This window comes from Mycobacterium sp. 4858 (genome assembly GCF_900240975.1).
In the GTDB taxonomy this organism is placed as follows: domain Bacteria; phylum Actinomycetota; class Actinomycetes; order Mycobacteriales; family Mycobacteriaceae; genus Mycobacterium.
The window spans coordinates 3,673,911-3,755,215 of sequence record NZ_LT968776.1 but is presented as its reverse complement, the minus strand read 5'-3'; the positions used below and the strand labels follow the sequence as shown (position 1 = coordinate 3,755,215).

Annotated in this window: 66 protein-coding genes and 1 pseudogene (1 of these 67 only partly in view); 26 read left to right on the top strand and 41 right to left on the bottom strand. The window is 69.7% G+C overall.

What is annotated here, in order from left to right; all coding sequences use genetic code 11:
• The first annotated feature begins 185 nt into the window (after positions 1–185).
• The gene (locus tag C1737_RS26500; protein WP_102419852.1) at positions 186–1,331 is read left to right on the top strand and encodes an Mrp/NBP35 family ATP-binding protein; all 1,146 of its coding nucleotides are present in this window, start codon (positions 186–188) and stop codon (positions 1,329–1,331) included.
• A 124-nt stretch (positions 1,332–1,455) separates the two neighbouring features.
• Here the strand turns inward: C1737_RS26500 and tatB are convergent, their stop codons facing one another.
• From tatB to sigE, 4 genes are all read right to left on the bottom strand, one after another.
• Entirely contained in the window at positions 1,456–1,857 is a 402-nt protein-coding gene (gene tatB, locus C1737_RS26490) for a Sec-independent protein translocase protein TatB (RefSeq protein WP_068099097.1), read from the bottom strand.
• On the bottom strand, positions 1,858–3,384 hold the full coding sequence (locus C1737_RS26485) for a S1C family serine protease (protein WP_068099096.1): 1,527 nt from the start codon (positions 3,382–3,384) through the stop codon (positions 1,858–1,860). It abuts the gene before it with no gap.
• 187 nt (positions 3,385–3,571) lie between these two features.
• Positions 3,572–3,967, bottom strand: coding sequence for an anti-sigma E factor RseA (rseA, locus tag C1737_RS26480; RefSeq protein WP_068099095.1), 396 nt, complete (start codon positions 3,965–3,967; stop codon positions 3,572–3,574).
• Between the two features lie 119 nt (positions 3,968–4,086).
• Positions 4,087–4,854, bottom strand: a complete 768-nt coding sequence (gene sigE / locus C1737_RS26475) for an RNA polymerase sigma factor SigE (protein WP_068099094.1) — start codon at positions 4,852–4,854, stop codon at positions 4,087–4,089.
• Positions 4,855–5,056: 202 nt separating this feature from the next.
• Between sigE and C1737_RS26470 the strand changes: the two genes are divergently transcribed.
• The 6 genes from C1737_RS26470 (at position 5,057) to C1737_RS26445 (ending at position 11,406) form a co-directional block, all read left to right on the top strand.
• Positions 5,057–5,725 (top strand): O-methyltransferase, encoded by a 669-nt coding sequence (locus tag C1737_RS26470; RefSeq protein WP_067927846.1) that lies wholly within the window; start codon positions 5,057–5,059, stop codon positions 5,723–5,725.
• Positions 5,726–5,815: 90 nt separating this feature from the next.
• Positions 5,816–6,454 (top strand): TetR/AcrR family transcriptional regulator, encoded by a 639-nt coding sequence (locus tag C1737_RS26465; protein WP_102419851.1) that lies wholly within the window; start codon positions 5,816–5,818, stop codon positions 6,452–6,454.
• Positions 6,444–7,358, top strand: a complete 915-nt coding sequence (locus C1737_RS26460; protein ID WP_067927840.1) for an ABC transporter ATP-binding protein — start codon at positions 6,444–6,446, stop codon at positions 7,356–7,358. The genes C1737_RS26465 and C1737_RS26460 overlap by 11 nt, the downstream gene beginning before the upstream one ends.
• The gene (locus C1737_RS26455) at positions 7,355–8,998 is read left to right on the top strand and encodes an ABC transporter permease (RefSeq protein WP_102419850.1); all 1,644 of its coding nucleotides are present in this window, start codon (positions 7,355–7,357) and stop codon (positions 8,996–8,998) included. The genes C1737_RS26460 and C1737_RS26455 overlap by 4 nt, the downstream gene beginning before the upstream one ends.
• 8 nt (positions 8,999–9,006) lie before the next feature.
• Positions 9,007–9,681, top strand: a complete 675-nt coding sequence (locus tag C1737_RS26450) for an isoprenylcysteine carboxylmethyltransferase family protein (protein WP_068098816.1) — start codon at positions 9,007–9,009, stop codon at positions 9,679–9,681.
• Positions 9,682–9,711: 30 nt separating this feature from the next.
• Entirely contained in the window at positions 9,712–11,406 is a 1,695-nt protein-coding gene (locus C1737_RS26445; RefSeq protein ID WP_102419849.1) for a CocE/NonD family hydrolase, read from the top strand.
• Between the two features lie 7 nt (positions 11,407–11,413).
• Here C1737_RS26445 and glgC read toward each other — a convergent pair whose 3' ends face one another.
• A complete protein-coding gene (gene glgC / locus C1737_RS26440) occupies positions 11,414–12,628 on the bottom strand; it encodes a glucose-1-phosphate adenylyltransferase (protein WP_067927831.1) in 1,215 nt (404 codons plus the stop codon).
• Between the two features lie 160 nt (positions 12,629–12,788).
• Between glgC and glgA the strand changes: the two genes are divergently transcribed.
• Positions 12,789–13,952 (top strand): glycogen synthase, encoded by a 1,164-nt coding sequence (gene glgA, locus C1737_RS26435; RefSeq protein ID WP_102419848.1) that lies wholly within the window; start codon positions 12,789–12,791, stop codon positions 13,950–13,952.
• Positions 13,953–13,975: 23 nt separating this feature from the next.
• Here glgA and C1737_RS26430 read toward each other — a convergent pair whose 3' ends face one another.
• The 7 genes and pseudogenes from C1737_RS26430 to C1737_RS26395 form a co-directional block, all read right to left on the bottom strand.
• The gene (locus C1737_RS26430) at positions 13,976–14,149 is read right to left on the bottom strand and encodes a DUF3117 domain-containing protein (protein ID WP_003878471.1); all 174 of its coding nucleotides are present in this window, start codon (positions 14,147–14,149) and stop codon (positions 13,976–13,978) included.
• A gap of 318 nt (positions 14,150–14,467) precedes the next feature.
• Positions 14,468–15,046, bottom strand: a complete 579-nt coding sequence (locus C1737_RS26420) for a DNA-3-methyladenine glycosylase I (protein WP_102419846.1) — start codon at positions 15,044–15,046, stop codon at positions 14,468–14,470.
• A 2-nt stretch (positions 15,047–15,048) separates the two neighbouring features.
• The gene (locus C1737_RS26415) at positions 15,049–15,396 is read right to left on the bottom strand and encodes a DivIVA domain-containing protein (RefSeq protein ID WP_068098186.1); all 348 of its coding nucleotides are present in this window, start codon (positions 15,394–15,396) and stop codon (positions 15,049–15,051) included.
• Between the two features lie 50 nt (positions 15,397–15,446).
• Positions 15,447–16,454, bottom strand: a complete 1,008-nt coding sequence (locus C1737_RS26410; RefSeq protein ID WP_067919020.1) for a glucosyl-3-phosphoglycerate synthase — start codon at positions 16,452–16,454, stop codon at positions 15,447–15,449.
• Positions 16,451–17,275 carry a dihydropteroate synthase gene (folP, locus tag C1737_RS26405; protein WP_233214864.1) on the bottom strand — a complete coding sequence of 275 codons (825 nt, stop codon included), beginning with the start codon at positions 17,273–17,275 and terminating at the stop codon, positions 16,451–16,453. The genes C1737_RS26410 and folP overlap by 4 nt, the downstream gene beginning before the upstream one ends.
• 119 nt (positions 17,276–17,394) lie before the next feature.
• Complete coding sequence (gene fadD6 / locus C1737_RS26400) at positions 17,395–19,179, bottom strand: long-chain-acyl-CoA synthetase FadD6 (protein ID WP_067919018.1); 1,785 nt, start codon at positions 19,177–19,179, stop codon at positions 17,395–17,397.
• Between the two features lie 69 nt (positions 19,180–19,248).
• A pseudogene (locus C1737_RS26395) lies at positions 19,249–19,828 on the bottom strand (TIGR00730 family Rossman fold protein).
• Between the two features lie 60 nt (positions 19,829–19,888).
• Here C1737_RS26395 and C1737_RS26390 point away from each other — a divergent pair.
• Positions 19,889–22,012, top strand: a complete 2,124-nt coding sequence (locus C1737_RS26390; protein ID WP_199182948.1) for an AAA family ATPase — start codon at positions 19,889–19,891, stop codon at positions 22,010–22,012.
• Positions 22,013–22,227: 215 nt separating this feature from the next.
• Here the strand turns inward: C1737_RS26390 and C1737_RS26655 are convergent, their stop codons facing one another.
• On the bottom strand, positions 22,228–22,446 hold the full coding sequence (locus tag C1737_RS26655; RefSeq protein WP_142393498.1) for a hypothetical protein: 219 nt from the start codon (positions 22,444–22,446) through the stop codon (positions 22,228–22,230).
• Between the two features lie 255 nt (positions 22,447–22,701).
• On the opposite strand from C1737_RS26655, the gene C1737_RS27600 reads away from it, so the two are divergent.
• Positions 22,702–23,115: a DUF4189 domain-containing protein gene (locus tag C1737_RS27600; RefSeq protein WP_082972773.1), complete on the top strand. Its 414-nt coding sequence runs from the start codon at positions 22,702–22,704 to the stop codon at positions 23,113–23,115.
• 398 nt (positions 23,116–23,513) lie between these two features.
• Here the strand turns inward: C1737_RS27600 and dapE are convergent, their stop codons facing one another.
• Positions 23,514–24,578, bottom strand: a complete 1,065-nt coding sequence (dapE, locus tag C1737_RS26380) for a succinyl-diaminopimelate desuccinylase (protein ID WP_102419844.1) — start codon at positions 24,576–24,578, stop codon at positions 23,514–23,516.
• A 36-nt stretch (positions 24,579–24,614) separates the two neighbouring features.
• On the opposite strand from dapE, the gene dapD reads away from it, so the two are divergent.
• Positions 24,615–25,568, top strand: coding sequence for a 2,3,4,5-tetrahydropyridine-2,6-dicarboxylate N-succinyltransferase (gene dapD / locus C1737_RS26375; RefSeq protein WP_102420148.1), 954 nt, complete (start codon positions 24,615–24,617; stop codon positions 25,566–25,568).
• A gap of 1 nt (position 25,569) precedes the next feature.
• On the opposite strand, the gene C1737_RS26370 is transcribed toward dapD, so the two are convergent.
• The 5 genes from C1737_RS26370 to C1737_RS26350 form a co-directional block, all read right to left on the bottom strand.
• Complete coding sequence (locus C1737_RS26370; RefSeq protein WP_102420147.1) at positions 25,570–26,853, bottom strand: MFS transporter; 1,284 nt, start codon at positions 26,851–26,853, stop codon at positions 25,570–25,572.
• Between the two features lie 121 nt (positions 26,854–26,974).
• Positions 26,975–28,393, bottom strand: a complete 1,419-nt coding sequence (locus C1737_RS26365) for an acyl-CoA synthetase (RefSeq protein ID WP_102419843.1) — start codon at positions 28,391–28,393, stop codon at positions 26,975–26,977.
• A 28-nt stretch (positions 28,394–28,421) separates the two neighbouring features.
• Complete coding sequence (locus C1737_RS26360; RefSeq protein WP_067918563.1) at positions 28,422–29,330, bottom strand: alpha/beta fold hydrolase; 909 nt, start codon at positions 29,328–29,330, stop codon at positions 28,422–28,424.
• Positions 29,331–29,376: 46 nt separating this feature from the next.
• Positions 29,377–31,683, bottom strand: a complete 2,307-nt coding sequence (locus tag C1737_RS26355) for a CaiB/BaiF CoA-transferase family protein (RefSeq protein ID WP_102419842.1) — start codon at positions 31,681–31,683, stop codon at positions 29,377–29,379.
• A complete protein-coding gene (locus C1737_RS26350) occupies positions 31,680–33,149 on the bottom strand; it encodes an aldehyde dehydrogenase family protein (protein WP_102420146.1) in 1,470 nt (489 codons plus the stop codon). The genes C1737_RS26355 and C1737_RS26350 overlap by 4 nt, the downstream gene beginning before the upstream one ends.
• A gap of 200 nt (positions 33,150–33,349) precedes the next feature.
• On the opposite strand from C1737_RS26350, the gene C1737_RS26345 reads away from it, so the two are divergent.
• The 10 genes from C1737_RS26345 to C1737_RS26300 are packed head-to-tail and all read left to right on the top strand — an operon-like array spanning position 33,350 to position 42,235.
• Positions 33,350–34,534 (top strand): cytochrome P450, encoded by a 1,185-nt coding sequence (locus tag C1737_RS26345; protein WP_067918580.1) that lies wholly within the window; start codon positions 33,350–33,352, stop codon positions 34,532–34,534.
• A 4-nt stretch (positions 34,535–34,538) separates the two neighbouring features.
• Positions 34,539–35,726, top strand: coding sequence for an acyl-CoA dehydrogenase family protein (locus tag C1737_RS26340; RefSeq protein WP_102419841.1), 1,188 nt, complete (start codon positions 34,539–34,541; stop codon positions 35,724–35,726).
• Between the two features lie 14 nt (positions 35,727–35,740).
• Positions 35,741–36,286 (top strand): MaoC family dehydratase N-terminal domain-containing protein, encoded by a 546-nt coding sequence (locus tag C1737_RS26335; RefSeq protein ID WP_067918557.1) that lies wholly within the window; start codon positions 35,741–35,743, stop codon positions 36,284–36,286.
• Entirely contained in the window at positions 36,286–36,684 is a 399-nt protein-coding gene (locus C1737_RS26330; RefSeq protein WP_102419840.1) for a Zn-ribbon domain-containing OB-fold protein, read from the top strand. The genes C1737_RS26335 and C1737_RS26330 overlap by 1 nt, the downstream gene beginning before the upstream one ends.
• 9 nt (positions 36,685–36,693) lie before the next feature.
• Complete coding sequence (locus C1737_RS26325) at positions 36,694–37,818, top strand: acyl-CoA dehydrogenase family protein (protein WP_102419839.1); 1,125 nt, start codon at positions 36,694–36,696, stop codon at positions 37,816–37,818.
• Entirely contained in the window at positions 37,815–38,282 is a 468-nt protein-coding gene (locus C1737_RS26320; RefSeq protein WP_102419838.1) for a MaoC family dehydratase, read from the top strand. The genes C1737_RS26325 and C1737_RS26320 overlap by 4 nt, the downstream gene beginning before the upstream one ends.
• A complete protein-coding gene (locus tag C1737_RS26315; protein ID WP_102419837.1) occupies positions 38,279–39,448 on the top strand; it encodes a lipid-transfer protein in 1,170 nt (389 codons plus the stop codon). Before C1737_RS26320 ends, C1737_RS26315 begins: the two co-directional genes overlap by 4 nt.
• 11 nt (positions 39,449–39,459) lie before the next feature.
• The gene (locus C1737_RS26310) at positions 39,460–40,530 is read left to right on the top strand and encodes a zinc-binding dehydrogenase (RefSeq protein WP_102419836.1); all 1,071 of its coding nucleotides are present in this window, start codon (positions 39,460–39,462) and stop codon (positions 40,528–40,530) included.
• Complete coding sequence (locus tag C1737_RS26305) at positions 40,530–41,141, top strand: TetR/AcrR family transcriptional regulator (protein WP_102419835.1); 612 nt, start codon at positions 40,530–40,532, stop codon at positions 41,139–41,141. Before C1737_RS26310 ends, C1737_RS26305 begins: the two co-directional genes overlap by 1 nt.
• Positions 41,142–41,200: 59 nt before the next feature.
• Complete coding sequence (locus tag C1737_RS26300; RefSeq protein WP_102419834.1) at positions 41,201–42,235, top strand: alpha/beta hydrolase; 1,035 nt, start codon at positions 41,201–41,203, stop codon at positions 42,233–42,235.
• 87 nt (positions 42,236–42,322) lie between these two features.
• Here C1737_RS26300 and C1737_RS26295 read toward each other — a convergent pair whose 3' ends face one another.
• The 3 genes from C1737_RS26295 to pruA form a co-directional block, all read right to left on the bottom strand.
• The gene (locus tag C1737_RS26295; protein WP_102419833.1) at positions 42,323–43,567 is read right to left on the bottom strand and encodes an HNH endonuclease signature motif containing protein; all 1,245 of its coding nucleotides are present in this window, start codon (positions 43,565–43,567) and stop codon (positions 42,323–42,325) included.
• Between the two features lie 224 nt (positions 43,568–43,791).
• Positions 43,792–44,754, bottom strand: coding sequence for a proline dehydrogenase family protein (locus C1737_RS26290; protein WP_102419832.1), 963 nt, complete (start codon positions 44,752–44,754; stop codon positions 43,792–43,794).
• Entirely contained in the window at positions 44,754–46,385 is a 1,632-nt protein-coding gene (gene pruA / locus C1737_RS26285; protein WP_102420144.1) for an L-glutamate gamma-semialdehyde dehydrogenase, read from the bottom strand. Before pruA ends, C1737_RS26290 begins: the two co-directional genes overlap by 1 nt.
• Positions 46,386–46,466: 81 nt before the next feature.
• Here pruA and C1737_RS26280 point away from each other — a divergent pair, with 81 nt between their 5' ends.
• Entirely contained in the window at positions 46,467–48,080 is a 1,614-nt protein-coding gene (locus C1737_RS26280) for a CdaR family transcriptional regulator (RefSeq protein ID WP_102419831.1), read from the top strand.
• A 5-nt stretch (positions 48,081–48,085) separates the two neighbouring features.
• The gene (gene fadD21, locus C1737_RS26275; RefSeq protein ID WP_102419830.1) at positions 48,086–49,825 is read left to right on the top strand and encodes a fatty-acid--AMP ligase FAAL21/FadD21; all 1,740 of its coding nucleotides are present in this window, start codon (positions 48,086–48,088) and stop codon (positions 49,823–49,825) included.
• A 14-nt stretch (positions 49,826–49,839) separates the two neighbouring features.
• Here the strand turns inward: fadD21 and C1737_RS26270 are convergent, their stop codons facing one another.
• From C1737_RS26270 to fdxA, 7 genes are all read right to left on the bottom strand, one after another.
• The gene (locus C1737_RS26270; protein ID WP_068096181.1) at positions 49,840–50,157 is read right to left on the bottom strand and encodes a hypothetical protein; all 318 of its coding nucleotides are present in this window, start codon (positions 50,155–50,157) and stop codon (positions 49,840–49,842) included.
• The gene (gene sat, locus C1737_RS26265) at positions 50,154–51,419 is read right to left on the bottom strand and encodes a sulfate adenylyltransferase (RefSeq protein ID WP_102419829.1); all 1,266 of its coding nucleotides are present in this window, start codon (positions 51,417–51,419) and stop codon (positions 50,154–50,156) included. Before sat ends, C1737_RS26270 begins: the two co-directional genes overlap by 4 nt.
• Positions 51,420–51,490: 71 nt before the next feature.
• Positions 51,491–52,174 (bottom strand): adenylyl-sulfate kinase, encoded by a 684-nt coding sequence (gene cysC, locus C1737_RS26260; RefSeq protein ID WP_067918575.1) that lies wholly within the window; start codon positions 52,172–52,174, stop codon positions 51,491–51,493.
• 289 nt (positions 52,175–52,463) lie between these two features.
• Entirely contained in the window at positions 52,464–58,784 is a 6,321-nt protein-coding gene (gene pks2 / locus C1737_RS26255) for a type I polyketide synthase (protein ID WP_102419828.1), read from the bottom strand.
• A 291-nt stretch (positions 58,785–59,075) separates the two neighbouring features.
• Entirely contained in the window at positions 59,076–61,433 is a 2,358-nt protein-coding gene (locus C1737_RS26250) for an APC family permease (protein WP_067918573.1), read from the bottom strand.
• Positions 61,434–61,564: 131 nt separating this feature from the next.
• On the bottom strand, positions 61,565–62,677 hold the full coding sequence (dapC, locus tag C1737_RS26245) for a succinyldiaminopimelate transaminase (RefSeq protein ID WP_102419827.1): 1,113 nt from the start codon (positions 62,675–62,677) through the stop codon (positions 61,565–61,567).
• Between the two features lie 26 nt (positions 62,678–62,703).
• Positions 62,704–63,030: a ferredoxin gene (gene fdxA, locus C1737_RS26240; RefSeq protein WP_068096492.1), complete on the bottom strand. Its 327-nt coding sequence runs from the start codon at positions 63,028–63,030 to the stop codon at positions 62,704–62,706.
• Between the two features lie 375 nt (positions 63,031–63,405).
• On the opposite strand from fdxA, the gene C1737_RS26235 reads away from it, so the two are divergent.
• Positions 63,406–63,738 carry a hemophore-related protein gene (locus C1737_RS26235; protein ID WP_067920009.1) on the top strand — a complete coding sequence of 111 codons (333 nt, stop codon included), beginning with the start codon at positions 63,406–63,408 and terminating at the stop codon, positions 63,736–63,738.
• 20 nt (positions 63,739–63,758) lie between these two features.
• Here C1737_RS26235 and C1737_RS26230 read toward each other — a convergent pair whose 3' ends face one another.
• The 4 genes from C1737_RS26230 to mshB form a co-directional block, all read right to left on the bottom strand.
• Positions 63,759–64,532, bottom strand: coding sequence for a maleylpyruvate isomerase N-terminal domain-containing protein (locus C1737_RS26230; RefSeq protein WP_067920023.1), 774 nt, complete (start codon positions 64,530–64,532; stop codon positions 63,759–63,761).
• 30 nt (positions 64,533–64,562) lie between these two features.
• A complete protein-coding gene (locus C1737_RS26225) occupies positions 64,563–67,190 on the bottom strand; it encodes a bifunctional FO biosynthesis protein CofGH (RefSeq protein WP_233214824.1) in 2,628 nt (875 codons plus the stop codon).
• A 109-nt stretch (positions 67,191–67,299) separates the two neighbouring features.
• Positions 67,300–67,761: a hypothetical protein gene (locus C1737_RS26220; protein WP_067920013.1), complete on the bottom strand. Its 462-nt coding sequence runs from the start codon at positions 67,759–67,761 to the stop codon at positions 67,300–67,302.
• 93 nt (positions 67,762–67,854) lie between these two features.
• Positions 67,855–68,757 carry an N-acetyl-1-D-myo-inositol-2-amino-2-deoxy-alpha-D-glucopyranoside deacetylase gene (gene mshB, locus C1737_RS26215; protein WP_102419825.1) on the bottom strand — a complete coding sequence of 301 codons (903 nt, stop codon included), beginning with the start codon at positions 68,755–68,757 and terminating at the stop codon, positions 67,855–67,857.
• A gap of 74 nt (positions 68,758–68,831) precedes the next feature.
• On the opposite strand from mshB, the gene C1737_RS26210 reads away from it, so the two are divergent.
• The gene (locus C1737_RS26210) at positions 68,832–69,446 is read left to right on the top strand and encodes a TetR/AcrR family transcriptional regulator (protein ID WP_067920017.1); all 615 of its coding nucleotides are present in this window, start codon (positions 68,832–68,834) and stop codon (positions 69,444–69,446) included.
• Between the two features lie 18 nt (positions 69,447–69,464).
• Here the strand turns inward: C1737_RS26210 and C1737_RS26205 are convergent, their stop codons facing one another.
• The 7 genes from C1737_RS26205 to C1737_RS26175 form a co-directional block, all read right to left on the bottom strand.
• Positions 69,465–71,354 (bottom strand): ABC transporter family substrate-binding protein, encoded by a 1,890-nt coding sequence (locus C1737_RS26205; RefSeq protein WP_197516289.1) that lies wholly within the window; start codon positions 71,352–71,354, stop codon positions 69,465–69,467.
• A 45-nt stretch (positions 71,355–71,399) separates the two neighbouring features.
• Positions 71,400–73,289: a translational GTPase TypA gene (gene typA / locus C1737_RS26200; RefSeq protein ID WP_199182946.1), complete on the bottom strand. Its 1,890-nt coding sequence runs from the start codon at positions 73,287–73,289 to the stop codon at positions 71,400–71,402.
• A gap of 152 nt (positions 73,290–73,441) precedes the next feature.
• The gene (gene narI / locus C1737_RS26195; protein ID WP_067923494.1) at positions 73,442–74,173 is read right to left on the bottom strand and encodes a respiratory nitrate reductase subunit gamma; all 732 of its coding nucleotides are present in this window, start codon (positions 74,171–74,173) and stop codon (positions 73,442–73,444) included.
• A complete protein-coding gene (narJ, locus tag C1737_RS26190) occupies positions 74,166–74,834 on the bottom strand; it encodes a nitrate reductase molybdenum cofactor assembly chaperone (RefSeq protein WP_102419824.1) in 669 nt (222 codons plus the stop codon). Before narJ ends, narI begins: the two co-directional genes overlap by 8 nt.
• On the bottom strand, positions 74,831–76,453 hold the full coding sequence (narH, locus tag C1737_RS26185) for a nitrate reductase subunit beta (RefSeq protein WP_102419823.1): 1,623 nt from the start codon (positions 76,451–76,453) through the stop codon (positions 74,831–74,833). Before narH ends, narJ begins: the two co-directional genes overlap by 4 nt.
• Before the next feature lies 1 nt (position 76,454).
• A complete protein-coding gene (locus tag C1737_RS26180) occupies positions 76,455–80,162 on the bottom strand; it encodes a nitrate reductase subunit alpha (protein WP_102419822.1) in 3,708 nt (1,235 codons plus the stop codon).
• Positions 80,163–80,539: 377 nt separating this feature from the next.
• A complete protein-coding gene (locus C1737_RS26175) occupies positions 80,540–80,944 on the bottom strand; it encodes a (deoxy)nucleoside triphosphate pyrophosphohydrolase (RefSeq protein WP_067920975.1) in 405 nt (134 codons plus the stop codon).
• 24 nt (positions 80,945–80,968) lie between these two features.
• On the opposite strand from C1737_RS26175, the gene C1737_RS26170 reads away from it, so the two are divergent.
• On the top strand, positions 80,969–81,253 hold the full coding sequence (locus tag C1737_RS26170) for a 4a-hydroxytetrahydrobiopterin dehydratase (RefSeq protein ID WP_068092817.1): 285 nt from the start codon (positions 80,969–80,971) through the stop codon (positions 81,251–81,253).
• Here C1737_RS26170 and C1737_RS26165 read toward each other — a convergent pair.
• Positions 81,250–81,305: the final stretch of a mannosyltransferase gene (locus C1737_RS26165; RefSeq protein ID WP_233214861.1), read on the bottom strand. Its footprint extends 1,168 nt past the window's final position; the window shows 56 of its 1,224 coding nt (coding positions 1,169–1,224); its start codon lies off the right edge, out of view; the stop codon is at positions 81,250–81,252. The two genes, C1737_RS26170 and C1737_RS26165, sit on opposite strands and share 4 nt — an antisense overlap.

The window sequence follows — 81,305 nt, the reverse complement described above, 5'->3', positions numbered from 1 at the left end:
GGTGCAGGCGCCCGCTGCGTCGCCGGCGCCGAAGCCGGCCGGGCCGCCGAACGCCGCCACGCCCAAGCCGCCTGGCCCCGTTGCGGGCGGCTGACCGTTCCAGCGGCGATCGCGAGCGCGGCGAAGCCGGGCGTAGCGGGTCGCCGCCGAACGGCGCGAGCGTCGCGCGCCTACACTCGGCGGTGATGTCCCGTCATGACGCTGCCGACTTGAGCGCGGCAATCCGCACCGCACTGGGGAAAGTGATCGACCCCGAACTACGGCGCCCCATCACCGAACTCGGCATGGTCAAGAGCATCGACACCGAGCCCGACGGGGGCGTGCACGTGGCGATCTACCTGACCACCGCCGCCTGCCCGAAGAAGACCGAGATCAGCGAACGGGTCACCCAGGCCGTCTCCGACGTGCCGGGCACCGGGGCCGTGAAGGTCACCCTGGACGTGATGAACGACGAGCAGCGCACCGAACTGCGCAAGCAGTTGCGCGGCGACGCCCGCGAGCCCGTCATCCCCTTCGCCCAGCCGAACTCGCTGACGCGCGTCTATGCGGTCGCGTCCGGCAAGGGCGGAGTGGGCAAGTCCACCGTCACAGTCAACCTGGCCGCGGCGATGGCGGCCCGCGGCCTGTCGGTCGGCGTGCTCGACGCCGACATCCACGGCCACTCGATTCCCCGGATGATGGGTACCACCGACCGGCCCACCCAGGTCGAGTCGATGATCCTGCCGCCCATCGCGCACGAGGTGAAGGTCATCTCCATCGCCCAGTTCACGGAGGGCAACACACCGGTGGTGTGGCGGGGGCCGATGCTGCACCGGGCGTTGCAGCAGTTCCTGGCCGACGTCTATTGGGGTGACCTGGACGTCTTGCTGCTGGATCTGCCGCCGGGCACCGGCGACATCGCCATTTCGGTGGCTCAGCTGATCCCGAGCGCCGAGCTGATGGTGGTCACGACGCCGCAGCTGGCCGCCGCCGAGGTCGCCGAGCGGGCGGGCAGCATCGCGATGCAGACCCGGCAGCGCATCGCCGGGGTGGTGGAGAACATGTCGGGCCTGACCCTGCCCGACGGCTCGACCATGCAGGTGTTCGGCGAGGGCGGCGGCCGACAGGTGGCCGAACGCCTGTCCCGCGCGGTCGGTGCCGATGTGCCGCTGCTGGGCCAGATCCCCCTCGATCCCGCGCTGGTGGCGGCCGGCGACTCCGGCACGCCGATCGTGCTGAGCGCCCCCGACTCCCCGGCGGGCAAGGAACTGCGCGGCGTGGCCGACAAGCTGTCGTCGCGCCGCCGCGGGCTGGCGGGCGTGTCGCTGGGTCTCGATCCGACGCGGCGCTAACCGAGACCCCGCGAGACCCGGTGGCGGCGACCCGCTTCGCCCGGCTCCGCCGCGCTTGCGATCGCCGCTATCCGATGGCGGCGACCCGCTTCGCCCGGCTCCGCCGCGCTTGCGATCGCCGCGCTTAGGTCGCGTCGGCGTCGAACGGCGTCTGTCCGGGGATGTGTGGTTGGGGTTGCGGTGGCGGCGCCGACGGCTCCGGCGGCGTGACCGCCGCCCCGTTGGCCGGTCTGTCGAAGTTCCCGGTGAGGAAGGAATCGTCGCCGTCGAGCAGGTGCTTGGTCAGGGCGGCGCGCGGAGTCATCCCCCGCAGTCTCTGCAGTTCGCTCAGCGGAACCCGCAGATCGTCGAACTCGGGCCCGAGGTCGTCGCGCAGCTGGGTGGTCACCCCACTGAGGTAGTCGCGAGCCTGGCGCAGCGCGGTCGACGTCCAGCGGATCGCGCCGGGAAGCCGCTCCGGGCCGAGGACCACCAACCCGACCACGACGAGGACCAGGATGTGCTCCCAGCTCAGGCTGCCGAACATCTAGCTGCCGTCGGGGTCGGGCTTGACGGTGAGGGTGACGTGCCGGCCGTCGCGGACCACCTCGATCGGGGAGTCCTGGCCGATGGTCAGCTGGCGCACGGCGACGACGAACTCGTCGGCATCGGCGACCGTGCGGTTTCCGACCTTGACGATGACGTCGTTCTCCAGGATTCCGCCCTTTTGCGCGGGGCTTCCCGCCTTCACGTTGGCGACCTGGGCCCCGGAGGCGATCGCGTTGCTCACCGAGCGGGTGCTGATCCCCAGCGTCGGGTGCACGATCTTGCCGTCCTTGATCAGCGTCTGCGCGACTTCCTTCGCCTCGTTGATCGGGATGGCGAAGCCGAGCCCACTGGCGCTGTCGGACAGGGACTTACCCGCGGTGTTGATGCCGATCACCTGCGAATCCATATCGATCAGCGGGCCACCGGAGTTGCCGTGGTTGATGGACGCGTCGGTCTGCAGGGCGTCGATGACGGTGTCGGTGTCCGAGCCCTCCCCCGACAACGGGACGGGCCGGTGCAGCGCGCTGATGATGCCGTGGGTCACGGTGCTGCGCAGGCCCAGCGGCGCACCGGCCGCGAGCACCTCGTCGCCGACGCGCACCTTGTCCGAGTCGCCGAACCGGGCCACGCTGAGGTTGTCGACGTTGTCGACCTTGAGCACGGCCAGGTCGGTCTTGGGGTCGCGGCCGACGAGGTTGGCCGGCACTTCCTTGCCGTCGTTGAACACCACGGTCGTCTTGAACTGGCTGGGGTTGTTGGCCGCCTCGGATATCACGTGGTTGTTGGTGACGATGTAGCCGCGACCGTCGACCACCACGCCGGAGCCCTGCAGGCCCTCCTGATCACTCTTGGACTCGATGGTCACCACCGAGTTGGCGGTCGCGGCCGCCACCTTCGCGAAGCGACCGGCCGGGCCTTCGCCGTTGCCGTTGGTCGACAGCGTCACCTTCGAGGTGGTGAAGGCCTCGGCCACCTCGGCCGTCTTGCGACCGACCACCCCGCCGATCACACCGATGAGCAACGCGATCAGCAGCAAGACGAGCAACGCCAGGTAGGACACCTTGCCGCCGAACAGCACATCGCGCACACCGAGCTTGCCGCCGTAGCCCTGCGGCCTCCGGGGTCCCGACGGGGCCACTGCCGGGGTGCCCAGCGCCGCCGCCGCCGCCGGGTCACGCCACGGATCGTCGGCCTCGTCCGGCTCGACACCGTCTTTCTCGGCCGCAAGCGCACCCGCGTCGACGGGGTGGCGCTGCAGCGAGTCGGGGCTGCCGACCGGCCGGCTGAACGCCTCCTGAAGCACGGGATCGGCCGGCTCGTCGTGGGGCCTGAACTCGCTCTGGTCCCGATACTTCGGCGGGCGGACGCGATCGGCCACGAAGGATCCGCGCAGCCCGTCGGGCCGGCTGAACAGTTGACGCGAGGCGGGGTCGACCGGCGGACGCGAGATGGGGCGCGGCGCCAAACGGTTGCCGCGGTTCTTGCCGCTGTCCTGCTTCTGGTCGAAGCCTTGATCGGAGGTCACGTTACCCCTTCGGATCCTCTTCTTGAGCGCTCGAGACGGGCCCTTCACCGGGCGAGATGTGCAACACCGGCGCGGTTGTGTCCACCCTAGTATCCACGGTTCGGCGCACCTCGCCCGTGAGCGCACGGGCGGCGTGCGCAAAATTCGGCCGGATCAATTGCGGGGATTTCGAAGAGGAGCTGTCGAGCTAGCGGCGCTTGCGCTGTTCACGGGCGTCGCGGTCAGCAAAACGGTCGGCCGCCCGGTTGCTCGCATCGTCGGGCGAATCGTAGGGAATCTCCGCCAGCATCCCGAGCAGCGTGCTCGGGATGCGGATCGGGTGCGAGTCCCGCAGCGCCGCACGCGCCCGGCTCTGATCGTCCACCTCTGCCGCGCACTGCGGGCACAGCGACAGGTGATGCGCGGCCCGCAGGTGCGCGTTCATCCGCAACTCACCGTCGACGAAGGCCGCTATGGCCTCCACGGAGAGGTGCTCGGTGGAACCGAACTGGCGCGGGGCGCCGACGGGCGCATCGCTTTGAGAGGCGAACTGAGCGGGAAGCCAGGAGAACGCACGCCGGAAGACATGTCCTCGATCGGGCATCGCCGGGTCCTTTCGTTGCGCCTACCCCTCGAATGTAGCGCGAGGCGGGGCGCAATACCCCGTCTGCAGGCGGCAAAACCGCTGGCATCGCGGGCCGTGGCAGGCCTGCGTTCGCCGGGCTACGCCGACTCGGCGTGCAGCGCGTTGCGGCCGGGACCGGGTTCGGGCTGCGCGGCCAGGTAGTCGCGCAGGGCCTGACGTCCGCGGTGGATGCGGCTACGCACGGTGCCGAGCTTCACGCCCAGCGTCGCGCCGATCTCCTCGTAGGACAGGCCCTCGATGTCACACAGCACGACCGCGGCGCGGAACTCCGGTGGCAGCGAATCCAGGGCCGCCTGCAGATCGGGGCCGAGCCGCGAATCGTGGTAGATCTCTTCGGGATTCGGCTCGTCGGCGGGCACCCGCTCGTAATCCTCGGGCAGCGCCTCCATCCGGATCCGGGCGCGCCGGCGCACCATGTCCAGGAACAGGTTGGTGGTGATGCGGTGCAACCACCCTTCGAACGTCCCGGGCTGGTAGTTCTGCACCGACCGGAAAACTCGGATGAACGTCTCCTGGGTGAGGTCCTCGGCGTCGTGCTGATTGCCGGAGAGGCGGTAGGCCAGCCGGTACACCCGGTCGGCGTGCTGACGCACCAGTTCGTCCCACGAGGGCATCGTGGACTTGTCCCCGGTCGCGTCGAAGACCGCGGTGCCCTGCAACCCGTCGGACGGCTCCACCCACTCGTCTGCGGGGCAGTCCTGCGCGTGCGACATGCTGGTCGGGCCCAAAAGCGTGGTGATGATCAGATCCTCCGAATCCGTCCTGCCCAAAAGCGACAAGTCGTCACCGGCGGCAACACGTGGCCGCCAGTCCGTATTCCCGTGCCAACGCGTTCCGCGATCCATAGGGACACCGTCGCGTATCGGCGTATGTGCGATATATGAACAATCTGAGCTCAACCTGAGAAACCGGATCGTTACCATCGCTGCGCAGGAGATATCCGCCGCGGGGGGAAGCTAAACGCCTCGACGTTGCCGGGCGTGTCGTGGCGGGGCGGCTTAGGCGTGCCACGCCGGGCCGCGCACCGAAGTGGAATACGCTGCGGGCATGGACGGCACCGACGCAGAAACCCCCGGCCAGCCGGCGCCCAGTCGAGCCGAATCCCTCTTCGCGCACGCCGAGGGGTCGATCTCGGAGGACGCGCTGCTGGCGGCCGCCCGCGAGCGCGCGATGGACATCGGCGCGGGCGCGGTGACCCCGGCGGTGGGTGCGCTGCTGAGCCTGTTGACCAAACTCAGCGGCGGCAAGGCCGTCGCCGAGGTGGGCACCGGTGCCGGGGTCAGCGGGCTGTGGCTGTTGTCCGGCATGAGCGACGACGGCGTCTTGACGACGATCGACATCGAGCCCGAGTATCTGCGGCTCGCCAAGCAGGCCTTCTCCGAGGCCGGGATCGGGCCGTCGCGCACCCGGTTGATCAGCGGCCGGGCCCAGGAGGTCCTCACCCGGCTGGCCGACGAGTCCTACGACCTGGTGTTCATCGACGCAGACCCGGTTGATCAGCCCGATTACGTCGTGGAGGGCGTGCGGCTGCTGCGACCCGGCGGCGTCATCGTGGTGCACCGGGCCGCCCTCGGGGGGCGTGCCGGCGATCCCGCCGCCCGCGACGCGGAGGTGATCGCGGTGCGGGAGGCGGCGCGGCTCATCGCGGAGGACGAGCGGCTCACCCCGGCGCTGGTGCCACTCGGCGACGGCATTTTGGCCGCCGTGCGCGATTAGTCCGCGCACCACACCCATACGGATTCTTGACCGATTCTTGACGCGCCACCCCCTTGACTCGCGACTGAACGCGCGTTTAGCGTACTGAACATGCGTTCAGCCGACTTGACCGCCGCCGCCCGGATCCGGGACGCGGCGATCGAACAGTTCGGCGAGCAGGGGTTCGGCGTCGGGCTGCGCGCGATCGCCGAAGCCGCAGGCGTGAGCGCCGCGCTGGTCATCCACCACTTCGGTTCCAAGGATGGCCTGCGCAAGGCGTGTGACGACTACATCGCCGAAGAGATCCGCAACAGCAAGTCCGAGGCGCTCAGGTCGAACGACCCCGCCACCTGGTTCGCCCAGATGGCCGAGATCGAGTCGTACGCGCCGATGATGGCCTACCTGGTCCGCAGCATGCAGTCCGGCGGAGAACTGGCGAACATGTTGTGGCACAGAATGATCGACAACGCCGAAGAGTATCTGGACGAGGGCGTGCGGGCAGGCACCATCAAGCCCAGCCGGGACCCGCACGCCCGGGCCCGGTACCTGGGCATCACCGGCGGTGGCGGCTTTCTGCTGTATCTGCAGATGCATGAAACCCCAACGGATATCCGGGCGGTCCTGCGCGACTATGCCCGCGAGATGGTGCTGCCCGCGCTGGAGATCTACACCGAAGGGCTGATGGTCGACCGCACCATGTACGACGCCTTCCTGGCCGCCGAAGATCAAGGAGAAACCGATGCCAGTTGACACTGCCGCGCCCATCGAAATCCGCGGCCTGACAAAGAGATTCGGCGCGGTGCACGCGCTCGACGGCCTCGACCTCACCGTGCGCGAAGGCGAGGTGCACGGCTTCCTCGGCCCCAACGGCGCGGGGAAGTCGACGACCATCCGCATCCTGCTGGGTCTGGTCAGGGCGGACGGCGGCACCGTGCGCCTCCTGGGCGGTGACCCATGGACCGACGCGGTGGAGCTGCACCGCCAGATCGCCTACGTGCCCGGCGATGTCACGCTGTGGCCGACGCTGACCGGGGGCGAGACCATCGACATGCTGGCCCGCATGCGCGGCGGCATCGATCACCGGCGCCGCGCCGAGTTGATCGAGCGCTTCGACCTCGACCCGCACAAGAAGGCGCGGACCTACTCCAAGGGCAACCGGCAAAAGGTCTCCCTGATCTCGGCCTTCTCCTCGCGAGCCCGCCTGCTGCTCCTTGACGAGCCCAGCAGCGGCCTGGACCCCCTGATGGAGAACGTCTTTCAGCAGTGCGTCGCCGAGGCGCGCGACCGGGGCACGACGGTTTTGTTGTCCAGTCACATCCTGGCCGAGACGGAAGCGCTGTGCGAAAGGGTGACCATCATCCGCGCCGGCAGGACCATCGAGAGCGGCTCGCTGGACTCCATGCGGCATCTCAGCCGCACTTCGATCAGGGCCGAGATGACCGGCGACCCCGGCGACCTCACCCGGATCAAGGGCGTAGCGGACGTCAGCGTCGAGGGTTACACGTTGCGCGCCCAGGTCGACAGCGAAAGCCTGGGCGAACTGATCCGCGCGCTCGGCGACGCCGGTGTGCGCAGCCTCGTCAGCCAGCCGCCGACGCTCGAGGAACTCTTCCTGCGCCACTACGACACGGCGGGCAGGGTGTCCGCATCATGACCACCGCAACCTTGGATCGGTCGCACCGTCCGGCCCACCCCGCGCCGCAACGCCGGCCGAACTTCACGGGAACGCTCGCAATGCTGCGGCTCTACCTGCGCCGCGATCGAATCTCACTGCCGCTGTGGGTGTTACTGCTGTCCGTGCCGCTGGCAACGGTGTACGTCGGCAGCATCGAAAAGGTCTACCCCACCCAGGCCGCACGCGCCGGGTTCGCCGCGTCCATCATGGCGAGCCCAGCACAGCGCGCGCTCTACGGCCAGGTCTACAACGACAGCCTTGGGGCCGTTGGCATTTGGAAGGCGGGGATGTTTCACCTGCTGATCTCGGTGGCCGTCATCCTGACCGTCATCCGGCACACCCGCGCCGACGAGGAGGCCGGCCGGACCGAACTCCTCGACTCCACCGCGGTCGGCCGCTACGCCGGCCTCAGCGCCGCGCTGCTGTTGTCCTTCGGGGCCAGCGTCGCCACCGGCGTGATCGGCGCGGCGGGACTGCTCACCACCGATGTCCCACCCGGCGGGTCGCTCGCGTTCGGCGCCGCGCTCGCTTGCTCTGGATTGGTGTTCACCGCGGTCGCCGCGGTGGCCGCCCAACTGTCACCGAGTGCGCGGACCGCCCGCGGGGCCGCGTTTGCGGTCCTGGCGGCCGCCTTCACGCTGCGCGCCCTCGGCGACGCCGGTTCCGGTTCGCTGTCGTGGCTCTCGCCCCTGGGGTGGTCGCTGCAAGTCCGGCCGTACGCGGGAGACCACTGGTCGGTGCTGGCGCTGCACGTGGCGACGACCGTCGCGCTGACTCTGGTGGCCTACCGCCTGCTGGCCGGCCGAGACGTCGGCGCCGGCCTCTTCGCCGAGCGCCCCGGTCCGGGCTCCGCGGCGCCCGCGCTGGGCAATGTATTCGGGCTGGCCTGGCGGCTGGACCGCGGCGCCCTGGTGCTGTGGACGGTGGGCCTCTGCCTGTATGGCGTGTTGCTGGGCAGCGTGGTGCACGGCATCGGCGACGAGCTCGGCAACAGCAACGCCGCGCGCGACATCGTCGTCCGGATGGGCGGCACCAACGCGTTGGCGGAGGCGTTCATCGCCGTCGCCTTCACCATGCTGGGCATGGCGGCCGCCGCATTCACCGTCTCGCTGACACTGCGGCTGCACCAGGAGGAAACGGCCCAACGAGCCGAGACCACCCTGGCCGGCGCGGTGTCGCGAACCCGTTGGCTGGCGAGCCACCTGCTGGCGGCGCTGCTCGGATCCGCGGTGGCGATGCTGGTCAGCGGTGTTGCCGCCGGGCTCGTCTACGGCGCCGCGGCGGGCGACGTCGGCGGCAAGCTGGCCGTCGTGATGGGCAGCGCGGCCGTCCAGCTGCCCGCCGTCTGGCTGCTGTCGGCGGTGACCGTCGCCGTGTTCGGTCTCGCCCCGCGATTCACCCCCGTGGCCTGGGGCGTTCTCGTCGGGTTCATCGCGTTGTACTTGATCGGGTCGTTGGCCGGCTTCCCGCAGTGGCTGCTCGACCTGGAACCGTTCGCCCACATCCCCCGGGTCGGCGCGGATTTCACCGGTGTGCCGCTGCTTTGGCTGTTGGCCATCGACACCGGACTGATTACGCTCGGTGTCATGGCCTTCCGACGCCGCGACCTGCGTAGCTAGAAGGCGTCGTGAAAACCGGTATCCGCGTGACGCTGAGGTCGCTCTGGGGGATCCTGTCGTTCGGGTTGATCCTCTTCGTGCCGGCGGGCACGTTGCGCTATTGGCAGGCATGGGTTTTCATCGCCGTCTTCATGGCGGCCACGATCGTCCCGGTGATCTACCTTGCGCGCCACAACCCCGCCGCGCTGCGGCGGCGCATGAACGCGGGCCCACGGGCCGAACCCCGGGCGGCCCAGAAATTCATCATCACCGGCTCGTTTCTGACCCTGTTCGTGACGATGGTGGTCAGCGCGCTCGATCACCGGTTCGGCTGGTCGTCGGTGCCGGCGTGGCTATGTGTGGTCGGCGACGTCCTGGTGGTGACGGGACTCGGGCTCGCCATGCTGGTGATCGTCCAAAACGGTTATGCCGCCGCCACCATCACCGTGGAGTCGGGCCAGACGCTGGTGACCGACGGACTCTACCGATTCGTGCGCCATCCCATGTACGTCGGAAACGTGATCATGATGATCGGCATGCCCTTGGCGCTCGGCTCCTATTGGGGACTGCTGTTCGTCCTCCCGGGCGGCGTCATGCTCGCACTGCGCATCCTCGACGAGGAAAAGCTGCTCACCGAGGAGCTGACCGGGTATCGCGAATACCGGCAGCGGGTGCGCTACCGGCTGGTGCCCTACATCTGGTAATCGCCAAGACGACCCGCCTAGGGTAGTCGCGTGGCCCGAAATCCCGCGCCCACCCTGGACCGGCCGTGGCGGCGGCCCGGTGCACTCCGGTACGCGGTGAGCCGCCTGCGCGGTCTGGCCACGCCCCCCGTCACCGTGACCGATCCGCCGGCCGGCCTACGCGTCGAGCGCGACGTGGGCGTGCCGACCCGCGACGGAACGGTGTTGCGGCTCAACGTGTTCCGGGAGGCCGTCGCGCCGGCCCGGCCGGTGATTCTGAGCATCCACCCCTATGGCAAGGACAACCTGCCGAAGCGGCGCGGCAGCAGGTGGACGTTCTCCGTGCAGTACCGGATTCTGCGCCAGCCTCGGCCGGTGACCTTCTCGGCTCTGACCGGTTGGGAGGCACCCGATCCGGCGTGGTGGACCGCGCAGGGGTTCGTGGTGGTGAACGCCGACGCCCGCGGCTGCGGCCACTCCGAGGGCACCGGAAGGCTGTTGTCGCGCCGGGAGGCCGAGGACACCTACGACGTCGTGCAGTGGATTGCCGACCAGCCGTGGAGCGACGGGCGGGTCGTCATGCTGGGCGTGTCGTACCTGGCCATCAGCCAGTACGCCGTCGCGGCGCTGCGCCCCCCGGCACTGAAGGCCATCTGTCCCTGGGAGGGCTTCACCGACGCCTACCGCGACCTGACCTTTCCGGGTGGCGTCCGGGAGCGGGGCTTCACCCGCATGTGGTCGCGGATCGTGCGACGCGACACCCGGCAGGCCTACGACCTGGAGCGCATGCAGGACGCCCACCCGCTGCGCGACGAGTTCTGGCGCTCCCTGGTGCCGGAGCTGTCCGCCATCGACGTGCCGATGCTGGTGTGCGGCAGCTTCTCCGACAACAACCTGCACAGCCGGGGCTCCATCCGCGCGTTCACGGACGCCGGTTCCAGGCACGCCCGCCTGTACACTCACCGCGCGGGGAAATGGGCGACCTTCTATTCCGGGCCCGCGTTGGCCGAGCAGCTGAAGTTTTTCCGCGCCGCGCTGGACGGGGCGCCCGGTTCGCGCAGCGTCCGCCTCGAGGTCCGTGAAGACCGCGACACCGTCGCTGCAGTGCGCGAAGAAGCCGACTGGCCGCTGGCGCGCACCCGTTGGCGGCCTTTGTATCTCGACACGGGCGGGGCACTGGCCGCCCGGCGCCCGGCGCAGCCGGGCAGCATCACATTCGAAACCCGTGCTGCGGCGGCCGCTTTCAGCTGGACGGTTCCCGCGGATGTCGAGTTGACGGGGCCGATGGCGGCGCGGTTGTGGGTCCAATTGCACGGTTGCGACGACGCCAACCTGTTCGTCGGCGTGGAGAAGTGGCGCTCCGGCAGGTTCGGGGACCGGTTTGTCGCATTCGAGGGCTCGTACGGCTACGGGCGCGACCGGGTGAGCACCGGTTGGCAGCGAGTCGCGCTGCGCGCGCTGGACCCCGACCTGTCCAGGCCGTGGGAACCCGTGGCCGCATGCACCGACCCGCAGCCCGTCGCGGCCCACGAGGTCGTCGAGGTCAACGTCGCGCTGGGCCCGTCGGCGACCCTGTTCCGCGCCGGTGAGCGGTTGCGGCTGGTGGTCGCCGGCCGCTGGTTGTGCCCGCGGAACCCGCTCACCGGCCAACTCCCCGCGGCCTACGCCGGCTCGCCGCGCGGTCGCGTCACACTGCACTGGGGCCCGCGCCACGATGCGCACCTGCTGGTCCCGGAGATTCCGTAGCTGGCGGCTAGATCCAGACGCCCTTGCCCACGGCGACCACACCGCCGGCGCTGATCGCGAAGCGCTCCCGGTCCTTCTCCAGGTCCACGCCGACCATCTCGCCGGGGCCGACGACGACGTTCTTGTCCAGGATGGCGTGGCGCACCACCGCGCCCCGGCCGACCCGGGCGCCCGGCATGATCACACTGCCCTCGACGATCGCGCCGTCGTCGACCACGACGTTGGACGACAGCACCGAATTGCGCACCGAGGCCGCCGAGATGATGCTGCCGGCGCCCACGACCGACTCCTGCGCCGAGCCGCCGTTGACGAATTTGGCCGGCGCCAGGTTCTCGGACTCGCCGCGAATCGGCCAGCGCTTGTTGTAGAGGTTGAACACCGGGTGCACCGACACCAGGTCCATGTGGGCGTCGTAGAACGCGTCCAGCGTCCCCACGTCACGCCAGTACCCTCGGTCGCGATCGGTGGCGCCCGGTACCTCGTTGTCCTTGAAGTCGTAGACCGCTGCCATCCCGTCGGCCACGAGGCGCGGGATGATGTCGCCGCCCATGTCGTGGTCGGAGTGGTCGTCGTCGGCGTCGGCGCGTATCGCGTCGATGAGCACCTTCGTGGTGAAGATGTAGTTGCCCATCGACACGAACGTCGAGTCCGGGTCGTCCGGTGTGCCCGGCGGATCCAACGGCTTCTCCACGAAAGCGCGGATGCGCCCGGAATCGTCGGCGTCGATGCACCCGAACGCGCTGGCCTCGCTGCGCGGCACCCGGATGCCGGCCACCGTTGCGCCGGCCCCGCTTTCGATGTGGAACTGGACCATCTGCTCGGGGTCCATCCGATACACGTGGTCGGCGCCGAAAACGACTATGTAGTCGGGGTCTTCGTCGTAGATCAGATTGAGTGACTGGTAGATCGCGTCGGCGGAGCCGGTGTACCAGCGCGGGCCCAGGCGCTGCTGCGCGGGCACCGGGGTGATGTACTCACCGGCCAGACCGGACAGCCGCCAGTTCTGCGAAATATGACGGTCAAGTGAATGCGACTTGTACTGAGTGAGAACGCAGATCCGCAAATAGCGGGCATTGACGAGGTTGGACAGCACGAAATCGATCAGCCGGTATGCGCCACCGAAGGGAACTGCGGGCTTGGCCCGGTCCGCGGTCAGCGGATACAGCCGCTTGCCCTCACCGCCGGCCAGGACAATGCCCAGCACGTGTGGCGCTTCCCTCATGGTTCAAACCTATCGGCCGTCGCGAAACGCTGCCAGAGGGACCGTGCTAATTGGCGATCTTCTGTGCGGCTGTCCGTCAAGGTATTTGGTTCCCGGGGTTCCGGCCATCGATTCTCGGCCCGAGTCGCGGGCCTCGTCGTCACCGAACTACCGTGCGGGTATGCGGGTGGCGATGATGACTCGGGAGTACCCACCAGAGGTCTACGGGGGCGCCGGTGTACATGTCACCGAACTGGTCGCCCAGCTGCGCCGATTGTGCGCGGTCGATGTGCACTGCATGGGCGCGCCCCGGCCGAACGCCTCCGTGCACCAGCCTGATCCGCGCTTGCGGGGCGCCAACCCCGCGCTGACGACGTTGTCCGCGGACCTGATGATGGCCAACGCCGCGTCGGCGGCCGACGTCGTCCATTCGCACACCTGGTACACCGGCATGGCCGGGCACCTGGCCGCGTTGCTCTACGACGTCCCCCACGTCCTGACCGCCCATTCGCTCGAGCCGCTGCGGCCGTGGAAGGCCGAACAGCTCGGCGGTGGCTATCGCGTGTCGACGTGGGTGGAGCACACGGCGGTTCAGGCCGCGCACGCCGTCATCGCGGTCAGCTCCGCGATGCGTGAAGACATTGTGCGGGTCTATCCCGCCCTGGACCCCAGCCTGGTGCACGTCGTCCGCAACGGCGTCGACACGGACGTCTGGTATCCGTCCGGGCCGATGGAAACCGGGTCGGTGCTGGCCGAACTCGGGGTCGACCCGCACCGGCCCACCGTGGCGTTCGTCGGCCGGATCACCCGGCAGAAGGGTGTGGCCCACCTGGTTGCGGCGGCGCACCGGTTCGCCCCCGAGGTGCAGGTGGTGCTGTGCGCGGGCGCCCCCGACACTCCGGAGATCGCCGACGAGATCCGGTCCGCGGTGGAACGGCTGACCGACCACCGGCAGGGCGTGTTCTGGATCAGGGAGATGCTGCCCATCGGCGAGATCCGCGAAATACTCTCGGCCGCAACGGTTTTCGTCTGTCCATCGGTGTATGAGCCGCTGGGTATCGTGAACCTGGAGGCGATGGCGTGCGCGACGGCCGTGGTGGCCTCCGATGTCGGGGGGATACCCGAGGTGGTCGTCGACGGGGTGACGGGTTCACTGGTGCATTACGACGCCGGCGACCCGACCGGCTACGAGGCGAGGCTGGCCGAAGCGGTCAATGATCTCGTCGCCGACTCCGAGAAGGCGAAGCGCTACGGCGAGGCGGGACGCCAGCGCTGCGTCGAGGAATTCTCCTGGGCCCGCGTCGCCGAGCAGACCCTGGACATCTACCGAAAGGTGTGTGCGTAGCGGCGGCCGTCCGCCGGCACGTCTCAGCTGGAGCTCGTGACACCCTTGAGTTCGTCACCGAGGGCTGCGGCTTCGTCGGGCGTCAGCTCGACGACCAGTCGACCGCCACCCTCAAGTGGTACCCGCATCACGATGCCGCGCCCCTCCTTGGTTGCTTCCAGAGGACCGTCGCCGGTCCGGGGCTTCATCGCCGCCATCGAGTGCTCCCTCCAGGTTCGAGCTGGCCCGCCTTTGCGGACCTGGTCGGCGCCGAGCATGCCCCGCCAGCGATTTTCCAGCCATACCCGACATCGAACTGCCAAATCACCCCCCCATTGTTCCCTATCCAGGTCACGAGTTGTACAAAGACCCGGCTCTGCGGGCTTAGCGGGCGGCTGAACCCGACCGCCCGCCCCGCATCGTCACCGGGCAGAACCTGATTGCCCGCCTCCTCAGCGGGCCGCAGGCGGCCCGCATCGTCACCGGGCAGAACCTGATTGCCCGCCTCCTCAGCGGGCCGCAGGCGGCCCGCATCGTCACCGGGCAGAAGGCACCCAGCAGCCCCGGACATGGTCATCGACCATCCCGGTCGCCTGCATCAGCGCATAGGCGGTGGTCGGCCCGACGAAGCGGAATCCGCGCCGCTTGAGCTCACGCGCCATCGCCTTCGATTCCTCGCTGGCCGAAGGAATCTCGGAGCCGTCAGCGGGCCGGGGACGCGATTCGGGCGCAAAGGACCACAGCAGCTTCGACAGGTCCGCCGCACTTCCCAGCTCGGCCGCGGCGCGCGCGTTGGCGATAGTCGCGTCGATCTTGGCCCGGTTGCGCACGATGCCGGTATCCGCCATCAGCCGCTGTACGTCGTCTTCGGTGTAGCCGGCGACCCGCTCGAAATCGAACCCGGCGAAAGCCCGCCGGAAGTTCTCCCGCTTGCGCAGGATGATCAGCCACGACAGCCCGCTCTGGAAGGCCTCCAGGCTCATCCGCTCGAACAGCGCCACCCCGTCGTGCACCGGGCGACCCCACTCCTGGTCGTGGTAGTCGCGGTACATCTGGAAATCGGGTCCGGGGCGAATGGCCGCCCAACCACACCGAACCAGCCCGTCATCGCTCACATCTAGTCCAGACGTTCCTCGCGGTCCCCGGGTTCCACGGCCTCGGGCTCGCCTTCGGGTGACGCCGGGGCGTGCACCGCGGCCAGCTCACCGCGCAGCGCCTCGAGCTCGCGGGCCAGCCGGTCCAGCACCCAGTCCACCTCGCTGGTCTTGTATCCGCGCAGCACCTGGGTGAATTTGACGGCGTCGACGTCGGCGCCCGTCACGCCGTAGGCGGGCAACACCGTCGCGGTGGTCCCCCGCGGCAGGGGCGGCAGCTGCTCGCCCCGACCGAACAACAGACTCGCCGCGCCGAACAGCACGATCGCCACCAGCACCAGAACCACCAGGTAGAGCAACACCAATGCCACGCCGTCGATACTGCACTATGCGACCGACACCGCGACGAAGCAGCGGGGCCTCAGCGCGGCCGCAGGACCGCCATGGGCGGGCGGTCCGCCAGCGACACCGGCGAAGTGTGCTGGGTGTAGCCGTGAGCATCGGGTCCGTCCGGCCCGACGGCGAAGAACTGTGTCAGCCCGACACCGGAGTCGGGAACCCCGCAGCGTGAGAGCAGGGTCGCGATGACCTGGCGGCTCATCGCGCCGAGTTCGGCCAGCGGCCGGTTGCGGTGTGCGCGCACACCCAGGTTGACCTGGGCGATCGCGTCGGCGCCGAGCCGGTCGAAGGTGTCCAGCAGCAGGCCTATCTCCACCCCGTAGCCCGGCGCGAACGGCACCGACGTCAGCAGTTCACGGGTGGCCGCGTACTCGCCGCCGAGCGGCTGCAGGATGCCGCCCAGCTCCGGCCGCAGCGCCGCGAGCAGCGGCCGGGCCACCAGCTCGGTGACCCGCCCGCCGCCGGTGGCGCCCGCGGCGCCCCCCACGTCGCCGACCTGCAGCGGCCGCCGGTAGAAGCTCTTGACCAGGTGGATGCCCCGGGAGAGCGGGCCGGTCAGCAGCGGGCCGACCAGCCAGGGCACGAACATCGGGTGCGGGTTGATCAGGTCGGAGTCGACGAACACGACGATGTCGCCGCTGGTGGCCGCGAGCGAGCGCCACAGCGCCTCGCCCTTGCCGGGCCGGATGGGCACCTCGGGGAGGGCCTGCTCGCGGCTGACGACGCGGGCCCCGGCGGCGACGGCGCGGATCTCGGTGTCGTCGGTCGAGCCGGAGTCAAGCACGATCAACTCGTCGACCAGCCCGTCTACCAGCGGGGAGATGCTGTCGACGACCGACGCGATGGTTTCTTCCTCGTTGAGCGCCGGCAGCACCACCGAGATGGTGCGCCCCGCCTTCGCGGCCTCGAGTTCGGCGACGGTCCAGGTGGGACGGTTCCAGCTGCGGTCGGCCAGCCAGGTGGCACCGGGCCGGGCGGACAGCACCGCGCCGGCGGCGAGGTCCCCGGCGACCAGGTCGGATGCCGTCATGCCAGCCCCCTCACCGTGCGCGCCGGCGGGCGAACCCCCTGGATCGACGCCACCATTTCCAGCACGCGCCGGGTCGCGGCGACCTCGTGCACGCGAAACATTCGGGCACCGGCGGCCGCCGCCAGCGCGGTGGCCGCCAGCGTTCCCTCGAGCCGCTCGGTCAATTCCACACCCAAAGTCTCCCCGACGAAGTCCTTGTTACTCAAAGCCATGAGCACCGGCCACCCGGTATTAACAAGATCACCCACGTGACGCAACAGCAGCAGCCCGTGGAAGGTGTTCTTGCCGAAGTCGTGGGCCGGGTCGATCAGCACCCGGTCGCGGGCCACCCCGCGGGCGACCGCGCGTTCGGCGGCGGCGGTGACCTGGCGGATGACGTCGTCGACCACGCCGCGCGTGCTGGTTCCATAGCTCACCCGAAACGGACGCGTGCGGGGCAGCGCGCCGCCGGTGTGCGAGCACACCAGGCCCGCACCGAACTCGGCGGCGACCCCGGCCAAGGCCGGGTCGATGCCGCCCCAGGTGTCGTTGATCAGGTCCGCCCCGGCCGCGCAGGCCACCCTGGCCACCTCGGAGCGCCAGGTGTCGACGCTGATCAACTGGTCCGGGTAGGTGTCGCGCAGCCATTCGATGAAGGGGATCAACCGGGCGATCTCGGTCTGCGCGTCGACCTCCTGGCCCGGTCCGGCCTTGACGCCGCCGACGTCGACGACGTCGGCGCCCTCGGCGACGGCCCGGTGCGCGGCGGCCCGGGCGGCCTCGTCGCTGAAGGTCGCACCCTTGTCGTAGAACGAGTCGGGGGTGCGGTTGACGATCGCCATGATCAGCGGGCGATCGCCGGCGACCGGACGGCCGCACCAGCTGGACTGCACGCGTCTATAGTGCCCGGTCACCGGGTCGCGCGCCGTCCCGGGATCCGGTGTGCGGCCAGGGCGCACACTCAGCCGCGCGGCCGCTTACCGTCGGCCACCTCGTCGGGGTATTCGTCGTAGTACGGCACGTAGCCCTCGTCTCGGCCGGCCAGCACGTACAGCGGATCCTTGATGTCCGATCCGTAGGCCTGCTCGCGCAGCTCCACCTTGCGGCTCTTGAACGTCGTGGTGTGCTCCAGCGAATCGACCACCCGCACGAACAGCGGCAACGCGTAGGCCGGCAGCTGGGAGTACACCGCGCGGGCCAGCGACTTGCCGTCGAACTCCGCGCCGTCGCGCAGCTTGACCGCGGCCATCCCGGCGCGACCGCCGGTGCGGGGAATCTCGACACCGAAGACCGTGCATTCCTCGACGGACGCGTCGGACGCCAACGCCGCCTCCACCTGCGTGGTGGCGACGTTCTCCCCCTTCCACCGGAAGGTGTCGCCGAGCCGGTCGACGAACGCGGCGTGCCCCATGCCCTGCGGGCTCATCACGTCACCGGAGTTGAACCACACGTCGCCCTCGCGGAAGGCGTTGCGCACCAGCTTCTTTTCGCTCGACTCCTTGTCGGTGTAGCCGTCGAACGGCTGCAAGCGGTTGACCGGGCTGAGCAGCAGGCCGGGCTCCCCGGACGGCACCCGGCGCACGCGTCCGTTGTCGTCGCGCAGCGGCGCCCCGGTGTCGGGGTCGTACTCCACGTAGGCCAGCGGCATCGGGAAGACACCGGTGGTGCGGGGCACGTTGAAGACGTTGATGAACGCGGTGTTGCCCTCGCTGGAGGCGTAGAACTCGCAGACCCGGTCGATGTCGAACCGATCGGTGAACTCGTCCCAGATCTCCGGGCGCAGCCCGTTGCCGGCGATCACCCGCACCTGGTGCGCGCGGTCGGTGGCCTTGCGGGGCTGGTTGAGCAGGTACCGGCAGATCTCGCCGATGTAGATGAACGCCGTGGCCTCCGCGTCGATCACCTCGTCCCAGAACTTCGACGCCGAGAACGCCTTGCCCAGCGCCAGCGTCGCGCCCGAGTTGATCACCGACGACAGCGCGACGGTCAGGGCGTTGTTGTGATACAGCGGCAGGCAACTGTAGAGCGTGTCGGAGCTCTTCAGCCGCAGCCCGATACCGCCGAACGCCGCGAGGGCCTTGAGCCACCGCAGGTGGGTCATCACGCTGGCCTTGGGGAAGCCCGTCGTGCCGGAGGTGAAGATGTAGAACGCGGTGTCCCTGGCCTGCACGGCCGACACCGACGGCGGGTTGGTGGCCGGTGCGCTGACGGCGAATCGCTCCAGGTCTTCGATGGTCATCGTCTCGGTGTCGCCCGAGCCGCCGCACTCGGCGACCGCGCTGACCAGGTCGGTCTCCGCGATCAGGACCTTGGCCTTCAGCAGGCCCAGGCTGTGCGCGAGGACCTCGCCGCGCTGGTGGTAGTTCAGCATCCCGGCGACGGCGCCGCACTTGACCGCCGCCAGCATGGTCAGCACCGCGTTGGGCGAGTTGCGCAGCATGATCGCGACGACGTCACCGTGGCCGACACCGTGGGCCGCCAGCACCGCGGCGTACCTGTTGGCGGCGGCGTTGGCGTCGCGGTAGGTCAGTTGCTGGTCGCCGAACCGCAAGAAGACCCGGTCGCCGTAGCGGGCGGCCCGCTCCTGGAATACCGTGCCGATCGACTTCTTCGAACCCGGCTGGGCCAGCAGCCCGGTCATCGCCCCCCGCACGATCACCGGCATATCGGCCAGCAGACCCGGCGCCCGCGATGCGATGTCGGTCAGTTTGACCGCGGTCCGCGCTCCCCCGTCGTGATCGGCCACGTCATCCCTCGATTCTGCGTTAACAACTCGGCGGACAGCCTAATAGGGATCACGAGGTTGCCGGCGCCCTCATTCGGGCGCACACGCCTCCACGGCATCGCCCACCTTGTCGACCAGCACCAACCGGTCCATCGCCGGCTGCGAGACGTACCCGCTGTCCAGCAACCCGCCCAGCCAGGCCCACAGCCCTGCGTAATGCCCCAGCGGATCCAGCATGACGATGGGCTTGCGGTGCAGGCCGAGGTAGCCGGTGGTCCACGAGTCCAGCAGCTCGTCCAGGGTGCCGACGCCGCCGGGGAGCACGATGAACGCGTCGGCGCGCTCCTCCATGACGTGCTTTCGCTCGTGCATGGTCTCGGTGACGATGAGCTCGTCGGCGTCGGCGTCGGCGATCTCGACGCGCATCAGGACCTGGGGGATGACGCCGACGGTTCGGCACGCCGACGGTTCGGCCCCCGTGGGCGCGCGCGGCGGTCGCCACCGCGCCCATCGCCGACACCCGGCCCCCACCCCACACCAAAGTCCAGCCCCGCTCGGCGATCGCCTCGCCGAGTTCGGCAGCGACCGCAAGCAATTCGGGATGTTGCGGGCCGGACGCGCAGTACACGCACACCGCCCAGTCGCCGGCTGGCTCGGATTCCGGGCGCATACAACGAAAGGTAGACCAAGCTTGCTGACGCCCGCACACCGCGCGCAATAAAATCCGGCGATGCCGATTCGATGGAACGTCCCCCGGCACGCGTCGGCGCTGGAGCGGCTGGAGGCGGCGCTGGCGACCGGGAGAGGCGCCGTCGTGCTCGGACCGGACGGCTGCGGCAAGTCCACGTTGGCCCGGATGGCCGCCGACGACTTCGGTCGCCGACACCCCGGCACGCGCGTGCGGTGGGTCACCGGCACCCCGACCGAGCGCGCCGTTTCGTTCGGCGCCTTCAGCCACCTGGTCGAGATCGCCGACATCGGCAAGCCGGCCGCGCTGTTGCGCGCCGCCCGGGCGTCGCTGGACGGTGACGACCTGCTGCTGGTGGTCGACGACGCCCACGAGCTGGACATCCTGTCCGCCACGCTGGTGTACCAGTTGGCGCTGGCCGGCGTGGCCAGGATGGTCGTCACCGGCCGCGCCGACTCGGCTCCGGAGGCCGTCGCAGCGCTGTGGACCGACGGCCTGCTCACCCGAATCGACATCGAAGCGCCCGGCGGGACGACCACGCCGGCAGAGGTCGACGCGTTTCTCGGCGAGATGCCCGCCGAGGCCCGGGCGGTGCTGGACTATCTGGCCGTGGCGGAGCCGCTGTCGCTGGCGGATCTGACCGTCCTCGCCGGCGCCGAGGCGGTCGGCGAGGCGGTCGATTGCGGGGCGGTGGAGACCCGGGTGCGCGGCGAAGCCTCGGACGACCCGGTGGTGTACACGGCCCACCCGCTGTTCGCCGAGCGGGCGCGCGCAGTGCTGGGCGGCGACGGCGCGCGGCGTCGCCGCACCGACGTGGTGCGGCAGCTGTCGCAGCATCCGCCGGAACACCTCAGCGACCGGCTGCGGCTGGCGTCGCTGGCCCTCGACAGCGACGCCCCCCAGCCGGTGGCCGAGCTGGTCGCCGCCGCGCAGCAGGCGCTGAGATTGGGCGATCTCGCCCTGGGCGAACGGCTGGCCTCCTCGGCCCTGGAGCGGTCCGGCGGGCTGGCGGCGCGGCTGGCGCTGGCGCACGCCCTGGGATGGCAGGGCCGCGGCCGCGAGGCCGACGCGGTGCTGGCCGGCCTGGACCCCAGCGCGTTGACCGAAACCGCACTGATGGACTGGGCGCTGCTGCGCGCGGCCAACCAATTCTGGATGCTCAGCGAACCCGAGCGGGCCACCGCGTTCCTGCGCACCATCCGCGGTCACGTCTCGGATGCGGGCGCGCGCACCACCCTCGACGCGCTGAGCGCCACGTTCGCGATGAACGCCGGCAACGTCGGGCACGCCGTGAAGGTCGCCGACGCGGTGCTGGCCGCCCCGCACGCCGGCGACCAGGCGGTGGCCTGGGCGGCCAGCACGGCGGCGCTGTGCGCGGCCCGGCAGGGGCGTTTCGGCGACGTCGAGCCGCTGGCCCAGCGCGCCCTGGCCGCCGAACACCCGGGGCTGCTGCGCTTCACGATCGGGTTGGGGCAGACCACTTCGCTGTTGATGGCGGGCCGGCTCGACGCAGCCCGCGAACTCGCCCAGCAGTTCACCGATTTCGCCGAGCTGCAGCAGCCTGGCCGTGCGATCGGCGAGGTGCTGCTGGCGCACGTGCTGCTCGCCGACGGCGAATTCGCCGGAGCCGCATCGCTACTCGGCCCGGCCGCCGCCACGTTAGAACGCACCGGGTATTCGTGGGGCCCGCTGTCGTTGACGCTGCTGGCCACCGCGCTGGCGCAGCAGGGCGACATCGCCGCCGCGGGAAAGACATTGGGCCGGGCCGAATCCCGGCACGGGACCAAGTCGGCGCTGTTCGCGCCGGAGCTCGGCGTCGCCCGGGCGTGGCGGCTGGCCTCGATGCGCGACTCGCACGGTGCGGTCACCGCCGCTCGGGATGCCGCCCGGATGGCCGAACGCGGCGGCCAGCGGGCCGTGGCGGTGCGGGTCTGGCACGAGGCGGTGCGGCTCGGCGACACCCGCGCGGCCGATCCGCTGGCCCGCCTTTGCGACGAAATCGACTGCACCGCAGGTAAACTCGCGCTCGCACATGCGCAGGCGCTGGCGGCCGGCGACGACGCGGCGCTGCTGGTGGTCTCGGACGGCCTAGCGGCCGTGGGGATGCGCGCGGCGGCGGCCGACGCCGCCGCGCAGGCGCGGCGATGCGGCGGCCAAAAGCCCTGACCCGCTGAGAGTCACATCAGCGGCGGTCCGGTTGTGCTACGGGCGGAGTCGATCCCACCGTGGACCTTGGGCATTGCGATGGTCTGGATCAGCACCAAAAAAGCAGACGCCTCCGGCCCGCGCCGGGGGCGTCTACCTCAGCGATCACACCGAGGGGCATTGCTCTATCGGCCAGCCTCGGTGACCAGTCGGCCGTTTTCGGGCGTCGAGGACGCTCAAGGAAGGGCTGGGTTGTGATCACTTCCCGTATTGGCGGACTCTTTCGTGCCCAGCATGGGGTGCTGCTTCGCCGGGGCCGGCGCTGATGGACCCGACTGCGAAATTTGAACGCCGGGATTTGGCTGCGGTGCAGGATCGGCAGTAGCAGCAGGTGCCAATGCCAGTCCAGCCGCGACTACGAGAGTGCTGGTCACGATTGTCTTCTTGAAACTCATGCGCTCAGTGTACATTGCTGGCCCGGCCAGCAACCCGACAATAAGCTTGACAGCGCGATCTACGCCCACCGCACGCCGCCCTCGTCCCCATTTTGTCTGCCAAATGCAATTGGATCGGCACCACTTTCCCCAGCAAAACCGGTGTGAACCATCCGGCGATTCTGGAATCTTTCTATTTAAGCCCTCAGTTATCGGCTGGTTTGTTGCGTTGCCGCCACGGCAAAGGACTTTGGTCCCTATCCGCCGCACACGTGAATGTGGTCGGCTCGAATGAGAGGAGGGGTTATGAACATCAAATTCGTCGCCACCACAGGTCTTATCGCCACGACGGCGTTTGCTCAGTCAGTCCTGGCTGCACCATCGGCGATCGCCGACCAATGCACCGAACCCAACTGTTACGCGGCCATAGCTGCCACGGGCGACCTTGGGTGGGCCTGGTGGGCGCGGAACTACCCAACGCAGGACGCGGCGAACGCGGTGGCGATAAATGGGTGCAATTCAAAAGGCCCCGGTTGTCACATAGTGATTACAACCGGCGGACCCGGCGCCCCCCTCTGCATCGCGCTCGCGAGTGACGGCACCACCGGAGTGGGACCGACAGCAGACGCCGCGAACCAGGACGCGATGAGGGCGGGCGGACTGAAATGGGAATCAGCCTGCAATACGTAAACGGAATCTAGTTAGCCGGCTCCGTACACCCGCGCGACAGTTTCCAACATTGACTATCGCTTAGGAGCAGGCGGGTCGTCATGATTTTCCAAACACCGTATTGGAGGATCAGAAATGAACGCCACGCGAATTCTCGCCTAGCCGTCGCCCTCGGCGCCGCGGCCGTCGGCGCCCCATCGCCCGCGTCCGCTTCCGAAATGAGCGGTCACTACGCCCTGACGCGTACTCCTACGCCGGTCTCGGCAAGTTAGCCACAAGGCGCGTAACAGATTTGGGTTAGTCGCGCCGACGCGCAACCAGTACTTGCCGTCATGCCAGAAGTCGATCGGCCAGCCCAGACGGGCGCTGAGCTGACGGTGATCCATCGCTCGGCCACGAATCACCTTTGCTGCATCGGACTACCCGGCGAGGTAGCCGCGCAGCATGGCCACCGCGGCGGTGATGTTGGCGACCGGGACGCTCTCGTCGCGCTTGTGTGCCAGGTTCGGGTCGCCCGGCCCGAAGTTGACCGCCGGGATGCCCAGCGCCGCGAACCGCGCGACGTCGGTCCACCCGTACTTCGCCCGCACCTGCCCCCCGGCGGCCTCGACCAGGGCCTTGGCCGCGGGCTGGGACAGCCCGGGCATGGCGCCCGCGGCGGCGTCGGTCTGCTCGATTCGCACGTCGAGCCCGTCGAACACCTCGTGCACGTGCTGCAGCGCGGCGGTCGCCGAGCGGTCGGGGGCGAAGCGGAAGTTGACCGTGACCGCGGCGGCGTCGGGGATCACGTTGCCCGCGACGCCGCCGTCGATGCGCACCGCGGACAGGCCCTCGCGATATACGCACCCGTCGATGTCCACGCTGCGCGCGGAGTAGGCGGCCAGCCGGTCCAGGACGGCGCCCAGCTTGTGAATCGCGTTGTCGCCCAGCCACGCTCGCGCCGAGTGGGCGCGGGTGCCGGCGGCCGAGATCACGACGCGCAGCGTGCCCTGGCAGCCGGCCTCGATGTAGCCGCCGGTGGGTTCGCCCAGGATAGCCACGTCGGCGGACAGCCAGTCCGGCAGCTCGCGCTCGATGCGGCCCAAACCGTTTGCCGCGGCGTCGATTTCCTCGCAGTCGTAGAACACCAGCGTCAGGTCGTGCACGGGTTCGGCCACGGTGGCGGCCAGATGCAGGAAGACCGCGTCGCCCGATTTCATGTCCGCGGCCCCGCATCCGTACAGGTCGCCGCCCTCGCGGCGGCTGGGCAGGTTGCCGGCGGCCGGGACGGTGTCCAGGTGTCCGGCCAGCAGCACCCGCGACGGCCGCTGGCGGCGGGTGCGCGCCAGGACGGCGTTGCCGTTGCGCACGATCTCGAACCCGGAAGTCTGGGCCCGCAACGCCGCCTCGACCTCGTCGGCCAGCCGCGCCTCGTCGCGCGATTCGCTGGGGATGTCGACCAACGCCGCGGCCAGCTCGATCGGATCCCCGCGCAAGTCCAGCACGGGTCCCAGGTTATCCGCTGCCGAGCGGCAAGTAACCTGACCGCCGTGACTGGAGCTGTAGGCATCGGGCTGGCGACGCTGGCCGCCGACGGATCGATCCTCGACACGTGGTTTCCCGCACCGGAACTGACCGAATCGGGCACCGGCGGCACGTCACGCCTGGCCCCGTCGGATGCGCCCCCGGAGCTGGCCGCGCTCGTCGGCCGGGACGACGACCGCGGCACCGAGAGCGTCGCCGTGCGCACGGTCATCGGCTCGCTCGACGACGTGGCCGCCGACGCCTACGACGCCTACCTGCGGCTGCATCTGCTGTCGCATCGGTTGGTGGCGCCGCATGGGCTGAACGCCGGCGGCCTGTTCGGAGTATTGACCAATGTCGTGTGGACCAACCGCGGGCCGTGCGCGATCGACGGGTTCGAGGCGGTGCGGGCGCGGCTGCGCCGGCACGGCCCGGTGACCGTCTACGGCATCGACAAGTTCCCGCGCATGGTCGACTACGTCGTGCCCACCGGCGTGCGCATCGCCGACGCCGACCGGGTGCGGCTGGGCGCGCACCTGGCGCCGGGGACGACGGTGATGCACGAGGGCTTCGTCAACTACAACGCCGGCACGCTGGGCGCGTCGATGGTCGAGGGCCGCATCTCCGCCGGCGTGGTGGTGGGCGACGGGTCGGACATCGGCGGCGGCGCGTCCATCATGGGCACGCTGTCCGGCGGGGGCACCGAGGTCATATCGATCGGCAAGCGGTGCCTGCTCGGCGCCAACGCGGGGCTGGGCATCTCCCTGGGCGACGACTGCGTCGTCGAAGCCGGCCTGTACGTGACCGCGGGCACCAAGGTCGCCACTCCCGACGGTCAGGTGCTCAAGGCGTCCGAGCTGTCCGGCGGCAACAACCTGCTGTTCCGCCGCAATTCGGTCACCGGAGCCGTCGAGGTCGTGGCCCGCGGCGGTCAGGGCATCGCCCTCAACGAGGACCTGCACGCCAACTGAGCTACCGGGGCACCTCTTCGAAGCGGGACCCGAGCGTCGTGCCGTTGGTTTCCGGCAGCAGGTAGGTGCAGACCAGCCCGACCGACGTCAGCGCGGCCAGCATCGCGCCGATCGCCCAGCTGCCATACGTCGCCAGGAGCGTCCCGGCGAGCAGCGGCGGCAGAGCCCCGCCGACGACTCCGGCGAGGTTGAGGGCCAGCGCCGATCCGCTGTAGCGGTAACGGGTGGCGAACAGCTCCGGAATGAAGGCGGCGGTGGGTCCGGAGCCGATCGCCGCACCGATCGCCATGCCGACGACGGCAACCACGTACAGCGCCGGGTTGCGGGTGTTCAGCAGCGGCATCACCACGAACGCCCAGAGCAACAGGAGCGACCAGCCCAGCAGCATCAGGCGGCGGCGTCCGACCAGGTCGGACAGCGTGGCCGAGGCCGCGACCGTCGCGATGCTGACCAGCCCGGTCAGCGCGCCCACCGACCAGATGAAGCCCCGCGTGTACCCGAGGTGCGAATTGGCGTAGATGAGCAGATAGGTGTGACCCAGGTAGCCGAAACCGAATCCGCCCAGCAGGCTGCCGCCGGCCAGCACGATCTCGCGGCGCTGCAGGCGCCACACCTCCCCGAGCGGCGCCTTGGGGACCAGGTCGCGCGCCTTTTCCTCGGCGAACACCGGGGTTTCGTCGATGTTGACCCGCACGTACAGCGCGATCCCGATCAGCGCCGCGCTGAACAGGAACGGCAGCCGCCATCCCCACTGCATGAACGCGGCGCTGTTTTCCCCGATGCTGAAGTTGACGCCCAAGAAGGTCACGCTGGCGAGCACGGAGGCGGTGCCGGCGCCGAGCAGGGTGAACATGCCGTAGCGGCCCCGCTTGCCGGCGGGCGCGTATTCGGCGCTCAGCAGCGCCGACCCCGCCCATTCGCCGCCGACGGCGAACCCCTGCAGCAGCCGCAACACGATCAGGATCAAGGGGGCGGCCGCACCGATGGCGGCCGTGCTGGGCACCAGCCCGACGCTGACGGTTGAGACCGCCATGATCAGCAGCGTGGCGATCAGCGTCTTCTTGCGGCCCAGCCGGTCGCCGAAGTATCCGAACACGGCGGCACCCAGCGGCCGGGACAGGAACGCCGTCGCGAACGTCGCCATCGAAGCGACGATGCCCAGCGTCGAACCGAGTCGCGGAAAGAACACCGTCGGGAACACCAGCGCCGCCGCGGTGCCGTAGATGAGGAAGTCGTAGTACTCGATCGCCGAGCCGACCAGGCAGGCGGCCGCGACCCGCCGCATGGGCGTGCGGCCGGGTCCGGCCACAACCGTCGGCAGTTCCGTCACGACTACGACGGTAGGTGAAGGTTCGCCGTCACGCTCGACGGAAAAGCTGGCAAAACGCTGCGTGTCGCCTAAGCGCTCAGCCCTCGGTCAACAGCTGCTTCTTGAGCACCTTGCCCATCGCGTTGCGGGGCAGCGCCTCGACGAGGCGGACCTCGCGCGGCCGCTTGTGCACCGACAGCTCGTTGGCGACGAAGTCGATCAGGTCGTCGGGATTCAGGTCGGCCGCACCGACGACGAACGCGACGATGCGCTGGCCCAGGTCCGCGTCCGGCATCCCCACGACGGCCGCCTCCCGCACGCCGGGGTGTCCGAGCAACGCCGTTTCGATCTCGCCGGCGCCGATCCGGTAGCCACCGGACTTGATCAGGTCGACCGACTCGCGGCCCACGATGCGATGCATGCCCCCGCCGTCGATGACCGCGACGTCGCCGGTGCGATACCAGCCGCCGGCGTCGAACGCCTCGGCCGTGGCCCCCGGACGGTTGAGGTAACCGTCGAACATCATCGGGCCCCGAACCTCAAGCTTGCCAACGGTTTCCCCGTCGTGGGGCACCTCCGCGCCGGTGTCGTCGAGCAGCCTGGTCTGCACGCCGGTCAGCGGGAGGCCCACCCATCCGGGGCGTCGCTCGCCGTCCGCGCGGGTCGACAGGGTGATCAGCGATTCGGAGGCGCCGTACCGTTCGACCGGCTCGTGGCCGGTGAGCTCGACCAGCCGCCGGAATACCGGCACCGGCAGCGGCGCGCTGCCCGAGACCAGCAGCCGCGCCGGGCGCAGCGCCGTCGCGGCCGCCTCGTCGGCCGCCACCCGCGACCACACCGTGGGGACGCCGAAGAACAGCGTGCCGCCGGCCTCGGCCGCCTGGGCGTAGCCCGCGGGCGTCGGTTTGCCGGTGTGCACGAAGCGATTTCCCACCCGCAGCGACCCGAGCAATCCCAGCACCAGCCCGTGCACGTGAAACAGCGGCAGGCCGTGCACCAGCATGTCGTCAGCCGTCCATTGCCAGGCCTCCGCCAGGGCGTCGAGGTCGGCCGCGATCGCGCGGCGGCTCAGCACCACACCCTTGGGCAGGCCGGTGGTACCGGAGGTATAGATGATCATCGCGGTGGCGTCGGGCGACGGCTCGGGGTAGCGGTGCCAGGACCGGGCGTGTAAACGCACCGGGATGTGCGGCAGGCCCTCCGACTCGTCCGGCACGGGACCGAGCCAGGCCTGCGCCGCCGAATCGGTCAGCATGTGCCGGCGTTCGCCGACTCCGACGTCGGCGGGCACCGGAACGAACGGGACGCCGGCGATCAGGCACCCGGTCACCGCGAGCACCGTCGCCGCGGTGGGCGTGGCCAAGATCGCGACCCGGTCCGCGCCGCCCACCCGCTCGGCGACCGACGTGGCGGCGCCCACGAGGTCGCTGCGACTGAGCACGACGCCGTCGATGCGTACCGCGTCGGCGATGTCGGTGGCGGTGACCGCCGCGGGATTCAGGGACGCCAGCAGCACGTCAGCAGGCTACCCGGCGCCGGGAACGTCAGTCCTGCTCGTCCCAGATCTTCGTCAGCGTGGACAGGATCTCCTCGCCGCGGCCCAGCCCGCCGAGGTGGCTCTCGCCGTGCAACACGAACAACTCGGCGTCGGGCAGCAACGACACGACGTGCTCACCGTGGGCGAACGGAACGATGTGGTCGCTGTCGCCGTGCCACCACCGGACGGGGACCTTGACCTCGTCGAGCCGAAATCCCCAGTCCTGGGTGAACAGGATGATGTCGTTGAACGGGGCAGCCAGTTGCTTGCGGCTGCCGTTGAGCAGGTCGTCGAGGAACATGGCGCCGAACTCGGGCCGCGTCAGCAGGCGCCGGTCGCCCTCGGGCGATATCGCGGCGTACAGATACAGCGCGGGATTCGCGACCGGACGGACCATCCGGACCACCAGGCTCGCGCCGATCCGCAGCGGGTCGCCGCCCAGCCGCAGCAGCGGCGCCACCCGCTTGCCCAGGTTCATCAGCCCGCTGGTGATCCCCTCTTCGCCGAGGAACGGCGCGACGCCGCCGAGGACGCCGAGAGCGACCACCCGGTCGGGCAGCACCGCGGCGGACGCGAGCGCGTACGGGCCGCCGCCGGACAGGCCGATGACAGCCATCTTGTCGATGCCCAGCGTGTCCGCGATCGTCCGCAGGTCTTCGCCGAATGCCCGGATGTTCTCGTACCGGTGCGGAGTCGACGAGCCGATGCCGGGCCGGTCCAGGCCGATCAGGCGGATATTGTGCTGCTCGGCGTAGACCCGGGCCTCGATCGGGATCTGGCGGCGGGCGCCGGGGGTGCCGTGTAGCCAGAACATCGCACGCCCCTGCGGGTCACCGAATTCGGCGAAGCCGATCTGGCGGTCCGCGCCGACGGCGACGTTTCCTTCGAGCTTGGGGCGGGCGATCTCGATGGCCATGTCAGCAGCCTTGCATGTGACGGGCCGTTTACCAAAGGCTCACGGGTCAGGCGCCCAGCGGCCGCTCCCCGATGACCCGCTCGCTTCGCAGGCTCGCGACCTCGCCCGCCGACAGGCCCAGACCGTGCAGGACTTCGTCGTTGTGCTGGCCCAGCGTCGGCGGGGCGGCGCGGTGGTGGCGGACCGGCCCCGGTGTGATGCGAAACGGCCAGCCGGGATAGCGGTGCGCCCCGGTGATCGGATGCGTGAACTCCTCGTAGTAGCCGCGCGCGTCGAGCTGGCCGCCGATCAGGCCGCGGTCGTACATCCGGTCACCGGTGATCACTTGTTCGGCCGGGATACCCTGTGTTTGAAGGGTTTTCACGACCGCCTCAGCGGCCTGAGTGCGGGTCCACGCGGAGACCAGCTCGTCGAACGCGTCGTGGTCGAGCCGGCCGTCGTCGGGCAGTGACAGCGCGACCCAGACGCCGTCGTCGGCGGTCGGGTACACGCCTTGCAGGTAGCCGCGCCGCCGGTTGCCCTCCCGCGGGCGCACGGCGCCGGTCATCGAGTACTCGATCACCGGTTCGGCGGCCAGGCAGGCGGCGACCTCGATCTGCGCGACCTCGATCAGCTGGCCCTCCCCCGTGCGGAGTCGATGCTCGAGGGCCGCCAGCAGCCCCGCCGCCGCGTGCACGCCGACGATCGGATCGGCGGGGCCCTGCGGGTTGCACGGCGGACCGTCGGGGTAGCCGGTGACCGCCGACATTCCCGAGGTCTGCTCGAAGTTCAGCGCCCAGCCGACGTAGTCGCGCCACGGTCCCTGCAGGCCGTATCCGGGCATCCGCACGGCGATCACGTCGGGGTTCAGGGACACCAGCGCGTCGTAGTCCAGGCCGAACTGCTCGACCACCCGCGGTGAGAAGTTCTCCACCACCACGTCGGCCTCCGCGGCCAGCCGCCGGGCGATGTCGAGGCCCCGCGGCGACGTCAGGTCGAGGGTAAGGTCCCGCTTGTTGAGGTTGGTGCCCTGCCAGATGGGGCTGCGTTCGTACCAGTCGTCGCCCTCGTAGGCGAAGGCGCCGGAGTAGCGGTGCCCGTCCGGCCGCTGGATCGACTCGACCTTGACGATGTCGGCGCCGAACGCGCCCAGGTAGCAGGTCAGGTAGGCCCCGGCCCAGAACGTGGTCAGGTCGAGGACGTGCAAGCCGGAGAACGGCAGCGGCCCTCCGGTTGTGGACAGCGGCCGGGCATCGGCTGCCCACGGCCCGGGGCGCGTGCCCAGCCGGGGCGGTGTGCCCGGTTGCGCCACAGGCGTTTTCGAGAGGCGAAACGCCGGGCCGGGCCGCTGGAACGACCATCCCGGCCCGCCGGATTGCTCAAAAAACCCGCGCTCGGTGTACTGCGGACATTCCAACACCGTGGCCCCGTCGTTGACCGGTGCTGCGGGGATGCGCAGCGCCTGGGCGAGTTCCACGATGTCGGCGACAGTCTGCCGGGCGAGCAGCGGCTCGGCCTTGCCGAAGAACTCGTCGCGCTCCGGGCCGCCCAGCATGATCGCGATCTGCTGCTCGCCGTACTCGGGCAGCCCGAGCATCGCGCACACGTCCAGCCAGTGCTGGCCCGTCAGGCAGTTGATGCCCACCCAGCCGTCGGCGGCCCGGACGACGCCCAGCATGGGCGCCGAGCGCAGGTTCGCCGGCAGGCCAAGGCCTTTCATCCGCTGCGCCATCAGCATCGGGTAGGGCAGCGTCGACAGCAGCGCCTCCGCCTGGGAGACGTCGACCTCCCGGACCCGGCCGGCCGGTGGCAGTCGCAGCGCGGTCAGCGCGCCCAGCGCGCCGTAACCGCCCGCGACGTACTCGCAGATGCGCGCGCCGACCTGTACGGGCGGCCGGCCCGGGTCCCGGACGCTGACCCAGCCCGACGCCGCCTGCACGGTCAGGGGCGTGGCCGGCCGCGCACGCCTGGGCCCGCACTGGCCGAACCCGGAGATGCGCAGCAGCACCAGGTTCGGGTTCAGCCGGCCCAAGTCGCCCGGGCCCATCCCCCAGCGTTCCAGCGTTCCGGGCGCGAAGTCCTCGATGAGCACGTGCGCCCCCGCGACCAGCTCGCGGGCGGCCGCCAGGTCGCGCGGCCGTTCCAAATCCAGTGTGGCGCCGCACTTCCCGGCGTTGAGGTAGTGGAACAGGCCGGAACGCTCGGGGTCGGCGACCGCGCCGGGAAATGGGCCCCACCGGCGCAGCGGATCCCCGGCGGGCGGTTCGACCTTGGTGACCTCGGCGCCGAGGTCTGCCAAAAGCTTTGCGGCGTAAGGGCCTGAGATCTCGCTGGCGAGTTCGACGACGTGGAGCCCGGCGAGGGGTCCCGTCATGCCGGGATCCCGATGGCCTTCACCTCCATGTACTGGTGCAGCCCGCTGACTCCGCCGCTCTCCCGCCCGAACCCACTCAGCTTGAACCCGCCGAACGGCGCATCGCCCGGACCGATCCCGTTGACGGCGACCTGGCCCGTGCGCATGCGCCGGGCGATCGCGAGGGCCCGGTCCACGTCGGTGCCCCAGACGGCGCCGGAGAGCCCGTAGCACGAGTTGTTGGCGATCGCGACGGCGTCGTCGTCGTCGCGGTAGCGCAACACCGAGAGCACCGGCCCGAACACTTCCTCCTGCGCGATCGTCGAATCCGGTTGCACGCCGGTGAGAATCGTCGGTTCGACGTAGTAGCCGACGTCCAGCCCGGCGGGGCGACCGCCGCCGGTGGCCAGCTTCGCGCCGTCGCGGACCGCGCCGTCGACGTGCGCCTGCACCCGCTCGCGTTGCGCTGCGCTGATGAGCGGGCCCATCTGCACCGTCGGGTCGGTGGGGTCGCCGACCTTGACGTCGCGGGCCAGTGCGACGAGCCGGTCGACGACGTCGTCGTGCAACGAATCGGGCAGCAGCAGCCGGCTGTGCAGGATGCAGGCCTGCCCGGCGTGCAGCGAGCAGCAATCGAACAGCATCTGCCGCAACATCTCGTCGGTCAGCTGCGTGTCGTCGAGGACGATGCTCGCCGACTTGCCGCCGCACTCCAGCAACAGCCGCTTCATGGCATCGCCCGCGGCCCGCATGACCTCGCAGCCCACGGCGGAGCTGCCGGTGAAGCTGATCATGTCGATGCGCGGATCAGTCGTGAGCAGCTTGGCGGCCTCGAGGCCCGACGGCGTGACGACGTTGACGACACCCGGCGGGATGTCGGTCTCCTCGTCGATGATGCGCGCGAGCGCGAGCCCGGCCAGCGGCGTCAGCGGTGAGGGCTTGAGCACGACGGTGTTGCCGGCGGCCAGCGCGTTGTTCACCTTCATGACGTTGAGGCAGTGCGGGAAGTTCCACGGCGTCAGGATCGATACGACACCGAGCGGCTCGCGGCGCAGCAACGTCGTTCCCGCGCCGATCCCGGTGACCGGCTCGTCGACCAGCTGCGTGGCGAGCTGGGCGGCGTGCATGGACATGTAGCCGGCGCCGTCGATCTGCATCATCCGCTCGTTGGTCACGCAGCCCCATTCGACCTGGGACAGCGCGAAGATCTCGTCGGCGTGCCTGAGCAGGGCCTCGCCCAGCTGGTTGAGGCAGCCGGCCCGCTCGTCGGGGCCCATGCGCCCCCAGGGCCCGGCATCGAAGGCCCGGCGCGCGGCGCCGATCGCCGCGCCGACCTGGGTGACGCTCGCGTCGGGCGCGGTGCCGATGGACTCTTCGGTGGCCGGGTTGACGTCGTCGTAGCGACCGTCCTCCGGCTCAACCCATCTGCCGTCGATGTAGAGCTGATAGGTGTCGACAAGAGCTCCCGGAGTGTGCAGCTCGGTCATGCGCTTCCTCACCCGAACGTCGGTCATCTAACCACTTGGTGTACACCCATGCCCCCGCACCGTCAATCACCAATCACGCGAATTGCGCGGTATTTTGCCGTTTCACAGCGGTATTGACACGGGTGGGCGGCACGGGGTAGACACAAGGCCGCAAGACACATCGCGTCAATGTGTCGGATCGCCTGATCAGGGAGGCCGCCGTGCGGACCACTTTTCCCGCTGCTCTGTTGCACTCCCCCGACTTCTACGCCGGCGATCCGTACCCGGCGTACCGCGAGCTGCGAGCGACGGCGCCGGTCTGCTGGAACGACGTCACCAACTTCTGGGCCCTGCTCAAGTACGAGGACATCCGCTTCGTGTCGACCAACCCGGCCACGTTCACCTCGACCCGTGGCATCACCATCCCGGATCCGCAGATGGGCAACGCGGTGCAGGAGGGCAACCTCATCTTCACCGACCCGCCGCGGCACCGACAGTTGCGCAAGCTGATCAACTCCGGGTTCACCCGGCGGCGGGTGGCCGTGCTGGAGCCCAAGATCCGCGAGATCGTGCGGGGCATCCTCGATGGCGTCCAACCGGATTCCGTCCACGAGTTCGCCGATGAAATCGCCGCCCCGCTGCCCACCCGGATGATCGCCGAGCTGATCGGCGCCCCGCCCGATGACTGGGAGCAGTTCCGGGCGTGGTCGGACGCGGCCACCGGGACGGCCGACCCGGAGATCGAGTTGGACCCGTTGGTCGCCATGGGTCAGTTGTACGAGTACTTCCAGAAGTTGATCGCCGCCCGGCGCGTGGACGCGCGCGACGACCTGCTGTCGGTGCTGGCCGGCGCGGAGATCGACGGTGTCCGGCTGACCGACGAGGACCTGCTCAATTTCGCCTACCTGCTGCTGGTCGCCGGCAACGAGACAACCCGCAACCTGATCGCGCTGGGCACGCTGGCGCTGATCGCCCACCCCGACCAATGCCGCCTGCTGGTCGACGATCCGGCGCTGATCCCCGGCGCCGTCGAGGAGATGCTGCGGTGGACCAGCCCGGTCGTGCACATGGCGCGCACCGCGACCGCCGACGTCGAGATCCGCGGGCAGCGGATCGCCGAGGGCGACGTGGTGGTGATGCTCTACGGGTCCGCCAACCGGGACGAGGACATCTTCGGCGCCGACTCCGAGGAGTTCAAGGTGACCCGGCATCCGAATCCGCACATCGCGTTCGGGTGTGGCGAACATTCCTGTGTCGGTGCGCAATTGGCCAGGCTGGAGGCGTGTGTGATGTTCGACGAGCTGCTGCGCCGCTTCCCGAAGCTCGAGCTGGTGGGCCCGGTGGACCGGATGCGCGCCACCATGGTGCCCGGGGTCAAGCGCATGCCGGTGCGGCTGGGGGCCTGAGCCGATGGATCTGGAGTACTCCCCCGAGCAGCAGCGGCTGCGCGCCGAGATCCGCGCCGCGCTGGAACGCGTCATGACGCCCGAACGTAGCCTTGCCCTCAGCGCACGCATGGAGGGCGGCCCCGAAGTGCGGGAATGTATCCGCGCTTTGGCCGCGGCCGACCTGCTCGGCGTCGGGTGGCCCAAAGAGTATGGCGGACGCGGGTTCTCGGCGATCGAGCAGTTCATCTTCTCCGAGGAGGCGCAGCGGGTGAACGCCCCGATCCCGCTGGTGACGCTGAACACGGTGGGGCCGACGCTCATGCAGTGCGGCACCGAGGAACAGAAGCAGCGGTTCTTGCCCGCGATCCTGGACGGCAGTGTCGAGTTCGCGATCGGCTACTCCGAGCCCGGGGCGGGTAGCGACCTGGCATCGTTGCGCACCACCGCGGTCCGGGACGGCGACGAGTACGTCATCAACGGGCAGAAGATGTTCACCAGCGGCGCGGCGTATGCCGACTACATCTGGCTGGCCGCCCGCACCGATCCGAATGCCAAGAAACACAAGGGCATTTCCATCCTGATCGTGCCCACCTCGTCGCCCGGATTCTCCTGGCAGCCGCTGCACACCATGCCGGGCATCTCCACCTTCTACACGTTCTACGACGACGTGCGGGTCCCGGCCAGCGCGCTGGTGGGTGGCGAGAACCAGGGCTGGCAGCTGATCACCACCCAGTTGAACTTCGAGCGGGCGGCCCTGGGCAACCTCGGGGCGCTCGAGCCGCTGTTCGAGAAGACCCTGGAGTGGGCCGCCGCCACCGAGCTCGATGGTGGGCGCGTCATCGACCAGCCGTGGGTGCAACTCGCCCTGGCGCGGGTTGAGGCCCAGGTCGCCGCCTACAAACTGGTCAACCTGAGGGTCAATGCCGCGATGACCAAAGGCGTGCTCAGCATGGGGGAAGCCTCCGCGGCCAAGGTGTTCGGCACCGAGCTGACCCAGCAGGTCGCCCGCCAGCTGCTGGAGGTGCTCGACCACAACGGGGTACGCCGGGGCACCGATGCACCGCTACGCGGCGCGCTGGAAACCGCCTACCGATGGGCCGTCATCAATACCTTCGGCGGCGGCGCCAACGAGATTCAGCGTGACATCATCGCCATGGCGGGATTGGGCATGCCACGCGCTCCCCGAGACCTTCGCGCCACCGCACAATAGGAGGACACCCGTAAGTGACCGACTCAGAAACCGTCAGCGCCAAGGTGAAAGCCCTCGTCGGCCGGCCGACCGGCGGCACCGGAAAGCCCTCACTGGCCCCGGACCCGGTCAACCAGCCCATGATCCGGCACTGGGCGTACGCGATGGCCGACATGAACCCCGTCTACCTCGACCCGGAGTTCGCCGAGAAATCGCGGTTCGGCGGCATCGTGTCGCCGCCGGTGATGCTGCAGACCTGGACCATGCCCTCGCCGATCCTGGAGGGCATCGGCGAGCGCGGTGGCGCGCCGGTCGTCATCGAAAGCAACCCAACGGCGTTCCTCGACGAGGCCGGCTACACCAGCACGGTGGCGACCAACTCCGAATTCGAGATCGAACGCTACCCGCGCCTCGGCGACGTCATCAGCGCGACAACCGTGTACGAATCGGTCTCCGAAGAGAAGAAGACGGCGCTGGGCACCGGCTTCTTCCTGACCTGGCTGACCACCTACACCGACCAGAACGGCGAAGTTCTGGGGCGGCAACGATTCCGCGTGCTGCGATTCTCACCGGAGCGCTGATGACCACCCGACTGGCGCCCGCCATCACCAAGGACACCGAGTTCTTCTGGAACGGGTTGCGGGACAACAAGCTTCTGATCCAGCGCTGCGGCGGATGCGGACGGCTGCGCCACCCACCCCGCCCGATGTGCCCGCACTGCCGTTCCCTGGACTGGGACACCGTGGAGTCGTCGGGCCGCGGCACCGTCTACAGCTATGTGATGCCGCACGAACCGAAGTTTCCGTTCTTCGAGTATCCCTACGTCGTCGCGCTGGTGGAACTCGAGGAGGGCGTAAGGCTGGTGTCCAACCTGACCGGCATCGACCCGGCGGACGTGAGAACGGGGATGCCGGTCGAGGTGTACTACCAGGGTTTCGATAACGACCTGGTGCTGCACCAGTTTCGGCCGGCGGACTAGGCGGGGGCCATGGACTTCACGTTCACCGAAGAGCAGGAGGCCATCTCCAAGCTCGCTCGCGACCTCTTCGAACGCCGGGCGGCACCCGGGCGCCTGGCCGAGTTGGAAGCCGGTGACGTCCGCTTCGACGACGGCCTGTGGAGGGAGCTGGCGGCCGCCGACCTGCTGGGCACCGCGCTGCCGGAGTCGGTCGGCGGTAACGGCGGTGGCTTCGTCGAGCTCGGCGTGCTGCTGGCCGAGGTGGGCTGGGCGGTGGCTCCGGTGCCCGCGTACGCGACGCTGGTGCTGGGCGCCGACCCGATCGCTCGGCACGGCAATTCCGAACAGCGGCAACGCTTCCTGCCGGGCGTCGTCGCCGGGCACCGCATCCTGACCGCGGGGCTGGCCGAGCCGGGCCGCTCCGACGCGGCGGCACCCGCCACCACCGCGCGGCGCGATGGCGGCGACTGGCGGCTCGACGGCGCCAAGGAGCTGGTTCCGGCCGCCCAGATCGCCGACACGGTGCTGATCCCGGCGTCGATGGAGGACGGGCAGGTCGGGCTGTTCCTGGTGGCGGCCGACGGCCGCGGCGTCGAGATCCGGCCGGTGGAGACCACCAACCACGAACCGCACGCCGACGTATACCTCGACGGCGCAACGGTGTCCGACGCCGACCGGCTGGCCGGGGCGGGCCTGATCGAGTCGTTGCATTCCCGCGCGCTGGTCGCCCTCTGCGCGGTCCAGCTGGGCGTCGCGGAGCGGGCCCTGCGGATCGCGGCCGAATACACCACGGGCCGGGAGCAATTCGGCCGGCCCATCGGCAGCTTCCAGGCCGTGCAGCAGCGGATGGCCGACGCGTTCATCGATGTCGAGGCGATCCGGTGGACCACGTGGCACGCGGCGTGGCTGATCGCGCACGGGAGGCCGGCCGACCGCGCCGCCCGCATCGCCAAGTTCTGGGCCGCCGAGGCCGGCGCGCGCGTCGCCGCCACCGCCCAGCACGTCCACGGCGGCATCGGCATCGACGTCACCTATCCCCTGCACCGCTACTTCCTGTGGGCCAAGCACAACGAGCTGACGCTCGGCCCCGCCGCGGCGCAGCTGGCCCACTTGGGCGCAACGTATAGCGCCACGTATTCGGAAGGACTCTCATGACGACCACCGCGAGCCGCACCACCACCCTGCGCTGGGCGGACATCTCCGTCGGCGACGAGGTGACTCCGCTCGAAGTCCCCATCACCACAACGATGATCGTCGCCGGGGCGATCGCCACCCGCGACTTCATGCCCGTGCACCACGACCGCGACTACGCGAACAAGCAGGGCTCGCCCAACCTGTTCATGAACATCCTCACCACCAACGGCTACTGCGTGCGGTTCCTCACCGACTGGGCCGGGCCCGAAGCGATGGTCAAGAACCTGTCGATTCGCCTTGGCGTGCCGTGCTTTCCGGACGACCCGCTGCGCTTCACCGGCAGCGTCACCGGAAAGACCGAGGGCAGCGGGGATGAGAACTTCGTAGAGGTGAGGTTCAAGGGCTCCAACAGCTTGGGCGACCACGTCTCGGGTACGGCGGTCCTCAGCCTGCTCGACGGGGCGTGCGAAACGAGTCAAGCGTGAGTTCCTCGCTGCCCGGCAGCTGCGCCATCGTCGGCATCGGCCAGACCGAGTTCTCCAAGGAGTCGGGGCGCAGCGAGCTCCAATTGGCCTGTGAGGCGGTGAGTGCCGCGCTCGACGACGCCGGCCTGACACCCGGAGACGTCGACGGCATGGTCACCTTCACGATGGATTCCAGCGACGAGATCGAGATCGCCCGCAACGTGGGCATCGGCGACCTGAGCTTCTTTTCCCGCGTGCACCACGGCGGCGGGGCCGCCGCCGGCACCGTCGTGCACGCCGCCATGGCCGTCGCGACGGGCGTCGCCGACGTGGTGGTGTGCTGGCGCGCCTTCAACGAACGCTCCGGCATGCGGTTCGGCGGCAGCGGGCGCACCGACCTGGGGACCCCGCTGTTCATGGCGCACTACGCGCCCTTCGGACTGCTCACCCCCGCGGCGTGGGTCGCGATGCACGCCCAGCGCTACATGTCGACGTATGGCGTCACCAACGAAGACTTCGGCCGCATCGCGGTCGTGGACCGCGCGCACGCGGCCCGCAACCCCGATGCCTGGTTCTACCAGCGTCCGATCACGCTGGAAGATCACCAGAAATCGCGGTGGATCGTCGAACCGGTACTGCGGCTGCTGGATTGCTGCCAGGAAAGCGACGGCGGGGTCGCGCTCGTGGTCACCAGCGCCGAACGCGCGCACGACCTACGACAGCCGCCGGCGATCATCACGGCGGCCGCCCAGGGCGCGGCCGCCGACGGCGAGATGATGACCAGCTACTACCGCGACGACATCACCGGGCTGCCCGAGATGGGCGTGGTCGCCAAGAGGCTGTGGCGCGACTCGGGCCTCAAGCCGCAGGACATCCAAACCGCCTTCATCTACGACCATTTCACGCCGTTCGTGTTCGCCCAGCTCGAGGAGCTCGGGTTCTGCGGACGCGGCGAGGCGAAGGACTTCGCCACCGTCGAGCGGCTCTCACTGGGTGGGGAGTTCCCGATCAACACCAATGGCGGGCTGCTCGGCGAGGCCTACATCCACGGCATGAACGGCATCACCGAGGGAGTGCGCCAGGTCCGCGGGACGTCCTACAACCAGGTCGACAACGTCGAGCACGTGCTCGTCACGTCGGGAACCGGCGTGCCCACCAGCGGGCTGATCCTGGCGCCCGCCAACTGAGGGGGATCATCATGCCGAAGCTCGCGCTGCTGACCGCCCACGGCGGTCCCATCGAGCTGGCCGAGTTTCCGTTGACCACACCGGCGCCCGGCACCGCGGCGCTGCGGCTGCGGATGGCCGGCATCTGCGGATCTGACCTGCACATCTTCCGCGGCGAACTGCCGTTGCCGTGCCCGTTCGCCATGGGCCACGAAATGGTGGGCGAGATCGCCGAACTGGGCGACGGCCTGACCACCGATGCGACCGGGAAGCCGCTGGCGGTGGGGGATCGCGTGGTCACGCCGTATTTCTGGTTCTGCGGCCAGTGCCACGCCTGCGCGCGGGGCCGCTCCCACGCGTGCCAGAACCTGATGGCCGGCGAATACCGGACACACGATCAGGCGCCGCACTTCGTCGCCGCCTACGGCGAGTACTACTACACCAGCCGGCGACAGCCGCTGTACAAGGTGCCCGAGGGCCTGCCGGACGAAGCCGTCGCCCCGCTGAACTGCGCGCTGGCCCAGGTGCTGTTCGCGCTGCGCGAGGTGCGCCTCGGCGACACGGTGGTCATCCAGGGTGCGGGCGGGCTGGGCATCAACGCCACGGCCGTGGCCCGCACCGCCGGTGCCGCGCAGGTCATCGTCATCGACAAGATCCCCGAACGGCTCGACGTCGCCGCCGATTTCGGCGCCACACATTGCATCGACGCGAGCGCCCTGTCGGCCGCGGAGGTCGCCCAACAGGTCCGCGCGCGCACCGGCGGCGTCGGCGCCGACTGGGTGCTCGAGGTCGTCGGCGTGCCGGGCGTCATTCCCGAGGGGATCGGCTTCCTCAACAACGGGGGAACGCTCCTCGAGGTCGGCAACGTCGGCATGGGACGAACCTTCGAGCTGGATCCGAGCGTGCTGGTCTACGGCAACAAGTCGGTGCGCGGCGTCATGTTCTACGAACCCGTCACGCTGGCGATCGGCCTGAACTTCCTGCAGCACACCAGGTTCCCGTTCGACCGGTTGATGCCCGAACCGTTCCACCTGACCGACGTCAACGCCGCTTTTGCGTCGGCCGACGCCGGGTTGGTGCCGCGGGGTGCGTTGGTGCCGTGATGACCCAAGCGGCCGCCCAGGCCATCGACACCCGCGAGTTGATCGTGGAATCCGCGTACGCCTGCTTCCGCAAGCAGGGGTTGCAGAAGGCGACGATCGTCGACATCGCCAGGACGGCCGGGGTGTCGCGCAGCACCATCTACGAGTACTTCGGCGACAAGGGCGCCATCATCGAAGCCTGCGCCGAACACGCTTCCGAGCGGTTCTACTGCGAGATGTCCAAAGCCATGGCGCGCGGCGCTTCCCTCGAGGAAAAGCTCAGCGAGGCAGCCGTTTTCGTAACCCAGGCCCGGCGATCCATCGCATCCGAGAAGTATTTCGACGAGGACGCCATCAGCCTGCTGCTGACCAAGGACGCCGCCGTGCTGCTGCGCGAGTGCGTCGACTTCGTCGCGCCCTACCTGTCGGCCGCCAGGCTCACCGGGGAGGTGCGCAAGGACCTCGACGTCCAGACCGCCGGCGAATGGTTCGCGCGCATCCTGTTCTCGCTCTTCAGCACGCCGTCCTCGACGCTGGACATGGACGATCCCGAGGCGGTGGCCGAGTTCGTGCGCGCCTACGCGGTGCGCGGGTTCGCCGGCGAACGCGCACGGCCCAGACGCGCCCCCTGAGTCGCTCGAATCGGCCGATCGCGGCCGGTGCGACGGTTAGCATCCAGGGTGTGCGACGCATGCTGGCGCTCACCGCGATCGTGGTGGCCACGACGTCGATGCTGCTGGGGTGCGGCCGGTCCGACCAGAAGCGCGCGGCGTCGCAGGCGGTCGTCATCGTCTCCGGCGGGGATGCGACGAGCCCGTTCACCACACCCGACCAGGCGTGCTCGACCGGGCTGGCGGCGGGCAACACCGACACCGCGATCCGCGAATACCTGCTCAAGCAGGGCTACAAGGTGTTCACGTCACCGGCGATGGCCGGCCGGGGGCAGGTGGTGGACCAGACCGGCTTCGGCCCGTTCGGGGTCTGCCCAATCACGCTGCCGGAGAACATGACCGTGAACTCCACCGGGAGCATCGACACCGCCGGCGAACACCTGGCGCGGTTTTTGACCTACCTGCACACTGACAAGGGCATAAACGAGGTCGACCTGGTCGGCCACTCGATGGGCGGCCTGTACTCGCGGGCGGCGATCCGGGTACTGACCACCACGAACTCGGCGGTGCACGTCCGCTCGCTGACCACGATCGGCACGCCGTGGCAGGGCTCGTACCTGTCGGATTACGCCAACGACGTCCTCCCGCTGACCGACTGCGCAGGCGACCAGTTCTGCGAGAACGCGATGAAGGGTTTCAAGACCGAAGTGCTGCGGCTGGTGTCGGGTTCCGGCCGCGAGGTGAATCAGGCTTACCTGATGGGCAAGGACGGCTGGAACCAGTTCCAGGCCGGGGTGTTGGACAAGATCCCGGTGGTGCTGATCGGGGGCAAGAAGTTCACCAAGGCCGGTCAGGTCAACCCCATGGTGTGGCCCAACGACGGCATCGTGGCGTTGCGTAGCGCGCTGGCGGTCGACCTGCCCGATTCCGTGCTGCCGCACCGGCGCTGCTACGCGTTCGACGACACGCACAGCATTTTCGTCTCCAACCAGGCCGGGCTGGACTGGAAGACGGCGCTGACGTGGGACCCGCAGGTCTTCGAGTCGCTGCACTCCGCCCTCGAGGGCGCGCCGAAGGCGCTTGACACCGCGAACCGTGAGGGCTGCCCCGGCTGACTCGGGTAGCCGATGTAACAGTTGAGGATCCAGCGCGAAACCCGTGACGCCGAGATCGGGAATCTCGTCGACGACCGCGTTGCCGGCCTAGTTGGAGGGCGGTGGTTGTGATTGGAAGGGGTCGTACCACCACCAGTCGGCGCGTTCGCCGGTGGGTCCGGGGCATGGTGCGACGGCGGGTGGGGCCAGGGTGGGTGGGCGCGCAAGTGATGCTGCGCTGAGTGGTCTGCCGCGGTTGTCGGTGACGGTGAGGTCGGCGGCGGGTCCGGTGAGGGTGATCAGGCCGCGGTGGTGCAGTCGGTGGTGATAGGGGCAGACCAGTACGAGGTTGGCCAGCTCGGTGGGGCCGCCGTCTTCCCAGTGCCGGAGGTGGTGGGCGTGCAGGCCGCGGGTGGCGCCGCAGCCGGGCACCGCGCACATGCGGTGGCGATGCTCCAGCGCCCGGCGTAGCCGCCGGCTGATCGTGCGCGTCGTTCGGCCGGCGCCGATGACCTCGCCGGCACGTTCGAACCACACCTCGCAGGTGGCATCGCAGGTCAGGTAGCGGCGGTCATCCTCGGTGAGCAGCGGACCCAGATGCAGCGCGGCGGCGGGCTGCTCGACGTCGAGGTGCACCACCACCGTGGTGTGCTGGCCGTGGGGGCGCCGTGCGGCTTCGGCGTCCCATCCGGTCTCGACCAGGCGCATGAACGCCTCGACGGTGCCCGGCAGTGGCGGTGCGATCTGCGCTGGGATGTCGTCGTTGTCGCGGGCGTGTTTCCATTCGGCGATCAGCGCATCCCGATGAGAGGCCAAGGCGGCGTCGAACTTCGCCGCGTCCAGGTGCGGCAGCCTGATGCGCCAGCAGGTGAACTCCTCATCGGCGGTCTTGGTGATCGCCGGCTGCGGTTGCGGCCGAGTTTCGGGTTCGGGTCGCGGTTCCAGCTTGACCGCGGTGCGCAGCTGGTTGACCGTAGCGACCTGGGCGAGCTGCGCGTAATGCTCATCAGATCCCTCACCCGCTTGCGCGGCGATGACCCCGACCTGATCCAGCGACAGCCGACCCTCCCGCAGGCCCTGGGCGCAGCGCGGAAACTCCTGCAGCCGGTGTGCCACGGTGCTGATCGTGTGGGCATTCGCCGACGACAAGCCCAGCTTCCAGGCCACCAACGCCGCCACCGACCGCGCGCCCGTGACACCACAGAGCTCGTCACGATCCAACTCAGCGACGATCTCCACGATGCGCCCATCAATCGCATTACGCTGACCCGCCAACTCCGCCAACTCCTCAAACAACCCATCCAGGCGCTCAGCAGGATTCACCTCCACGGGAGGCGAGGCGGTCAAAGACATAACCACATCATCGCAGCGACCACCGACAAATCCGGGCTGTCTCCGGGGCGACGGTCGTCAGCCACCAAGCCAGGCAACCTGATTGGCCACCAAACGCCCCACCGTCGCTATGGCTCAACGCCCGCGCCTCGAGTGTGCGCCCAGGGCTTTGACTGTGCGGACAGGGCGGTGATCGTCGGGCGTGTCGCCGCCCTGACGGCACACGCAAAGCCGTGAGCTCCCACTCAGTGCCCGCGCTGCGCCAGCGCCCGCAGGAAGAACGTCAGGTTCGCGGGCCGCTCGGCCAGGCGGCGCATGAAGTAGCCGTACCACTGGGTGCCGAACGGCACGTAAACGCGGACCCGGTTGCCGGAGTCGGCGAGCCGTCGCTGCTCCCCATCGCGGATGCCGTACAGCATCTGATACTCGAAATCCGTTGTATCGCGACCCACTTCGCGGGCCAGCGCGGGCACCTTCTCGATGATCGCCGGGTCGTGGGAAGCCACCATGGGGTAGCCCGAACCGGCCATCAACACCCGCAGGCAACGCAGGTAGGAATCGGTCACCGCGGCGGGGTCGCGATAGGCCACCGCCGCCGGTTCGTCGTAGGCGCCCTTGCACAACCGGATTCGCGCCCCGGCGTCGGCGAATTCCCGGCAATCGCCCAACGTGCGCCGCAGGTAGGCCTGCAACGCCACGCCCAGCCAAGAGAAGTCGTTCCGCAGATCGCGCACGATCGCCAGCGTGGAGTCCGTCGTCGTGTGGTCCTCGGCGTCCACCGTCACCCACACGCCGGCGCGCTGCGCCGCTTCGCAGATCGCGAAGGCGTTCTCCCGGGCGATCTTCTCACCGTCGCGACCCAGCGCCTGCCCCAGGGCCGACAGCTTCAGCGACACCTCGAGCGGCCGGTCGGCCGCGTCATCGCCGAACCGGGCCAGCCGGTCGATCAGGTCCCGATACACCGCCACCGCCGAGTTGGCGGCGCCGGCGTCGGTGACGTCTTCACCGAGGTAGTCGAGGCTGACGCACCGGCCCGAACCACGAAGCGCCGCAACGCTGCCCAGCGCGCTGTCGATGGTCTCGCCGGGAACGAAGCGGTGCACCACCCGACGGGTGATGGGCAGGCCTTCGGCGGCCCGGCGCAATCCCGGTCGCCGGCTGGCGGCCATGATCGCCGGGCGCAGCGTGCTGGCGAACACGCCGGTCATCACTCGGCCGCCATGTGCGGGTAGGTATGGTGGGTCGCCGGGACGAACGTCTCCTTGATGGTGCGGGCCGACGTCCAGCGCAACAGGTTCAGCACCGAGCCGGCCTTGTCGTTGGTGCCCGAGCCACGCGAGCCACCGAACGGCTGGCGCCCGACGACCGCGCCCGTGGGTTTGTCGTTGACGTAGAAGTTCCCGGCGGCGAAGCGCAGGCGCTCCTGCGCGGCCAGCACCGCCCCGCGATCATCGGCGATGACCGCGCCCGTCAGCGCGTACCGCGAGCCGCCGTCGATCACGCCGAGGATGCGTTCGTAGTCGTCGTCGGGGTACACGTGCACCGACAGCAGCGGACCGAAATACTCGGTGGCGAACGACTCGTCGGCCGGGTCGTCGGACAGCAGCACCGTGGGGCGTACGAAATAGCCGACGCTGTCGTCGTATTCGCCGCCCACCGCGATGGTGACGTGGGCGGCGCTCTTCGCCCGCTCGATCGCCTCGACGTTCTTGGCGAACGCCCGCTCGTCGATCAGCGCCCCGCCGTAGTTGGTCAGGTCGGTGACGTCGCCGTAGCGCAGCGCGGCGGTCTGGCCCAGGAAGTCGTCGCCGATGCGCCGCCACACCGAGTGCGGGATGAACGCCCGCGACGCCGCCGAGCATTTCTGGCCCTGGTAGTCGAACGCACCGCGAATCAGCGCGGTGCGCAGCACATCCGGCCGCGCCGAAGGGTGCGCCACCACGAAGTCCTTGCCGCCGGTCTCGCCGACCAGCCGCGGATAGCTGTGGTAGCGACCGATATTGGCGCCCACCTGCTGCCACAGGCGCTGGAAGGTGCCGGTGGACCCGGTGAAGTGGATGCCGGCCAGCCGCGGGTCGGCCAGCGCAACGTCGGACACCGCGAACCCGTCGCCGGTGACGAGGTTGATGACGCCGGGCGGCAGCCCCGCGGCCTCCAGCAGCCGCATGGTCAGGTAGGCCGACAGGGTCTGCGTGATCGACGGCTTCCACACGACGGTGTTGCCCATCAGCGCCGGCGCGGTCGGCAGGTTGCCCGCTATGGAGGTGAAGTTGAACGGCGTGATGGCGTAGACGAATCCGTCGAGCGGGCGATAGTCACTGCGATTCCATTCGCCGGGCCCGCTGATCGGCTGCTGCGCCAGGATCTGGCGCGCGAACTCCACGTTGAAGCGCCAGAAGTCGACCTGCTCGCAGGGCGAGTCGATCTCGGCCTGGTAGACGGATTTCGATTGGCCCAGCATGGTCGCGGCGGCGATCTTCTCCCGCCAGGGCCCGGCCAGCAGGTCCGCGGCCCGCAGGAACACCGCCGCACGCTCGTCGAAAGGCATTGCCGCCCAGGCGGGTTTCGCTGCCATGGCGGCGTCGATCGCCGCCGCCGCGTCGGCGTGCACGGCGTTGGTCAGGGTGCCCAGCGTGGCGGCGTGCCGGTGCGGTTGGACGACCTCGATGCGATCACCGTCGCCCATCCGGTGTCTGCCGCCGATGACGTGCGGGAGGTCGATCGGGTGGTCGGCCAGCGCGGCCAGCTCGGCACGCAGCCGGTCGCGTTCCGGGGATTGCGGCGCGTAGTCGTGGACCGGCTCGTTGGCCGGCAGCGGCACCTGGGTTATCGCGTCCATGCCGCCAGGATCCTCGCCGCGGCGCCCCACGGAATTAGCCGATCGGACAGCATGGGCGCCCTTTGATAGTACGATCAGACAATGGCCGGTGTGGGGCTGGGTCAGCTGTTGTTGGCGCTGGACGCGACGCTGGTCAGCCTGGTCGAAGCGCCGCGGGGCCTGGACCTTCCGGTGGCTTCCGCCGCGCTGATCGACGGCGACGACGTGCGGCTCGGACTCGCGGCGGCCGTGGGGTCGTCCGACGCGTTCTTCCTGCTGGGGGTCGCCGACGACGAGGCGCTGCGCTGGGTGAGCAAGCAGGCCCGCGAGCGGGTGCCGGTGGCGGTCTTCGCCAAGGAACCCTCGAACGCCCTGGTGAATGCGGCGGTGGGGGCCGGCTCGGCGGTGGTCGCCGTCGAGCCGCGGGCCCGCTGGGAACGGCTCTACCAGTTGGTCAGTCACGTGCTCGAGCATCACGGCGACCGCGCCGACGAGACCGAGGACTCGGGCACCGACCTGTTCGGCTTGGCGCAGTCGCTGGCCGATCGCATCCACGGCATGGTCAGCATCGAGAACGCCCAGTCGCACGTGTTGGCGTATTCGGCCTCCAACGACGAAGCCGACGAGCTGCGCCGCCTGTCCATCCTGGGCCGGGCGGGGCCGCCCGCGCATCTCGAATGGATCGGCCAGTGGGGCATTTTCGATGCGCTGCGGGCCGGCGATCAGGTGGTGCGCGTGGCCGAACGTCCCGAGTTGGGCCTGCGGCCGCGCCTGGCCGTCGGGATCCACCAGCCCGCGTTGGACGCGCGGCGACCGCCGACGTTCGCCGGCACCATCTGGGTGCAGCAGGGCTCGCAGCCGTTGGCCGATGACGCCGAGCAGATACTGCGCGGTGCGGCGGTGCTCGCCGCGCGGATCATGGCGCGGTTGGCGGCGCGGCCGTCCACGCACGCGCGGCGGGTGCAGCAGCTGCTGGGCCTGATCGACGGCGAACCCGACCCGGTCGCCGTCGCGCGCGAACTCGGCGTCACCCCCGACGGCGACGCGGCGCTGATCGGCTGGGACACCGCCGACGCCGCGGCCGACGGCACGCCCCGCCAGGCGCGGGTGGCCGACGTGATGGCGTTGAGCGTCAGCGCCTTTCGGAGCGATGCTCAGGTGGCCTCGCGCGGATCGCGGATCTATGTGCTGCTGCCCCAGACGCAGACCCGTTCGGTCAACTCGTGGGTGCGCGGCACCGTCGCGGCGATGCGCGCCGAGCTCGGGGTGCAGTTGCGGGCCGCCGTCGCCGCTCCCGTCACCGGCCTGGCCGGGATCGCCGCGGCGCGCGCCGAACTGGACCGCGTGCTGGACAGCGCTGCGCGCCATCCGGTTTCGATGCCACAGGTGACGTCGCTGGCCGAGGCGCGCACCACCGTCCTGCTCGACGAGATCCTGGCCCTGGTCGGCCGCGAAGACCGGCTGGTCGATCCGCGCATCGCCGAGCTGCGCGCCCGGGAACCGGTGCTGGCCGAGACCCTGCGGGTGTATCTGGACGACTTCGGCGACGTCGCGGCCGCCGCGCGGTCGCTGCACGTGCATCCCAACACCGTCCGCTACCGCGTGCGCCGCATCGAGAAGTTGTTGTCGACATCGTTGGCCGATCCCGAGGTGCGGCTGCTGTTTTCGCTGGGCTTGCGACTGCCGGGTGGGCCCCGGGGCGAGGCGGTAACCTAACGCGCATGCAGAACGCGTCCGTGGTCGCCCTGCTGCGTGAACGCGCCGGGCTGCAGCCCGACGACGTGGCGTTCCGCTACACCGACTACGAGCAGGATTGGGCGGGCGTCACCGAGGCGTTGACGTGGGCGCAGCTGCACCGGCGGACGCTGAACGTCGCGCACGCGGTCAGGCGGCATGGGGCCGTGGGCGACCGCGCCGTGATCCTCGCTCCCCAAGGGCTGGCCTACATCGTGGCGTTCCTGGGCGCGATGCAGGCCGGGCTGATCGCGGTCCCGCTGTCGGTACCCGCGGCCGGTTCGCACGACGAACGGGTGAGCGCCGTCCTGGCCGACACCACACCCACCGTCGTCCTCACCACGTCCGCGGCCGCCGGAGCCGTCTCCGACCACCTCCGGCAACCGGGCTCGACGGCCACGCCGGCCGTCGTCGAGGTCGACGCGCTCGATTTGGACGATGCGGGCGCTCCGAGCATCCGGGTGAGCGGCGCCCCAGGCACGGCGTACCTGCAGTACACCTCCGGCTCCACTCGGCTGCCCGCCGGGGTGGTGATCTCGCACCGGAACCTTCAGGTGAACTTCCAGCAGCTGATGGCCGACTATTTCGTCGAGGCCAACGGCGTCCCGCCGCGCGACACGACCGTGGTGTCGTGGCTGCCCTTCTATCACGACATGGGTTTCGTGCTCGGCGTGATCGCGCCGATCCTGGGTGGCTACCGCGGTGACCTGACGAGCCCGGTGGCCTTCCTGCAGCGCCCGGCGCGGTGGATCCACGCGATGGCCAACGGCGCACCGGTGATGTCGGCGGCGCCCAACTTCGCCTTCGAGCTGGCCACCCGCAAGACGTCGGATGCCGACCTGGACGGCATCGACCTGGGCAACGTGCTGGGCATCATCAGCGGCGCCGAGCGCATCCATCCCGCCACGCTGGGCCGATTCTGTAAACGGTTCGCCCCGTACAACTTCCGCGATCACATGATGCGCCCCTCCTACGGCCTCGCGGAGGCGACCGTCTACGTCGCCAGCCGCACCCGGGGGGGCGCCCCGGAGGTCGTTCACTTCGAACCCGAGCGGTTGTCGGAGGGGGCGGCGCAACGGTGTTCGGCGCAAACCGGCTCACCGCTACTCAGCTATGGCACGCCGAGGTCGCCGGCGGTGCGGATCGTCGACCCGGACACCGGCAGGGAACGCCCGCCGGGGACGGTCGGCGAAATCTGGGTGCACGGCGAGAACGTGGCCGGCGGCTATTGGCGGAAGCCGGAGGAAACCGAGCGCACCTTCGGCGGCACCGTGACGGACCCGTCACCGGGCACGCCCGCGGGACCGTGGCTGCGCACCGGTGATCTCGGCTTCGTCTCCGAGGGCGAGATGTTCATCGTGGGCCGGATGAAGGATCTACTGATCGTGTACGGGCGCAACCACTATCCCGAGGACATCGAGTCGACGGTCCAACAGATCACCGGGGGCCGGGTCGCGGCGATCTCCGTCGCGGTGGACGAGTCCGAAAAGCTGGTGACCATCATCGAATGGAAGAAGCGCGGCGATTCCGCCGAGGACGCGTTGCGCCGGCTCGACACCGTCAAAAACGATGTCACCGCGGCGATTTCGAGCTCGCACGGCCTCAATGTCGCCGATCTCGTGCTGGTGCCCCCGGGTTCCATCCCCACCACGACGAGCGGCAAGATCCGGCGCGCCGCCTGCGTCGAGCAGTACCGCCGCCAGCAGTTCACCCGGTTGGACGCCTGAGCGGACGCGCCCCGCTAGGGTTGCGATTCGGCAAGGAAGCTGTCCATCACGTCAGGGCCCGTGGAGTGCAGCGCGATGGACAACTGCAACAGCCTGTCCTTGACCTTCTTGGGTAGCAACTCGATGGACTTGGTGGTGGCGGAGTCGTATTTTGCACCTGGAAAGCGTTGCAGGACAACGTCTTTCTGCTCTTCGGTGGTGTAGATCTCCAGAAGCTTCATGCCTGCGAACGCTTCCTTCGCCGAGTCGGCCATTCCGGCCTTCGCCAGCGCCTCGAGCCGCTCCTCGTTGATCCACACGTTGACCTTGATCTTGTTCTCCTCGCCGCTCACGAGTCGGCCCCCTCCAACTGGTTCAGGGTGAACACGGGCAGCCGGTCCCTCAGGTACTCCTCGGTGACGAACGGCGAGCCCTGGCCGTACTCGGCGGCGGCCTGAAGCACCACCTCGAACACCTCGTGCCGCATGACCTGCTGCGTCGGCTTCACCTCGTCGGTGAGGATGCTTCGGATCAGGCTTCCGCTGAAGCTCTGCGCCTTGGCGTCGTGGCCGCACAGCGCCGAGTTGGTCACTTCGCGGCATTCGGGGCAGTACCAATTCTCCCGCAGGAACACCGGTTTGATGTCCAGCTCCGAGCGGTGGTCCTGAAGGAGGTTCTGCGAGTCGTAGGGATGGTAGAAGTCGCCGACGCCGGCGTGGTCGCGCCCGAACATGTGGTGCGTGCAGCCGAGGTTGGTCCGCAGGATGGCGTGGAAGATCGCCTCCCTCGGTCCGGCGTAGCGCATGTCCCACAACGTGAAGGTCACCTTGTGGACGTCTTCCCGGAAGTAGCCGCTGGTCCTCAGCGCGTCCTGGGTCAACAGGATCGCCTCGTCGATGTAGTCGCCCACCCGCTTCTGCCCGATGATGGCGTTGACGAGCACTCCGGTGTTCAATTCGTCGACGGGCTGGTCCTCATTGGCGGCCAGCCACGCCTGCTTCATCAGCGCCTCGTGGCCGGTGTGTGGGACGTTGCGGGTCTGATGGGCCACGACGTGGTTCCAATTCTTCTCCGCGAGCGCGTCGTGGTGCTGCTTGGGCGTGAGCCAAAAGCTCTTGAAGGGCTCGTTGAACACCGGCTCGTTGATGAGCGTGATTTCTCCGGCCACGAACCGGTTCTCGTACGCCAGCGTCTTCTTCACGCCCGGGTGCCGTGGGTCCGTTGTGCCGTAAGTCTTCTCGGCCAGGCGCTGCAGGTCGTACTCGTAGATCTCGGTGACGTCGAGGATGGCGAGGGGGACGTCGAGGTATTCCAGCACCACGCCGGAGCCCTCGTCGACGCCCAGCCTCTCGATGTCGTCCGCCGACAGGTCGAAGACGATCGGGATGCTCCACAGCGTGCCGTCGGGCAGCGCCAACTTGTCCAGCGTGGTATCGACCTCTTGCCGCCCCATGAACCCGGTGAGCGGCGTGAAGAATCCGTAGGACAGGCTGATGACCTCGTGCGCGGTCGCCTTCGATATGGGCACCCGCGCCAGGCCCTGGATCCGGCCGGCCGCGTTTTCGGTGGATACCCGCTCCACGATCGGCTTGCCGTTGTGACCCGTGTAGCTCATCTGATGCCCCTCGTTTCGCCGCCCAACACTTTCTTCGAACAGTCCGGCGCCTGTTCCGATTCCTAGACCCTCTAGACCTCGAGGGCACCGTCGCGGCTGCGCGCGAGGGCCGGGACGACGCCGACCTTCTCGAGGTGGGCAATCACCTCCTCGGCCAGTGTGTCCGCGTCCTTCTGACCGCCCGCGAGTCGCAGTTCCGGTTGCACCGGGGCCTCGTAGGGATCGTCGATCCCGGTGAATCCCTTGATCTCCCCCGCCCGGGCCTTCTTGTACAGCCCCTTGGGGTCGCGCCTTTCGCAGATCTCGAGCGGGGTATCGATGAAGATCTCCTGGAAGTCGCCTTCGACGAGCGTTTCCCGCACCGCGTCGCGATCGCGCCGGTAGGGACTGATGAAAGCCGTCAAAGCGATGACACCGGCCTCACAGAACAGCTTCGAGACGGCCCCGATGCGGCGAATGTTCTCTTCGCGATCTTCCGCGGAGAAGCCCAGCCCGAACCTCTTGGCGAACTCGACCCCATGCCGTGGTTCGAGGGTGTCCGGTCCGGCGTTGAGCCCATAACGGACGTTGTCCCCGTCGAGGAGATAGCTTCGGACACCCCGCTCGTAGAGCTTCTGTTCGACGGTGTTGGCCACCGTGCTCTTACCGCTGCCGCTGAGACCGGTGAACCACAGGACGCAACCCCGATGCCCGTTGAGTTTCTCGCGGCTGCTGCGACTGATGTGGTGTTCATGCCAGGTGATGTTGTTCGACATGCTCAGCTCCACGCTCTCGGGAAACTCTCCTGACGACCCTCACCGGGTCGCCCGCCGGTCAAACCGGGCTGTCGCCGGTCTTCTACTTAAGATGGCCAATTTACAGGAGTTTTCCACTGCGCCGCCACTGAACGGCCGGTCCGGGAGGCCTCAACGACCTGCCGGTGGCCGTCGCCTCAGGTGCCGGCCTGCCTTGCCCATCGGGGCCGGTTGTAACCACGATGAGTTGAATGGCGCCTTCGTGACCGTTGGGCTCACGCGCTTCCTCCGCAGAGGCCGGCCGCTTGGGTCAGGACGCCGACGACGCGGTCTCGGCAGCGGCCAACTCGTCGCACAAGTGCTCGGCCAAGTCACGCACCGTCGTGATCTTGGTGGGGCTGACGCGCACACCCGTTTCGGTTTCGATCCGGGTTCGCAGCTCCAGGTTGCCGAGCGAGTCCAGGCCGTAATCGGACAGCGGGCGGTCGGGATCGATCGTGCGCCGCAGCAACAGGCTGATCTGGCCGGAGACCAGCCGACGGATGGCGGAGGGCCACTCCTCGCGGGGCAGCGCCTTGAGTTCGGCCAGGAATTTGCCCGTGTCCGGTCTGCCCTGGGCCACCGATCCGAACTCCTCGGCGAAGCGGCTGCGCTGCGCGAACGACGTCAGCCACGGCGTCCCCATGATCGGCGCGTAGCCCGAGTAGGGCCGGTCGTAGCGCAGCAGGGTTTCGAACGCGCGGTAGCCCTCGGCCGGGGTGATCGCGATGCCGGCGTCTTCCGCCAGGGCCGTGGCGCGCCCGACCTCGGACCACGCGCCCCACGCGATGGTGGTGCCCGGCAGGCCCTGGGCGCGGCGCCAGTGCGCGAACGCGTCCAGCCAGCTGTTGGCCGCCGCATAGGCGCCCTGGCCCGGGGAGCCGACCAGGGCGGCGGCCGAGGAGAACGCGCAGAACCAGTCCAGTGGCTCGCGGGCTTGCCCTTCCTGCAAGGCCAGCTGCAGGTGCCGGGCACCGTAAACCTTTGGCGCCCAGCACCGGTCGATCAGTTCGTCGGTGACGTTGGTCAACGTCGCGTCCTCCACGACCGCGGCCGCGTGCAGCACCCCGCGTACCGGCAGCCCGGTCGCACCCGCGGACGTGACCAGGCGTTCGGCCGTGCCCGGCTCGGCGATGTCGCCGCACTCCACCACGATGTCGGCCCCGCCGGCGCGCAGCCGCTCGATGGCTTGGCGCGCGCGCTCGTCGGCTGCCGAGCGCGAATTGAGCACGATGCGCCCGGCGCCGCCGGCGGCCATCTCGGCGGCCAGGAACAGGCCCAGGCCGCCCAGGCCGCCGGTGACGATGTAGGCGCCGTCGGTGCGGAACGGCCGCACCTGCTCCGGGGGGACCGCCGCCACGGTGCGCCCCGCGCGCGGCACGTCGAGCACCACCTTGCCCGTGTGTCCGGCGGCGGCGACCAGGCGGACCGCGGTGGCCGCATCGTGGATCGGGTAGTGCGTCGTCCGCGGCGGCGGCAGCTCGCCGTCGGCCGTGCGTTGGTACACGGTGGTCAGCAGCCGACGGACCGTCTCGGGGTGGCTGAACGTCAGCAGTGCCAGATCGACCGCGAACAACGACAGGTTCCGGCGGAACGGGAACAGCCCCAGGCGGGTGTCGCCGTAGATGTCGCGCTTGCCCAGCTCGACGAACCGCCCGCCGAAGGCCAGCAGCTCGATGCCCGCGCGCTGCGCGGCGCCGGGCAGCGAGTTGAGCACCACGTCGATGCCGTACCCGCCGGTGTCGCGGCGGATCCCGTCGGCGAACGCCGTGCTGCGCGAATCGTAGACGTGCTCGATCCCCAAGTCGTGCAGCAGTTGCCGGCGCTGCGGGCTGCCCGCCGTCGCGAACACCTCGCAACCCGCGGCCCTGGCGATCGCGATGGCGGCCTGCCCGACTCCCCCGGTGCCGGAGTGGATCAGCACCTTGTCGGTAGGCGCGATGCGGGCCAGGTCGTGCAGGCCGTACCACGCGGTCGCCGCCGCGGTCGGCACCGCCGCCGCGTCGTCCAGCCGCATGCCGTCCGGCAGCGTGACCGCGTGCCGGGCGTCGGCGAGGACGAAGGTGCCCCAGCATCCGTTCCGGGACAGCCCGCCGACCCGGTCGCCGACCTTGTGCTCGGTGACGCCCGGGCCGACGGCGGTCACCACACCGGCGAAGTCCCCACCCAGCTGCTGCCGGTAGCCCTCGAAGGTGGGATAGCGGCCGAAGGCCACCAGCACGTCGGCGAAGTTGATCGTGGACGCGGCCACCGCGACCTCGATCTCCCCGGGCCCCGGCGGCACGCGGTCGACCGCGGTGAACTCCAGCGATTCGAGGTCGCCCGGGATGCGGATCTGCAGGCGCATGCCGTCGCGCCCGTGATCGACGACCGTGCTGCGCCGTTCGGCCGGGCGCAGCGGCCCGGGCCGCAGCCGCGCGGTGTACCACTCGCCGTCGCGCCACGCGGTCTCGTCCTCTTCTGATCCGCTCTTGCACTGCAGCGCAACGTGTTTGGGTTCGGTCGCCGCGTCGATGTCGATCTGGGTGACGCTGAGGTGCGGATGCTCGGAATCGATCACCCGCAGCAGTCCGCGCAGCCCGGCCTGCTCGAGGTTTGCCACGTCGCCGGCGGCCACGGTCGCGGCGTTGCGGGTCAGCACGAAAAGCCGGGGCGCCTCGCCGGGCAGCTCGGAGAGCTCACGGGCGGCGGCCGCCAGGTGCGAAACGTAGTCGCGGCCGCGACGACTCTCGTCGGTGCCGCCGGCACCCGGCGCGGTCACCACGACGACACCGGTGAGGCCCTTCAGCGGCGCGTGCCCATTCGAGGGCAGCTCGCCTGCGCCGGACAGCAGCGCGCGCAACCGACCGGGTGCCACCGAGCCGAGCGGCAAAGACACCGTGGTGCATTGGGCGCCATCGCAATTCAACGCCTCGCCCAGTCGGGCCGTCACCGGGTCCGCCACGTCGCAGGCGCTGAGCAGCAGCCACGAACCCGGCTCGCCGCCGGGCGGGTCCGGGAGTTGCGAGGCCTCCCATTCGATGGTCAGCAACCGCTCGTTGAGCAGCCGGTGTGACCGCTCCTCTTCGGAGACCCCTCCGGCCAGCCGCAGTCCCTCGATCCTGCACAGCACGGTGCCGGCCGGGTCCAGCACGTCGAGGTCGGCCTCGCACTCGCCGGGGCGCGACGACGTCACCCGGGCGAGGCAGTATTGCGCATTGCGCGTCGAGGAATAGCTGCGCAACCTGCGCACACCGACCGGCAACAGCAGGCCGCCCGCGCCCGCCTCCTGCACCCGGGGATGCACGACGACCGACTGGAAGCACGCGTCCAGCAGGGCGGGGTGAACGGCGTAGCCCGACTGCTGCGAACGGATCGCACCGGGAAGGGCCACCTCGGCGAGCACCGTGCCGGCGTCCGGGTCGCCCACGAGCGCCGCGGCCAGACCCGAGAAGGCCGTGCCGTATTGAATCCCGATGGCGTCGAAGGCCTTTCGCAATTCGGCGCCGTCCATGCCGGACGGGTGACCGGCGATCAGGGTGGCCATGTCATGGGCGCCCGGCTGCCCGTCCGCTTCCTCGAGGGCATGCAGGACCGCGCCCGCCCGGCGCACGCGTTCGCCCTCGTCGTGGGTGTCCACCGTGAACTCGAGGACCGCGGGCGCGACCACCGTCGCCGCCGAGAATGCCCGCGTCCGGTCGTCCAGCAACAGCGTCTGCTCGAACGTGACGTCGCGCACCTCGGAGCGTTCGCCGAAAACCGCGCGCGCGGCGGCCAGCGCCATCTCGCAGTAGGCGGCGCCGGGCAGCGCGGCCACGTGGTGGATTCGGTGGTCGCCGAGCCAGGGGTGCGCCTCGGTGCCGATGTCCCCCTGCCAGACGTGGCGCTCGGGTTCCTCGGGCAGGTGCACGTGCGCGCCCAGCAGCGGATGGACGGCCTGGACGGCGGCGCCCTGCGCCTGCTCGGTGGCCTCGCGGCTGAGCATCAGCCTGCGATGCGTCCAGGTCGGCAGCGGGGCGTCCACCAGACGCCCGGTGGGGTACTGCACGGAGAAATCCACCGCGGCGCCGGCGCTGTGCACGTTGGCGACGAAGCCGCGCAACCCGGCCGGCAGCTCCTGCTCGCGGCGCATGGCGGCGAGCGCCGCGATGGGCATGTCCAGGCCGCCGGCGTTCTGCTCGACGGCGTGGGTGAGCAGCGGATGCGGCGCCAGTTCCCCGAAGACCCGGTAGCCGTCCTTCAGGGCGGCCTGCACGGCCGCCGCGAATCGCACTGTGTAGCGCAGGTTTTCGGCCCAATAGTCGCCGGTGAACGACGGCCGTTCGCGCGGGTTCCACAGCGTCGCCGAGTAGTAGGGAACCTGCGGTTCGACGGGCTCGAGCCCGTCGAGCGCCTCGAGGAGTTCGTCGAGGATCGGCTCGACCTGCGGCGAATGCGAGGCCACGTCCACCGCGACCTCGCGCGCCATGATGTCCTGCTCCTGCCAGGCCGCGACCAGGTCGCGGATTTCCCGCGCGTCGCCGCCGACGACAGTCGACGTCGGCGAGGCGACCACGGACAGCACGACGTCGGAGATCCCGCGAATGGACAGTTCCGACAACACCTGCTGGCCGGGCAGTTCCACCGACGCCATGGCGCCCCTACCCGCGATCCGCGCCATCAGTTTCGAGCGGCGGCAGATGACGCGGACCCCGTCGTGCAGCGTCAGCCCGCCGGCGACCACCGCGGCCGCCGATTCACCCAGGGAATGCCCGATGACGGCGCCGGGGCGCACGCCGTAGGACTTCATCGTCTCGGCCAGCGCGACCTGCATCGCGAAGATCGTCGGCTGTACCCGGTCGATGCCGGTCACCACCTCGGGCGCCGACATGGCCGCGGTGACCGAGAACCCCGATTCCGCGGCGATCAGCGGTTCCAGCTCGGCGATGGTCGCGGCGAAGACCGGCTCCCTGGCCAGCAGTTCGGCACCCATCGCCGGCCACTGCGACCCCTGCCCGGAGAACACCCACACCGGCCCGAGGTCGTCCTGCCCGACGGCGTGTTCGTAGGGGATGTCACTGCCGGCGACATCGCGCAGGGCCGCGCTCAGCTCGCCGAAGCTGCCGGCCGAGACCACCGTCCGCACCGGCCGGTGCGCGCGGCGGCGCGCCAGGGTGTAGCCCAGATCCCGCAGGCCGGCGCTCCCGGCCGCGCCGGCGTGCTCGTCCACCCAGTCCGCGATCCGGGCGGCCGTGACCCGCAGTTGCTCCGCGGACGTGGCCGACACCGGGAACAGCAGCGGGCCGTCGCCGTTCGGCGCGGTGCCGCGTTCCGGCGCCTGCGCCGGTGCTTCTTCCAGGACGGCGTGCACGTTGGTGCCCGACATGCCGTAGGACGACACCGCGGCGCGGCGCGGGTGCCGGCCGTCGGTGGGCCAGGGCGCGTCGGCCTGCGGCACGAACAGTTCGGTCTTGACCTGCGCCATCTCGTCGGGCAGGCGGGTGAAGTGCAGGTTGCGCGGGACGATGCCGTGCTGCAGCGCGAGGATCGCCTTCATCAGGCCCAACGGCCCGGAGGTCGACTGCAGATGCCCGAAGTTCGTCTTCACCGAACCCAGCGCGCAGGGCCCCTCGGTGCCGTACACGGCGGCCAGGCTCGAGTATTCGATCGGATCCCCGACCGGGGTGCCGGTCCCGTGCGCCTCGACGAAGCCGACGGTCGCCGCGTCGATCCCGGCGGTGGCCAGGGCCTTCCGGTAGACGGCCACCTGGGCGGTTTCCGAGGGCGCCGCGATGTTCACGGTGCGGCCGTCCTGGTTGGCGGCGGTGCCGCGCACCACCGCCAGGATGCGATCGCCGTCGCGTTGCGCGTCGTCGAGCCGCTTGAGCAGCAGCATGGCGCAGCCCTCGCCGGACACGAATCCGTCCGCGTCGGCGTCGAAGGCGTGGCAGCGGCCGGTCGGCGACAGCATGCCCTGCAGGGAGCCGGAGACGGATTTGCGTGGTTCCAGCGTCACGACGACGCCACCGGCCAGAGCGAAGTCGCTCTCACCGCCGTTCAGGCTGCCGCACGCCTGGTGGACGGCCATCAGGCCCGACGAGCACGCGGTGTCCACGGTGACCGCCGGGCCGTGCAGACCCAGCGTGTAGGCGACGCGGCCCGACGCGAAGGCGTTGCTGGTGCCGGTGAATCCGTACGGCCCCTCGGCGGCACCGCAGTCGGCGGACAACAGCTCGTAGTCGCCGTGCGTCAGCCCGACGAAGACCCCGGTCTGCGAGTGCGACAGCCGCGCGGGGTCGAGCCCCGCGTGCTCGATGGCGTCCCAGGACGTCTCCAGCAGTAGGCGGTGTTGCGGGTCGATCGCGGTGGCTTCCCGCTCGGTCATACCGAAGAAATCGCAGTCGAAGCCACCGACGTCATCCAGGAAGGCGCCCCACCGGGTTACCGAGCGGCCGGGCACCCCGGGTTCGGGGTCGTAGTACAGGTCGGCGTCCCACCGGTCGGCGGGGATCTCGCCCACGAAATCGGCGCCGCGCAACAATGCGTCCCACAGCCGTTGTGGAGAATCGATCCCACCGGGAAGCCGGCAGGCCATGCCGATGACAGCAATGGGTGCGGCGGTTGCGGCACGCAATGTGCAGTCCCCTGTTCTCCCCCAACGGCGTTGCGCAGTCGTGCGGCTGCCAGCTTACCGACCCGAATTTCATCGACGCCCGGCTCACCGCCCCGATTGCCGTTTCCGGCCGCATCGGGTGCGCGGCCCGGCCCTTTCACCCGGAACCCCGGGCGCGACCTGCACGCGACGAAACCCCCTGTTTTCCAGAGCAATTCGCGAGGTAGGGGAAAGATCTCTGCGGTACGGCGCTCGTCAGCGCGGGCATTTGCCCGCGGTGCGGCTAATCCGTTGCTTCGCGCAGCATTACGTTTAGCTGCCCTCTTCGGATTCGCCGGAGCCGACGGCCTTCGCGGGGTCCTCGATCACGCAATACACCGGATCCACCATCGAGATGGGGCGGTTGCCGGTCTGGCGGGCCTTCCCGGTGAGGCGCAATAGCTGGCCGGGCTGAATGTCGGCGCCCCCATGGCCGGGGCGGAAGGTGACCGTCATTTCCCCGCTGTTGTCCCCGACGACGACCTGGCGGAGGGTCCGGCCGCGGTCGGTGACGTCTTCGACCTGGTTGACCCGGCCTTCGACGGTGGCGCGCTGCCCCGAGATCAGCCCGGCCACCAGGATCACCGACGCCGGCCGCTCGGGATGCTCGTAGGAGTCGACCTTCTCGTCCTCCCCCTTGGACACCCAGGCTTCGAGCTTGTCGATCTCCTGCGCGAGCCGCTGCTCGAAGGTGTCCGGGTAGGCCTCCTTGATGCGCGATTCGACGTCGTAGGGCACGATCGTCGCCGCCGCGTCCGGGACCAGGCTCACGGCACGGGCGATCTTGTCGGCGGTGCGGTCATGCAGTAGCCGGCCCAGCAGCCGCGCGAACGTTCGACGCGGCAGCAGCACGGTCACGTTGGTGTGCGGTTGTTCGTCGCGCGCCTTGGCAACCAGCAGTTGCGCGGCGCGGCTGATGCGCCGGTCCGGGCAGTCCACCACCCGCAGCGGCGTGTCGAGCCCGAAGTGATCCCAGCGCTTCCGCAGCTGGGCGGCGTGGGCCGGGTCGACCATGAAGTGCACCGCGGTCAGCTCGTCGGCCCGTAATCCCCTGCCGTACCGCAGCGCTTCGATCACCGCCAGGTCGACGGAGTCGACGAGGACGAACACCCGGTGCCGCGCGTACTTCACCAACTCCGGGCGGTCGGTGCGGAACATCTCGAGAATGGCCGCCTCGGCGCGGTATTCGCGGTTGAGCCGCATCAGCATGAACACCAGCAGCGGGAAGACGACGACCACCAGCCACGCGCCCTCGGTGAATTTCGCCACCGCGAAGATGCCCACCACGATCGTCGACAGGACCGCTGCGGACAGGTTGATCGCCAGGCGGCGTCGCCATCCCGGTTCGCGGTGCGTCAGATGGTGTTTGGTCATCCCGTAGCCGGCCATCGAGAAGCCGGTGAACACACCGATCGCATAGAAGGGCACCAGCGCGTTGACCGAGCCGCCGGTCACCACCAGCAACACCACCGACAGCGCCGTCAGGGTGATGATGCCGTTCGAGAAGACCAGCCGGTGACCGCGTTTGGTGAGTTGGCGCGGCAGGAAGCGGTCCTCGGCAACGAAACTGGCCAGCGCCGGGAAGCCGTTGAAGCTGGTGTTCGCGCCGGTGAACAGGATCGCGGCCGTCGAAGCCTGCACCAGAATGTAGAAGACGTCGCCGAGGATGCCGTTGCCGAAGACGGCGCGGCCGATCTGCGACAGCACCGACGGGTACTCGGTGAGGTACGGCGTGGCGTGCGTGACGTGGGCGAGGTAGGCGACGCCGGCCAGCAGCAGGCCGAGAATGGTGGCCATGGCGGTCAGGACGAGTCGCGCGTTGCGGCCCTGGGGCTTTCGGAAGTAGTCGACCGTGTTGGAGATGGCCTCCACACCCGTCAGCGACGAACCCCCGTTGGCGAACGCGCGCAGCAACACCAGGATCGTGGCGCCCAGCACCAACCCGTTGCCCTGGTGGACCGGCACGGTTCCGGCCATGTGGGCGGGATCGTAGACCGGCAGGTTCCCGGTGGCCGCGCGAATCACGCCGACCACGATCGTCAGGCCGACCATCGCGATGAAGGAGTAGGTCGCCACCGCGAACGGCAGGCCCGCCTCCTTCAACCCGCGCAGGTTCGCGTAACAGATGACAAGCACCACAGCCACGGTCAATTCGAGGCTGTAGGGGCCCAGCGCGGGGACCGCCGACACCACCGCAACCGTCCCGGCCGCCGACTGGACCGCGACGGTGACCACGTAGTCGATCAACAGCGCCGCCGCGGCGATCTGCGCCACCCGGGGTCCGAAGTTGTCGCGCGCGACGATGTAGGAGCCGCCCGCCCGGGTGTAGGCCATCACCACCTGCCGGTACGAGGCGGCCACCAGCACCAGGATGAGCAGGATGACACCGGTGATGGGGAGCAGCAAGAGGAAGGCGGCCAACCCGGCGTGCGGCAGCAGTTCGATCAGGATCTGCTCCGGACCGTAGGCGACTGAGGAGACCGCGTCCGGCGAAAGGGCGCCCAGGGCAACCGGATTCGACAACTTCTCGGAAGCGATGTCCTCGGTGATCAGCGGCTTGCCCAGGAACACGCGCTTGACGATGTCCCCGACCGAAAGGGGGATGCGCAGCTTGCCGGCCGAAGTCGTCACCACCACCGTCCTTAACCTGAGCGGACGAAACACCTCCGCTGCATTGTGCACGTTCGCCGCCGCCGCGGCGGCATCCGGTCGGCCTCGGCTAGGCGAGCCGCCGCACGGCGGCGGCATCCGGTCGGCCTCGGCTAGGCGAGCCGCCGCACGGCGGCGGCTATCCGCTCGTCGGTGGCGGTCAACGCGACGCGCACGTGCTGCGCGCCGCGCGGACCGTAGAAATGCCCGGGAGCCACCAGGATGCCGCGGTCGGCCAGCCACGCGACGCTGTCCGCGCACGGCTCGCCACGGGTGGCCCACAGATAGAGGCCCGCTTCGGAATGGTCGACGGTGAATCCGGCCGAGCGCAGCGCCGGCAGCAGGGCCGCCCGCCGCCGCTCGTACCGTTCCCGCTGCGCCCACTCGTGGGCGTCGTCGTCCAGCGCGGCGACCATCGCCGCCTGCACCGGTGTGGGCACCATCATCCCGGCGTGCTTGCGCACCGCCAGCAGCTCGGCCACCAGCTCGTGGTCGCCCGTCACGAATCCGGCCCGGTAGCCGGCCAGCGACGAGCTCTTCGACAGCGAGTGGATCGCGAGCAGCCCGCTATGGTCGCCGTCGCAGACCGAGGGATGCAGGATCGACAGCGGTTCGGCCTCCCAGCCCAGGCCCAGGTAGCACTCGTCGGAGGCCACCACGCTGCCCCGCTCGCGCGCCCAGCCGACCACTTTGCGCAGGTGGTCGACGCCCAGCACGCGTCCGGTCGGGTTGCTCGGGGAGTTCAGGTAGACCAGCGCCGGCGATCGCGGACCCACCTGTGTCAACGAATCCGCGCGCAGCACCGGCGCGCCGGCCAGCCGGGCCCCGACGTCATAGGTGGGGTACGCCAGCTCGGGCACCACGATCAGGTCGGCGGGCCCCAGCCCCAGCAGGGTCGGCAGCCAGGCGATGAGCTCCTTGCTGCCGATCACCGGCAGCACGGCGGCCTCGCTCAGCCCGGTGATGCCGAAGCGGCGGGCCAGCGCGGCGACCGCCGCTTCGCGCAGCCGCGGGGTGCCGGCGGTGGCCGGATACCCGGACGCGGACCCGGCGGCGACGAGCGCGTCGGAGATCACCGGCGCGACCGGGTCGACCGGGGTGCCGACCGACAGGTCGACGATCCCGTCGGGATGGGCACCGGCCCGCGCCTTCGCGTCGGCCAGGGTGTCCCAGGGGAACTCGGGCAGGGTCGCCGAGACCCGCCCGTGGGGGGCGCGCGGCCTCACCGCGGGCTCATGCAGCCCCGGCCCGCTCAGTCGCCCTCACCCTGCGGCGGCAGGTCCTTGACTGCCTGCGGGTCGTTCTCGGTCATGCCGACCTTGGCCGCACCTCCCGGCGAGCCCAGCTCGGTGAAGAAGTCGGCGTTGATCTGCGTGTACTGGCTCCACTGCTCGGGCACGTCGTCTTCGTAGTAGATCGCTTCGACGGGGCAGACGGGCTCGCAGGCCCCGCAGTCGACGCACTCGTCGGGGTGGATGTACAGCATCCGCGCGCCCTCGTAGATGCAATCGACCGGGCACTCCTCGATGCACGCCTTGTCTTTGATGTCGACACAGGGCTCGGCGATCGTGTAGGTCACAGACGTCTCCTCCATGTACTGCTTTTAGTGTGGGCTGCTCTTCGGCTCGCGGCCGGCGCGTCCGGCCGCCTCAGGCAAAAGCTTTCGGTTACTGATACTAGACGTTGCACATACACGTCAACCACTTGGCACGCCCGTTAAATGGACGATTTAAGACTGCCAGTCTCGGGCCCCGCGACCGGGGGTCGTTTCGCCGAGGGCGAACGGTCGCCTCGGGCCACTGACCTGCACAAAGTCACGCTCCAGCGGGGCCCGCCGATAGTCATTGCGATGGAAGCATGTTCGCGGCGCCTGGTAATCTCGACGTCAGACGGCAGCCGCTGGCAGATGTCGTCGCCTTTATAGCGGTGCATTAATCGGGGAAGGTGTCCACACATGAGGCTGTCGTTGACCAAATTGACCGTTGCCGTCGGTAGTGCGGCCGTCGCGTTGACCGCCGGCGCGGGAATCGCGTCCGCGGATCCGTCGGACGCGATCATCAACACCACGTGCAACTACGGGCAGGTGATCGCCGCGCTCAACGCCACCGACCCGGCGGCCGCCGCGCAGTTGAACAGCTCGCCGATGGCGCAGTCGTACATCCGCAGCTTCCTGGCCTCGCCGCCGCCGAAGCGCCAGCAGATGGCCCAGCAGATCCAGGCGATGCCGTCGGCGATGAAGTACTACGACGACATCAACCAGGTCGCGGTCACCTGTAACAACTTCTGAGCCGTCTGAGTCGAGGCGGTTCAGTAACCGCTGAGCAGGCCGCGCAGGCGGCCTAGCGTTTCTGGCCCGACGCGGCTGCAGATTCGGGACGGGTCCGCGGGCCTGCGCCCCCAGAGCAGCAGGACGCGGGCGGCGGGGTCGGTTTCCAGCGTGGCGGGGCCTTCGGGCGCGGCGAGTTCGATGGTGGTGCGGTCGGCTTCGGCGCCGAGCACGACGTCGTCGGTGTCCGGGGCCCGCAGCCGCGCCTCGATGCGCTCGCCCGGCCGAAGCCCCTTGGCTCCCTTGGCCAGCAGCGGTTTGCCGACGGCGACGACGCTGTGGGTGGTCATCCACGGCTCGGCCAGCCCGGCCTGGAAGGTCGCCGGGAGATCGGGGTCCCCGGTGATGTCCCACCCGTGCAGCACGAGCTCTTCGCGCATGTGTTCGGCGAACCAGGGCACCTTCATGGTGCGGCCCGTCCATGCGACGTCGGTGTCCTGGGGCACGTCGTCGGCCGCCTCCGCGATCCGGTTCAGGGTGGCCATCCGGTCGAACAGCGCGTCCCACAGGTCCGCGTCGTTCAGGTTGCGCAGTGGTCCCTCGCGTTCCTCGAAGCCCCGGGTGCCGACGGGTTCGCTGTCCAGGTGGGCGGCCAGCACCCGGGCGATCTCCTCGGCGTTTCCGGCCTGATGGACGACGATGTCGCGCACCGTCCAGGCCTCACACCAGGTGCCAGAGTCGGGCCGGCGCCGCTGCACCGCGTCTACGAACGGCCGCCACTCGGGGAACCGGTCGTCATCGATCTGTCGGTTCACGGCGTCGGGTATACCCGCCGCCACGGGCTGCTAAGCGGCCCGCGGGGCGTAGGTTGTGGTGCGTTGGCGCGCCGGGCGCCCGATCCCCTCGGCGATCGCGGTCAGCTCCTCGACGGTCTTGGCCGACCCGTGCTCGGACCCGGCCATCCGCGAGATGGTCTCCTCCATCAGCGTGCCGCCCAGATCGTTGGCGCCGCCGTTGAGCATCACCTGGGTGCGCTCGACACCCAGCTTCACCCAGCTGGTCTGAATCTGGGATATGCGGCCGTGCAACATGATTCGCGCCAACGCGTGCACGGCCCGGTTGTCTCGATGGGTGGGGCCGGGGCGCGCCGCGCCGGCCAGATACAACGGCGAACTCTGGTGCACGAACGGCAACGGCACGAACTCGGTGAACCCGCCGGTGCGGTCCTGGATCCCGCGCAGCACGTTGAGGTGGGCGACCCAGTGCCGCGGGCTGTCCACGTGCCCGTACATCATCGTCGACGAGGACCGCAGGCCCACCTCGTGCGCGGTGGTCACGATGTCGATCCATTCCGAAGTCGGCAGCTTGCCCTTGGTCAGCACCCAGCGCACCTCGTCGTCCAGGATCTCGGCCGCGGTGCCCGGGATGGTGTCCAGCCCGGCCTCGCGCAGGCTGATCAGCCACTCGCGCACGCTCAGCCCGCTCTTGGTGACGCCGTTGGCGATCTCCATCGGAGAGAAGGCGTGCACGTGCATGGACGGCACCCGCGCCTTGACGGCGCGCACCAGGTCGGCGTAGCCGGTGACCGGCAACTCCGGGTCGATCCCGCCCTGCATGCACACCTCGGTGGCGCCTTCGACGTGCGCCTCCCACGCGCGGTCGGCCACCTCTTCGGTGGACAGCGAATACGCGTCGGCGTCGCCCTTGCGCTGCGCGAACGCGCAGAACCGGCACCCGGTGTAGCAGATGTTGGTGAAGTTGATGTTGCGGTTCACCACGAACGTCACGTCGTCGCCCACCGTGTCGCGGCGCAGCGAGTTCGCCAGCGCGGCAACGGCTTCCAGTGCTGGTCCGTCCGCGGTGGCCAGCGCCAGGTACTCGCCGTCGGTGCAGCCGGCGGGATCGCGCTCGGCGGCCCGCAGCGCGGCGAGCACGTCGGTGTCTAGGCGTTCTGGCGCTTTGGCGCCTTGGACGGTCAGCTCGTGCACGTGCGCGCGGATCGATTCCCAGTCGCCGAAGGCGCTGTCCAGATCGCTGCGGGCTTCGGTGGCGCGGCCCTCGGTGTCGATCGCCGCGTTGAGGTCGGTCCGCCCGGCGGACGCGACGTCGTCGGGCTCCTGCCAGGGCAGGCCCACCGGATTGATGTCGCGGGCCAGGCCGGTCGCCGGGTCGGCCAGCGCCAGCACGTGCCCCCGCACCCGCGGGTCGATCCACGCCGCCCCCGCCTGCACGTACCTGGGCTGGGCGGTGAGTCGCTGCACGAGTTCGTATCCGGCCTCGGCGGTGATGTCGGCCAGGTCGTCGAGCGCGGGCCACGGCCGCTCGGGGTTGACGTGATCGGGGGTCAGCGGCGACACCCCGCCCCAGTCGTCCACCCCGGCCGCCACCAGCGCCAGGCACTCGTCGCGGGACACCAGATTGGGGGGCGCCTGGATGCGCATGCCGGGACCGAGCACCAACCGCGCGACCGCCACCGTCGCCAGGTAGTCGTCGATCCCGGCGTCGGGAACGGCGGCCATCGCGGTGTGTTCCTTGGCCCGGAAGTTCTGCACGATCACTTCCTGAACGTGCCCGAACTCCTTGTGCGACTTGCGAATCGCGTGCAACGTGTCGGCCCGCTCGGTCAGCGTCTCCCCGATCCCGACCAGCAGCCCGGTGGTGAACGGAATCGACAGCCGTCCCGCGTCGGTGAGCGTGCGCAGCCGTACCGCCGGGTCTTTGTCCGGACTGCCGTAGTGCGCAAGACCTTTCGTTTCGAACAGCCGCCGCGAGGTCGTCTCGAGCATCATGCCCATTGACGGCGCCACCGGCTTCAGCCGGGCCATCTCCGACCAACTCATCACGCCGGGGTTCAGGTGCGGCAGCAGTCCGGTCTCTTCGAGCACCCGGATGGCCATGGCCCGCACGTAGGACAGCGTGGAGTCATAACCCCGTTCGCCGAGCCATTCTCCCGCCTCCGGCCACCGATCCTCGGGCCGGTCACCGAGTGTGAAAAGCGCTTCCTTGCAACCGAGTTCGGCGCCGCGACGGGCGATGTCGAGGATCTCGTCGGGCTCGAGATACATGCCCGCCCCCTGCGCGCGCAGCTTGCCGGGCACGGTGACGAAGGTGCAGTAGTGACACGTGTCGCGGCACAGGTGGGTGACCGGGACGAACACCTTGCGCGAATAGGTGATGGGCAACCCGCCGCCCGGGCCGCGCCGGCCCGCCGACGCCAATCCGGCGTCGCGTACCCGCGCGGCGCTGGCGCACAGATCCGCGAGGTCCTCGCCGCGCGCGGTCATCGCAACGGCCGCCTCATCGACATTGAGCGCGACACCGTCTCGAGCGCGGCGCAACACCCGCCGAAGCGCCGACGCGTTGGTCTTCGGGGGAATCACAGGAATAGGAAGAGCGGTAGGCTCCTCACCCGGAGTCAGCGGCACCTTCGTGTAACTTCCCCACGATCGAAATTCATCCGCGTGTCCCAACATGTGAAATTTTCTTCCGACCCGTCCGGGCCCCGTCTGCGCAACAGTCAACAGTAGCGGCAGGGCCATACCGCCGAGCGGGGACGTCCCGGCCCCCGTGCCGGCGAGAACGTCAGTGCCGGTGGCCGCGTCGCCACAACACCCAGAACGGCGGCCCGACACCGAGCACGATCAGCAGCAGGGCCCCATAGGCCATCAGGCCGCGACCCCCCAGGATGACGTCGTCGGCCGGGCCGCCCATGCTGATCACCGCCACCGTGAACAGCCACGTCCACAACGGCAGCGCGGCCAGCCGCGACGACGTGGTCCACCGCCCGGCGGCCCACACCAGCGCGGCGTTGACCAGGCCGGAGATCAGGCCGCTGATGGGAAACGGGACCGCCCCGATGTAGGAAGGCAGCAACAGGGCCCCGGCCAGTGCGGAGAGGACCCCGTCGACGGCGAGCAGCGCCAGGACGACGAACCGGATCGCGGGGTCGGTCGCGCCGGCGTCCTCGAGGGACGCGGCGCGCGGCTCGGTTGCGGTCAGGTCGGAACGCTGTCGATGTTGGAGAGTATCGAGCCGATCACCCACTGCAGGCTGTCGAGTCGGTCCTGCCAATGCTGCTGATTAGGGTCCAGGTCGGGGTCCATGCGAAATCCTTCCGTGGCTGCCTGATTGGCAAGCCTACCGCGTGCCGGCCGCGGTGAAACCAAGCCCCGCAAGCAGATCTGTTTCCCAGCCGCGCTCGTCGCGCTCCCCCGCCGTGCCGGCGGCCAGCACGTAGTGTTCCTCGGCCAGGATCGGCAGCGCCATGTTGTTCGACAGGGCGCAGGCCCGGCCGGTGGGCCCGACGACCACCTGGGTGGCGTGCGCGGCGAGCGCCGCCCTCTTCGCCGCCCACGCCTGAGGGGCGGGTTCGACGACGGCGTCGATGTCGGCGTCCGCATACCCGAAGCCGAACTCTTCCTCCGGCGCAATGCTCCACTCCGGCAGCAGATCCTCGTCGCCCAGGGCGTGCAGGCCCGCCATGAAGGCGCGCGTCGCGAACACCGACCAGTAGAACTTCGGCACGGTCCACGGCTCGCCGGGGAAGTCGCCGGAGCCGGCGGCCGCCACGGCGGCGGTGGTGACGGCGTGGGTGTGGACGTGGTCGGGGTGGCCGTAGCCGCCACCGGGGTCGTAGGTCACGACCACGTGGGGGCGCTGCTCGCGAATGACGGCCACCAGCGCGCCGACGGCCTCCTGCTCGTCGGCGTCGATGAACCGCCGGCGCCGCCGCCCGGGTGTGCCCTGCATGCCCGAGTCGCGCCAGCGCCCCGCGCCGCCTAGGTAGTGGGGCGCGCCCACGCCCAGCGCGCGCAGCGCCTCGGTGAGCTCGCCAATGCGGTAGCCCCCCAACTGATCCGCGCGATCGACGGCCAGTTCGGCCCAGCGATCGCCGATGATTTCGCCCTCCTCGCCGAGCGTGCAGGTGACGACGCGGACCTCCGCCCCGCGCGCGGTGTAGTGGGCGATGGTGGCGCCGTTGCTGAGGCTCTCGTCGTCAGGATGGGCGTGGACGAACAGCAGCCGTGGAGTCTCAGGCATGGACGCACAGTACCCCCCGGCCGGTCAGCGGTCTCGTCGCAGCCGATAGGAACGCATACGGCTACTATCGAGGGATGCCGCAGCTCACCCAGACCGCCCCGGCCGGCAGCCGGAGCCGCCGACGGGGCGAGGTCCTCGAACGGGCGCTCTACGAGGCCACCCTGGCCGAACTCGCCGAAGTCGGCTACGGCGGGCTGACGATGGAGGGCATCGCGGCGCGCGCCCAGACCGGCAAGGCGGCCCTGTACCGGCGCTGGACCACCAAGTGCGAGCTGGTGCACGCCGCGCTGGTCCACACCCTGCCCCCCTTGCCCGAGGCCCGCCCGGGTCGTTCGGCCCGGGAGAACCTGCTGACGGTGTTCACCGCCCACCGCGACGTGTGCGCCGGCAAGACCGCCTTTCCCGGAATGGCGACCGTGAACCAGCTGCTGCACGAACCCGAGATGCGCGCCATCTTCGCCGACGCCGTGGTGGCGCCCCGCCTGCAGATCGTCGAATCGATCCTGCAGGCCGCCGTCGCGGAGGGCGACCTGGATCCGGAGATGATCACCCCGCTGACCGCGCGCATCGGCCCGGCGCTGATCAATCAGCATTTCCTGCTGACCGGGTCGCCGCCGAACCGCCGCGAGCTGGCGCTCATCGTCGACACCGTGATACCGCCGCGACGGGCGAGCGCCACCTTCGAATAGCGGGCCGACGGGGACCGCTCAGGGGCCCGTCTTGATCCACTGGCCGGCGTCGCCGACGATGCCGACCGGCACCGCGCCCGTGAGACTGACGTTTTGCACGCTCGGGCCGGCCGCCACGATCGTGGTGTCCTGCAGGATCGGCAGCACGGTGGACATGTTCCACAGTCGCGGCTCGACCGCGGTGATCACGTCGTTGATGTTCTTGGTGCCGTTGAGCGCGGCGTCGATGTTCGACTGCACGCTGCGATCGCAGATCCCGGTGAGGTTCGACGGCGCCTGCACCAACGCGTTGGGGTCCGCCGGGCGGCTGGGCGGGGTCGACGTCGGCGTGGTGGCCGAGGTTCCCGGCCCGGTGGTCTTGGGTCCGGCCGAGGTGCTCGTCGGCCCCGTGGGCGTCGGCACCTGCGTCGCCTGCAGCGCCGGGCAGCCGTACCGCGACGCCAACCGCGTCGCCAGGTTCCCACCCGCCTGGTGCCAGCCGATGATCGCGTCCACCTGGTTGTTGTTCAGCGCGTCGCGATACAGCGTCACCGGGTCCAGCGCCAGCACGCTGGCGGCGATGCCGACGTTGCGCAACTGGTCGGCCGCGGTGTTGGCGACCGCGACGGACGTCGGGTCGTTGGCCGCCACGCCGATGACCAGCGACAGCTGCTGGCCGTCCTTGCTGATGCGGCCGCGGATGACCTCCGGCGGGCCGCTGTTCGCCGGTGTCGGCGCCGGCGACCCCGCTGAAGCCGAAGCGTTGCCCTCCACCTTGTAGCCCGAGCCCTCCAGCAACCCCAGCGCCGCCGGCGTCGTCATCGCGGGCGGTGCGGTCGGCTCGTAGCCGGGATCGCTGGGCGCCCGCACCTGGGCCTGGTCCAGTGTGACCGTGTTGTCACTGCCCGCGCCCACCGCCGCCAGCAGGTCGACGTCGAGCAGCCCGAGGACAGCCTTGCGGACCTGGGCGTCGGACAGCTTGGGCTCGTTGGCGCGCAACGTCAGCTGCATCACCCGGGGCGTCACGATGCGGGCGGTGCGCACGTCGGGGATGGCAGACAACTGCGCGAAGGCCGCCGACCCGCCGTGCACCTGGGCCACCTGGGTGTCGCCGTTGCGGACCGAATCGGCCAGCGCCGCCGGCGCGCCCGCCCGCCGGAAGAGAATGAGCGCGGGTTTGGCCGGTGTTCCCCAGTAGCGGTCGTTGCGGGCCAGCAGGATCTCGTCGCGCTGCGGATCGATGCTCTCCACCCGGAATTGGCCGCCGGTGACCGGGAGCGCGCGGGCCAACCCGGCCGCGAACCCGCCCGGCACATCCTTGACGATGTGCGCCGGAAGGATGTTGCTGAACAACTCTTTCCAGGACGGATACGGCTGGGCGAAGGTGACCACCGCCTGCTTGCCGCCCTCCAGCGACTGCACGCCGGTGATGAGGTCGTAGCCGGCCGGATCGACGACGCCGGGCTGGCTGACCATCTGCCGCCACAGGTACCAGAAGTCGTCGGCGCCGATCGGCGCGTTGTCGGTCCACTGCGCCTCCGGCCGGATCTTGTAGGTCACCGTGAAGGGGTTCTCGTTGGTGACTTCGGCGGCCTCCAGCAGGGTCGGGTCCATTTCCCAGCGCGAGCCGGTCGGGGTGCCGGGGTCGGGCACCGGCCGGAACGCGCTGGGCAGCACGAGCGCGCTGATCGCCGCGTTCACCGGCGACAGATCGGACAACAGGTGCGGATTGAAGCCGGCGCCGATCGAGTCGATGCCCATGATGATCTGGGTGGGCCGCGGCGGCGGCGGTGGCGAGTTGTGCGGAGTGTCGGTGCTCTGCGGCGCCGGCGGGGGGTTGACCGTGCACGCCGCCAGCGCCAGCCCGGCCAGCGAGACGACCACGCCGACCGTCACGAAGAAACGGCGTACTCGTCTCGGCATGCCGATCAGGGTAACGAGCAGCCCCCCAACGGCCCGTCCGAGCACGCGCGGTTAACCCCGCGCCTTGGCCCGCGCCCGGCTGCGCCCCCGGGTCGTGGCATCCAGCTCCACCTTGCGCACGCGGACGATCTCCGGGGTCACCTCGACGCATTCGTCCTGCGCGCAGAACTCCATGGCCTGTTCCAGGTCGAGCTCGAGCGGCTTGGCCAGGGTCTCGATGACGTCCGCCGTCGACGACCGCATGTTGGTGAGCTTCTTCTCCCGGGTGACGTTGATGTCGAGATCCTCTGCGCGCGGGTTGATTCCGACGACCATGCCCTCGTAGGTGTCCTGGCCGGGTTCGACGAAGAACTGGCCCCGGTCGGCAAGCTGAATCAGCGCGAACGGCGTGATGGTTCCGGCGCGATCGGAGACCAGCGAACCGGTGTGGCGGGCCCGGATCTCCCCCGCCCACGGCCGGTAGCCGTCGAACACGGCGTTGGCGATCCCGGTGCCGCGCGTGATGGTCAGGAAATCGGTGCGGAACCCGATCAGGCCGCGGCTGGGCACGATGAAATCCATCCGGACCCAGCCTGCGGCGTGGTTGGTCATCTCCTCCATGCGGCCCTTGCGGGCGGCCATCAGCTGGGTGATCGCGCCGACGAACTCTTCCGGGCAGTCGATGGTCATCGCCTCGAACGGCTCATGCAGCTTGCCGTCGATCGTGCGGGTCACCACCTGCGGCTTGCCGACGGTGAGCTCGAAACCCTCGCGGCGCATCTGCTCGACCAGCACCGCCAGGGCGAGCTCGCCGCGGCCCTGCACCTCCCACGCGTCGGGCCGGCCGATGTCGACGACCCGGATCGACACGTTGCCCACCAGCTCCTGGTCGAGCCGGCCGCGCACCATCCGCGCGGTCAGCTTGTGGCCCGATCCCTTGCCCGCCAGCGGCGACGTGTTGGTGCCGATCGTCACCGAGATCGCGGGCTCGTCGACGGTGATCCGCGGCAGCGCGTGGGCGTGTTCGGGGTCGGCCAGGGTGTCGCCGATCATGATCTCGGGCAGGCCGGCGACCGCCACGATGTCGCCGGCCACGGCCTCGTCGGTGGGGCTGCGCTCGACGCCCTCGGTGGCGAGCAGTTCGGTGATCTTGGCGCTGGTGATCACGGGCAGGCCGTCGACCTCCCGCATCCAGGCGACCTGCTGGCCCTTGCGCAGTTTGCCGTTGTAGATGCGGATCAGCGCGAGCCGGCCGAGAAACGCCGACGCGTCGAGGTTGGTCACCAACGCCTGTAGCGGCGCCTCGGCGTCACCGGACGGCGCCGGGATGTGCTCCATCAGCACGTCGAACAACGGGTCCAGGTTGTCGCCAGAAGGCACCTCGCCGTTGGCGGGCTGTTCGGTGCTCGCAATGCCGGCCCGGCCGGACGCGTACAGCGTCGGCAGGCCCAGCGCGTGCTCGGCCGCCTTGGCAGCCTCGTCGTCGAGGTCGGAGGCGACGTCGAGCAGCAGGTCGTGGCTGGCCTCCACCACCTCGGCGATGCGCGCGTCGGGCCGGTCGGTCTTGTTGACGACGAGAATCACCGGCAGGTGCGCGGCCAGCGCCTTGCGCAGCACGAACCGCGTCTGCGGCAACGGCCCCTCGGACGCGTCGACCAGCAGCAACACCCCATCCACCATGGACAGGCCGCGCTCCACCTCCCCGCCGAAGTCGGCGTGCCCGGGAGTGTCGATCACGTTGATGACCGTCACCGTTCCGTCCGGGTTGTGGCGATGCACGGCGGTGTTCTTGGCCAGGATGGTGATGCCCTTTTCTTTTTCGAGGTCACCGCTGTCCAAGATGCGTTCCTGGGTGTCGTCGCCGCGGTGGTGCAGCGCCCCCGACTGCCGCAGCATCGCGTCCACCAGGGTCGTTTTGCCGTGGTCGACGTGGGCGACGATGGCGACGTTACGGAATGGCACGTCGGTGATTGTGGCAGCGGGGGGCATGACAAAGCGAACTGGCAGGCGGGCGAGCGCCCGGTCCGGTGTGCGTCGGGGGCGGCCCGCCGCGGCGTGTCGCCGCCCTGAGCGCACCCGGAAAGCCCTCAGCGCACACCCGGCGGCCGGCCCGCCTACCAGCCCCTTCGGCGGGGCGCCGCGCCAACCAGTTCGCCCTGTCCGGCCTCGTCGCGGCTGCGGTAGACGATGTAGGGCCGGAACAGGTAGGCGACAGGCGCGCTCAAGACGTGCACCAGCCGGGTGAACGGCAGCAGCGTGAACAGCACCATGCCGATCAGCGCGTGCAGCTGGTAGTCCAGCGGCGCGTTGATCATCACTTCGCCGTGCGGTTGCAGGATCCAGATCCGGCGGAACCACAGACCGACCGTGTAGCGGTAATGGAACTCGCCGCCGTGCGGGCCGGTGCCGATCAGGTCGCAGTACAGGCCCACCACGATGGCCAGCACCAGCACCACATACATCACCTTGTCGCTGCGCGTGGTCGCCATGGACACCGCCGGGCGGGTGAACCGCCGGTAGATCAGCAGCCCGATTCCGGCCAGGGCCGCGAAGCCCGCCAGTGATCCGGCGATGACCGCCTGCAGGTGATACGCGTGGTCGCTCAGCTTCAACATGTGCGTCACCCGCGGCGGGATGAACAAGCCCATCACGTGCCCGGCGAAAACCGCGAGGATGCCGAAGTGAAACATCGGGCTGGCGATCCGCAGCAGCCGCGACTCGTAGATCTGCGAGGAGCGGGAGGTCCAGCCGAACTTGTCGTAGCGGTAGCGCCACCAGGTGCCGACGATCAACACCGTCAGGGTGACGTACGGCGCGATATCCCAGAACAGTACGTTGCTAAACACTCCGCGCTCCTCCTTCGCGTCGGGGCGGTACCGTCAAGTCAAAGGGTTGCAGCCCAACGGCTTCCGCGGGCGGCCCGGCCTTCGCCAGGCGCTCAGCGCGGCGCACGTCGGAGTCGGTCGCGGCGGGCAGCGTCGCGCACACCGCCGCCACGCTGGGCTCGTAGGGCGACTTCGCGTCGGCGAGGGCGCCGCGCAGCACGTCGATGGGGACCCGGTGCGCGGTCAGCAGCCGCCGCCCCACCTCGGGGTCGACGGTGGCGGCGAACTCGAGCACGACGGGCAGGTGATCGGGCGCCTCGGCGCACGGCGGCGCCACCCCCGATTGCCGGTAGGCGGTGGCGAACTCCAGCATCTCCCGGCCACGGTTGCGGGTATCCCCGGCGGTCCAGTACGTCAGGTACATCGTGCAGTGGCGCCGCATGTCGAACGTCGCGACGTAGTCCATCGCCGCGGCCATCGGCTCGCGGGCGCGCAGCGCGGCCACGGTCTGGCCGAGCAGCTCCGCCGCGGGCCCGTTGAGGTGAGCGAGCAGCTCCCCGACGGTGCTCAGCCGAGCCGGCAGCTCGTCGTCGGGGTAAGCCAACAGCAACGACGCCGACTGCCACACCAGTCGGTCCTGCAGGGTGTCGGCCCGCCCGCGGCGGCCGGTGAGCAGCTTCACCTCTTCTGCTCTTCGGGAAACATGCCGGCGGGTACCTGGCGCCCGTCCCAGTTGAGCAGGTTCACCCGCCGCCGGCCGTTGCCGTCGGCGGCCGCCTCGCCGCCGGGCCGCTTGAGCGCGTGGAACGTCTCGACGGAGACGGGGACCGGCTCGCCCGACTCGTACATGCCCGGGCCACCGTCGCCCGTCAACGAGCAACCCATGTCCTCGAGGTCACGGGCCTGCGGGGCGAACGCGGTCGGAATGACATACCGCTCTTCGTATTTCGCGATGGCGAGCAGCCGGTACATCTCGTACATCTGCTCCTCGGTCATCCCGACGGAATGCGGTATGTGCGGCTGGGTCTCGCGCCCGAGGTTGATGTCACGCATGTAGGAGCGCATCGCCGCCAGCCGTCGCAGCACGCCCTCGACCACGGCGGTGTCACCGGCGGTGAACAGTTCCGCCAGGTACTGCATGGGGATGCGCAACGCGTCCAGCGCGCCGAACAGGTTGCCCAGCTCTTCCCCGTCGTGACCGTCGCGGCTCACCGCGTCGACGACCGGTGACAGGGGCGGGATGTACCAGACCATCGGCATGGTGCGGTATTCCGGGTGCAGGGGCAGCGCGACCTTGTAGTGATTGATCAACGCGTACACCGGCGAGCGCTGCGCGGCCTCGATCCACTCGTCGGAGATGCCCTCCGCCCGCGCGGCGGCGATCACGTCGGGATCGTTCGGGTCCAACAGGATTCGGCGCTGCGCTTCGTAGAGGTCGGTTTCGTTCTCCACCGAGGCCGCCTCCAGCACCCGATCGACGTCGTAGAGGACCAGGCCCAAATACCGCAGCCGCCCCACGCAGGTCTCCGAGCAGATGGTCGGCAACCCGACCTCCATCCGCGGATAGCACAGCGTGCACTTTTCGGCTTTTCCGGTCTTGTGATTGAAATAGACCTTCTTGTAAGGACATCCGGAGACGCACATCCGCCAGCCGCGGCAGCGGTCCTGGTCGACCAGCACGATGCCATCCTCGCTGCGCTTGTACATCGCGCCCGACGGGCACGACGCCACGCACGAGGGGTTGAGGCAGTGCTCGCAGATGCGGGGCAGGTAGAACATGAAGGTCTCTTCGAGCGCGAGTTTGACGTCCTCGTTGACGTTCTTCAGGATCGGGTCGCCGGACAGAATCTCCGGTGAGCCGGCCAGGTTGTCGTCCCAGTTCGGTCCCCAGGAGATCTTCATGCGCTCGCCGGACAGCAAGCTCTTGGGCGCGGCGGTGGGGAACGTGTCGCCCGCGGGGGCGGTGGTCAGGTTCTCGTAGTCGTAGGTCCACGGCTCGTAGTAGTCGTCGATGATCGGCAGACGGGGGTTGGCGAAGATGCGCAACAACTTGTGGATCCGGCCGCCGTCGCGCAGCCGCAGCCGCCCCTTCTTGTCGCGTATCCAACCGCCGCGCCACCGCTCCTGGTCCTCGTAGGTGCGCGGATAGCCTTGCCCGGGCCGGGTTTCGACGTTGTTGAACCACACGTACTCGGTGCCGGACCGGTTGGTCCACGCCTGCTTGCAGGTGACCGAGCAGGTGTGGCAGCCGATGCACTTGTCGAGGTTCATCACCATCGCCAGCTGCGCCATTACCTTCATGTCAGTACGTCACCTCCTGGCTGCGACGGCGCACCACGGTGACCTCGTCGCGCTGGTTGCCGGTCGGTCCCATGTAGTTGAAGGCGAACGCGTGCTGGCCGTAGCCCCCGGCGAGGTGGCTGGGCTTGATGCGGACGCGGGTCAGCGCGTTGTGGTTGCCGCCGCGCTTGTTGTTGGTCTCGGTGCGGGGGGTGTCGACCGTGCGCTCCTGCACGTGGTAGACGTACACCACCCCGTCGGGCATGCGGTGGCTGACGATGGCCCGGCACACGTAGATGCCGTTGGCGTTGACCGCCTCGACCCAATCGTTGTCACGGACTTGGAGTTTGGCCGCGTCGCCGGGGCTCATCCACATCGTCGGGCCGCCCCGGGACAGCGACAGCATGTAGAGGTTGTCCTGGTAGGTGGAGTGGAACGACCACTTCGAGTGCGGCGTCAAATACCGGACCGTCAGACCGATTCCGCCGTTACCGTCCGGGGTGGGGCCGAGCTCCGGCTGGCCGAACAGCCGCGTCATGTCCAGCGGCGGGCGGAACACCGGCAGGTGCTCGCCGAGCTCCTCGACCCAGTCGTGGGCCAGGTAGAAATGCATCCGTCCGGTGAGCGTGTGGAACGGCTTGAGGTTCTCGATGTTGATGGTGAACGGCGCGTAGCGGCGCCCGCCGGTTTCGCTGCCCGACCACTCGGGGCTGGTGATCACCGGGACCGGACGCGCCTGGGTGTCGGCATAGCTGATGCGCCGCTCTTCACTGCCCTCGGCGAGGTGGGCCAGCCGCTGGCCCGTCCGCTTCTCCAGCTCGCGGAAGCCCTCGACGGCGAGCCGGCCGTTGGTGGTTCCGGACAACAGCAGCAGCACGTCGGCCATCCGCGCGGCGGTGGTGATGGCCGGACGCCCGGCCGCCGCACCGGAATTCATCACGCCGAACTTGGCCGCCAGCTCCTCGACCTCCCGGAACGGATGCACCGTGATGCCCTTGGTGGTCACCCCGAACGTGTCGACCAGCGGGCCCAGGGTCTGCCACTTGTCATAGATGGCGCCGTAATCGCGTTCCACCACCGTGAGTTTGGGCATCGTCCGCCCGGGCACCGGTGTCGCGCCAGTGTGCAACCAGTCCTCTTCCGTGCCGTCCGGATAGGCCATCGCGTCCGGCGTGTCGTGCTGCAGCGCGGTGAGGACCACGTCGCTGCGCGTGCCCAGGTGCCGCTTGGCCAAACCGCTGAAGGCACGCGCGATCGCACCGAAAGCCTCGAAATCCGAACGGGTTTCCCAGGGCGGATCGGTCGCGGCGCTGAACGCGTGCACGTACGGGTGCATGTCGGTGCTGGAGATGTCGGCCTTCTCGTACCAGGTCGCCGCCGGCAGCACGATGTCCGACACCAGGGTCGTGGAGGTCATCCGGAAGTCGATCGACATCATCAGGTCGAGCTTGCCCTCGGGGATGTCGCCCTGGCACCCCACGTCGGCGGGGGGTATCCCGTCGGCCGGCGGCTCGGCCTGGACGTTGGAATCGGTGCCGAGCAGGTGGCGCAGGAAGTCCCCGCCGCCCTTGCCCGCCGATCCGATCGGGTTGGCCCGCCACACCGTCAGCACCCGCGGCCAGTTGACCGGATTGTCGGGGTCGGTGACGGAGAGCTTGAGTTTGCGGTCGCGGAGCTGCTCGGCGACGTAGTCGGCGACGTCGCGCCCGGCGGCGCGGGCCTCGTCGGCGACGTCCAGGCTGGACCGGTCGAACTGCGGATAGAACGGGCTCCAGCCCATCGCCGTCGCCGAGGCCAGCAGGTCCATGGTGTGCTTGCCCGCGAACCGGCCCCGGCCCAGGGGGCTGGCCAGCTTGTCGGCCCCGTAGCCGTCGTAGCGCCACTGGTCGGTGTGCGCGTACCAATAGGAGGCACCCGGCACCTGTCGCGGCGGGCGCACCCAGTCCGTGGCCATCGCCATCGTCTGAAACCCGGTGAGCGGGCGCACCTTTTCCTGGCCGACGTAGTGGGCCCAGCCTCCGCCGTTGCGCCCCATCGAGCCGGTCAGCATCAACAGCGCGAGCACCGCCCGGTAGATCGCGTCGCCGTGGAACCACTGGCAGATCCCGCTGCCCATGATGATCATCGACCGGCCGCCGGATTCCTCGGCGCTACGGGCGAATTCGCGGGCGACGCGAATGGCCTGCGCGGCCGACACACCCGTGATCGCCTCCTGCCACGCCGGCGTGTTCTGCTGGGTCGCGTCGTCGTAGCCCGTGGGCCAGTCACCGGGCAGCCCCGGGCGTGCCACCCCGTACTGGGCGAGCATCAGGTCGAACACGGTGCAGACCAGGTGCTTGCCGACCCGGCGCACCGGCACGCCGCGGGCGATGGTGGCGCCCTCGCCGTTGACCGTGTCGAAGCTCGCCAGGTGCACCAGCGCGGTGGCGCCGTCGCCGTTGGCGCCGTGCGGGTCTCGCACGCTCAGCGCCGGCATCAGGCCGCCGAGGTCGAGATTCCACTTCCCGACGCCGTCCTCGCCGTAGCGGAACCCCAGGGACCCGTGCGGGACGGCAACGGAATTGCTCGCCTCGTCGAACACCGCCGGCTTGAGCGCCGCGTTCTCGACCGCCTCCCCCAGGTCCGCCGCGGTCAGATTCTTGCCCGGCACCAGCATGTCGCCGCGCTCTTCGAGCTTGATCAGGAACGGCAGGTCGGTGTAGCGGCGCGCGAAGTCGGCGAAGAACGGAACCTCCTTGCGCACATAGCATTCGGAGAGGATGACGTGGCCCATCGCCATGGCCAGCGCCCCGTCGGTGCCGGCCGCGCACGGCATCCACTCGTCGGCGAACTTGGTGTTGTCGGCGTAGTCCGGGCTGACGGTCACCACCTTCGTGCCGCGGTAGCGCGCCTCGGCCATCCAGTGCGCGTCGGGGGTCCGGGTGATCGGCACGTTGGAGCCCCACATCATCAGATACGCCGCGTCCCACCAGTCCCCCGATTCGGGGACGTCGGTCTGGTCGCCGAACACCTGCGGTGAGGCCACCGGCAGGTCGGCGTACCAGTCGTAGAACGACGTCATGGGGGCGCCGATCAGCTCGAAGAACCGCGAGCCGGCGGCGTAGGACACCATCGACATGGCCGGGATCGGGGAGAACCCGGCGACCCGGTCCGGGCCGTATTCCTTGATGGTGTGCACGTGGGCGGCGGCGATCAGCTCGGTGGCCTCGGCCCAGGTCACCCGGACCAGGCCGCCCTTGCCGCGGGCCCGCTGATAGCGACGGCGGCGCTCGGGGTCGGCCTGAATGTCGGCCCAGGCCAGCACCGGGTCACCCAAGCGCGCCTTGGCTTCCCGATACATCTCGACCAGCACGCCGCGGGCGTACGGGTAGCGCACCCGGGTGGGCGAGTAGCTGTACCAGGAGAACGACGCCCCGCGGGGACACCCGCGCGGCTCGTATTCCGGGCGGTCCGGGCCCACCGAGGGATAGTCGGTCTGCTGGGTCTCCCAGGTGATGATCCCGTCCTTGACGTAGATCTTCCAGGAGCAGGAGCCGGTGCAGTTGACCCCGTGGGTCGACCGCACCACCTTGTCGTGGCTCCACCTGTCGCGGTAGAAGACATCGGCCTCCCGGCCGCCCCGCCGCGTCACCGTGCGCAGGTCCGCCGAGAACTCGCCGGGCGTGAAGAACCTCCCGCTGCGCTCCAGTAACTCCTCGAGCGCTCCACCAACGTGTGGTGTGACAGTCAACAGGTACCCCTTCTCGTCCGTGGTGCCTCGAGTCGTGCGCGGGCCGTTGCTTCGACCGCAGCTGCGTGACGGTGGACCGTGTCGAGTGGCCCGTCATCGGTATCGGCGGCGCGCGTCCGCAAGCCGGCACCGGGCGCGGCAGACAGGTCTCGCACCTCCGCCGCGCGCGGCCTGTCAACGAACAATCGTCTTGTCAGCATGAGGTGTTGTGGGCCTGGAGGCGCCCGGCGCCTCCACCGCGACCGCGGGACGATGGATCGCTACCGCACTTCCAGGTCAAGTCGTTTACTACAAGTTCACGTTTGCGTTATATCTCAAGTTCACCTTGGCGACCTTCTGCGTCGCTGAATGTCAGCTGCCGGAAGGCTGTGGACTTGTTATGAGGCGGCCGTGGACAGCGTCCGCACCAGGTCAGGGACCCAGGCGCGGTCTGCGGGCACCCAGTCGACACCGGGCAGCTCGGCGGCCGTCACCCAGCGCACCGCCCGGTGGTCGCGGGCGTGCGGTTCACCACCGATCAGCCGCACGCGGTAGGCGCGCAGCGTCATGCCGTCCAGCGCGATGTCCTCACCCAGCCGGTCGCCCACCGCGACGTCGCCGGCCGTCAGGCCCAGCTCCTCGCCGAGTTCGCGCGCCAGCGCGCCCCGCTCGGTCTCACCGGGCGCCACCTTGCCGCCGGGCAGCTCCCAGCGGCCTGCCAACTCCGGCGGGCGGACGCGCTGCGCCACCAGGACCGCGGCGCGGCGGATGATCGCGCCGGCGACGACGATCTGGGTCGGCATGGCCAGACGGTATACGGTCGGGGCATGGCTGTGTTAACGGACGAGCAGGTGGACGCCGCACTGCCCGATCTCAACGGATGGGAGCGTGTCGAGGGCGCGTTGCGCCGCTCGATCAAGTTTCCGAGTTTCCTCGCCGGCATCGATGCGGTGCGCCGGGTGGCCGAGCACGCGGAAAGCAAAGACCACCACCCGGACATCGACATTCGTTGGCGGACGGTCACTTTCGCTCTGGTCACGCACTCCGAGGGTGGCATCACCGACAAGGACGTGGCCATGGCGCGCGACATCGACGAGATCGTCGGCGGCTAGCCCTTCAATCCGGCGCGCCGGCCGGTGGCGGCGATCCAGACGAGGGTGGCCA

What these genes read in the sequence shown, in the direction of transcription:
- C1737_RS26325 (WP_102419839.1), top strand. Translation starts at nt 36,694, where the DNA reads ATGGACTTCACGTTCACCGAAGAGCAGGAGGCCATCTCCAAGCTCGCT.
- C1737_RS26470 (WP_067927846.1), top strand. Translation starts at nt 5,057, where the DNA reads ATGGACGGCACCGACGCAGAAACCCCCGGCCAGCCGGCGCCCAGTCGA.
- C1737_RS26210 (WP_067920017.1), top strand. Translation starts at nt 68,832, where the DNA reads ATGCCGCAGCTCACCCAGACCGCCCCGGCCGGCAGCCGGAGCCGCCGA.
- C1737_RS26340 (WP_102419841.1), top strand. Translation starts at nt 34,539, where the DNA reads ATGGATCTGGAGTACTCCCCCGAGCAGCAGCGGCTGCGCGCCGAGATC.
- C1737_RS27600 (WP_082972773.1), top strand. Translation starts at nt 22,702, where the DNA reads ATGTGGTCGGCTCGAATGAGAGGAGGGGTTATGAACATCAAATTCGTC.
- C1737_RS26300 (WP_102419834.1), top strand. Translation starts at nt 41,201, where the DNA reads ATGCTGGCGCTCACCGCGATCGTGGTGGCCACGACGTCGATGCTGCTG.
- C1737_RS26360 (WP_067918563.1), bottom strand. Translation starts at nt 29,330, where the DNA reads ATGGCCATCGAGATCGCCCGCCCCAAGCTCGAAGGAAACGTCGCCGTC.
- C1737_RS26170 (WP_068092817.1), top strand. Translation starts at nt 80,969, where the DNA reads ATGGCTGTGTTAACGGACGAGCAGGTGGACGCCGCACTGCCCGATCTC.
- C1737_RS26500 (WP_102419852.1), top strand. Translation starts at nt 186, where the DNA reads ATGTCCCGTCATGACGCTGCCGACTTGAGCGCGGCAATCCGCACCGCA.
- C1737_RS26290 (WP_102419832.1), bottom strand. Translation starts at nt 44,754, where the DNA reads ATGACCGGCGTGTTCGCCAGCACGCTGCGCCCGGCGATCATGGCCGCC.
- C1737_RS26460 (WP_067927840.1), top strand. Translation starts at nt 6,444, where the DNA reads ATGCCAGTTGACACTGCCGCGCCCATCGAAATCCGCGGCCTGACAAAG.
- C1737_RS26390 (WP_199182948.1), top strand. Translation starts at nt 19,889, where the DNA reads ATGCCGATTCGATGGAACGTCCCCCGGCACGCGTCGGCGCTGGAGCGG.
- C1737_RS26655 (WP_142393498.1), bottom strand. Translation starts at nt 22,446, where the DNA reads ATGAGTTTCAAGAAGACAATCGTGACCAGCACTCTCGTAGTCGCGGCT.
- tatB (WP_068099097.1), bottom strand. Translation starts at nt 1,857, where the DNA reads ATGTTCGGCAGCCTGAGCTGGGAGCACATCCTGGTCCTCGTCGTGGTC.
- C1737_RS26305 (WP_102419835.1), top strand. Translation starts at nt 40,530, where the DNA reads ATGACCCAAGCGGCCGCCCAGGCCATCGACACCCGCGAGTTGATCGTG.
- C1737_RS26295 (WP_102419833.1), bottom strand. Translation starts at nt 43,567, where the DNA reads ATGTCTTTGACCGCCTCGCCTCCCGTGGAGGTGAATCCTGCTGAGCGC.
- C1737_RS26370 (WP_102420147.1), bottom strand. Translation starts at nt 26,853, where the DNA reads ATGCGGCGGGTCGCGGCCGCCTGCCTGGTCGGCTCGGCGATCGAGTAC.
- C1737_RS26225 (WP_233214824.1), bottom strand. Translation starts at nt 67,190, where the DNA reads ATGTTGGGACACGCGGATGAATTTCGATCGTGGGGAAGTTACACGAAG.
- cysC (WP_067918575.1), bottom strand. Translation starts at nt 52,174, where the DNA reads ATGTCGAACAACATCACCTGGCATGAACACCACATCAGTCGCAGCAGC.
- C1737_RS26310 (WP_102419836.1), top strand. Translation starts at nt 39,460, where the DNA reads ATGCCGAAGCTCGCGCTGCTGACCGCCCACGGCGGTCCCATCGAGCTG.
- fadD21 (WP_102419830.1), top strand. Translation starts at nt 48,086, where the DNA reads ATGCAGAACGCGTCCGTGGTCGCCCTGCTGCGTGAACGCGCCGGGCTG.
- C1737_RS26320 (WP_102419838.1), top strand. Translation starts at nt 37,815, where the DNA reads ATGACGACCACCGCGAGCCGCACCACCACCCTGCGCTGGGCGGACATC.
- narH (WP_102419823.1), bottom strand. Translation starts at nt 76,453, where the DNA reads ATGAAGGTAATGGCGCAGCTGGCGATGGTGATGAACCTCGACAAGTGC.
- C1737_RS26350 (WP_102420146.1), bottom strand. Translation starts at nt 33,149, where the DNA reads ATGACCGAGCTGCACACTCCGGGAGCTCTTGTCGACACCTATCAGCTC.
- sigE (WP_068099094.1), bottom strand. Translation starts at nt 4,854, where the DNA reads ATGGATCGCGGAACGCGTTGGCACGGGAATACGGACTGGCGGCCACGT.
- glgA (WP_102419848.1), top strand. Translation starts at nt 12,789, where the DNA reads ATGCGGGTGGCGATGATGACTCGGGAGTACCCACCAGAGGTCTACGGG.
- C1737_RS26330 (WP_102419840.1), top strand. Translation starts at nt 36,286, where the DNA reads ATGACCACCCGACTGGCGCCCGCCATCACCAAGGACACCGAGTTCTTC.
- C1737_RS26175 (WP_067920975.1), bottom strand. Translation starts at nt 80,944, where the DNA reads ATGCCGACCCAGATCGTCGTCGCCGGCGCGATCATCCGCCGCGCCGCG.
- C1737_RS26455 (WP_102419850.1), top strand. Translation starts at nt 7,355, where the DNA reads ATGACCACCGCAACCTTGGATCGGTCGCACCGTCCGGCCCACCCCGCG.
- C1737_RS26410 (WP_067919020.1), bottom strand. Translation starts at nt 16,454, where the DNA reads ATGACGGCATCCGACCTGGTCGCCGGGGACCTCGCCGCCGGCGCGGTG.
- C1737_RS26430 (WP_003878471.1), bottom strand. Translation starts at nt 14,149, where the DNA reads ATGGCGGCGATGAAGCCCCGGACCGGCGACGGTCCTCTGGAAGCAACC.
- C1737_RS26355 (WP_102419842.1), bottom strand. Translation starts at nt 31,683, where the DNA reads ATGACGGGACCCCTCGCCGGGCTCCACGTCGTCGAACTCGCCAGCGAG.
- C1737_RS26280 (WP_102419831.1), top strand. Translation starts at nt 46,467, where the DNA reads ATGGCCGGTGTGGGGCTGGGTCAGCTGTTGTTGGCGCTGGACGCGACG.
- pruA (WP_102420144.1), bottom strand. Translation starts at nt 46,385, where the DNA reads ATGGACGCGATAACCCAGGTGCCGCTGCCGGCCAACGAGCCGGTCCAC.
- glgC (WP_067927831.1), bottom strand. Translation starts at nt 12,628, where the DNA reads ATGAGGGAAGCGCCACACGTGCTGGGCATTGTCCTGGCCGGCGGTGAG.
- mshB (WP_102419825.1), bottom strand. Translation starts at nt 68,757, where the DNA reads ATGCCTGAGACTCCACGGCTGCTGTTCGTCCACGCCCATCCTGACGAC.
- sat (WP_102419829.1), bottom strand. Translation starts at nt 51,419, where the DNA reads ATGAGCTACACGGGTCACAACGGCAAGCCGATCGTGGAGCGGGTATCC.
- folP (WP_233214864.1), bottom strand. Translation starts at nt 17,275, where the DNA reads ATGGCGATCGTCAACCGCACCCCCGACTCGTTCTACGACAAGGGTGCG.
- rseA (WP_068099095.1), bottom strand. Translation starts at nt 3,967, where the DNA reads ATGCCCGATCGAGGACATGTCTTCCGGCGTGCGTTCTCCTGGCTTCCC.
- C1737_RS26235 (WP_067920009.1), top strand. Translation starts at nt 63,406, where the DNA reads ATGAGGCTGTCGTTGACCAAATTGACCGTTGCCGTCGGTAGTGCGGCC.
- C1737_RS26465 (WP_102419851.1), top strand. Translation starts at nt 5,816, where the DNA reads ATGCGTTCAGCCGACTTGACCGCCGCCGCCCGGATCCGGGACGCGGCG.